At 44.8% G+C, this 115,343-nt stretch carries 106 protein-coding genes and 3 tRNA genes (1 of these 109 running past the window's edge); 47 read left to right on the top strand and 62 right to left on the bottom strand.

All coding sequences use genetic code 11. The features are described from left to right. Both MSG33_RS17970 and znuA read right to left on the bottom strand, forming a co-directional pair. On the bottom strand, positions 1-2,473 hold the 5' portion of the coding sequence (locus MSG33_RS17970) for a helix-turn-helix domain-containing protein (RefSeq protein ID WP_248381612.1). Its footprint begins 905 nt before the window's first position; only the first 2,473 of its 3,378 coding nucleotides appear in the window; the start codon lies at positions 2,471-2,473; its stop codon lies off the left edge, out of view. Between the two features lie 201 nt (positions 2,474-2,674). After that, positions 2,675-3,562: a zinc ABC transporter substrate-binding protein ZnuA gene (gene znuA / locus MSG33_RS17965; protein WP_005396064.1), complete on the bottom strand. Its 888-nt coding sequence runs from the start codon at positions 3,560-3,562 to the stop codon at positions 2,675-2,677. A gap of 78 nt (positions 3,563-3,640) precedes the next feature. On the opposite strand from znuA, the gene znuC reads away from it, so the two are divergent. Together znuC and znuB are read left to right on the top strand one after the other, a co-directional pair. After that, positions 3,641-4,429, top strand: a complete 789-nt coding sequence (gene znuC, locus MSG33_RS17960) for a zinc ABC transporter ATP-binding protein ZnuC (protein ID WP_006742704.1) — start codon at positions 3,641-3,643, stop codon at positions 4,427-4,429. Further along, on the top strand, positions 4,422-5,207 hold the full coding sequence (gene znuB / locus MSG33_RS17955; protein ID WP_046874250.1) for a zinc ABC transporter permease subunit ZnuB: 786 nt from the start codon (positions 4,422-4,424) through the stop codon (positions 5,205-5,207). The genes znuC and znuB overlap by 8 nt, the downstream gene beginning before the upstream one ends. Positions 5,208-5,278: 71 nt before the next feature. Here znuB and sucD read toward each other — a convergent pair whose 3' ends face one another. The 8 genes from sucD to sdhC all read right to left on the bottom strand — a co-directional run bounded on the left by sucD (position 5,279) and on the right by sdhC (position 14,987). Beyond that, positions 5,279-6,151: a succinate--CoA ligase subunit alpha gene (gene sucD / locus MSG33_RS17950; RefSeq protein WP_005382181.1), complete on the bottom strand. Its 873-nt coding sequence runs from the start codon at positions 6,149-6,151 to the stop codon at positions 5,279-5,281. Further along, positions 6,151-7,317, bottom strand: coding sequence for an ADP-forming succinate--CoA ligase subunit beta (gene sucC / locus MSG33_RS17945; protein ID WP_046874251.1), 1,167 nt, complete (start codon positions 7,315-7,317; stop codon positions 6,151-6,153). Before sucC ends, sucD begins: the two co-directional genes overlap by 1 nt. 213 nt (positions 7,318-7,530) lie before the next feature. Next, the gene (gene odhB, locus MSG33_RS17940; RefSeq protein ID WP_005393012.1) at positions 7,531-8,739 is read right to left on the bottom strand and encodes a 2-oxoglutarate dehydrogenase complex dihydrolipoyllysine-residue succinyltransferase; all 1,209 of its coding nucleotides are present in this window, start codon (positions 8,737-8,739) and stop codon (positions 7,531-7,533) included. 28 nt (positions 8,740-8,767) lie between these two features. Next, on the bottom strand, positions 8,768-11,593 hold the full coding sequence (sucA, locus tag MSG33_RS17935; protein ID WP_005393014.1) for a 2-oxoglutarate dehydrogenase E1 component: 2,826 nt from the start codon (positions 11,591-11,593) through the stop codon (positions 8,768-8,770). A 170-nt stretch (positions 11,594-11,763) separates the two neighbouring features. After that, positions 11,764-12,474 carry a succinate dehydrogenase iron-sulfur subunit gene (locus tag MSG33_RS17930; RefSeq protein WP_248381610.1) on the bottom strand — a complete coding sequence of 237 codons (711 nt, stop codon included), beginning with the start codon at positions 12,472-12,474 and terminating at the stop codon, positions 11,764-11,766. Positions 12,475-12,489: 15 nt separating this feature from the next. Next, positions 12,490-14,256: a succinate dehydrogenase flavoprotein subunit gene (sdhA, locus tag MSG33_RS17925; RefSeq protein ID WP_005393016.1), complete on the bottom strand. Its 1,767-nt coding sequence runs from the start codon at positions 14,254-14,256 to the stop codon at positions 12,490-12,492. After that, positions 14,257-14,601, bottom strand: coding sequence for a succinate dehydrogenase, hydrophobic membrane anchor protein (sdhD, locus tag MSG33_RS17920; protein WP_005382169.1), 345 nt, complete (start codon positions 14,599-14,601; stop codon positions 14,257-14,259). It lies immediately after the preceding gene. Next, positions 14,595-14,987, bottom strand: a complete 393-nt coding sequence (sdhC, locus tag MSG33_RS17915) for a succinate dehydrogenase cytochrome b556 subunit (RefSeq protein WP_239938474.1) — start codon at positions 14,985-14,987, stop codon at positions 14,595-14,597. Before sdhC ends, sdhD begins: the two co-directional genes overlap by 7 nt. Positions 14,988-15,383: 396 nt before the next feature. Here sdhC and MSG33_RS17910 point away from each other — a divergent pair, with 396 nt between their 5' ends. Continuing rightward, complete coding sequence (locus MSG33_RS17910) at positions 15,384-16,673, top strand: citrate synthase (RefSeq protein ID WP_005382163.1); 1,290 nt, start codon at positions 15,384-15,386, stop codon at positions 16,671-16,673. Positions 16,674-16,765: 92 nt separating this feature from the next. On the opposite strand, the gene MSG33_RS17905 is transcribed toward MSG33_RS17910, so the two are convergent. Continuing rightward, positions 16,766-17,524 carry a Nif3-like dinuclear metal center hexameric protein gene (locus tag MSG33_RS17905; RefSeq protein WP_006742708.1) on the bottom strand — a complete coding sequence of 253 codons (759 nt, stop codon included), beginning with the start codon at positions 17,522-17,524 and terminating at the stop codon, positions 16,766-16,768. Positions 17,525-17,756: 232 nt separating this feature from the next. On the opposite strand from MSG33_RS17905, the gene MSG33_RS17900 reads away from it, so the two are divergent. Continuing rightward, on the top strand, positions 17,757-18,530 hold the full coding sequence (locus MSG33_RS17900) for a DUF1853 family protein (protein WP_053303293.1): 774 nt from the start codon (positions 17,757-17,759) through the stop codon (positions 18,528-18,530). Between the two features lie 62 nt (positions 18,531-18,592). Here MSG33_RS17900 and pgm read toward each other — a convergent pair whose 3' ends face one another. Together pgm and seqA are read right to left on the bottom strand one after the other, a co-directional pair. Next, positions 18,593-20,239, bottom strand: coding sequence for a phosphoglucomutase (alpha-D-glucose-1,6-bisphosphate-dependent) (pgm, locus tag MSG33_RS17895; protein WP_248381608.1), 1,647 nt, complete (start codon positions 20,237-20,239; stop codon positions 18,593-18,595). Positions 20,240-20,331: 92 nt separating this feature from the next. Continuing rightward, positions 20,332-20,874 carry a replication initiation negative regulator SeqA gene (gene seqA / locus MSG33_RS17890; RefSeq protein WP_005393026.1) on the bottom strand — a complete coding sequence of 181 codons (543 nt, stop codon included), beginning with the start codon at positions 20,872-20,874 and terminating at the stop codon, positions 20,332-20,334. A 92-nt stretch (positions 20,875-20,966) separates the two neighbouring features. Between seqA and MSG33_RS17885 the strand changes: the two genes are divergently transcribed. The 3 genes from MSG33_RS17885 to fldA all read left to right on the top strand — a co-directional run bounded on the left by MSG33_RS17885 (position 20,967) and on the right by fldA (position 22,650). Continuing rightward, entirely contained in the window at positions 20,967-21,734 is a 768-nt protein-coding gene (locus MSG33_RS17885; RefSeq protein WP_182019093.1) for an alpha/beta fold hydrolase, read from the top strand. Between the two features lie 112 nt (positions 21,735-21,846). Beyond that, on the top strand, positions 21,847-22,068 hold the full coding sequence (locus tag MSG33_RS17880) for a DUF2788 domain-containing protein (RefSeq protein WP_005393038.1): 222 nt from the start codon (positions 21,847-21,849) through the stop codon (positions 22,066-22,068). A gap of 48 nt (positions 22,069-22,116) precedes the next feature. Continuing rightward, the gene (gene fldA / locus MSG33_RS17875) at positions 22,117-22,650 is read left to right on the top strand and encodes a flavodoxin FldA (RefSeq protein ID WP_005393040.1); all 534 of its coding nucleotides are present in this window, start codon (positions 22,117-22,119) and stop codon (positions 22,648-22,650) included. A 50-nt stretch (positions 22,651-22,700) separates the two neighbouring features. Here the strand turns inward: fldA and MSG33_RS17870 are convergent, their stop codons facing one another. Then, entirely contained in the window at positions 22,701-23,204 is a 504-nt protein-coding gene (locus tag MSG33_RS17870; protein WP_047009532.1) for a DUF4442 domain-containing protein, read from the bottom strand. Between the two features lie 200 nt (positions 23,205-23,404). On the opposite strand from MSG33_RS17870, the gene fcrX reads away from it, so the two are divergent. After that, on the top strand, positions 23,405-23,854 hold the full coding sequence (gene fcrX, locus MSG33_RS17865; RefSeq protein ID WP_005382141.1) for a ferric iron uptake transcriptional regulator FcrX: 450 nt from the start codon (positions 23,405-23,407) through the stop codon (positions 23,852-23,854). A 289-nt stretch (positions 23,855-24,143) separates the two neighbouring features. Here fcrX and glnS read toward each other — a convergent pair whose 3' ends face one another. Both glnS and nagE read right to left on the bottom strand, forming a co-directional pair. Continuing rightward, complete coding sequence (gene glnS / locus MSG33_RS17860; RefSeq protein ID WP_005393044.1) at positions 24,144-25,814, bottom strand: glutamine--tRNA ligase; 1,671 nt, start codon at positions 25,812-25,814, stop codon at positions 24,144-24,146. 236 nt (positions 25,815-26,050) lie between these two features. After that, entirely contained in the window at positions 26,051-27,622 is a 1,572-nt protein-coding gene (gene nagE, locus MSG33_RS17855) for an N-acetylglucosamine-specific PTS transporter subunit IIBC (RefSeq protein WP_006742711.1), read from the bottom strand. 489 nt (positions 27,623-28,111) lie between these two features. On the opposite strand from nagE, the gene nagA reads away from it, so the two are divergent. From nagA to asnB, 4 genes are all read left to right on the top strand, one after another. Beyond that, positions 28,112-29,248 (top strand): N-acetylglucosamine-6-phosphate deacetylase, encoded by a 1,137-nt coding sequence (nagA, locus tag MSG33_RS17850; protein WP_047009534.1) that lies wholly within the window; start codon positions 28,112-28,114, stop codon positions 29,246-29,248. Positions 29,249-29,250: 2 nt separating this feature from the next. Next, a complete protein-coding gene (locus MSG33_RS17845) occupies positions 29,251-30,465 on the top strand; it encodes an ROK family protein (protein ID WP_005393050.1) in 1,215 nt (404 codons plus the stop codon). An 81-nt stretch (positions 30,466-30,546) separates the two neighbouring features. After that, positions 30,547-32,136 (top strand): cation:proton antiporter family protein, encoded by a 1,590-nt coding sequence (locus tag MSG33_RS17840; protein ID WP_006742714.1) that lies wholly within the window; start codon positions 30,547-30,549, stop codon positions 32,134-32,136. Positions 32,137-32,366: 230 nt separating this feature from the next. Further along, on the top strand, positions 32,367-34,031 hold the full coding sequence (asnB, locus tag MSG33_RS17835) for an asparagine synthase B (RefSeq protein ID WP_005393054.1): 1,665 nt from the start codon (positions 32,367-32,369) through the stop codon (positions 34,029-34,031). Positions 34,032-34,179: 148 nt separating this feature from the next. Here the strand turns inward: asnB and rfaH are convergent, their stop codons facing one another. Continuing rightward, positions 34,180-34,680: a transcription/translation regulatory transformer protein RfaH gene (gene rfaH, locus MSG33_RS17830; protein WP_005393056.1), complete on the bottom strand. Its 501-nt coding sequence runs from the start codon at positions 34,678-34,680 to the stop codon at positions 34,180-34,182. 334 nt (positions 34,681-35,014) lie between these two features. Here rfaH and MSG33_RS17825 point away from each other — a divergent pair, with 334 nt between their 5' ends. After that, on the top strand, positions 35,015-36,403 hold the full coding sequence (locus MSG33_RS17825; protein WP_005393058.1) for a peptide MFS transporter: 1,389 nt from the start codon (positions 35,015-35,017) through the stop codon (positions 36,401-36,403). Positions 36,404-36,445: 42 nt separating this feature from the next. Here the strand turns inward: MSG33_RS17825 and hemH are convergent, their stop codons facing one another. The 3 genes from hemH to htpG all read right to left on the bottom strand — a co-directional run bounded on the left by hemH (position 36,446) and on the right by htpG (position 40,448). Beyond that, on the bottom strand, positions 36,446-37,408 hold the full coding sequence (gene hemH / locus MSG33_RS17820; RefSeq protein WP_074191010.1) for a ferrochelatase: 963 nt from the start codon (positions 37,406-37,408) through the stop codon (positions 36,446-36,448). A 169-nt stretch (positions 37,409-37,577) separates the two neighbouring features. Continuing rightward, complete coding sequence (gene adk, locus MSG33_RS17815) at positions 37,578-38,222, bottom strand: adenylate kinase (protein WP_005393061.1); 645 nt, start codon at positions 38,220-38,222, stop codon at positions 37,578-37,580. A gap of 321 nt (positions 38,223-38,543) precedes the next feature. Next, positions 38,544-40,448, bottom strand: a complete 1,905-nt coding sequence (gene htpG / locus MSG33_RS17810; RefSeq protein WP_248381606.1) for a molecular chaperone HtpG — start codon at positions 40,446-40,448, stop codon at positions 38,544-38,546. Between the two features lie 271 nt (positions 40,449-40,719). Here htpG and MSG33_RS17805 point away from each other — a divergent pair, with 271 nt between their 5' ends. Genes MSG33_RS17805 through MSG33_RS17790 form a run of 4 tightly spaced genes read left to right on the top strand, consistent with a single transcriptional unit; the run spans position 40,720 to position 43,226 of the window. Then, positions 40,720-41,598 (top strand): transcriptional regulator, encoded by an 879-nt coding sequence (locus tag MSG33_RS17805; RefSeq protein WP_005393065.1) that lies wholly within the window; start codon positions 40,720-40,722, stop codon positions 41,596-41,598. Positions 41,599-41,608: 10 nt separating this feature from the next. After that, positions 41,609-42,124 (top strand): transmembrane regulator ToxS, encoded by a 516-nt coding sequence (gene toxS / locus MSG33_RS17800; RefSeq protein WP_005393067.1) that lies wholly within the window; start codon positions 41,609-41,611, stop codon positions 42,122-42,124. A 46-nt stretch (positions 42,125-42,170) separates the two neighbouring features. Further along, positions 42,171-42,926 carry a sulfite exporter TauE/SafE family protein gene (locus tag MSG33_RS17795; RefSeq protein ID WP_012842051.1) on the top strand — a complete coding sequence of 252 codons (756 nt, stop codon included), beginning with the start codon at positions 42,171-42,173 and terminating at the stop codon, positions 42,924-42,926. Positions 42,927-42,947: 21 nt separating this feature from the next. Then, positions 42,948-43,226, top strand: coding sequence for a SelT/SelW/SelH family protein (locus MSG33_RS17790; RefSeq protein ID WP_005382088.1), 279 nt, complete (start codon positions 42,948-42,950; stop codon positions 43,224-43,226). A gap of 39 nt (positions 43,227-43,265) precedes the next feature. On the opposite strand, the gene yfcE is transcribed toward MSG33_RS17790, so the two are convergent. From yfcE to MSG33_RS17760, 6 genes are all read right to left on the bottom strand, one after another. Further along, positions 43,266-43,811 (bottom strand): phosphodiesterase, encoded by a 546-nt coding sequence (gene yfcE, locus MSG33_RS17785; protein ID WP_248381604.1) that lies wholly within the window; start codon positions 43,809-43,811, stop codon positions 43,266-43,268. Between the two features lie 64 nt (positions 43,812-43,875). Beyond that, entirely contained in the window at positions 43,876-44,085 is a 210-nt protein-coding gene (locus tag MSG33_RS17780; RefSeq protein ID WP_005393073.1) for a hypothetical protein, read from the bottom strand. Positions 44,086-44,234: 149 nt separating this feature from the next. After that, complete coding sequence (locus MSG33_RS17775) at positions 44,235-44,642, bottom strand: CBS domain-containing protein (RefSeq protein WP_005393075.1); 408 nt, start codon at positions 44,640-44,642, stop codon at positions 44,235-44,237. After that, complete coding sequence (locus MSG33_RS17770; RefSeq protein WP_005393077.1) at positions 44,639-44,989, bottom strand: P-II family nitrogen regulator; 351 nt, start codon at positions 44,987-44,989, stop codon at positions 44,639-44,641. Before MSG33_RS17770 ends, MSG33_RS17775 begins: the two co-directional genes overlap by 4 nt. Then, the gene (locus MSG33_RS17765; protein WP_046874269.1) at positions 44,979-45,770 is read right to left on the bottom strand and encodes a DUF1538 domain-containing protein; all 792 of its coding nucleotides are present in this window, start codon (positions 45,768-45,770) and stop codon (positions 44,979-44,981) included. The genes MSG33_RS17770 and MSG33_RS17765 overlap by 11 nt, the downstream gene beginning before the upstream one ends. Next, positions 45,767-46,501: a DUF1538 domain-containing protein gene (locus MSG33_RS17760; protein ID WP_046874270.1), complete on the bottom strand. Its 735-nt coding sequence runs from the start codon at positions 46,499-46,501 to the stop codon at positions 45,767-45,769. Before MSG33_RS17760 ends, MSG33_RS17765 begins: the two co-directional genes overlap by 4 nt. A gap of 252 nt (positions 46,502-46,753) precedes the next feature. On the opposite strand from MSG33_RS17760, the gene MSG33_RS17755 reads away from it, so the two are divergent. From MSG33_RS17755 to MSG33_RS17730, 6 genes are all read left to right on the top strand, one after another. Beyond that, positions 46,754-47,668, top strand: coding sequence for a TIGR01777 family oxidoreductase (locus tag MSG33_RS17755; RefSeq protein ID WP_074191007.1), 915 nt, complete (start codon positions 46,754-46,756; stop codon positions 47,666-47,668). 40 nt (positions 47,669-47,708) lie between these two features. Then, positions 47,709-48,536 (top strand): SDR family oxidoreductase, encoded by an 828-nt coding sequence (locus MSG33_RS17750; protein WP_047009542.1) that lies wholly within the window; start codon positions 47,709-47,711, stop codon positions 48,534-48,536. A gap of 479 nt (positions 48,537-49,015) precedes the next feature. Then, a complete protein-coding gene (locus MSG33_RS17745) occupies positions 49,016-49,870 on the top strand; it encodes a co-chaperone YbbN (RefSeq protein ID WP_006742720.1) in 855 nt (284 codons plus the stop codon). 155 nt (positions 49,871-50,025) lie between these two features. Further along, positions 50,026-50,943, top strand: a complete 918-nt coding sequence (locus tag MSG33_RS17740) for an SPFH domain-containing protein (RefSeq protein ID WP_005393087.1) — start codon at positions 50,026-50,028, stop codon at positions 50,941-50,943. A 3-nt stretch (positions 50,944-50,946) separates the two neighbouring features. Further along, entirely contained in the window at positions 50,947-51,408 is a 462-nt protein-coding gene (locus MSG33_RS17735; protein ID WP_005393089.1) for an NfeD family protein, read from the top strand. A 324-nt stretch (positions 51,409-51,732) separates the two neighbouring features. Then, on the top strand, positions 51,733-51,912 hold the full coding sequence (locus MSG33_RS17730) for a hypothetical protein (protein ID WP_074191004.1): 180 nt from the start codon (positions 51,733-51,735) through the stop codon (positions 51,910-51,912). 337 nt (positions 51,913-52,249) lie between these two features. Here the strand turns inward: MSG33_RS17730 and MSG33_RS17725 are convergent, their stop codons facing one another. The 3 genes from MSG33_RS17725 to zipA form a co-directional block, all read right to left on the bottom strand. Further along, positions 52,250-53,659 carry a hypothetical protein gene (locus MSG33_RS17725; protein WP_006742721.1) on the bottom strand — a complete coding sequence of 470 codons (1,410 nt, stop codon included), beginning with the start codon at positions 53,657-53,659 and terminating at the stop codon, positions 52,250-52,252. A gap of 510 nt (positions 53,660-54,169) precedes the next feature. Further along, on the bottom strand, positions 54,170-56,182 hold the full coding sequence (gene ligA, locus MSG33_RS17720; protein WP_248381602.1) for an NAD-dependent DNA ligase LigA: 2,013 nt from the start codon (positions 56,180-56,182) through the stop codon (positions 54,170-54,172). A 90-nt stretch (positions 56,183-56,272) separates the two neighbouring features. Then, on the bottom strand, positions 56,273-57,229 hold the full coding sequence (gene zipA / locus MSG33_RS17715) for a cell division protein ZipA (protein WP_237308545.1): 957 nt from the start codon (positions 57,227-57,229) through the stop codon (positions 56,273-56,275). A 251-nt stretch (positions 57,230-57,480) separates the two neighbouring features. Between zipA and cysZ the strand changes: the two genes are divergently transcribed. The 5 genes from cysZ (at position 57,481) to crr (ending at position 62,411) form a co-directional block, all read left to right on the top strand. Then, positions 57,481-58,224 carry a sulfate transporter CysZ gene (cysZ, locus tag MSG33_RS17710; RefSeq protein WP_031780324.1) on the top strand — a complete coding sequence of 248 codons (744 nt, stop codon included), beginning with the start codon at positions 57,481-57,483 and terminating at the stop codon, positions 58,222-58,224. A 164-nt stretch (positions 58,225-58,388) separates the two neighbouring features. Then, entirely contained in the window at positions 58,389-59,357 is a 969-nt protein-coding gene (gene cysK / locus MSG33_RS17705; RefSeq protein ID WP_005382045.1) for a cysteine synthase A, read from the top strand. A 300-nt stretch (positions 59,358-59,657) separates the two neighbouring features. Continuing rightward, a complete protein-coding gene (locus tag MSG33_RS17700) occupies positions 59,658-59,915 on the top strand; it encodes an HPr family phosphocarrier protein (RefSeq protein ID WP_005382043.1) in 258 nt (85 codons plus the stop codon). Between the two features lie 140 nt (positions 59,916-60,055). Next, a complete protein-coding gene (ptsI, locus tag MSG33_RS17695) occupies positions 60,056-61,780 on the top strand; it encodes a phosphoenolpyruvate-protein phosphotransferase PtsI (RefSeq protein ID WP_005393100.1) in 1,725 nt (574 codons plus the stop codon). A gap of 121 nt (positions 61,781-61,901) precedes the next feature. After that, positions 61,902-62,411, top strand: coding sequence for a PTS glucose transporter subunit IIA (gene crr, locus MSG33_RS17690; protein ID WP_005382041.1), 510 nt, complete (start codon positions 61,902-61,904; stop codon positions 62,409-62,411). A 79-nt stretch (positions 62,412-62,490) separates the two neighbouring features. On the opposite strand, the gene MSG33_RS17685 is transcribed toward crr, so the two are convergent. The 16 genes from MSG33_RS17685 to MSG33_RS17610 form a co-directional block, all read right to left on the bottom strand. Next, on the bottom strand, positions 62,491-63,615 hold the full coding sequence (locus MSG33_RS17685; protein WP_176320259.1) for a flagellin: 1,125 nt from the start codon (positions 63,613-63,615) through the stop codon (positions 62,491-62,493). 116 nt (positions 63,616-63,731) lie between these two features. Further along, positions 63,732-64,865, bottom strand: coding sequence for a flagellin (locus tag MSG33_RS17680; protein WP_005393103.1), 1,134 nt, complete (start codon positions 64,863-64,865; stop codon positions 63,732-63,734). 506 nt (positions 64,866-65,371) lie between these two features. Then, entirely contained in the window at positions 65,372-66,526 is a 1,155-nt protein-coding gene (locus tag MSG33_RS17675) for a flagellin (RefSeq protein WP_006743025.1), read from the bottom strand. Positions 66,527-66,949: 423 nt separating this feature from the next. After that, on the bottom strand, positions 66,950-68,143 hold the full coding sequence (flgL, locus tag MSG33_RS17670) for a flagellar hook-associated protein FlgL (RefSeq protein WP_005393113.1): 1,194 nt from the start codon (positions 68,141-68,143) through the stop codon (positions 66,950-66,952). A gap of 13 nt (positions 68,144-68,156) precedes the next feature. Continuing rightward, positions 68,157-70,097, bottom strand: coding sequence for a flagellar hook-associated protein FlgK (gene flgK / locus MSG33_RS17665; protein WP_248381600.1), 1,941 nt, complete (start codon positions 70,095-70,097; stop codon positions 68,157-68,159). Between the two features lie 159 nt (positions 70,098-70,256). Continuing rightward, positions 70,257-71,183, bottom strand: a complete 927-nt coding sequence (gene flgJ, locus MSG33_RS17660) for a flagellar assembly peptidoglycan hydrolase FlgJ (protein ID WP_046874278.1) — start codon at positions 71,181-71,183, stop codon at positions 70,257-70,259. A 16-nt stretch (positions 71,184-71,199) separates the two neighbouring features. After that, positions 71,200-72,291 (bottom strand): flagellar basal body P-ring protein FlgI, encoded by a 1,092-nt coding sequence (locus tag MSG33_RS17655; protein WP_006743028.1) that lies wholly within the window; start codon positions 72,289-72,291, stop codon positions 71,200-71,202. A 43-nt stretch (positions 72,292-72,334) separates the two neighbouring features. Then, positions 72,335-73,114 (bottom strand): flagellar basal body L-ring protein FlgH, encoded by a 780-nt coding sequence (flgH, locus tag MSG33_RS17650; protein ID WP_006743029.1) that lies wholly within the window; start codon positions 73,112-73,114, stop codon positions 72,335-72,337. 30 nt (positions 73,115-73,144) lie between these two features. Further along, positions 73,145-73,933 (bottom strand): flagellar basal-body rod protein FlgG, encoded by a 789-nt coding sequence (gene flgG / locus MSG33_RS17645; protein WP_005382032.1) that lies wholly within the window; start codon positions 73,931-73,933, stop codon positions 73,145-73,147. Positions 73,934-73,951: 18 nt separating this feature from the next. Next, on the bottom strand, positions 73,952-74,701 hold the full coding sequence (flgF, locus tag MSG33_RS17640) for a flagellar basal-body rod protein FlgF (RefSeq protein WP_005382031.1): 750 nt from the start codon (positions 74,699-74,701) through the stop codon (positions 73,952-73,954). 291 nt (positions 74,702-74,992) lie between these two features. Further along, a complete protein-coding gene (gene flgE / locus MSG33_RS17635; RefSeq protein WP_005393123.1) occupies positions 74,993-76,306 on the bottom strand; it encodes a flagellar hook protein FlgE in 1,314 nt (437 codons plus the stop codon). Positions 76,307-76,336: 30 nt separating this feature from the next. Continuing rightward, on the bottom strand, positions 76,337-77,047 hold the full coding sequence (gene flgD, locus MSG33_RS17630; RefSeq protein ID WP_005393125.1) for a flagellar hook assembly protein FlgD: 711 nt from the start codon (positions 77,045-77,047) through the stop codon (positions 76,337-76,339). 17 nt (positions 77,048-77,064) lie between these two features. Beyond that, positions 77,065-77,478 (bottom strand): flagellar basal body rod protein FlgC, encoded by a 414-nt coding sequence (gene flgC / locus MSG33_RS17625; RefSeq protein ID WP_005393132.1) that lies wholly within the window; start codon positions 77,476-77,478, stop codon positions 77,065-77,067. A 5-nt stretch (positions 77,479-77,483) separates the two neighbouring features. Beyond that, on the bottom strand, positions 77,484-77,879 hold the full coding sequence (gene flgB / locus MSG33_RS17620) for a flagellar basal body rod protein FlgB (RefSeq protein ID WP_005382026.1): 396 nt from the start codon (positions 77,877-77,879) through the stop codon (positions 77,484-77,486). 307 nt (positions 77,880-78,186) lie between these two features. Continuing rightward, complete coding sequence (locus tag MSG33_RS17615; RefSeq protein ID WP_005382024.1) at positions 78,187-79,014, bottom strand: protein-glutamate O-methyltransferase; 828 nt, start codon at positions 79,012-79,014, stop codon at positions 78,187-78,189. Positions 79,015-79,025: 11 nt separating this feature from the next. Next, on the bottom strand, positions 79,026-79,952 hold the full coding sequence (locus MSG33_RS17610) for a chemotaxis protein CheV (protein ID WP_005382022.1): 927 nt from the start codon (positions 79,950-79,952) through the stop codon (positions 79,026-79,028). 76 nt (positions 79,953-80,028) lie between these two features. Here MSG33_RS17610 and flgA point away from each other — a divergent pair, with 76 nt between their 5' ends. From flgA to flgN, 3 genes are all read left to right on the top strand, one after another. Then, positions 80,029-80,775 carry a flagellar basal body P-ring formation chaperone FlgA gene (gene flgA / locus MSG33_RS17605; RefSeq protein WP_005393139.1) on the top strand — a complete coding sequence of 249 codons (747 nt, stop codon included), beginning with the start codon at positions 80,029-80,031 and terminating at the stop codon, positions 80,773-80,775. Positions 80,776-80,891: 116 nt separating this feature from the next. Then, positions 80,892-81,206 (top strand): flagellar biosynthesis anti-sigma factor FlgM, encoded by a 315-nt coding sequence (flgM, locus tag MSG33_RS17600; RefSeq protein WP_005382018.1) that lies wholly within the window; start codon positions 80,892-80,894, stop codon positions 81,204-81,206. A 27-nt stretch (positions 81,207-81,233) separates the two neighbouring features. Beyond that, a complete protein-coding gene (flgN, locus tag MSG33_RS17595) occupies positions 81,234-81,659 on the top strand; it encodes a flagellar export chaperone FlgN (protein WP_248381598.1) in 426 nt (141 codons plus the stop codon). Positions 81,660-81,773: 114 nt separating this feature from the next. On the opposite strand, the gene flgP is transcribed toward flgN, so the two are convergent. Both flgP and MSG33_RS17585 read right to left on the bottom strand, forming a co-directional pair. Next, complete coding sequence (gene flgP, locus MSG33_RS17590) at positions 81,774-82,205, bottom strand: flagellar assembly lipoprotein FlgP (protein WP_005382014.1); 432 nt, start codon at positions 82,203-82,205, stop codon at positions 81,774-81,776. A 9-nt stretch (positions 82,206-82,214) separates the two neighbouring features. Next, a complete protein-coding gene (locus MSG33_RS17585; RefSeq protein ID WP_248381597.1) occupies positions 82,215-82,853 on the bottom strand; it encodes a FlgO family outer membrane protein in 639 nt (212 codons plus the stop codon). Between the two features lie 169 nt (positions 82,854-83,022). Between MSG33_RS17585 and MSG33_RS17580 the strand changes: the two genes are divergently transcribed. The 3 genes from MSG33_RS17580 (at position 83,023) to MSG33_RS17570 (ending at position 85,194) form a co-directional block, all read left to right on the top strand. Beyond that, positions 83,023-84,156, top strand: coding sequence for a flagellar assembly protein FlgT (locus tag MSG33_RS17580; protein ID WP_048626114.1), 1,134 nt, complete (start codon positions 83,023-83,025; stop codon positions 84,154-84,156). Positions 84,157-84,333: 177 nt separating this feature from the next. Then, positions 84,334-84,410 (top strand) — tRNA-Arg (locus MSG33_RS17575). Positions 84,411-84,687: 277 nt separating this feature from the next. Continuing rightward, positions 84,688-85,194, top strand: coding sequence for a hypothetical protein (locus MSG33_RS17570; protein ID WP_031780328.1), 507 nt, complete (start codon positions 84,688-84,690; stop codon positions 85,192-85,194). A 114-nt stretch (positions 85,195-85,308) separates the two neighbouring features. Here the strand turns inward: MSG33_RS17570 and MSG33_RS17565 are convergent, their stop codons facing one another. The 4 genes from MSG33_RS17565 to chiP form a co-directional block, all read right to left on the bottom strand. Then, complete coding sequence (locus MSG33_RS17565; RefSeq protein WP_006743033.1) at positions 85,309-86,271, bottom strand: OmpA family protein; 963 nt, start codon at positions 86,269-86,271, stop codon at positions 85,309-85,311. Between the two features lie 640 nt (positions 86,272-86,911). Then, positions 86,912-88,339 carry a glutamate--tRNA ligase gene (gene gltX, locus MSG33_RS17560; RefSeq protein ID WP_005393148.1) on the bottom strand — a complete coding sequence of 476 codons (1,428 nt, stop codon included), beginning with the start codon at positions 88,337-88,339 and terminating at the stop codon, positions 86,912-86,914. Positions 88,340-88,517: 178 nt separating this feature from the next. Beyond that, positions 88,518-89,111, bottom strand: coding sequence for a DUF2057 domain-containing protein (locus MSG33_RS17555; RefSeq protein WP_012842058.1), 594 nt, complete (start codon positions 89,109-89,111; stop codon positions 88,518-88,520). A 125-nt stretch (positions 89,112-89,236) separates the two neighbouring features. Then, positions 89,237-90,358 carry a chitoporin gene (gene chiP, locus MSG33_RS17550; RefSeq protein WP_006743034.1) on the bottom strand — a complete coding sequence of 374 codons (1,122 nt, stop codon included), beginning with the start codon at positions 90,356-90,358 and terminating at the stop codon, positions 89,237-89,239. A gap of 479 nt (positions 90,359-90,837) precedes the next feature. On the opposite strand from chiP, the gene MSG33_RS17545 reads away from it, so the two are divergent. Both MSG33_RS17545 and MSG33_RS17540 read left to right on the top strand, forming a co-directional pair. Then, on the top strand, positions 90,838-93,567 hold the full coding sequence (locus MSG33_RS17545) for a heavy metal translocating P-type ATPase (protein WP_248381595.1): 2,730 nt from the start codon (positions 90,838-90,840) through the stop codon (positions 93,565-93,567). 21 nt (positions 93,568-93,588) lie between these two features. Next, positions 93,589-94,038, top strand: coding sequence for a DUF411 domain-containing protein (locus MSG33_RS17540; protein ID WP_012842060.1), 450 nt, complete (start codon positions 93,589-93,591; stop codon positions 94,036-94,038). Positions 94,039-94,093: 55 nt separating this feature from the next. Here the strand turns inward: MSG33_RS17540 and MSG33_RS17535 are convergent, their stop codons facing one another. Both MSG33_RS17535 and MSG33_RS17530 read right to left on the bottom strand, forming a co-directional pair. Then, positions 94,094-94,786: an oligogalacturonate-specific porin KdgM family protein gene (locus tag MSG33_RS17535; RefSeq protein ID WP_005382004.1), complete on the bottom strand. Its 693-nt coding sequence runs from the start codon at positions 94,784-94,786 to the stop codon at positions 94,094-94,096. Between the two features lie 437 nt (positions 94,787-95,223). Beyond that, positions 95,224-97,875: a family 20 glycosylhydrolase gene (locus MSG33_RS17530; RefSeq protein ID WP_248381593.1), complete on the bottom strand. Its 2,652-nt coding sequence runs from the start codon at positions 97,873-97,875 to the stop codon at positions 95,224-95,226. Between the two features lie 495 nt (positions 97,876-98,370). Here MSG33_RS17530 and MSG33_RS17525 point away from each other — a divergent pair, with 495 nt between their 5' ends. Continuing rightward, positions 98,371-99,243, top strand: a complete 873-nt coding sequence (locus tag MSG33_RS17525; RefSeq protein ID WP_150916428.1) for a TraB/GumN family protein — start codon at positions 98,371-98,373, stop codon at positions 99,241-99,243. A 127-nt stretch (positions 99,244-99,370) separates the two neighbouring features. Beyond that, positions 99,371-99,793, top strand: coding sequence for a hypothetical protein (locus MSG33_RS17520; RefSeq protein ID WP_048626110.1), 423 nt, complete (start codon positions 99,371-99,373; stop codon positions 99,791-99,793). A gap of 317 nt (positions 99,794-100,110) precedes the next feature. Here the strand turns inward: MSG33_RS17520 and MSG33_RS17515 are convergent. Next, positions 100,111-100,187, bottom strand: a tRNA-Pro gene (locus tag MSG33_RS17515). A gap of 260 nt (positions 100,188-100,447) precedes the next feature. On the opposite strand from MSG33_RS17515, the gene MSG33_RS17510 reads away from it, so the two are divergent. The 3 genes from MSG33_RS17510 to rluF all read left to right on the top strand — a co-directional run bounded on the left by MSG33_RS17510 (position 100,448) and on the right by rluF (position 102,555). Continuing rightward, positions 100,448-100,588, top strand: a complete 141-nt coding sequence (locus tag MSG33_RS17510; protein WP_005382236.1) for a DUF3149 domain-containing protein — start codon at positions 100,448-100,450, stop codon at positions 100,586-100,588. Positions 100,589-100,720: 132 nt separating this feature from the next. Continuing rightward, positions 100,721-101,302: a DNA endonuclease SmrA gene (smrA, locus tag MSG33_RS17505; RefSeq protein WP_005393162.1), complete on the top strand. Its 582-nt coding sequence runs from the start codon at positions 100,721-100,723 to the stop codon at positions 101,300-101,302. 95 nt (positions 101,303-101,397) lie between these two features. Then, complete coding sequence (gene rluF / locus MSG33_RS17500; RefSeq protein WP_054868252.1) at positions 101,398-102,555, top strand: 23S rRNA pseudouridine(2604) synthase RluF; 1,158 nt, start codon at positions 101,398-101,400, stop codon at positions 102,553-102,555. Between the two features lie 65 nt (positions 102,556-102,620). On the opposite strand, the gene ybaK is transcribed toward rluF, so the two are convergent. The 8 genes from ybaK to hemA form a co-directional block, all read right to left on the bottom strand. Further along, positions 102,621-103,094, bottom strand: a complete 474-nt coding sequence (ybaK, locus tag MSG33_RS17495; protein ID WP_005382231.1) for a Cys-tRNA(Pro) deacylase — start codon at positions 103,092-103,094, stop codon at positions 102,621-102,623. Positions 103,095-103,196: 102 nt separating this feature from the next. Next, a complete protein-coding gene (gene ushA, locus MSG33_RS17490; RefSeq protein ID WP_182037320.1) occupies positions 103,197-104,879 on the bottom strand; it encodes a bifunctional UDP-sugar hydrolase/5'-nucleotidase UshA in 1,683 nt (560 codons plus the stop codon). 151 nt (positions 104,880-105,030) lie between these two features. Then, positions 105,031-105,882, bottom strand: coding sequence for a 3-deoxy-8-phosphooctulonate synthase (gene kdsA, locus MSG33_RS17485; protein ID WP_005384095.1), 852 nt, complete (start codon positions 105,880-105,882; stop codon positions 105,031-105,033). A 53-nt stretch (positions 105,883-105,935) separates the two neighbouring features. Further along, positions 105,936-106,745, bottom strand: coding sequence for a SirB1 family protein (locus MSG33_RS17480; protein ID WP_005384098.1), 810 nt, complete (start codon positions 106,743-106,745; stop codon positions 105,936-105,938). Between the two features lie 6 nt (positions 106,746-106,751). Continuing rightward, a complete protein-coding gene (locus MSG33_RS17475) occupies positions 106,752-107,135 on the bottom strand; it encodes a SirB2 family protein (protein ID WP_005382225.1) in 384 nt (127 codons plus the stop codon). Between the two features lie 40 nt (positions 107,136-107,175). Next, on the bottom strand, positions 107,176-108,030 hold the full coding sequence (gene prmC / locus MSG33_RS17470; RefSeq protein WP_182037319.1) for a peptide chain release factor N(5)-glutamine methyltransferase: 855 nt from the start codon (positions 108,028-108,030) through the stop codon (positions 107,176-107,178). Positions 108,031-108,033: 3 nt separating this feature from the next. Beyond that, positions 108,034-109,122 carry a peptide chain release factor 1 gene (gene prfA, locus MSG33_RS17465; protein WP_248381592.1) on the bottom strand — a complete coding sequence of 363 codons (1,089 nt, stop codon included), beginning with the start codon at positions 109,120-109,122 and terminating at the stop codon, positions 108,034-108,036. Positions 109,123-109,151: 29 nt separating this feature from the next. After that, positions 109,152-110,408, bottom strand: a complete 1,257-nt coding sequence (hemA, locus tag MSG33_RS17460) for a glutamyl-tRNA reductase (RefSeq protein ID WP_005384104.1) — start codon at positions 110,406-110,408, stop codon at positions 109,152-109,154. A gap of 161 nt (positions 110,409-110,569) precedes the next feature. Here hemA and lolB point away from each other — a divergent pair, with 161 nt between their 5' ends. The 6 genes from lolB to MSG33_RS17430 all read left to right on the top strand — a co-directional run bounded on the left by lolB (position 110,570) and on the right by MSG33_RS17430 (position 115,227). After that, the gene (gene lolB, locus MSG33_RS17455) at positions 110,570-111,181 is read left to right on the top strand and encodes a lipoprotein insertase outer membrane protein LolB (protein ID WP_248381591.1); all 612 of its coding nucleotides are present in this window, start codon (positions 110,570-110,572) and stop codon (positions 111,179-111,181) included. Next, positions 111,178-112,050, top strand: coding sequence for a 4-(cytidine 5'-diphospho)-2-C-methyl-D-erythritol kinase (gene ispE / locus MSG33_RS17450; protein WP_046874292.1), 873 nt, complete (start codon positions 111,178-111,180; stop codon positions 112,048-112,050). Before lolB ends, ispE begins: the two co-directional genes overlap by 4 nt. A gap of 27 nt (positions 112,051-112,077) precedes the next feature. Continuing rightward, on the top strand, positions 112,078-113,022 hold the full coding sequence (locus MSG33_RS17445) for a ribose-phosphate pyrophosphokinase (protein WP_005393176.1): 945 nt from the start codon (positions 112,078-112,080) through the stop codon (positions 113,020-113,022). A 151-nt stretch (positions 113,023-113,173) separates the two neighbouring features. Then, positions 113,174-113,764, top strand: coding sequence for an aminoacyl-tRNA hydrolase (gene pth, locus MSG33_RS17440; RefSeq protein ID WP_005384112.1), 591 nt, complete (start codon positions 113,174-113,176; stop codon positions 113,762-113,764). Between the two features lie 10 nt (positions 113,765-113,774). Next, positions 113,775-114,866, top strand: a complete 1,092-nt coding sequence (gene ychF / locus MSG33_RS17435) for a redox-regulated ATPase YchF (RefSeq protein WP_005393178.1) — start codon at positions 113,775-113,777, stop codon at positions 114,864-114,866. 284 nt (positions 114,867-115,150) lie between these two features. Further along, positions 115,151-115,227, top strand: a tRNA-Met gene (locus MSG33_RS17430). The last annotated feature ends 116 nt before the right edge of the window (positions 115,228-115,343 follow it).

Below are 115,343 nucleotides of genomic sequence, written 5' to 3'. Positions count from 1 at the left end.
TAGCTGCATCCAAAGGTATGGGTAATTTTGCCGCTATAAAATCCACACTGGACTTAATAGATTGCGCCACGTGATCAACCAACAGGTTTCTGACTTGAATCTGTTTACGTAGCTGTTGGTTACTCGTCAACAACACTCGGCTTTGATGCCTCAACTGGTTAGTTTTGAGTGTCACTTGCGCAGCTAAATCACGGTTAGCCTGTACAACATAGCGAGAACGCCAGTACATAAGTAGTGCAACCATGGCAATACTCACTACCACAAAACCTAAAATTGCGAGTTGCGATAAATACCAAGGATTAAGCACAATAAAATACGACTCGAGCCCAACCAATCCAGCAGCGACTTGAGACTCATTACTTACCTGCAGATGGTATTCACCGGAATTGAGATGCTCTAGAGTCAGTTGGCCTCCCTCTAGCGCTTGCCAAGGATCATCGCTATTCAATCGATAATACAAATTTTGGCTGTCTGGTTTTGGCATCACGCCAAATAAGAAACTTAGAGAAGAACCATACGGTAATTTTATTCCATTCAAATCGGCGCTACCAACTTGTAGAACCTCGTTTTCAAGCACAACTTGGCTCACGATAAACTTCGACTCTGGAGGGTTGGACACAAGCAGCTTGGATGCTTCAGCTTTTACCAACCCGTATTTCGATCCTAGGACGAGCTCTCGCTCACCATCTTCTGTGTACTGTATAACACTGCAAATTCCTGGTAGAAACTCGTTGTTCATTAAGCCAGACGCCGATGAATAATGTTTCACTAATTCACCCGAAAGGTGGTAATAGCTTAACCCGACAGAAGAGGCTAACCACACACCTTGCCTGTCTCTGATCAAGCAAGCAGGTCGCGCGTTGGGCACACTCATTTCAACAACACGTTTCTCGTCACGTCCTTTAATCGTTTTAAAAACGCCGTAGGATGACGCAAACCACTGACTGCCATCAACCGCCGTGACCATGTCTAATGATTCACCAAATTTTTCGGAATAGCGGATGAACTGGATGTTTTCATTGCTGTATTGATAAACCCCATGATCGGTCCCTATCAATAGAGAGTCTTCAGTGTCGTATAAACGCGTAACCTTAGCTGGTAAGTACTGACTTACTAGCCACTCACTTCCAAAGTTTCTTACGCTTTGCTTGGTTATATCAACATTGTAAAGATGGTATCCGCTTGATACCCAGAGACGATCATTACCATCTACAGTCACGTGCTCCACTGCGTGTCCAGCCATAACCTGTAAATAAGGAAATGTCACTTTGTTAAGACCATTCAGCTCGAATATTTCGAGCCCTTTAGAGGTCGCAAGCCAAAGCATCCCACCTTGAAATGCAAATTCATTGATCTGCGAATCAAGCTCCAAGACTTTGATGTTGCCACTCTCACCTGTCCGATAAAGCTTTCGGTCATCCGCGAACCAAAGCGCATCATCAGGTCCTGTGGAAGTTTGTCGAATTCGCCCTGATAAGGTTTGCGAGTCGTAACTACTGAAGGTTACTCGTTCAAACTTTTTACTAAACAAGGAGTAATAGCGAATGCCTTGGTTAGTCGCGATCCACATCCCTCCCATGTTGTCACTCAGTAGCGAATAGATCTTTGTATTATCCAGCTCCAGTTCAAGAAAGCTTGCAGGCTCGACTTCTGTCACTTCGCCTGACAAGAATGAGTATAAATACAGACCATGCTCAGTCCCCACCCAGTACTCTTGATTTGTCTCAGCGAAAGTCAATACATGAGAACCGCCAATCTTAATCACCTCTTTATCAGGTTGATAAATATTGAAAATTAATGCCCCACGCAACGTTCCTACCAGAATTTCTCTGCGCGTGTGTGAGTAGTAGATCTTTTCAATGTAGTTCTGACCTGAAGCGACTACATGGTCAAACTTATCTCCTTCTGAAAGATAAAAGCCAGAAGTTGTAGCAAGTGCCCACTTCTCTTCGAGCAGAACTGCATCGTTAATATAAACATAGCTATTGTTGCTATGTTGATAGAGCTGCAACAAAGAAAAGGACTTTAACTCGCTAGTATCGATGTTGTAAGTATAGAAATGTGCGCCATCACTAACCCAAATATAATCTTCAGAAGAACCGATTTTTCTTATTTGCGACCCGGGGTTTAAGCTAAAGACTAAACGTCTTTCTTGATTTGGATAAGTTTGGTGCACCTCATTCTCAACAAAGGTCCAGAACGAGCCTTCATGATAAGCCAGTTGCTTGGCAGACGTTTGTAAAAAACTGCCTGATTTAGGTAGGATATTTTGGCCATCATAAAACAACACCCGCCCATGCACGTCGTGAATCCACAAGCCCCCTTGCTCACCCAAGAACAATTTTTTAGCCGCAATAAAAGTACCCTTAACCTGAGTCGGCAAAGGGTAAAAGATGGCATTCGCATTATGAAGAGCAAATGCTTGGAAAGATAGGAAAAAGCCCAACAAGACAAGGGCTAATTGGCGTAGCAAGACGAAAACCTTTTATATCAATTTGTGCTCGGCGCTCACCGTCCATATCTTCTACAACATGGACTTATACGGTTATTTTGAGCTGCTAATTATTGATAATGATATCTCAATTACTGTTTGAGAAAAGGCTCGCCTTGCCAAAGGTTGTAATTCTTACTACTGGATCACGTTAAAAGGACTATTCCTACACAACAACACTACTTAATCCGTCTTTTGGCTCAAGCACTGCTCAAAATTATTCGCCATATTGTTGAGAAAAGTAAAGTAACTGCCCGGTTTTGCTTCAATTGTGCTCCCTAATGGGTCAAGTTCACCTTTGGCAACTTTGCTACCTCGCATCACGCTCTGAACGACAGCTGGAGTAAACTGAGGTTCAGAAAACACGCAGGCTACATCTCCTGAACTTAACTTTTGACGAATTTGGATTAAGGTTTTTGCTCCCGGCTTACGATCCGGGCTTACGGTGAAGTGCCCCATTTGATTTAACTCATAACGCTCTTCGAAATAACCATAAGCATCGTGAAAGACAAAGTAACCTTTGTCTTTCACTGGCGATAATTTCTTCTTGATCTCTAGGTCCGTCTGGCTGAGCTCAGTTTCAAATTTTTTAAGGTTTTCTTGGTACTGTGCTGCATTTTCCGGATCAAGTGATCCCAGTTGATTCACGACAGCCTTGGCAACTTGTTGTGCTTGACTTACACCTAACCAAAAGTGCGGATCATGTGAACCATGATCGTGGCCATCATGGTCATGATTGTGCTCACTATCAAACTCACGCAAATCTAGAGCTGGAATTTGACTAATAGTCAGAGTATTCGATCTGTCTGACACGACTTTTTCCAGAAACGGTTCGAGATCATGTCCGTACCAAATAACTAAATCAGCAGAAGCGATTTTCTTAACATCCGATGGGCGTAAAGCGTAATCATGGGGTGAAGTGTTGGACTGCAGTAATACATCTGGCGAAGTCACACCTTGAGTAAGTTCTGTCACTAATAACTGAATAGGTTTGATACTCGTTAGTACCGTTACTGCGTGTGCTGGCAACGTTAGCATCGCTGACGCAGCAAGAATTAATGCTCTTTTCATAGTTTTACTTGGGATATGGTGTAGAAAGTGTGATAATGTTACATTATAACATTATTGATTTGCAAATGAGTTTCATTCATGTCTTCCTTAGTCCATCTTGAGCACTTATGCGTCGAGTTCGATGGCCGCAGAGTTCTCGATAACATTAGTATGGAATTACAAAAGGGCAAAATAACAACCCTAATTGGTCCCAATGGAGCGGGAAAATCAACGTTAGTCAAAGTCATTTTAGGCCTTCAAAAACCGACTAGCGGCAAATTAAACCGACAAAGAAAACTAAAAATTGGTTATGTTCCTCAAAAATTGAAGCTCAATGACTCTCTTCCATTGAATGTCACCCGTTTTCTAAATTTAGCAGGAAAATACAGTAAACAAGAATGTATTGATGCATTAAGGCTTGTTGGCGCTGAGCATTTAATTAGTAGTAACATGCATCGCTTGTCAGGTGGTGAAAACCAACGCGTATTACTTGCGCGTGCTTTGCTTCAACGCCCAGAGCTGTTAGTGCTAGATGAGCCTGCGCAGGGTGTGGATATTCAAGGTCAAATCGATCTCTACGATCTAATTGAAAGCATTCGTCACCGATTCGATTGCGGTGTATTTATGGTGTCACACGACTTACATTTAGTAATGGCCAAAACAGATGATGTCATTTGTCTGCATCACCATGTTTGCTGCTCTGGTTCACCTGCCACGATTACTCAGCACCCTTCTTACATCGCGCTATTTGGCAATGCAGCGAGAGAATCGCTCGCGTTTTATCATCACGACCACGAGCATCATCATCACGATTTATCCGGAACGCCAGTAACTGGCGATGCGACATCATGCTCCAACCATAAACACGGACATCATCACCATGATTGAGTTTCTTCTACCTTCTATTCTTGCTGGTATTGGCATCGCGATCATTGCAGGTCCTCTTGGGTCATTCGTCGTTTGGCGCAAAATGGCTTACTTCGGTGATACCCTGGCACATGCTTCATTGATGGGTTTGGCATTAGGCTTTCTGCTCAACGTGAACCTTTATCTTGCACTACTCGTTTGCTGTTTAGCACTCGCCGTATTGCTCGTGACATTGCAGAAACAACAACTGGTCGCAACCGATACGCTTCTGGGTATACTCGCCCATAGCGCATTATCTGTTGGTCTAGTTTCTGTTAGTTTCTTGGATAATGTCCGTGTAGATCTGATGAGTTACTTGTTCGGTGACTTACTCGCAGTATCTCCGCAAGATCTGATGTTCATTTACGCAGGTGTCGCTGCTGTTAGTGTGTGTCTTTACGTTTTTTGGCGACCTTTATTGTCGAGCACAGTTAGTGAAGAGCTTGCTGCCGTCGAGGGCGTCAATACAGACTTGGTTAGATTGGTGTTAATGCTTATGGTAGGTGTTGTGATTGCCGTAGGAATGAAGTTTGTTGGGGCACTTATCATGACTTCTTTGCTGATCATCCCAGCAGCAACAGCACGTAAGGTCTCTTCATCACCAGAGCAAATGGCACTGTTCGCATCTATTATTGGCTCTGTGGCAGTACTAATGGGGCTTAGCCTATCATGGCACTTCGATACGCCGGCTGGCCCATCAGTAGTAATCAGCGCAACATCTCTGTTTATGCTTAGCCAATTTATTCGCCAAAAATCGTAAAAAGTACCTTGATACAAAAAAGCCTAGCAATAATTGCTAGGCTTTTTTAGCTTTAAGCTTCGAGTTGGAAATTACCAGCCCGTTACTTCACGTAGACCTTGGCCGATCTCTGCTAGAGATTTCACAGTCTTAACGCCCGCCGCTTCTAGTGCTGCAAATTTGTCTTCAGCAGTACCTTTACCGCCAGAGATAATCGCACCAGCGTGGCCCATACGTTTACCAGGAGGAGCAGTTACACCAGCAATGTAGGAAACCACTGGCTTCGTTACGTTTTCTTTAATGTATGCTGCTGCTTCTTCTTCTGCAGTACCACCGATTTCACCGATCATAACAATCGCTTCTGTTTCAGGGTCTTCTTGGAACAGTTTTAGAATATCAATGAAGTTTGAACCTGGGATTGGGTCACCACCAATACCAACACAAGTAGACTGGCCGAAACCTTCGTCTGTTGTTTGCTTAACTGCTTCGTAAGTTAGAGTACCGCTGCGAGATACGATACCTACTTTACCTTTCTTGTGGATGTGACCAGGCATGATACCGATCTTACACTCGTCAGGAGTGATAACACCCGGACAGTTAGGACCGATCATGCGAACGCCAGTTTCTTCTAGCTTCACTTTCACGTCGATCATATCTGTTGTAGGGATGCCTTCCGTGATTGTTACGATTAGCTCGATGCCCGCATCAATCGCTTCTAGAATTGCATCTTTACAGAAAGGTGCTGGAACGTAGATTACTGTCGCTGTTGCGCCAGTTGCTTCTACTGCTTCGCGAACTGTGTTGAATACAGGTAGACCTAGGTGAGTTTGGCCACCTTTACCTGGAGACACACCACCAACCATCTGAGTGCCGTATGCGATAGCTTGCTCTGAGTGGAAAGTACCTTGACCACCAGTGAAACCCTGACAGATTACTTTAGTGTCTTTGTTAATTAATACAGACATTATTTAGCCTCCGCAGCAGCAACAACTTTCTGAGCAGCATCCGTTAGCGACTCAGCAGCAATGATATCAACATCAGAATTAGCCAGAACTTCGCGACCTAGGTCAGCGTTAGTACCTTCTAGACGAACAACAACAGGTACGCTTACACCTACTTCTTTAACCGCACCGATAATACCTTCTGCGATCATGTCACAACGTACGATACCACCGAAGATGTTAACAAGTACCGCTTTCACGTTGTCATCTGATAGGATGATCTTGAATGCTTCAGCAACACGCTCTTTCGTCGCGCCGCCACCTACATCTAAGAAGTTAGCTGGCTTGCCGCCGTGTAGGTTTACGATATCCATCGTACCCATTGCTAGGCCAGCACCGTTAACCATACAGCCAACGTTACCGTCTAGTGCTACGTAGTTTAGTTCCCACTGAGCTGCGTGCGCTTCACGCTCATCTTCTTGTGAAGGATCGTGCATTTCACGAAGCTTAGGCTGACGGTACAGTGCGTTTGAGTCGATGTTGATCTTACCGTCAAGACATAGCAGGTTGCCTTCGCCAGTAATCACAAGTGGGTTGATCTCTAGCAGAGCAAGGTCGTACTGAGAGAACATAGTGCCAAGACCCATGAAGATCTTAACGAATTGTTTGATTTGGTCACCTTCAAGACCAAGTTTGAACGCAAGCTCGCGACCTTGGTAAGCTTGTGGGCCTACTAGTGGATCGATTGCTGCTTTGTGGATAAGCTCCGGCGTTTCTTCCGCAACTTTTTCGATTTCCACACCACCTTCTGTTGAAGCCATGAAAACGATCTTACGGCTTGCACGGTCAACAACCGCACCTAGGTATAATTCGTTTGCAATGTTTGATGCTTCTTCAACAAGGATTTTTGTAACTGGCTGACCGTTAGCGTCAGTTTGGTAAGTCACTAGGTTTTTACCTAACCACTTTTGTGCAAACTCTTTAACACCTTCTTTTGTATCGTGCAGCTCTACACCGCCCGCTTTACCACGGCCACCAGCGTGAACCTGACATTTAACTACTTTCTTTTCTGTACTGATACGGCCTGCAGCTTCAAAAGCTTCTTGTGGTGTATCACACGCGTAGCCTTCTGGCACAGGCAAACCGAATTCTGCAAACAGCTGTTTGGCTTGGTATTCATGCAAATTCATTTCGATATTCCGTTTGTTTTTCCCTTAAGGGATTTATTATTTCCATAACGCTGCAGTCTTGGCTGCTTGTACGTCTGTAGGGTCTTCTCAAATCAATCCCTCATCACGAGTACTCATGGTGTGGGATTCAAATGAAGGCCAGACGTTGAGCTAGTCTAGCCATTGAAATTTTTAACGTCTAGCTACCTACGATAACTAGACGTTTTAGCGATATTAAACGTCTAATAGGAGACGTGCTGGATCTTCTAGCAACTCTTTAATCGTCACTAGGAAGCCAACAGACTCGCGACCATCAATTAGGCGGTGATCGTAAGACAGCGCTAGGTACATCATCGGCAAGATTTCAACTTTGCCATCCACTGCCATCGGACGCTCTTGGATCTTATGCATACCAAGAATCGCTGATTGAGGTGGGTTGATGATTGGTGTAGACATTAGTGAACCGAACACACCACCGTTTGTGATAGTGAAGTTACCGCCCATTAGCTCGTCTACCGTTAGCTTGCCATCACGACCTTTGATAGCCAGTTCTTTGATGCCTTTTTCAACATCAGCGAAACCAAGCTTGTCACAGTCTTTTAGGACAGGTGTAACTAGACCACGTGGCGTTGATACCGCCATGCTAATGTCGAAGTAGTTGTGGTAAACAATGTCATCGCCATCAATCGAAGCATTTACTTCTGGGTAACGCTTAAGCGCTTCTGTTACAGCTTTCACGTAGAAAGACATGAAGCCTAAACGAATACCGTGACGCTCTTCGAACTGATCTTTGTACTGCTTACGAAGGTCCATGATTGGTTTCATGTTCACTTCGTTAAACGTCGTTAGCATTGCCGTGTTGTTCTTCGCCTCTAGCAAACGGTTAGCGACTGTCTTACGCAGGCGAGTCATTGGAACACGTTTTTGGCTACGAGCCGCTGCCGGCACGTCAACCACTGCTGGTGCTTCTTCTTTTGGCGCAGCTTTAGCGTTCGCAAGATGCGCTTCAATATCTTCGCGCGTAATACGACCACCAACACCAGTGCCTTTCACTTGGCTTGCTTCTAAGCCATGCTCAGCCAATAAACGACGTACTGCTGGGCTTAGTGCATCATTGCTTTCTTCGCTAAGCGCAGCTTTATGACGTTTATCAGGAGATGCTTCCGTACCTTCTGTTTTGTCTGCGGTAGGCTCACCTGCAACTGCACCTGGCTTCAATTTAGCAATGATTTGTTTAGAAAGTACTGTCGCACCTTCTTCTTCAACGATAGCTTCCAAAACGCCTGCTTCCGGAGCTGGCACTTCTAGAACGACTTTGTCTGTCTCGATGTCAACCAAAACCTCGTCACGCTCTACTGCGTCGCCTGGTTGTTTGTGCCATGTCGCTACGGTTGCATCAGCAACTGATTCAGGTAAATCTGGAACCAGAATTTCAATTGTCATATCTGTTTCTTCCTTTAACTTCTAGTTCTTAATTCGAAGTTTTTGAGTTCACGTTCAGAGCGTCTTCAACCAACGCTTTTTGTTGTTTCAAGTGCACCGACATGTAGCCAACTGCTGGCGAAGCAGAAGCTGGGCGACCTGCGTATTTAAGATCTGCACCTGCAGGAATAGCGGCACGGAAGTTGTGTTGGCTACAGTACCAAGCACCTTGGTTCTGAGGCTCTTCCTGACACCACACGAAGTCTTCAACGTTAGTGTATTGAGCAATCGCTGCTTGTACTTCTTCCATCGGGAATGGATAAAGCTGCTCGATACGCACGATAGCGACATCGTCTTGCTCGTTGTTACGGCGCTGCTCCAGTAGGTCAAAATAAACCTTACCTGAACAGAACACGACGCGTTTTACTTTGCTTGGGTCTAAATCATCTACTTCTGGAATTGCAGATTGGAATGTACCGTCCGCTAAGTCTTCAATTGTCGAAGTACATAGAGGATGGCGCAGCAAAGATTTTGGCGACATAACAATCAGAGGTCGACGCATTGGGCGTACAACTTGACGACGAATCATGTGGTATACCTGAGCCGGTGTTGAAGGAACTACAACCTGCATATTTTGCTCAGCACACAACTGAAGGTAACGCTCTAGACGTGCAGATGAGTGCTCAGGGCCTTGACCTTCGTAACCGTGAGGTAGAAGCATTGTGAGACCACACAAGCGTGCCCATTTCTGCTCACCTGACGAGATGAATTGGTCAATCACAACCTGCGCGCCGTTGGCAAAGTCACCAAACTGCGCTTCCCAGATAGTCAAACCACCTGGCTCTGCTGTTGCGTAACCGTATTCAAATGCCAATACCGCTTCTTCTGACAGTACTGAGTCAAACACTTGGAATGGCCCCTGATTGTCATGAATATTCGCTAATGGAATGTACGTACTTGCATCTGTTTGGTTATGAAGAACCGAGTGACGGTGGAAGAAAGTACCACGACCCGAATCCTGACCAGAAAGGCGAATACGCTTACCATCATCAACTAATGTTGCATACGCCAATGTTTCGGCCATACCCCAGTCGATTGCTTTTTCACCGGTCATCATTGCTAGGCGATCGTTGTAAAGCTTATTAACACGGCTTTGCAGTTTATGGCTTTCTGGATACTGACAAAGACGATTACCCAACTCGATAAGACGCGTCTTGTCATATTTTGAATCCCACTCCATATCCCATTCATGCCCTAAGTAAGGGGACCAGTCTACGGAGTGCAACGCCATTGGACGCCATTCTTTAACCACCACTTCACCGCGGTCTAATGCGTCGCGGTACTCATTGACTAACTGAGTCGCTGTCTCGATATCTGATTCGTTTTTATCGATCAGAATATCCGCATACAATTTGCGTGGTGTAGGGTGTTTTTTGATTTTTTGGTACATCAAAGGCTGAGTCGCGTTTGGCTCATCGGCCTCGTTGTGACCGTGGCGACGGTAACACACCAAATCAATCACGACATCGCGCTTGAACTCGTTGCGGTAATCCAAAGCAATACGAGTAACAAAAGCAACTGCTTCTGGGTCATCGGCATTCACATGGAAGATTGGCGCCTGAACCATCTTCGCGATATCTGTACAGTACATCGTTGAACGCGTGTCACGAGGGTTAGACGTCGTAAAGCCAACTTGGTTGTTAATAACGATACGCACCGTACCACCGACTTGGAAACCACGAGCCAGTGACATGTTGAACGTTTCGGCAACCACACCCTGACCAGCGATTGCAGAGTCACCGTGGATAGTGATAGGAAGCACTTTGCTACCTTGATTATCACCCAAGCGATCTTGACGTGCTCGCACCGACCCCATGACTACTGGGTTGACGATTTCTAGATGCGATGGGTTAAATGCAAGAGCTAAGTGAACATCACCACCTGGGGTAGCAAAGTCGGCAGAGAAGCCTTGGTGATATTTCACATCACCCGTGCCCCAAGTTTCGTCGTGTTTACCGGCAAACTCATCGAACAGATCTTGAGGCTTCTTACCAAGCACGTTCACCAGCATGTTCAAACGACCACGGTGAGCCATACCGATAACCACTTCACGCATCCCACTTGTTCCCGCATGACGGATCAACTCTTTCGTCATCGGAATCAGTGCGTCACCACCTTCTAGAGAGAAACGTTTTGCACCTGGGAATTTCGCCCCGAGGTAACGCTCCAAACCTTCAGCGGCTGTTAGCTCTTCTAGGAATGTGCGCTTCTCATCTTTGTTGAATGATGGCTGGCCTACGACAGACTCAAGACGTTGTTGGATCCAACGTTTTTGCTCTGTGTCAGTCATGTGCATGTATTCAGCACCGATGGAACCGCAGTAAGTTTTGTTGAGGGCTTCATAGATGTCTTTCAACTTCATGGTTTCTTGCCCAACAGCAAAAGAACCTACGTTGAAAGTTTCTTCGAAGTCATCTTCGGTAAGATTATGAAAAGCAGGGTCTAACTCCGCCACGGTTGGGCGTTGCCATAGACCTAGTGGGTCTAATTCTGCAGCTTCATGTCCGCGGAAACGGTATGCGTTGATTAGCTGTAGAACTTTTACTTGTTTTGCATCGACATCTGGGTCACTAACTTGGACATTGTAATGCTTTGTTTCTCTAGCGAGTCGACGGAAGTAGTCACGGACACGTGAATGTGGTTGTTCTGCCACTTCTTCTGACGGCTTAGGTAAGCCTTCAAAAACACGTTTCCACTCCTCACTTACCAGATCGGGATCACTTAGATACAGTTCGTAGAGGTCCTCTACATACGTTGCATTGGCGCCAGCCAAGTGTGAAGACTCGAGCCATGCCTTCATCACGCCGTTGTGCATATTTTCCCTTAACCAGTAGTTTTCACGTTTGCTTCGGTCTTTGCCGAGCTATAAGAGCCGACCAGAACTAGTCGGCAATTTTTGTATTCTTTACTCGAAATATTCTTGAAGCAGTGAAGCGGTCATATCGGGTGATCCGCAACACTGCGACATTCCTAAGAGCGAGTAAATTAAACCGAGCGATTAACCAGCATCGACTTAATATGGCCGATGGCTTTTGTCGGATTTAATCCCTTAGGACAAACACTTACACAATTCATGATGCCATGGCAACGAAAAACGCTAAATGCATCATCAAGATCAGACAAACGTTCATCTGTTGCCGTATCACGGCTATCAACTAGCCAGCGGTATGCCGCAAGAAGACCTGCTGGACCGATGAATTTGTCAGGGTTCCACCAGAATGATGGGCAAGACGTTGTACAACATGCACACATAATACATTCGTACAATCCATCTAAATGCGCACGATCATCAGGCGATTGTAGGTTCTCGCGTGATGGTGGTAATGCACCATCATCAATCAAGAATGGTTTAACTTTCGCATAGTTATCATAGAACTGCGTCATGTCAACGATAAGATCGCGCACGACAGGTAACCCTGGCAATGGACGAATAACTATCTTTTCGCCTTGTAGAGCAGATAACGGTGTGATACACGCTAGACCATTTTTACCATTCATGTTCAAACCATCAGAACCACATACCCCTTCACGGCATGAGCGACGGAACGCGATGCTTGGATCTTGCTCTTTTAGCAGAATCAATGCATCAAGCACCATCATGTCTGAGCCTTCGTCTACCTCAAGGGTATACTCTTTCATGTAAGGCTTGGTATCCACATCCGGATTGTAACGGTATAAAGAGAAGTTCAATTTCATAGTCGTATCCTCCCTTTAGTATGTACGTACTTTCGGCGGGAAAGCTTCACGATGCGTTGGCGTCATGTTCACATCACGCTTAGTCATCGCTTCTGTTTCCGGGTTGTAGATAGAGTGGCATAGCCAGTTCTCATCATCACGCTCAGGGAAATCGAAACGAGCATGTGCACCACGGCTTTCAGTACGGTAGTTCGCCGCTACGGCTGTAGAGAATGCTGTTTCCATCAAGTTGTCTAACTCTAGACACTCAATACGTTGCGTGTTGAATTCAGAAGACTTGTCCGCTAGATGCGCATCTTTCAGACGTTCGCGAATTACTTTCAACTCTTCTAGACCCGTTGCCATTGCATCGCCTTCACGGAATACCGAGAAGCTGTTTTGCATGCAAGCTTGTAGGTCTTTACGGATTTGAACTGGATCTTCACCGCCAGTACTATTTTCCCAACGCATGGTACGCGCTAAAGATGCTTCAATATCAGATTCAGTTGCAGGGCGTGCCTCAGCTTGCGCTGCGAGCGTTTCGCCAAGGTGCAAGCCAGTCGCGCGACCAAACACGACCAAGTCTAGTAATGAGTTGCCGCCTAGACGGTTTGCTCCGTGTACTGATACAGAAGCAATCTCACCACATGCATATAGACCTTGTACTTCCATCTCGCTGCCGTCAGCCTTTTGCTTGATTGCTTGGCCAGACACTTGAGTCGGTACACCACCCATCATGTAGTGACAGGTTGGAATCACTGGAATTGGCTCTTTCACTGGATCAACGTGCGCGAAAGTACGAGACAGCTCACAAATACCAGGCAGACGTGACTCAAGCACTTCTTTACCAAGGTGATCCAATTTCAGCTTAATGTGTGGACCCCAAGGACCATCACAACCACGGCCTTCACGAATTTCGATCATCATTGAACGTGCAACTACGTCACGACCAGCAAGATCTTTCGCGTTAGGGGCATAGCGCTCCATGAAGCGTTCGCCATCTTTATTTAGAAGGTAACCACCTTCACCACGACAACCTTCTGTTACAAGAACACCTGCACCAGCGATACCCGTTGGGTGGAACTGCCACATTTCCATGTCTTGCATAGGTACACCCGCACGCAATGCCATACCTACACCGTCACCAGTGTTGATGTGTGCGTTAGTGGTCGACGCGTAAATACGACCTGCGCCACCTGTTGCTAGAATCGTTGCTTTTGATTTGAAGTAACAGATTTCACCCGTTTCCATACAAATCGCAGTACAGCCCATTACGGCGCCGTCTTGGTTTTTCACCAAGTCTAGTGCATACCATTCCGAGAAAATGGTGGTTTTGTGTTTCACATTTTGTTGGTAAAGCGTATGCAGAAGCGCGTGACCTGTACGGTCCGCAGCTGCTGCTGTACGTGCAGCTTGCTCACCACCAAATTCTTTTGACTGACCACCGAATGGACGTTGGTAGATAGTACCGTTATCAAAACGAGAGAATGGAAGACCCATTTTTTCTAGTTCGATAACGGACTCAGGGCCATTTTTACACATGTATTCAATCGCGTTCTGGTCACCGATGTAATCGGAACCTTTAACGGTATCGTACATGTGCCATTGCCAATCGTCTTTGTGCGAGTTACCCAGAGCAACGGTAATACCGCCCTGTGCAGACACAGTATGAGAACGTGTTGGAAATACTTTTGATAACAAAGCACATGATAGGCCTTGTTCTGAAATTTGTAGTGCAGCGCGCATACCTGCACCACCAGCGCCGATTACTACGGCATCAAACTCACGAACTGGAATAGACACTTACGCACCCCACAGAATAAATAGACCAGAGAAGACATAGCCGAATAGCACGGCAATAACACCAAGTTGCAGTGCGCCACGCAGTTTCGCGCACTTAATGTAATCCGTTAATACCTGCCACAAACCGACCCATGCGTGGATCAGGATCGAGACAAGTGCCAACATGGTGAATACTTTAGTGAAGGTACCACCAAAGAATTGGGTCCAAGATGCGTAAGAGATATCTGAAAATGCACAGAAGCTAATCAGATAAATCGTGTATAGCGTCATAATGATTGCAGTTGCACGAATTAGTAGGAAATCGTGTACACCATTACGACCAAATGAAGATACGTGTTTTACCATACCAAGATCCCCGCCAATAATGATAATACTGCTGTTACACCAAACGCGACTTTAGCGCTCATCGTGCCAGAATCTAGCTCTTCAAAGTGACCTAGATCCATCAACAAGTGACGGATACCACCTGCAATGTGGTAGGCAAGTGCAGTAAGAATTCCCCACAGGATGAATTTTACGAAGAAGCTATCGACGATGTCAGCGGCTTCCATAAAACCCATTGGGGATGACAGAGAAATGGACAGTAACCACAGTAGTATACCCACCGCAACAAACGTAATTACCCCAGACACACGGTGTAGGATGGATGCGATTGCTGTGATAGGAAAGTGGATGGTCTGTAAATCTAAATTAACAGGTCTTGACTTTCTTTCTTTCACGGGCTTGCTCACTCAGCTCCATTGAGCATTTATTGTTATAACCAATTTCAGCTTCCAAACGTACAAAAGTTAACATCTATTTAACAAATATCGCGAGTAACCACCCAGATAATTGTAAACAACTTGTTAACAATCGGAGTCCAGCAACAAACCTCACTCTTTGTTTCTAGCCCCGAATTTATAAGGATTTAACTAAAATTTTCTTAGCCAATATACGGCGAGCAACATTCTAATACAATTGGTGTAACAAATTATGCTACATAGAACAGATTTTTAACGATTTTCATGAGAAAAATCATAACAAGTGCACACAAAGATGGAGAAAAATTGACTTTAAGCTTTAACAACAGTACAAAAATGGCACATAAACATCCTGGACGGATTAAATAATAAACAAAGGAGATTGTTATGGCGGATAAGAAAGCGACCCTTCATGTTGAAGGTCAAGCGCCAATCGAACTGCCAATTATGGACGGTACGCTAGGTACACCTGTAATTGACGTTCGTAAGCTGGGAGCCAATGGTTACTTTACTTTTGACCCAGGTTTTCTTGCCACTGCATCTTGTGAATCATCAATCACGTACATCGATGGCGGCAAAGGTATTCTTTTGCACCGCGGTTTCCCGATTGATCAATTAGCCAATAACGCAGATTACTTAGAAGTATGTTACATCCTTCTTTATGGTGAAGCCCCTACCCGAGAACAATACGAGCAATTCAAGACGACCGTAACGCGTCATACTATGGTCCACGAACAAATCGCAAGCTTTTTCCATGGCTTCCGACGTGATGCTCACCCAATGGCAGTAATGTGTGGTGTAGTCGGTGCACTTGCAGCCTTCTACCACGACTCTCTTGACATCAACAACGACGAGCACCGCGAGATCGCGGCGTACCGTCTGCTATCGAAGATGCCGACACTGGCTGCAATGTGTTACAAATACTCTATCGGTCAGCCATTTATCTACCCACGCAACGATTTGAGCTACGCAGAAAACTTCCTACACATGATGTTCGCAAACCCTTGCGAAGAGTATGAAGTAAACCCTGTCGTTGCTCGTGCAATGGATAAAATCTTCACGCTACACGCGGATCATGAACAGAATGCGTCGACGTCAACTGTACGTCTAGCTGGCTCTTCTGGTGCTAACCCATTTGCATGTATTGCCGCTGGTATTGCATCACTTTGGGGACCTGCTCACGGTGGTGCAAACGAAGCGTGCTTGAGAATGCTAGAAGAGATTGGCAGCGTCGATAACATCCCTGAGTATGTAGACCGCGCGAAAGACAAAGATGACCCATTCCGCTTAATGGGCTTTGGTCACCGCGTTTATAAAAACTACGATCCACGTGCGACAGTAATGCGCGAAACGTGTCATGAAGTTCTCAAAGAGCTAAACATTCAAGACCCTCTACTAGATGTAGCAATGGAACTTGAGCGCATTGCGCTTTCTGATGAGTACTTCGTTTCTAAGAAGCTGTACCCGAACGTAGACTTCTACTCAGGTATCATTCTTAAAGCGATTGGTATTCCAGTTTCTATGTTTACGGTTATCTTCGCGATTTCTCGTACCATCGGCTGGATTGCTCACTGGAACGAAATGCACAGCGATCCACTGAACCGCATCGGTCGTCCTCGTCAGCTATACACTGGTGAGACACAGCGTGAGTTTTCTCCACTTCACGAACGTGAATGATCTTTTTAGTTAGAAGATAAACAAACAAAAGGGTTGAGATTTTGTCTCAACCCTTTTTTCTTTTCAGCGTTTCACGTTATGAATAGCGAACACTAAACCGGATTATCAATATCGATAAACTCCACATGTAGGCCATATTCATCCGCTAGCCATTTTCCTAAAGCCTGAACACCATAACGCTCAGTAGCATGATGACCTGCAGCAAAGTAATGAATGTCCATTTCTCGCGCAGTATAGGTTGTACGCTCAGAAATTTCGCCAGAGATAAACGCATCTAATCCGTGTTGTACAGCAAGCTCAATAAAATCCTGTCCTCCACCAGTGCACCAACCGACCGTCTCAATCATCTTATCGGTATTCTCTGGAGCAATATGCAGTGGTTGTCTATCAAGAACTTGATTGATCTTGCTCGCAAACTCAGCACCAGACATCGGTTTTTTCAAGCGTCCAAACATGGCTACTGATTGAGGATGTCCTTCAAGCCCACCTTCTACTTCGATTTCAAGTAAGCGAGCTAATTCGGCGTTGTTGCCTAGCTCTGGGTGAATATCCAGAGGAAGGTGATAACCATATAAGTTGATATCGTTTTTGATCAGACTACGAATTCGTTTACCTTTCATACCACGAATTGGCTCAGGTTCACCTTTCCAAAAATAACCGTGATGAACGAGTAATGCGTCTGCATTAAGCTCAATCGCTTTATCGATTAAGGCTTGGGAGGCAGTTACGCCAGTGATAATACGCTTTACGGCTGGCGTCCCTTCTACCTGTAACCCGTTTGGTGCGTAATCTTTAATTAACTGCGGTGACAGTTTGTCATTAAGAATCTGTTCTAGCTTTAAGTTATTCATTATTACTTCCAATTTCTAGCGCATGTAAACCTAAATAACCTCTCGATGAAATCAGACCGAGAGTGTGCAACCTAGTTGATACAACAACGTTTTGACATCTGGCACCTTGATATCATTTAGGTACTTAAAGTGTATCTCGAACCCTAATATCGATGCTAGCCACCCTACCCTCAAAAGCAAATTTAGTTACAATAACAAAGCTTGTCGCCTCACCATACATATAGGGATACGGATGAACCAACTGCAACGCTTTTACCAATGGATCGCCACTTCACCTCCTCTTTTCAAGTTACGCCCTCCGTTTACAACCTTAGAGGATCTTTCGGTAACGCCTTTAAATAACGCTGAGCAATACAATGGTAATCCAAGATTGGGCTTTTTATATCAGCACTTATGCACTGCAGTTCTCTCTAGTTCAGAACGATATCAGGTTATCGCGGAAGAGGTTCAGTTAAACGACATCGAAGGTAAGACTATTGGTGCTATCGACTTGGTGTTGCGGAATACAGAATCAAATCAAATAGAACACTGGGAAGTAGCGATTAAGTTTTATCTTCTTTATAACGGCGTTTGGTATGGTCCGAATGCTCACGACCAGCTGCATACAAAACTGAATAGAATGCTTACTCATCAGTTGAAAATGAGCGATCGCCCGGAATTTCAAAAAATAATTCCGTTAAACGACGCTCCACAAGAACGTCTATTGATGCAAGGACGACTCTATATTAATCCGTTTACTCCAGAGCCAACTCCTAGCGAGTGCTTGGGTTATGAACTAAATCCAAGTCAGATTAGTGGTTACTGGTGCTACCAGAGCCAATGGGAGTTAATCGGTAAGCCACTTTATCATTTACACAAACCATGCTGGGCGATTGGTACGGACGATTTATCTCAACCCATTGAAAAGCCTTCAGACCGATTTGTACATGCACAAACGGAGGACGGTCAATTCTGGTTTGTGGTACCGGATTCCTGGCCCGGAAACAACTCAGTTCAGGAATCTTAAAACGCAAAAGGGTTGATGCTTGCACATCAACCCTTTGTTTTCTAAATCAACTATTGAATGGTTTACAGGCCAGCAGCTGCAAACACTTGATTAACGATCTCTTGTGCTTCTGCTTCGATTTGTTTTAGGTGCTCTTCACCTTTGAAGCTTTCACAGTAAATCTTGTAGATGTCCTCTGTGCCTGATGGACGAGCAGCAAACCAGCCGTTTGCCGTCGTTACTTTTAGACCACCGATTGCAGCACCATTACCAGGCGCATGCGTTAGACGAGCCGTAATTGGATCACCCGCTAGTGTTTCAGCCTCGACCATTTCTGGTGACAACTTCTTCAGTACGTCTTTTTGAGGGCCATTCGCTACAGCTTGAATACGGTTGTATTTCGACTCACCGTGTTTCGCCGCTAGCTCTTCATAGTAGTCTTGTGGGTTCTTACCCGTTACCGCAGTGATCTCTGCCGCTAGAAGACATAACAAGATGCCGTCTTTGTCTGTTGACCAAGGCGTACCATCTTTACGAAGAAAAGATGCCCCGGCACTTTCTTCGCCACCGAAGCCGAATTTACCAGTGTACAGACCATCAACAAACCATTTAAAGCCTACTGGTACTTCACATAGCTCACGACCTAGATCCGCTACAACACGGTCAATCAGTGCACTTGATACTAGTGTTTTACCAACAGCTACATCTTTACCCCATGCGTCACGATGGCGGTATAGGTAGTCGATACAAACGGCTAAGAAGTGATTCGGGTTCATCAAACCTTTTGGCGTAACGATACCGTGACGGTCGTAGTCAGGATCGTTACCAAATGCTAGGTCGTACTCATCTTTCAATGCCAATAGACCCGCCATTGCGTAAGGAGAAGAACAGTCCATACGTACAACGCCGTCTTTATCGAGAGACATGAATTGGAAAGAAGGATCAATCGCTTCACTTACTAGCGTTAGGTCTAGGTTGTATGCCTGACCAATTTGACGCCAGTAATCGATGCCGCTGCCACCCAATGGATCTACACCAATCTTCAGATTTGCTTTTTGGATTGCTTCCATATCGATAACGTTCACCAGATCATCGATATAGGGTTTAACCAAGTCCATCTCCACAAACAGATCCGATGCTTTTGCTTCTGCTAGTGGTAAGCGTTTAACACCTTGTAAACCTTCGGCAATCAGTGCGTTCGCACGATCTTCGATAGCTTGAGTCAACTCAGCTTCTGCTGGACCACCGTGAGTCGGATTGTATTTGATACCGCCGTCTTGTGGTGGGTTATGAGATGGTGTAATCACAATACCGTCTGCTTTTTCATCGTGCTTGATGTTGTAAGTCAGAATTGCGTGCGAGATACCTGGTGTTGGCGTGTAGCCGTTATCCTGCTGTACGATGACTTTTACGCCATTCGCAATCAAAACTTCAATCACGCTAGAAAATGCAGGTTCAGACAAAGCATGCGTGTCTTTACCGACAAACAAAGGACCTGTGGTCCCTTGCTGGGCACGAACTTCTGCAACCGCTTGAGCAATAGCCAAAATGTGGTTTTCGTTAAATGTATGCTTATCAGCGGTACCACGGTGACCTGATGTGCCGAATTGAACCTTGTGATCGGGGTTCTTAGCATCAGGTTGAAGCAAGAAGTAATTGGCAACAAGTGCCGGAATATTATGAAGATCTTCCTGCTGCGCTTTTTGCCCAGCACGAGGGTGCATAGCCATGTTTGACATCCTTTCTTTAAATACAAATAAAATTAAAAAAGCCTCATAATATCCGCTAACTGCGACACATTATGAGGCTTCTATCAGGTTTCTTAGATTGAACCTGTTACTTTTTCTATTAAGTCAGGTTGGTACCCCATGTGTGTCATCACTTGTTCAACCATCTGTCTTTTACGACTGGTATTGTTGTTCGTGATAACCCAAAACGGTGTGCCAGGAATGGCTTTTGGCTTGGTCGTGTTGCCATTTGCCAACAAGGTTTCTTCATTATCTGCAAAGTACACGCGTTTGCGTCCCTTTACATTCGTAGCCTGCGCGAAACCTTCTGGATTTAATTTATGTAAGGTCGATAGTACTAACATAAAGCGATCAATCGCTTTTTTTAGACCGGCAAACTCATCAGAAATAAGCAGCGAACGCATTTCTTTCACTACATCAACAGATTCCGTTTTACCCGCATCTTTACTTACTACAATCCCTTGTGGCTTCTCTACTACAGGCGCGGCTTCAGCTTCCTGCAACTGACCATCAAGGTTTAAAAGGCGTCGCAAAATATCCGAGGCGCTTTCACCGATATGCTTAGTTTGGCTAGCAATGTAACGGTATAGATCCTCATCAACCTCAATTGTTTTCATTCGCTTTTCACATTCTCAATGTTTAAACTCTGGGGGATTATAACGAGATCCTCTCGGATACTCCACGTTAAACCCATCACGAATAAGATAAAATGTCAGCATTACTCAACTATAAGCAGGAAGGCCAAGGCCAAACAGTTGTTTTGATTCACGGATTGTTTGGTAGTTTAAGTAATCTGGGTCTACTAGCCCGCGATCTTATTAAAGATCACACGGTGATCAGTATTGATCTGAGAAATCACGGCCTCTCTTTTCACTCAAACATTCATAATTACGCCGACATGGCAAAAGATGTGGCACAACTCCTACAACACTTAAATGTTGATCCATCTATTATTATTGGGCATTCAATGGGTGGAAAGGTCGCGATGACACTGGTGGACATTGCTCCAGAGCTCGTCAAACAGTTGGTTGTGCTCGACATGGCACCTGTCGCCTACACAGCAAACCGTCACGACAATGTGTTTAATGGTTTACACGCCGTAATTAACGAAAAGCCAGCAAGCCGTCAACAAGCGATGGATATCCTAGCTCAACATGTGGAGATCGACGGTGTAAGACAATTTCTCTCTAAGTCACTATACAAAAATGGCGATAAAATGGACTGGCGGTTTAACGTACCGAGCCTTTTTGAGAATTACGCACAAATTATCGGCTGGCAGGAAATTGCCCCAACAGACGTACCCACTCTGTTTATTAAAGGTGGTGATTCCGATTACTTAATGCCAGAGCACCAACCTGCGGTGCAAAAACAGTTCAAACAAGCAAAAGCACATATTATCGCTAATACTGGCCACTGGCTTCACGCCGAAAAACCGGCTGAAGTAATGAGAGTCATTCGGAAATACATTTCGAGTTAACAAATTCGAAAAGCAACAATAGATTATTGAAATAACCCTTCTTGTAGTGCATTAACTTTACCGTTTAACAGTGGTATAGTGCGCCCAAGATTTTTCGGCATGAAGGACTAAAATGCTTTACGACTATATGGATATGCTCGAGTCTATTGGGCTCGATCTTCTTTTTGCTGCTATCTTCTTTTTCATCGGGATGGCGATAAAAGATGTGCTAAAGCAAGGCAATGTACCTGTTTTTGGTCGTCGTATTGTATGGTTAGTCCTTTTCCTAGGCTGTGCTGGCTTTATTGCAAAAGGTGTAATTCAGCTAACTTGGGAAGGCTCTGGGTTAGGTTAAACCCTTAGTACCATCGCCAATAACAAACAATGTAAAGGTATAGACTCTATGGCAAGTGTAGGTATCTTCTTCGGTAGCGACACAGGTAATACTGAAGCCGTTGCAAAGATGATTCAAAAGCAACTAGGTAAGCATCTAGTTCACGTTCAAGACATCGCGAAAAGCAGCAAAGAAGACATTGATAACTTCGATCTTCTTCTTCTAGGTATCCCAACTTGGTACTACGGTGAAGCACAATGTGATTGGGATGATTTCTTCCCTGAACTTGAGCAAATCGACTTCTCTACTAAGCTAGTGGCTATCTTTGGCTGTGGCGACCAAGAGGACTACGCAGAATATTTCTGTGACGCGATGGGCACAGTACGTGATATCGTTGAGTCTAAAGGCGGCACAATTCTTGGCCATACTTCAACAGAAGGCTACGAATTTGAAGCGTCTAAAGCACTTGTTGAAGGCGACGACAGCCAATTCGTAGGTCTATGTATCGATGAAGACCGTCAACCGGAACTGACTGACGAGCGTGTTGAGAACTGGGTTAAACAGATTTACGAAGAAATGTGTTTAGCTGAGCTTGAAGGCTAAATAAATCGAATTATGCAAAGACCTCCGATTGGAGGTCTTTTTGTATATTTTCACAAAGCATCGGTGAGCACTTCCTCTTCACGATACTGAGGTTTCTTTCTTACATAAAGCTTGCGTTGAACCTCTGAAACCACGTTCCCCTGTTTATCTTTTACATGGGTAATAAATTCAGGAAAACACTTTTCCCCATTCCGTGTCATTTGATAAATGTTTTCTAGCATCCCTTCAGTAACTTCGAATTCTGCATATAAATCACTTTGCCCTGGCTTAATAAAGTTAATACTCGCCTCTTTATCCCACACGTAATACTCCTCGCGTAGAATCCCCATCAGCATCAACGAGTAAATGGGATCAGTTAAAGAGAAAATACTGCCACCATACTGAGTACGATTGGCGTTTTTATTCCACCAGCGAAGTTTCAAACGCACCTTCACGGTACGAAAGTCTTCAGAAATATGTAAGATTTTAATACCAGCGCCCCAAAAAGGTGGCCAAATATTGAGTGCGAATTTTACAATTCCTGGTTTGTATATCTTCGCAAGTCGCTTATTCATCGCAGTCCGTGCCCTCTCTAAGCTCAATGTTACAAAGTTGTAACTGGTCAGATCTGTAATATAATCGACCTGTTTCTAATTTACAAAAAGATTCTATTAACCCTTTGAAGTTCGTGGTTTAATGTTCTGAGCGCTTATCCTATAATGGTAGGAAGATTGAATTCTGTTAAATCGCTGCAGATGATCCAACGGGAAAGTATATGTCAGATAATAATCAGGCGCTGAAGGATGCGGGTTTAAAAGTAACCCTTCCAAGGCTAAAAATTCTAGAAGTACTTCAGCAGCCAGACTGCCAGCACATCAGTGCTGAAGATTTGTACAAAAAGTTGATTGATCTAGGTGAAGAGATTGGCCTAGCAACTGTTTACCGAGTTCTAAACCAATTCGATGATGCTGGTATTGTAACTCGTCACCACTTTGAAGGTGGTAAGTCAGTCTTCGAATTATCGACTCAACATCACCACGACCATCTAGTGTGCCTAGACTGTGGTGAGGTAATTGAATTTTCTGACGATCTTATTGAAGAACGTCAAAAAGAGATTGCAGCTAAGTACAATGTCACGCTAACAAACCACAGCTTATACTTGTACGGCAAGTGCAGTGATGGTGGTTGTAAAGACAATCCAGATGCACACAAACCAAAAAAATAACGGTTTGTTGATTTAAAATAAACGTCAGCTCATGCTGGCGTTTTTTGTTTCTGAGGGCGATATCTTTCAATAGCTGAATTGCCGTACCAACTTTTGTAAAGCGTCGATTAGACTTACCAATTCAAACCTTAATAAACATCATTGTTTTGCTTCCAAACCGAACATTTATCAAACGTCCCTCGTTCTTAAGCAACTCCCTACAGTACCTATAACCGCCGCATTACGATAATGAGAATAAAAAAATGCCAGCATTTGCTGGCATTTTTATCGGTTTTTGCATTAATCGAGATTATTGGTTCTCAATTTTTGCCCAAGTATCACGTAGACCAACCGTGCGGTTGAATACTAGTTTATCTGCTGAAGAATCTTTCGAGTCTGCGCAGAAGTAACCCATACGCTCAAACTGGTAGCCTTTTTCTGCTTCTGCTGACGCTAAGCTAGGCTCTACAAAACCATTGATCACAACTAATGATTCAGGGTTGATTGTAGAAGCAAAGTCTTCTGCTGCACCCGGGTTTGGAACCGTAAATAGACGATCGTACAGACGGATTTCCGCTGGTAATGCTTTATCAGCTGATACCCAATGAATCACACCTTTTACTTTACGGCCATCAGCCGGGTTCTTACCTAGTGTGTCTGCATCGTAAGAACAGAAGATAGTCGTGATGTTGCCTTCGGCATCTTTTTCAACGCGCTCTGCTTTGATCACGTAAGCACCACGTAAGCGAACTTCTTTACCTAGCACTAAACGCTTGTACTTTTTGTTCGCCTCTTCACGGAAGTCTTCACGCTCAATCCACAACTCACGAGTGAATGGTACTTCACGCACACCCATCTCTGGTTTGTTTGGGTGATTAGCAACCGTCAAGTTTTCTACTGCACCTTCTTCAAAGTTTTCGATAACAACTTTAACAGGATCCAGCACAGCCATTGCACGCGGAGCGTTCTCGTTTAGGTCATCACGAATACAAGATTCTAATGAGCTAAACTCGATCATATTTTCTTGCTTCGTTACACCAATACGCTTACAGAATTCACGGATAGATGCTGGCGTGAAGCCACGACGACGCAGACCAGAGACTGTTGGCATACGTGGGTCATCCCAACCGTTAACCAGTTTTTCAGTGACGAGTTGATTAAGCTTACGCTTAGACATCACTGTGTACTCAAGGTTTAAGCGACTGAACTCGTATTGATGCGGACGGCTTTCGATCGTGATGTTGTCCAGAACCCAGTCGTACAGACGACGGTTATCCATAAACTCAAGCGTACAGATAGAGTGTGTAATGCCTTCTAATGCATCAGAGATACAGTGCGTGAAGTCGTACATTGGGTAAATGCACCACTTATCACCAGTTTGGTGGTGCGTAGCAAAACGCACACGGTATAAAACTGGATCGCGCATAACCATGAATGAAGAACCCATGTCAATCTTGGCACGAAGACACGCTTTACCTTCTTCAAATTCACCAGCGCGCATTTTTTCAAATAACGCTAAGTTCTCTTCAACAGAACGGTCACGGTATGGGCTTGGTTTACCTGGCGCCTTTAGCGTGCCACGGTATTCACGAATCTGCTCTGGACTTAGCTCATCTACGTACGCTAAGCCTTTGTTAATCAATTCAATTGCATATTCGTAAAGCTTATCGAAGTAGTTTGATGAGTAACATACTTCACCACTCCACTCAAAGCCCAACCAGTTTACATCTTTCTTGATAGACTCAACGTATTCGATGTCTTCTTTTTCAGGGTTCGTATCGTCGAAACGTAGATTACATTGACCCTGGTAGTCCTGAGCAATACCGAAGTTCAAACAGATAGACTTAGCATGACCGATATGCAGGTAGCCATTTGGCTCCGGCGGGAATCGAGTATGCACGCTAGTGTGTTTACCATCCGCTAGATCTTTATCAATGATCTGGCGAATAAAGTTTGATGGACGAGCATCAGCTTCACTCATCTATAGCACCTCAAAAATATTAGTATTGTCAGAGAAAACGGAACTCTGCATCCAAGTATGGTTTTGCAGAGTACATTGTTTCTAATGATCCACAATTCTAAGCAATTAGACAACAAGAACTCGCGCTAAAACGACAATATTTATCGAGTTAGTGCGAAAGCACAGCAGATTCAAAGTGCCAAAACAAAAAAAGACCTCCCGAGGGAGGTCTTTAGTCAGATATCAGTTCGATGTAATTAAGGCAATTTTACATTCGATAGGTCTTCATTAGCACCGATTGCTTTCATTTCGCCAGCAACGATTTCAGCTAGAGGGCCAAGGATAACTTGAAGGTTGTTTTCACCAAGTTTAACCACACCTTTCGCACCCAATTTCTTCAGTACTTCCTCATCAGCGACTGAACGATCTTTTAGCGTCAAGCGTAGTCGAGTGATACATGCGTCGATTGAAGTTAGGTTGTCATGACCGCCAAGTGCTTTTAAGTATTGGCGAGCTAGGTCACCACTTTTCTTCTCACCAGCAGGCGCTGCTGCTTCGCTGTCGTCATCTTCACGACCAGGCGATTTCAAGTTGAATGCGCGGATTGCGAAGCTGAATGTGAAGAAGTATAGAGCACCAAAGCCAAGACCAACTGCACCAAGTAGTAGCGGCTTAGTTGCTAGACCGTAGTTCAACAAGTAGTCAATTAGACCAGCTGAGAATGTGAAGCCGTGTAGCGTACCAAGCATGTTAGCAACAACTAGCGACAGACCAGTGAACACTGCGTGAATCGCGTATAGTGCAGGCGCTAGGAATACGAACATGAACTCTAGAGGCTCTGTGATACCAGTTAGGAATGAACAGAATGCAACAGAGAACAATGCACCACCAACTTGGCTGCGTTTCTCAGCAGGAGCCGCTAGGTACATTGCAAGCGCCGCACCAGGTAGGCCAAACATCATTACTGGGAAGAAACCGTTCATGAACACACCAGCGCTCTTATCGCCGCCGAAGAAACGGTGTAGGTCACCAGATTTAACTGTTTCAGTTACTTCCTTCACTGTTGCAGTGATTTCAGGAGTGACAGAATTAGCGAATTCAAATGTATGAGTTTGACCTGCAACAAGCGTTTTCGCTAGCGCAGGATCCACACACAGTTGTTGTAGAGCAGGAAGCGCTTGACCCGCAGCATTTGCACCAGTTACTAGCACTTCTTGACAAGACCCCATACCAAACCAGAAGAATGAGTTAAGTACGTGGTGTAGACCTACAGGAATAAGGGCTCGGTTCAGTGTACCGTAGATAAACTGACCAATAGCGCCAGAAGTTGAGATGCCATGAGCAAGCGCATCTAGACCACCTTGAATTGTTGGCCATACAATGCCACCAACTGCACCAGCAACTAAAGCGAATAGACCTGCCATAATCGGCACTAAACGTTTACCAGAGAAGAAAGCAAGCCACTCAGGAAGACGTGTAGCATGGAAAGCGTTGTAAGAGTGGCCAGCAATAATACCTGCGATGATACCACCAAAGAACGACATGTTTACTGATGCATCAATTGTTGACGCTGTCGCTGTCAGTACAAAGTACGCAACTGCACCAGCAAGGCCAGCTGCACCTTGACCGTCTTTAGATAGACCGATCGCAATACCAAGGCCAAACAACAATGGAAGGTTAGAAAAGATTGAGTTACCTGCTTGTGCCATAAATGCGATGTCAAAAACATCCGGCTGGCCCAAGCGCAGTAACAAGCCTGCGATTGGCAAAGTCGCAATAGGAAGCATAAGAGCTTTACCTAACTTCTGCGCGTATCCGAGAATATTCACCTTAAGTTCCCCCTATAGGATTAGATGTTATGTTGAATGACTTATTTCAGTCGTCCAATTTAGTCATCCTCAGTTTATGACATTAATTTTGCTCCGCAAATTAAAAGCTCACCGTTTGTGATCATAATCACCACAATTTGCCCTTTCGGAAGGTTTTTGCTAGCGAGATCATAAAACTTATTTTATTATACGAAAAAATGGCGTTTTAAAGATAATATTCTCGCACTTTATGCAAGGAAGAATCAGTGTTATTTTGGTATCTAGGCGGGTAAATCACTGTAACTTTGCTCTGAAAAAGAATCATAAAAAACCATACAATTATTACTTTTCAGTTAGTTACTATGACAATAACATCGATAAAACGCGACTTGCTGTATGTGACTCGTTATCTAATTCAGTGATACAAACTAAGTACCCATATGACTAAAGCAGTCTCCACTTAGGTAACGATATAGAAATTGAATTCTCATCTATAAGGACTAGCTGACTATGTACGCGCTAAGTAACTGTAAAATTTATACCGGTAGTGATGTTCTTACCGATCATGCGGTCATCATCGAAAACGACCTTATTCAATCTATTGTGCCGGTTGCAGAGCTACCTCAGGGCATCGAAGTAAAAGACCTCGCAGGCGCAAACCTAAGTCCGGGCTTTATCGACCTGCAACTGAATGGCTGTGGCGGTGTAATGCTAAACGATGCAATCACACCGGAAACCATGCAAATCATGCACGAAGCAAACCTCAAGTCCGGCTGTACTAGCTTCTTACCAACGCTCATTACTTCATCAGACGAAGATATGCGAACTGCAATTTCTGCCGCTCGTGAATATCATAACCAATATCAAAACCAATCACTTGGCCTACACCTAGAAGGCCCTTATCTTAACGTCGCGAAAAAAGGTATCCACAACGTCGATTTTATTCGCCCGTCAGATGAAAGCATGATTGATCTTATCTGCGCAAACGCCGATATCATCGCTAAAGTAACGCTTGCACCAGAGCAAAACGATCCAGAGCATATTGCACGATTAAAAGCAGCCGGCATCGTAGTTTCTATTGGTCATACAAATGCGACCTACGCCGAAGCGCGTAAAGGCTTTGAAGCAGGTATTACTTTTGCCACACACCTATTTAATGCGATGACACCAATGGTTGGTCGTGAACCTGGAGTTGTTGGTGCAATTTACGATACGCCTGACGTTTATGCTGGCATTATTGCTGATGGTTTCCACGTAGACTACGCAAACATCCGAATTGCTCATAAAATCAAAGGTGAAAAGCTTGTTTTGGTGACGGATGCCACAGCTCCAGCAGGTGCTAACATTGATCACTTTATTTTTGTCGGTAAGAAAGTATATTACCGAGATGGTAAGTGTGTTGATGAAAACGGCACACTAGGCGGCTCAGCTTTGACAATGATAGAAGCAGTTCAGAATTCAGTTGAGCACGCGGGGATCGCTTTAGACGAAGCTCTACGAATGGCCACGTTATACCCAGCAACTGCAATTGGTGTTGAGGATCGCCTTGGCCGAGTTCGAAAAGGGATGGTTGCAAACCTAACCATTTTCGATCGTGACTTCAAAGTAAAAGCGACGGTTGTTAACGGACAATACGAGCAAAATTAAGCATGAATGGCGGACAGATTGGTAATGTAGATTTAGTAAAACAGCTTAACAGCGCTGCGGTATATAGGCTGATTGATCAGCAAGGTCCTATCTCCCGTATTCAAGTCGCAGATGTGAGCCAGCTCGCACCTGCTAGTGTTACCAAAATAACCCGCCAACTTTTAGAGCGCGGCCTTATTAAAGAGGTCGCCCAGCAAGCTTCAACTGGTGGTCGTCGTGCAATCTCTCTGACCACCGAAGTCAAACCCTTCCACTCTATTGCGGTTCGTTTAGGTCGAGATTACGTACAATTTTGTTTGTACGATTTAGGTGGCACTGCACTTGCGGAAGATCAACACGAACTGCATTACACCAACCAAGCTGACTTGATCGCTGGGCTTATCGATTTACTTAAAGAATTCGTAAACCGTTGCGAAGACAAAATTGATCAGCTCATTGCAATTGGTATTACGCTACCGGGCCTTGTAAACCCAACAACAGGCGTAGTTGAATATATGCCGAATACCGATATCGATAATCTGGCGCTGGGTGAAATTGTTGGAGAGAAGTTTAATACCGCATGCTTTGTTGGGAATGACGTACGTGGCATGGCGTTAGCGGAGCACTACTTTGGGGCAAGCCAAGACTGTCAGGACTCCATTTTAGTTAGCGTTCACCGCGGTACTGGCGCAGGTATTATCGTTAACGGCCAGGTTTTTCTTGGTTTTAACCGCAACGTCGGTGAAATTGGTCATATCCAAATCGATCCGCTTGGTGAACAGTGCCAATGTGGGAACTTTGGTTGCTTAGAAACCGTAGCAGCGAACCCAGCTATTATCCAACGAGTAAAACAACTGATTGCTCAAGGCTATGAGTCAAGCTTGACTGACCTTGAAAACATCACGATTGAAGCAGTGTGTCAGCATGCAATGGATGGTGACGAACTTGCAAAGCAGAGTTTAGTGCGAGTGGGTAACCAGTTAGGTAAAGCGATTGCAATTACCGTTAACTTGTTTAACCCTCAGAAAATTGTCATTGCGGGCGACATTACTGCTGCACAAGACATAGTCTTCCCTGCAATTCAACGCAATGTCGAAAATCAATCTCTCAAAACTTTCCATAACGACCTTCCTATCGTGGCTTCACACATTGATAAGCAGCCAACGATGGGCGCATTTGCGATGATTAAACGCGCAATGCTAAACGGAGTTTTGTTACAAAAGTTACTTGAAGACTAAGTTTATACAACTAATTGAGTTACAATCTCGGGCTGTGTTTTCACAGCCCGTTTTTGTATATCAGGAATACAGCTCAACAGTATGGAAATTATTCTAATTACAACAGCTTTTTTAGCTGGCTTTATTGCGCTTAAATGTAGCCTCCCTCCCCTCGTTGGTTTTCTACTGGCAGGATTTGGTTTGCATGCATTTGGCTATCAAAGCAATGACGTTATCGTCACTCTTGCAGATCTTGGTGTCACTCTTCTTCTATTCACGATCGGACTCAAGCTTGATGTCAAAACGCTACTGTCCAAAGAAATATGGGGAGGAGCGACCGCCCACAACATACTGTCTACCGCTTTTTTTGCACTAGCGCTATCAGGTTTAAAACTACTGGGCTTAACTTCGCTCGCCAGTATGGATAGCGGTCAAATCCTACTTTTAGCTTTTGCACTATCGTTCTCCAGTACCGTTTTTGCCGTAAAAGCATTGCAAGAAAAAGGGGAAATGAACGCGACCTACGGCACACTCGCGATCGGTATCTTGGTTATGCAAGATATTTTTGCCGTGGTATTCCTGACTGCTTCAACCGGCAAAGTCCCAGAATGGTATGCCATTGGTTTGTTCGCATTGCCTTTCCTTCGTCCACTATTCTATAAACTGTTAGATAAAGTTGGCCACGGCGAAATGCTGGTGCTGTTCGGTATTTTCTTCGCGCTTGTTGTTGGGGCAGGGCTATTCGAACTGGTCGGAATGAAACCAGATTTGGGCGCGCTGATTTTAGGCATGCTACTCGCTGGCCACCCTAAAGCTTCAGAGCTATCCAAATCGCTATTCAATATGAAGGAGCTGTTCTTAGTCTGCTTCTTTTTAAACATTGGCTTGTCCGCTTCATTGAGCGTCAATGGCGTCGTACTCGCCCTACTATTTATCTTACTGCTGCCAATAAAAGGGCTCTTGTACTTCGTCACGATTAATCACTTTAAGTTTCGAGTACGTACCTCTTTGCTCGCCTCTTTATCGCTGTTCAACTACAGTGAGTTTGGCCTTATAGTCGCAGGGTTGGCTTACAAAATGGGCTGGATGCCAAGCGATATGCTCGCTGCGATTGCGGTTGCGGTGTCTGTGTCCTTTATTATTTCTGCGCCACTTAACCGCCTTAGCCACAAAATTTATCAACACTCCGGCAAGTGGCTGCAAGAGACAGCCGCAGAAAAGCTTAACCAGCGTGACCAACTCATTAACCCTGGGCATGCCCAGGTATTGATCTTAGGCATGGGCCGCATCGGGACAGGGGCCTATGATGAATTACGTGCGCGCTATGGCAAAATTTCACTAGGCATAGAAATTCGTGAAGATGCAGCACATCAGCACCGTTCAGAGGGAAGAAACGTGATCGCTGGCGATGCCACAGACCCAGATTTTTGGGAACGAATTTTAGATACAGGTCATGTCAAACTGGTGCTGCTTGCCATGCCTCATCATCAAGGTAACCAAACCGCACTTGAGCAGCTTAAACGCAGAAAATATAAAGGGCAAATAGCTGCTATCGCCGAGTACCCAGATCAGTTGGAAGGTTTGCTGGAAAGCGGAGTTGACGCCGCATTCAATATATACAGTGAAGCAGGTAGCGGTTTTGCTCGACATGTGTGTAAACAACTTGAACCTCAGTTCACACCAATAAAATAAGCAACCATACTAATATTTTTTAAAAGCCTTTCTATCAATAGAAAGGCTTTTTTGTATGGTTTTTATACCAAACCTTGATTCCATTCACCAAACAAGCCATTAAATTAAATAATATTTACACAACAAGGCTTTTTATCATTTTTATAATCACAAAACGTTGCTTTTTTTACTAGTAATGGCAAATTGAAGCCATACCGATTAGAAATTATTTAGTTTAGTAAGGATGTAGTATGTGTTCAGTATTTGGCATTTTAGACATTAAAAGCGATGCAGCCGCATTGCGCCCTATCGCATTAGAAATGTCGAAAAAACTTCGTCATCGTGGCCCTGACTGGTCTGGGATTTACTCTTCAGAGCGCGCTATTTTAGCGCATGAGCGCTTGGCGATTGTTGGTCTAAATAGTGGTGCACAACCGCTATACAGCCCTGATAAAAAGCTCATCCTTGCAGTCAATGGTGAAATCTACAACCATAAAGAAATTCGTGCTCGTTACGAAGGAAAATACGAGTTTCAAACCGATTCAGACTGTGAGGTCATTCTTGCACTGTACCAAGATATGGGTGCAGATCTCCTTGAAGAACTAAACGGTATTTTCGCTTTTGTTCTGTACGATGAAGAAAAAGACGAATACTTAGTCGGTCGCGACCACATTGGCATTATCCCTCTTTATCAAGGTCATGATGAGCATGGCAACTACTATGTTGCATCAGAGATGAAGGCACTTGTTCCAGTATGTAAAACAGTGAGCGAGTTCCCTCCTGGTAGCTACTACAGCTCAAAAGATGCCGAGCCAACGCGTTACTATGTTCGTGACTGGAACGAATACGCTGCCGTTCAAGGTAACACCACCAGCAAAGAAGAACTGACTGAAGCACTAGAAGCAGCGGTTAAACGCCAACTAATGACGGATGTTCCATATGGTGTTTTACTATCAGGTGGTTTAGATTCATCCATCACCTCTGCTGTGGCTAAACGTTTTGCTGCAATGCGAATTGAAGACGATGAAAAGTCAGAAGCTTGGTGGCCACAACTGCACTCTTTTGCTGTGGGTCTAGAAGGCGCGCCTGACCTGAAAGCCGCTCGCGAAGTTGCCGACCAAATCGGTACCGTTCACCATGAAATGACTTATACAATTCAAGAAGGTCTCGACGCGATTCGCGACGTGATTTACCACATCGAAACGTACGATGTGACCACCATCCGCGCATCCACACCTATGTTCTTAATGGGTCGTAAGATCAAAGCGATGGGCATTAAGATGGTACTTTCTGGTGAAGGTGCAGATGAGATCTTTGGTGGTTACCTATATTTCCACAAAGCACCAAACGCGAAAGAGTTCCACGAAGAAACAGTACGTAAGCTGCTTGCTCTGAACATGTTTGACTGCGCGCGCGCAAACAAATCGCTAGCGGCATGGGGGGTTGAAGGCCGAGTACCGTTCCTTGATAAAGAGTTTATTGATGTTGCAATGCGCCTAAACCCAGCAGATAAGATGTGTGGCAACGGCAAAATGGAAAAACACATTCTACGCGAGTGTTTTGAGCATTACTTGCCAGAGTCGATCGCATGGCGTCAAAAAGAGCAGTTCTCTGATGGCGTAGGTTACAGCTGGATTGATACGTTGAAAGAAGTCGCAGAGCAAAAAGTGACGGATCAGCAGATGGAAACGGCTCAATACCGCTTCCCATACAACACGCCAACCACCAAAGAAGGTTACGTGTACCGAGAAATCTTTGAAGAGCTATTCCCACTACCTTCAGCGGCTGAGTGTGTGCCAGGTGGTCCTTCAGTAGCTTGTTCATCAGCGAAAGCGATTGAATGGGATGAGTCATTCCAAAACTGTGTAGACCCGTCAGGTCGTGCGGTGCAAACCGTCCATAACGACGCTTACTAAGCGACTAAGTAGGGTGTCATGCCCTACTCCTAATCGGTAACCATCGTTGTTTTGCTAAGCTCGCTAAACAGCGTCCCACTGCTGGTGATTACCAGCAAGATTAAAAAAGAGGTGCCAAAGCACCTCTTTTTTTGTTTGTACACATTAGCTATTTCAAGTCTAAATCGCTGTTATCAATACTGACAGGCACTCGTTTAGTGATCATCTGCACTAACATGATTGAGCGTTTCTCACCATCTTGCTCTTGGAAGATAGCATCTATACCTGCAAACTGACCGCTCTTAACTCGGATTTGATCACCTGGTTTTGGCATACACTCAGAAGCGGTATTTTCATTACAGCATTTTTCTAGCTGCATCAATTCAAAGACTAAGTCACCTTGGACTTCTTTTGGTTGAGCACCAAAACGCACAAAATCAACAACCCCTCGAGTGGAGCGGACTGAGGTGAAGTTAGGTCCCTGTTCATAATCAAAGTACGCAAACACATAACAAGGAAACAGCGGCTCTTCGACTTTTTGTCTTTTCCCGCGCAAAATCTTCTCAACTTCTACAGTTGGATAAAAGCACTCTACACCTTGGTTTTCAAGGTGCTGTTTCGCCCTAACCTGCTCCCCACGTTTACAATAAAGTAGATACCAACGTTTCATCTTTTTTACTAGCCAATTCTATTTTGTTTTTATCCTAGCATTAAGCCAAAGTTGAGTCATTGACATTCAGTTTATCTATAAAAGTATGATTATACATCGCTCGCATTAACGGTATCTTTTCAAGAACTTACGAGAAGAAGTCCATAGACAAAAATGGAAATTAAGTTTGTAACACAGCCAACACACCATCATATCATCTGCAAATTCACCCAAAAACAGTCACTTAACAAACAACTTTAGTCGTAATGCAAAATTTTATTGTTTGTCACTCATTAAATTGCAATGTATACGTAGAAGTCGTTAAAAAATGTAATAACTATTATTAGAAGAGCTTATGTCAAACCAACATCAATATTTCGGCCATCCTCGTGGCTTGTTCTTATTGTTCGGTACTGAACTGTGGGAACGCTTTTCTTACTACGCAATGCGCGCCATTCTAGTACTTTACCTTACAGATACAACGATGAATGGCGGCCTTGGCTGGTCAACCAAAGACGCACTAGACCTATACGGTATTTATACTGGTCTTGTGTATATCACTCCTCTTATCGGTGGTTACTTAGCGGATAACTATCTAGGTCAACGCCGTTCAATTTTGCTTGGTGGCGCGTTAATGGCTATCGGCCAGTTTACACTCGCACTTCCTGCTGACGCTCTGGGTATTGGTTCGCTACACAGTTTCTATTTAGGTCTTGGTCTGCTTATCACTGGTAACGGCCTCTTTAAGCCGAATATCTCAACCATGGTTGGCGATTTATATAAAGAGGGTGACAACCGTCGTGACGGTGCATTCACCATCTTCTACATGGGGATCAACTTAGGTGCGTTACTTGCCGGCGTCGTTTCTGGCTCTGTGACAACCTCTTACGGTTGGAAAGCCGGTTTTGTGGCCGCAGGTGTAGGTATGATTATTAGCTTAGTGATGCAAATGGTGCTAGCTCAGTCTTGGCTTGGTGACATCGGTCGCGAGCCCGCAGCAAAAAGAGATCTAAGCAACAAAAACTCCACCACGAAGCAACCCCTAACGAAAGAAGAAGTAAACCGACTAAAAGTAATTTTGGTCATGAGCTTATTCACTATCGTCTTCTGGGCTGGCTTTGAGCAGGCCGGTGGCCTAATGAACATCTACACTCAACAATATACTGATCGTATGATTGGTGGTTTTGAAGTACCTGCTGCGTGGTTCCAATCGCTAAACCCATTTTTCATTATTACCCTAGCACCGGTTCTAGCGGTCCTTTGGGTAAAACTGGGTAAACGCGAACCTACGTCACCAGTGAAATTTGCGATGGCACTATTTTTCTTGGCAATTGGCTTCCTATGTATGGTTGGCGCTGTGCTAGAACAAGGTGGAGACACAACGGTAAAAACATCAATGTTGTGGCTGGTGGGTGCTTTCTTCTTCCATACATTGGGCGAACTGTGCTTATCTCCAATTGGTCTTTCACTGGTGACCAAGTTAGCACCGCTTCGCTTAGCTTCACTCATGATGGGTGCATGGTTTGGCTGTAATGCGATTGCAAACTACGTTGCGGGCTATGTGGGATCTCACGTAGGAGAATTGGGCGCAATGGCTATCTTTAGTGGCATTGCCGTCAGCGCTACCGTGAGTGGTGTCATCCTACTTCTATTCTCGAATACGCTCGTTCGCTGGATGCATGGTGCAGAGAATACTCACAGTACAGCAGAACAAGTCGAAGAGCAGCAAGTACAAGTCGCTTAATCGCTCTACAAAAAGGGTCGCTTTTGCGACCCTTTTTTGTACCTAAAGCTTAGAGTGAACTAACTCAGCCATCATTTCTATATGAAGCTCACTATCGTTCAAACAAGGAATGTAGGTAAAGCTTTCACCACCTGCTTCAAGGAAAATCTCTTTACACTCTTCCGAGATCTCTTCCAACGTTTCTAAACAATCCGAAGAGAATGCTGGTGTCACTACATTGATATTTTTTACCCCTTTTGCAGGAAGTGCCTCTAGGGTTTTATCGGTATAGGGCTGTAACCACTCTTCTCGGCCAAATCGAGACTGATACGTCATACCTATCTGTTGCTCGTTTAACCCTAACGCTTCAGCGAGTAAGCGAGTCGTTTCTTCACAGTGCTGAGGGTAAACATCTCCATTATCAGCGTAACGTTTTGGAATACCGTGATAAGAACATAGCAAGTAGTCTCCCTTACCATACTCTTGCCAATGTTCACGAACTGAATGCGCTAACGCTTCAATGTATTTCGGGTGATTGTAGTAATCCCGAATAAAGCTAAAGCCCGGTATCACGGGCAGGTTTTTAAACGCTTTAGTGATTCCGTCAGAAACCGCTGCCGTTGTTGTGCCCGAGTATTGCGGATACAAAGGTAAAACGATGACTTCTTCTACCCCTTGAGCCAACAGCGCTTCAAAACCTGATTGCAAACTTGGATTTCCATAAGTCATGCCAAGTTCGACTGGCATATCAAGCTTTTGAGCCAACTTTTCTGTTTGACGCTTAGAGTACACCATCAGTGGCGAGCCCTCTTCCATCCAAACTGATTGGTAGAGTTTAGCAACCTTGGGAGCTCGGATTGGAAGGATAACGCCGTGCAATAGCGGACACCAAAGCCATCGAGTCATGTCTACCACTCGGTGATCATGAAGAAACTGACTTAAAAAGCGCTTTACGGCAGGAGCGGTTGGTGCGTCAGGAGTACCCAGGTTCACTAGGAGTACACCCTGTTTATTATTCTCTTTCATAACATCCTATTCATGGTAAACGGCTTGGTTCATATACTTAAATAGCCTCACGGCGCTGCATCGCTGACACTTGAAGTCATTTAGATATATGTTTACGAGTAAACTAAAAAAAGCGACCACTTGGGTCGCTTTCAATATATCAAAATATTAATTTTTTGACTTCAGCAAATTAAGAGAGTGCTTTCTCGATATCTGCACTAACTTCAGCTACTTGCTTAGTACCATCAAACTTAAGGTACTTAGTGTTGCCTGCTTCAGCTTCTTTACCGTAGTAGTTGATTAGTGGTGCAGTTTGCTCGTGGTAAACACCTAGACGTGCACGTACTGTTTCTTCTTTGTCGTCATCACGAACAACAAGATCTTCACCAGTTACGTCATCTTTACCTTCCACTTTAGGTGGGTTGTAAACAACGTGGTAAGTACGACCAGAAGGAAGGTGAGCACGACGACCTGCCATACGCTCAACAATCACATCATCTGCAACGTCAAATTCGATAACGTAGTCTACATCAACGCCCATTTCTTTTAGGCCGTCAGCTTGAGGAATAGTACGTGGGAAACCATCCAGTAGGAAACCGTTCGCACAGTCTTCTTGAGCGATACGCTCTTTGATAAGGCCAAGGATGATTTCATCAGAAACTAGCTGACCAGCGTCGATAACAGCTTTAGCTTGTTTACCAAGCTCTGTACCTGCTTTGATAGCAGCACGAAGCATATCACCAGTAGAGATTTGTGGAATACCGTATTTTTCCATGATGAAGTTTGCTTGTGTGCCTTTACCTGCACCTGGAGCACCTAGAAGAATGATGCGCATGATTTATCCTCTTTAATATTTAAGATTTATACCGAAGCTCACAATAGCTGGGCTTCTTAGACATCAAACCCGAGAAGCACTCGCAACGATAAGTTTCGGTATAACGTATATAGGCGAGCAAAAATACACGCCTTATTACTCACATTCAAGTCGCAGATTCTATCACAGGTTCGCCGCGCAAAGAGTGTATTAAGACTAAAGAATGTTAACGATACCCTCTTTCACGCCCTATTGATTATTAACTCAACACCTGAGATGCAAAATTTTGCGACAACAAACAAAAAGCTCGCGAAATGCGAGCTTTTTGATGTACTGAGGTTATTACACCTTAGTCAAAAGTTTATTAACAGCTCCTAAGAACTCCGTTGGGTCCTCAATTGAGCCTCGCTCTGCAAGCATTGCTTGACCAAGCAGGACTTCTACCCAACGACCAAATGCCTCTTCATCCGCTTCGTCAGCCATGCGCTTAACCAGCTCGTGCTCAGGGTTTAGCTCAAAGATGTACTTCACTTCTGGCACTGCCTGACCCGCCGCTGCAAGAAGCTTCGCCATTTGAGTGCCCATTTCGTAATCGTCCGTTACCACAACAGCAGGTGTAGAAGCGAGTTTAAAGGTCGTACGAACTTCTTTCACACGATCGCCTAGGTAAGACTTCGTGCGTTCTACAACCGACTTAAACTCTTCTTCAGTTTCTTTCTGCTTCTCTTTTTCTGCTTCATCTTCAAACTGACTTAGATCGAGCCCAGCTTTTGTGATTGACTGGAACTGCTTGCCGTCAAACTCAGTTAAGTAGTTCATCAGCCACTCATCAATGCGGTCGTACATCAAGATAACTTCAATGCCTTTCGCTTTGAACTGCTCTAAGTGAGGGCTGTTTTTCGCAGCTGCATAGCTGTCTGCCGTCAAGTAGTAGATCTTATCTTGACCTTCTTTCATGCGCTCAACGTAAGCAGCTAGACCCACGGTTTGCTCCGCAGAATCCACTTCAGTTGAAGAAAAGCGCAATAAGCCTGCAACTTTCTCTTTGTTTGCGAAGTCTTCTGCCGGACCCTCTTTCATCACAAGACCAAACTCTTTCCAGAATGATTGGTATTTCTCTTCATCATTCTTAGCCATGCGCTCCAACATCGTTAGCACACGCTTAGTACAAGCATTACGTAGAGACTGAGTCACTTTGTTGTCTTGTAAGATCTCACGCGATACGTTGAGTGGCAGATCATTGGAGTCTATTAAACCACGTACAAAACGTAGGTAAGACGGCATGAACTGCTCTGCATCGTCCATAATGAACACGCGTTGTACGTACAGTTTCAAGCCTGATTTGTGGTCGCGGTTCATCATATCCCATGGCGCTTTAGATGGGATGTAAAGCAAGCTCGTGTAATCGTTTTTACCTTCTACACGGTTATGGCTCCAAACCAATGGATCGGCAAAGTCATGTGATACGTGCTTGTAGAACTCTTGATACTCTTCATCTGAGATATCCGATTTATTACGCGTCCACAGTGCTTGAGCTTTGTTGATTTGCTCCCACTTCTTCTCATCCGTTTCTTTGCCTTCGTCATCGCGAACAACAGTTTGGATGGAAACTGGGATGCCAATGTGATCCGAGTACTTGCTGATCACATCACGTAGACGCCATTCATTTAGGAATTCTTTACCTTCTTCACGCATATGAAGAATGATGTCAGTACCACGCGATTCTTTAGTGATGTTTTCGATGGTGTACTCACCTTCACCGGCTGAGTGCCATTGTACTGCTTCATCAGCGGCTAGGCCCGCAGCACGAGTACGTACGGTGACGGCATCAGCAACGATAAACGCAGAGTAGAAGCCAACACCAAACTGACCGATAAGCTGAGAGTCTTTGCTCTGCTCTTCAGACAGCTTTGAGAAAAACTCCGCGGTCCCGGATTTTGCAATCGTACCTAAGTGCTCGATCACATCATCGCGGCTCATACCGATACCGTTATCAGAAATGGTTAAGGTATTTGCGCTTTCATCAAACGACAGTTTCACGCAAAGGTCTGCATTACCTTCATATAAGTCTGGGTTAGATAGCGCTTGGAAGCGCAGCTTGTCCGATGCATCTGATGCGTTAGAAATCAGCTCGCGCAAAAAGATCTCTTTATTTGAATAAAGAGAATGGATCATTAAATGCAGTAGTTGTTTTACTTCTGATTGAAAACCACGAGTTTCTTTGTTTTGAGATACGGTTTCGCTCATGTGTGCTCCATAACATCTAAACTAATTGGCTTTTTCATGGAGATAAGTTTGTGACTTTCCCCTTGAAATTACCTTACTGAGATGTCATTTAACATGTGGCTGACAAATGTAAATTCAAGGTCAATATTGCTAAAAACGGTGTTTTTTTAGAAAAATTTAATTATCCTACCAGCCTAAAAGCATCTAAAATGTCGTGCGCACTCCATGCGCTTCGGTAATTTTGTGACATAAATCACTATAATTACAACATCATCCATCTAAGAAGAACTAAATGACTAACATCGGCACCAAATTTCTACTTGCTCAAAGGTTCACCTTTGATCCAAATAGTAATTCGCTCGCTGACCAACAAAACGGCAACGACGTTGTACGATTAGGAAGCAACGAAAGCCGTATACTTCTGATGTTGGCAGAGAGACCAAACGAAGTTTTAACCCGTAACGAGCTTCACGAGTTTGTTTGGCGTGAGCAAGGTTTTGAGGTGGATGACTCAAGCCTGACTCAAGCGATCTCTACTCTGCGTAAGATGTTGAAGGACTCAACAAAATCTCCAGAGTTTGTTAAAACGGTTCCTAAACGCGGTTATCAACTCATTTGTTCAGTGGAACGCTTAAGCCCATTATCTGCTGACTCTAATACTGACGTTGAAGAAGCCACTTCTGAAAATGAAGCGCACGCTGCGGAAATAGAAACAAGTGACGCGCCGTCAACAGAAGCGGCGGCAGACACCACGACTGAAGTAGAGCCTCAAGTAGAACTACCTAAGGCACAGCCAAAACCAGCAGCTAACACTAATAACTGGCTGCCGCGTATGATCGTTCTTTTGTCTCTACTGCTTCCTATTTGTGTATTGCTATTCACCAATCCTGCAGAATCCCAATTCCGTCAGATTGGTGAGTATCAAAATGTACCTGTGATGACGCCAGTGAACCACCCGCAAATCAATAGTTGGTTGCCGTCCATTGAGCAGTGCATTGAACGCTACGTAAAATACCATGCAGAAGATTCAATGCCGGTAGAAGTGATTGCTACAGGTGGCCAGAACAATCAGCTGATTCTGAACTACATTCATGACAGTCAACATTCATATGAGAACGTGACATTGCGTATTTTCGCTGGTCAAAATGACCCAACCGATATCTGTAAATAAGGAGGCCAGAATGAAGATAAAATTAGCATCTGCGGTTTTGGCCGTATCCGTTCTTTTCAGTGGTTGGTTATATTGGGGTAGCGACCTAAAAGTGGAACAGGTCCTCACTGCCAATGAGTGGCAGTCAACCATGGTGACGGTCATTACAGACAGCTTGCCTGACGATCCTGTCGGCCCACTGCGTCGTGTTAATGTTGAATCAAATGTGAAATATCTCCCTAATGGGGACTATATTCGCGTAGCAAATATCAAACTATTCGCTCAAGGTTCAACGGCAGAATCCACGATTAATATCTCGGAAAAAGGGCGCTGGGAAGTCAGTGACAACTATTTGTTGGTTTCGCCTTCTGAGTTTAAAGATATTTCATCTTCTCAATCAAAAGACTTCTCCGAAGCACAGCTACGTTTGATCACTCAAATCTTTAAGCTTGATGCTGAGCAAAGTCGCCGTATTGATGTCGTGAACGAAAAAACGCTATTGCTCACTAGCTTGAACCACGGTTCTTCGGTGCTGTTTAAAAACTAACTTTGATTTGATGATAAGGGGGCAAGACGCCCCCTTTATTTTGCTTATGGATTGGCTAGATACCCTCACCCTCTTTTTCGGCTCACTTATCGCCAATACTCTGGCTTCGCTTTCTGGCGGCGGTGCAGGCTTACTTCAATTCCCTTTGCTCATCTTTCTCGGCTTGCCATTCTCGGTTGCGCTGGGGACACATAAAGTGGCTTCCGTCGCTTTAGGCTTAGGGGCAGCAAGCACACACTTAAAAGCAGGCACAATTAAATGGAAGGTCGCGCTCTACCTTATAGTCTCTGGCAGCATTGGCGTAGTCTTAGGGGCGAACTTAATTGTCCAAATACCTGATGGTATGGCGGAAAAAATGCTAGGGAGCATGATTCTCGCGCTCGGCATCTATTCACGATTTAAGAAATCGTTAGGCCAATCAGAAATAATACGTAACCGTCACCCAATCGGTTGGGTCATCGGCGGTGTCGGACTAATGCTCATCGGTATCATCAACGGGTCGCTGACCGCAGGTTCTGGTCTGCTCGTGACATTATTTTTAGTTCGCTGGTTTGGGTATAACTATAAACAAGCCGTTGCTTACACCATGATTTGTGTCGGCCTGTTTTGGAATGGCATTGGAGGCATTGCCGTCGTCCAAGCTGGCGCTCCGATACATTGGGCTTGGTTGCCTGTTTTATTGTTAAGCTCATTTCTAGGCGGCAGTTTAGGCGCATGGGCCGCGACTCGATACAGCAACCGAGTGATTAAAATTGCATTCGAAATTCTCACGTTTTCCGTGGGTATCAAGTTGCTAGTTTAAACCGATTAAAAGGAAAGTTTCATGGATAAAGCAATCATTGATATTTATTACTGCCGCCAATGCAACTGGATGTTGCGTTCAACTTGGCTATCGCAAGAACTACTGCATACTTTTAGCGAAGAAATAGAAACGATCAGCTTACACCCAGATACGGGTGGTCGCTTCGAAATTTTCTGCAATGGCCAGCAAATTTGGGAACGGAAAAAAGACAGCGGCTTTCCTGAAGCAAAGGTGCTAAAACAGCGCGTAAGAGACATTATCGACCCAGAACGAGATCTAGGCCATTCAGACACAAAATAGGGAGCAATTCGCTCCCTATTTTTTTACTTAGTAAAACCGTTAAATCATGGTTTGTGCTAATACTTCGCCTTCTGGCGTTTTTACCGTTAGCGTATTGTCTTCTAAAGTACCAAAGCTTCTTGGTAAACCACTACGTGGAAATGTCATCGAGCCTGGGTTAAAAATAATGGCTCCATCCTGCATCTCTGCGACAGGAACATGCGTATGACCGTGGGCGATGATATCACCTTCACGCAGTGGCGGCCGTTTTTCAGAGTTGTACAAGTGACCATGAGTCAAAAAGATTCTCTTGCCAGATTCAAGTAGCACCCACGAGTAATCCATCATCATTGGAAACTTCAATAGCATTTGGTCTACTTCACTATCGCAGTTACCACGCACAGAAATAATTTGATCACTGTATTGGTTCAGTAGCTCCGCCACCTGCGGTGGGTTGTAACCTTCTGGAATCGGGTTTCTTGGCCCGTGGTTTAGCGTATCCCCCAACAAAATCAGGTGCTCCGCACCAGAGGCTAAAAATAGCTCAATAGTTTCTTTAGTTGCTGGCAAAGAGCCATGCAGATCTGAGGCAAAAAATAGTTTCACGACATCGTCTCCTCACAAAGTACGAGGTCATTCTACGGCATTTTTATGACAGCTCAACCAACGACTACTGATAACGCAATGATTCAATGACCATAGGCAAAATATAGAACCATGCGGCATACGCAGTTCCAACCAACACCAGTATCCAAAACACCATCGACATAAATTTTGACTTAGCTAGGTGGTGCAGCGGGTCTGGCTCTCCGCATCCTGGACATGCGTGAGCGCGCTTTGAGATTTGTTTCTCACACACAGGGCAAGAGACTAAAGGCATGATACAAATTCCTCGACAATAGACTTAGGGCGCAAAGAATAATGGTGAATTAACACATATGCAACCTAACATATATTAAATATTTTAGTTCTTTGTAACAGTCGCTGACTTGAGAAAAAATGCGTTGATTTTTCATTTATATCAACCTATTACACTTCTTCTCGCACCATGCCATTGATGACAATATTGTTATAACTCACCATGCCAATGACCTCCCCATCTTCAATGACCGGAGCTCGGCTAATGCCAAATCGTTCAAATAGGCGCGCACAATATTTCACATTCATATCAGGGTCGACACACAAAGCGGGCTTGGTCATGATCTCATAAATATTCGTGCGCTGTGGAGAGCGATTATTCGCCAGCACCTTTTTGGCAATATCATTCATCAAGACGATGCCATATTCATCGTTGTCATCTCGCTTTTTCACCACCAGCGCTTTGACTTGGTATTTTTTAGCCAACGTTATGCCTTCATAAACTGTCATTAGCCCATCAACCATGACATAAGTAGCCGCCATTACATCTCGAACTCTAATTATCGTTTGACTGCTCATAACTCATCCTCGACCACTTTGGTCAACGTCTCTACTTGATGCGCGACACCGACTGCATCCTCAATATCGATCTGAATAGCAATGCCCTGCCCCGACTCTCGGTCGAACTCACCAACTTCATTGATGGTTTCTAATATGTGTCGAGAAAGGTGCTCCTCAACGACAAACAGCAGCACATCTTTTTGTACTTCCAGCGTTAAGCCAAAAAACGTTCGCTTTTGATTTAAACCTTGTCCACGAGCGTTATTAATCACCGTCGCACCAGTCGCGCCAGCTTCGCGAGCAGCGTCCAGTACCTTGTCTGTTTTGCTGTCTTCAACAAACGCAAGTATCAATTTAAAGCGCATTTTCTTCGTCCTCCGAGACATCTTTATTCAGCCATTGGGTTATTTGCGCATAGCCCATCACAGAGATCATAGGAAACAGACTGGCAAAGGCGATCAAGCCAAAGCCATCAATCATTGGGTTTCTTCCTGGGACGGTAGAAGCAAGCCCCAGCCCTAGTGCGGTTACAAGCGGAACAGTGACAGTAGAAGTCGTGACGCCTCCAGAATCGTAGGCGAGTGGAACAATAAGCTTTGGCGCATAAAACGTTTGAATCACAACCACGATGTAACCCGCAATGATGTAATAGTGAATAGGGTCACCGACAACAATCCGATAGCTCCCTAGCGCGATGCCAATGGCCACCCCAAATGCAACGGCCACGCGTAAACCGTTAATACTGATACTGCCACCAGAAACTTGGTTTGCTTTTATCGCTACAGCGATTAGAGAAGGCTCAGCAATCGTGGTACTAAAACCGATAAAAAAGGCGAAGGTATACACCCAATAGTAGTCGACCCACACTAAGGCTTTTCCCACAGAAACTTTAAACTCTTGTAAAAATTCCGGCGCCGTCAGTTGCACGGCCATGGTCTCTCCGAGCGGAAACAGAGCCATTTCTAATCCGAGCAAAAAAAGAGCGAGCCCAAGAATCACATAAACAAACCCAAGCAAAACCTTCTTAAGGTTGTTAACTGGACGCCTTAACACCGCTAACTGAAAACCAAAAATAATGCTGGCGATGGGAATGACATCTCGAACGGTCGATAATAAAGTGTCTAGGAAATGTTCAATTGAAATCATGTTACGACCATTCCGTAAACCATCACAAACATCATCGGTAGCAGCGAGGCAAAAGCGATCAAACCAAAACCATCCACCATGGGGTTGCGCCCTTTAATCGCCGATGCTAAACCAACCCCTAGTGCAGTGACCAAAGGCACGGTGATAGTCGACGTCGTCACACCTCCAGAATCATAAGCAACGCCAATAATGGCTTCCGGTGCAAACCACGTCAGGACTACAACGCCGACGTAGCCGCCGATGATCATGTAATGAATTGGCCACCCTTTTAAGATGCGCAGAACGCCAATAACGATGGCGATCCCCACAGAAAGAGCCACCGTTACTCGTAGCCCTTGTCCATAATCCTGCATGGATTGCTCTGAGTTTGTGATCATCCCGCCTTCTGCCGCAACTTCTGATGCTTCTTCTGCTACGGCCGTTAATGCAGGCTCGGCGATCGTGGTGCCAAAGCCTAGACAAAACGCAAAAACTAACAACCAGAATACGCTGCCTTTTTTTGCAAAGGCTTGAGCCATACTCTCTCCGATAGGAAAAAGACCAAGCTCTAGACCAAAAATAAAAAACGTTAACCCTAAAACCACAAGCAATAAGCCAAAAAGAATGGAGATGAGATTAGGAAGTGGCTCTTGCAAAACAACTAATTGAAAAAAAGTGATAACAACAACGATGGGTAGCAGATCGCGAGCACTATTAAGGAGCGCTCGAAAAAGAGCAACAAATGCTTCCATACCTATCCTCCTTGATGGTGCAAACTGATTACGCTTGTTCCGGTAGCGATGTTTTTAGTCTGGCATAGATTTAGTTCTCCTACCGTGAACGAATTAGCGCCATGCATAACATTTAGTTACATTTTTTCAATATGTGAAGTCAGTAGCCTCTCTACAGGCTTGCCACTATCCTAGAAATAATAGTCTTGAGATGATCAAGCTCAGCACAAAACGACTATAATGTTCTAATACGTGTACATTCAAAGAGATAACATGAAGATATTACTCACAGGTGGCACTGGGTTTATTGGTTCGGAGTTGCTCAAGCTGCTATCCACTCACCAAGTTATGCTACTTACGCGCTCTCCAGAGCATGCAAAACAATGCCTCCAGCACGCTGATTTGGGTAATATCGAATACCTTGACTCGCTTGAGTCATTCGCCGATCTCAATCACATTGATGCCATAATTAATCTTGCGGGTGAGCCTATCGCAGATAAAAGATGGACCAGCGAGCAGAAAGAAAAAATCTGCAAAAGTCGCTGGAAAATTACCGAACAAATCGTTGAGCTGATCCACGCCAGCACAGAACCTCCCGCTGTTTTTATTAGTGGCTCGGCCGTTGGTTACTATGGCGATCAACAAGACCACCCGTTTGATGAGTGCCTGCATGTTAACAGTGAAGACTTTCCTCACGAGGTTTGTGCAAAGTGGGAGCAAATAGCCAAACGCGCAGAGTCTGAACAAACACGTGTTTGTCTATTGCGAACTGGCGTAGTACTCGGCCTTAATGGCGGGGCTTTGGCGAAAATGCTCTTACCTTACAAACTTGGCGTAGGCGGCCCGCTCGGGAACGGTAACCAGTACATGCCTTGGATTCACATTCTGGATATGGTCCGCGCCATCATGTACTTGCTTGAAACACCACATGCCCACGGTGCGTTCAATATGTGCGCACCTCACCCTGTGACTAACCGTATCTTTAGCGGCACGTTGGCAAAAACGCTCAAACGACCACATATCTTGTTCACGCCTAAATGGGCAATGGAACTCCTAATGGGTGAATCTTCCTGTTTATTGTTCGATAGCATGAGAGCCAAACCCAAAAAGCTCACCGAACTTGGCTTCAAATTTAGCTACTCCAGAATAGAGCCAGCACTCAAGCACTTGCTTCATGACCGGAGCTGATGAATGATCACCTCATTCAATGTTGCTTGAGGCTTAATTTATGAAAAAGTCGATTCTTATTACGGGTTGCTCAACCGGTATCGGTTACGTGTGCGCTCACGCCCTGCAAAACGAGGGATTTCATGTCATAGCATCTTGTAGGAAAGAGCAAGATGTCCAACGTCTAATTAATGAAGGGCTAACCTGCATCAAGCTAGACCTAAACAGCCCTGAAAGTATTTCTTCGGGCGTAAAGCAAGCATTAGAGCTAGCAGAAGGTAAGCTTTATGCCGTGTTCAATAATGGTGCCTATGGCCAGCCCGGTGCATTGGAAGACTTACCCACCGAGGCTCTTCAAGCTCAATTTCAGACCAACTTTTTTGGTTGGCACCAGTTAGTCAGAGAAGTGCTTCCTCACATGCGCATACAAGGCGAAGGACGGATAATACAAAACAGTTCTGTTCTTGGCTTTGCTGCAATGAAATACCGCGGCGCCTACAATGCGTCAAAGTTTGCCCTAGAAGGCTGGACTGACACACTACGGCTAGAGCTTGCGGATACGAATATCAAAGTGGCATTGATAGAGCCTGGGCCTATCGAAACTCAATTTAGAAACAATGCATTAAAAGCCTTCGAGAAGTGGATTGATATTGAATCCAGCCCTCACCGCCTCGCCTATGAAGGACAAAGAGAGCGACTCAACAAAGACAAATCTAATAATCGATTTGTTTTACCTGCAGAGTCCTGCGTCGCACCTGTTCTTCATGCATTAACTAGCGCTTCACCTAAAATTCGCTATCGAATTACTACGCCGACTAAATTATTCGCAATCTTGAAAAGGTTATTACCAACCCGTGTGCTTGATAAAATTTTGCGACAAGCTGCATAAAAAAGTTTTGTCACAATGTAATTTCATCGTAACAATGTGATGTCATTATGAGCATGTAGGTTAAAAAAACCTCAAGCAAACGAATCAATTTCTACGCAATTCAGTGAGCACTATTCAACCTAAAGTGAATGAGTTGCTTAGATTTGGTATCGCCACCCATTACGTTTTGTAGCAATGTTTTTACTACTGCGAGGCAACAATGACATTAAATCAGCTTAACTGGCTTAGTGTGGGTGTAGTGTTGACCATGTTCATCCTATTTTGATACCGCACTAACAAATAGCATTAGAACTGCGCTGCTTCGGCAGCGTTTTCTTTTTGCCTTACACCTATTCAGCAGTAACACCACTCTCTTACCGCATCCTTTGACAAAATAGAATGATTCATTATTGATGATGATTAGCAACCATCGCTTGAATTTCCCTTAAATCAACTCCATATCTATTATCAACGACAAGACACAAAGCAAGGATACTCTGATGCAATCCCCATTTATCGTTGAGATAACAGAACAGAACTTTCGCGAAACTCTTGAAGGATCAATGAACACGCCCGTTCTGATCCACTTTTGGGCCAATGCTCAACCAGAAAGCGCACAGATACTCCCTGAGTTGCAATCTCTTGCTCAACAGTACAACGGTGCATTTACGCTTGCTTTATTAAATTGTGAAGATCAGCCCGCTTTAGCGTCTCAATTTGGCGTGCAAGTATTGCCAACTATCGCGCTGTTTATAAATGGTCAAGCCGTCGATGGTCTGGGAGGCCCTCAGCCAATTGATGCCATTGCTACCATGCTACAAAAGCATTTGCCAAGCCCAGATGAACAACTATTAAAACAAGTCAGTGAACTTCTTCACCAAGGTGAGCATGCTCAGGCTTTGAGCATCATCCACACTTTGCCGCCAGAACTGCAAGAGCGTGGCGATGTGAAACTCGCGATGGCTGATTGTTTATTAGAAACCAAACAATTTGATGTAGCCCAAGAGCTACTGAACGCTATCCCTCTTGAGTATCAAGATAACTACTACAAGAGTCTAATAGCCAAGCTCGAGCTGCATTTGCAGGCTGCAGATAGCCCTGAGTTACAACGACTAGAACAAGCATACGCAGCAGACATGGCAAACTTCGAACTCGCTTGTGAATTGGCGGTACAGTACAACCAGGTGGGTCGTGATGAAGAAGCGCTGGAACTGCTGTGGAATATTCTTAAAAAAGACTTGGGCGCCCAAGACGGTGAAGTGAAGAAGACTTTTATGGATATTCTCAGCGCGCTAGGTCAAGGCAACGCATTAGCAAGCAAATATCGCCGTCAGCTGTATTCGATTCTGTACTAACTCGCTGAAAAGCGAAACTTCAACTAAAGGCCGGATATTCCGGCCTTTGTTATATAAAAAACCAATAACCTCTTAAGGTTCTCAGAACTTCAATTGTCTATTGTCTATAAATAGGTAAAAATGAATCGGACATTATGCACTTAAGGGAATAACTCATGCCAATTGATTCACTGATTACCATCGGTATTTTCGTCGTTCTTGCTGTAGTTATCTTATCTTCAGCCATTAAGACGGTGCCACAAGGAAATAACTGGACAGTCGAACGCTTCGGACGCTACACCCATACGCTAAAACCCGGCTTAAACTTGATCATCCCATTTGTTGATAAGATAGGGCAAAAAGTCAACATGATGGAGCGCGTTCTTGATATTCCAGCGCAAGAAGTTATTTCAAAAGACAACGCTAACGTGGTTATTGATGCCGTCGGATTTGTTCAAGTCATCGATGCTGCCAAAGCGGCTTATGAAGTCAACGATTTGGAACATGCCATTAGAAATTTAACTCTCACCAATATCCGTACCGTTTTAGGCTCAATGGAGTTGGACGAAATGCTGAGTCAGCGTGACATGATCAACTCCAAGCTGCTGGCAATTGTTGACCAAGCCACCAACCCGTGGGGTGTAAAAGTCACGCGAATTGAAATAAAAGATGTCCAGCCACCATCCGATCTAACAGCGGCGATGAATGCTCAAATGAAAGCCGAGCGAAATAAACGAGCGGAGATTCTCGAAGCAGAAGGGGTACGCCAAGCTGAAATTTTAAAGGCTGAAGGTCATAAGCAATCGGAGATATTAAAAGCTGAGGGCGAAAAGCAGTCTGCTATTCTCCATGCTGAAGCTCGAGAACGCGCCGCGCAGGCAGAAGCAAAAGCGACTTATATGGTTTCTGAAGCGATTGCCAAAGGCGATATGCAAGCCGTCAATTACTTCATTGCTCAGGGCTATACCGAAGCGATCAAAAGTATTGGTCAAGCCGAAAACGGCAAAATCATTATGCTTCCATTAGAAGCGACCGGACTAATGGGCTCGGTTGCAGGGATAGCAGAGATGTTTAAACAACAAGATAAAGAATAACTTATGGACTTTTTCAGTTTGCTGGAAGGCGTCTCTTTCTGGCATTGGCTAGCCTTCGGCTTTGCACTTCTAGCGGTAGAACTACTTGGGACTGCGGGATATTTTCTCTGGCTCGGAGTTTCTGCACTTATCGTTGGAGCACTAATGACCGTTTTGCCAATGAGCTGGCAATTACAATGGCTTTGCTTTGCAAGTTTCAGCTTAATCACCACTTGGTTATGGTGGCGACGACAATGGTCTCAAGACAAGAAAGAAGACCAAGAAAGAGATCTGAACCAAAAGTATAAGCAGTTAATCGGACGCACACTTACCATTGAAGAGGACTTTTCTGTTGGACTCAATCGTATCAAGGTTGCCGATACCACGTGGTCGGCGCAGTCGGATCAAGCACTTCCAGCAGGAACGCGCGTTAAAATAAAAGATATCGATGGTATTATTTTAATCATTGAGCCTGATTCTAAGTAATTTATGCCAAAGTAATGGGGCAAACTATGCTCCATTACTTTAATCTAAACAACCGCTTTCATTTCATTGATTTAATTAAAATCGAACAAAAAATAAGTAGCAGCAATATTATTAATATCCTACCCTATCCTTCCAATAATTTAATTATTCATCATACGATAATCAATAAGATAGAAATATATCGATATAAATTATCTTTATAAATTTATTTTAAAAAATAAAACTTTATTGAATTATTTTTTGATCTTTTTGCCCCCCCATACATACTTAACGCATAAGCATTTAAGTTGAATGCTTTTTATTTGGTAAGTAAGAGGATGTACTATGAAGAAACTTCTCTTTTTAATGTTATGCGGTATCTTTTCTTTTTCTTCCTTTGCCTACACCAACGGAAATGGTGGTACAACTAATTTAGGACCGATAGTCGAATGTAAATTGCCAAGTGGTGATGTCACTAATATTCCAAGTGAAATGTGTCGATTTAGAGGCGGAGAATGGAACTAATATAGAAGTCAGTAGTTAGTTCGATATAAGTAAACTATTGATACCTTACTTTTCAGTAAAGTCATTATTTACCCAAGCAAGTAGATATTCAATGTCTACATAAGGTGATGATTATGAGATTTTTAGCTGGTCTATTGTTAGCATGTTTTGCCCTAGGTCCATTAACTACTCATGCCAATGGTGCTTCAGGTGGACGTACGCTAGCCCCAGAGATAAAGTGTGAGTTACCAAACGGTAACGTGCATATGTTACCGCCGTTATATTGCAAAATATATGATGGTCGAGAAGTAAAATAAAAAAGGAGCCTAGCGGCTCCTTTTCATTATCTCACTAAGTATTAGTGGAAGCTGTAAGGGATAAGAACTTGTAGACGTAGGTCCGTTTCATCCGCATCACCAGCACCAGCGTACTCATCTCGCTCTAGGATTGTACCGTGTAGACGGATCGTAGAACCTTTCAGTGCCCCACTCTGTAGAGAGTAAGATACTGTCGCGTTAACTGCGTATTCACTTTCGTAATCCCAGTCACCTGATGCACCGCTTGCTGCAGAATCAGCACCAGTACCGTAACCAAAGCCTAGGTAGTAGTTCCAGCCGTTACCTTGGTTGTACGATAGACGGTTGTACCACGCTAGCTCACCCGCTTTGTTCCAGTCAGACAGTGCATCCCACCACTGAGACCAAGTACCGTTGTTCATACCGTAAGTATGAATTGTACGTGGAACGAAGTCAGCACGGTTGTCTGTGTCTGTGTAGCGTAGCTCAGACATCCAAGCTAGCTTGCCGAAAGATTGATTCAAAGATAGACCAGTGTGGAAACCTAGACCATCGTATTTCACATCATCGTCAACACCGTAGAAATCAAATGCTAGAGTTGTACGGTCACTCACAGTGTACTTCAAGTAAGCCTTGTAAGAAGTGTTGTCAGTTTCGTTGTGGTAGCTAGTTACTTGACCTGCACCCCAGTCGATACCATTTGCATATTGAACGCCAGTAGCTTGACCCAAACCAAGTTGCATAAACAAGCTGTCAGTTAGGTTACCGTTTAGGCCTAGAGAGTGTAGGTAGCTCCATGAAGTATCAGACCAAAGCGCTGGCGCGTAGTCATCTTCGTGAAGTAGCCAAGGTGCTGTAAATTGGTCTGCACCAAAGTAGCTTAGGTTAAAATCACCTAGTTTAGCGTTCAGTTCGAAACCACGGTAAGTACCAGGTACGAAACTCCAAACGTTACCAATAGTACCGTTACCACCCGCTTGTAGCATACCAAAGCGCGCGTTGAAGCTTTCGTTTGCTTTGAACTTCAGTGCTGCTTTGTAAACTTTAAGCTGTTGACCATCACCTGCACCCCAGTCTAGGTTGTTACAAGTTGAAATTTCGTTACATAGGTAGCCTTCGTTTGAATTGTAAAGGCTATCGTTGTAAAGGTCGCCAGAATAGTAAGCCGCAACATCTGCACCAACCCAACCATCGTGGTAGCCAGAAGTAAAGTCTAAAATTGCGTTGTAAGAAGAGTAGTTTAGACGACTCCAACGGTCACCGTTTTCACCGCCAGGCTTACCTGTTGTACGAGTACGAGAACGAGTATCAACTAGAAATAATGCATTAAGACTAGAGTCTTGCATAAATTCGTTCACTTTCTCTACGTACTCGCCACCTGCTGCACTTTCAGTAGACGCTGTAGCTGGAGCAACAGCAACAACACCAAACATTGCTGCGGTTAACGCTGAAACCTTAAAAAATTTGTCCATGGAAAAACTCCTAAAAATGGATATAGCTGTATTTTTCTATCTCACCTTTAGTTGGCCGCCGAAGGAGAGAAGTAAATTCCTGATCAAACCTCATTATTTCTAATTTGGCTTTTTTTAGTTCCTGCATACACACCGTGTATCCACGTGATTAAGACTAACTTCGCAGCTAAAAACATCCAAACGGAACTTATTTTTTTTCTAAAAAAATATGAGCCAGTCCAAAGTTCCATATAAGTTGTTGATCCAGATCTTACTTTTAACAACACCAACACAAAAAGACAGTTAAACATTAAATATCAATAGTTTAAATCACAACCTAGAATTCCAACTTGAAGTCACTCGCAGACTAAAGAAGTAAAAAACCTTAATAATTCAATGGGAGATCTTGATCACTGAAAAGATAAAAAGCACAAATAACTCAATAAAAAAGCACTTAATTATGGGCGAGAAAAAGCCCGACATGCTTACCATGTCGGGCTTTTAGTTATTTTTTAGCTTTTTTTATGAGACTTAATTCATCAACTCGAGTAAGTCTTGTTCTGTTTTGATCTCGATACCCAGTTCTTGTGCCTTTGCCAACTTCGAACCTGCATTTTCACCAGCAAACAAAATATCCGTTTTCTTAGAAACACTACCTGTCACTTTTGCACCTAGGGATTGGAGGGCTTCTTTAGCCTCTGTGCGACCTAATTGAGAAAGTGTTCCTGTCAATACAACTGTCTTACCTTCTAACGGTAGCTCTCCTACCTGCTCAGTCGTATTAATCTCTGGCCAGTGGATCCCTTGTTCAAGCAAATCTTTAACCACTGCTTGGTTCTGCTCTTCACTGAAGAAAGTCGTAATATGTTGAGCAACCACAGCACCGATGTCTTGCACTTCAATTAACTGCTCTTCGTTAGCATTTTGGATGGCTTCCAACGTTTTAAAGTGCATTGCTAGGTTTGCGGCGGTTGCCTCGCCAACTTCACGAATCCCAAGCGAATACAAAAAGCGAGGTAATGTTGTTTCTTTGGATTTTTCTAACGCATTCACAATATTCTGCGCAGACTTTGGCCCCATGCGATCTAATACCGTTAAAATCCCCGCAGATAACTTAAATAAGTCAGCAGGGTTTTTTACCATCTCACGATCAACAAGTTGCTCGATCACTTTATCGCCTAGACCGTCAACGTCTAACGCTTTACGAGACACAAAGTGTTTTAGCGCTTGTTTACGTTGGGCTTGGCAAACTAAGCCACCCGTGCAACGTGTTACCGCCTCTCCTTCGATCCGCTCAACATGCGAGCCACAAACCGGACACTGAGTTGGAAAAATAATATCTCGCGCTGTTTCTGGTCGACGCTCTTTGATGACAGAAACGACTTGAGGAATAACGTCACCCGCTCGACGAATCACAACGTGATCACCGATCTTAACTTGCAGACGTTCTATCTCATCTGCGTTATGAAGCGTCGCATTACTTACCGTTACCCCGCCAACAAATACAGGCTCTAGTTTAGCAACAGGTGTAATCGCACCAGTACGACCGACTTGGAATTCCACCTCATTCAACGTCGTCATTTCTTCCTGAGCCGGGAATTTGTAGGCAATCGCCCAACGTGGAGCGCGAGCAACAAATCCAAGACGCTCTTGCACGGCAATATCGTCAATTTTAATGACGACACCATCGATCTCATAAGGAAGGGCATCACGACGCTGCAAGATATCTTGGTAGTAAGCTTTTACATCAGCCAAGCTTTCAACTCGCTTGGTCTCCGGGCACATTGGTAATCCCCAAGATTTAATTTGCAAGAAGCGTTCGTAGTGACTTGCCGCCAATTCAGCGCCTTGCACCACGCCCACACTGTATGCATAGAAGCTAAGCGGACGAGAAGCCGTAATGCGTGAATCCAATTGTCGTAAGCTACCAGCCGCAGCGTTACGTGGGTTGACAAAGATTTTTTCGCCTTTCTTCCTTGCTAATTCATTGAGCTTTTCAAACCCAGCTTTCGGCATAAAGACTTCACCACGAACTTCAAGACGATTTGGCCAGTCATTACCTCTGAGTTTTAAAGGAATGGCTTTAATCGTGCGAACATTCTCTGTGATGTTCTCGCCGGTAGTGCCATCACCTCGTGTTGCCGCCTGCACTAACACTCCGTTCTCATACAGTAAACTAACTGCAAGTCCATCCAATTTCGGCTCACAACAGTATTCTTTTACACTCTGACTGCCCACCCGCTCTTGTGCTCGCTTATGGAAACTATCAAGTTCGCTGTCATCAAACGCATTATCAAGCGAAAGCATCGGTACTTCATGTGTCACTTGGCTAAACGCAGAGAGAGGTTGTCCACCGACACGTTGACTTGGTGAATCTACGGTAATTAAATCAGGGTTCTCAGCTTCAATATCCAGGAGCTCTCGCATTAAACGGTCGTACTCGGCATCAGGGATCTCTGGGTTATCTTCCACGTAGTAACGCACAGCGTGGTAATGCAACGACTCTTTTAGTTCTTCTAATCGCTGAAGTACTGATTCAGACATAGTAAAGCCCCATGTATTTTCAATCGGTGAGGTTGGGAAATCCAAGAAAAAGGGCTCCATCCGGAGCCCTATTATTATTTGCTGTTAAGATTATGCGTTAGCGGCATTAAACTCAACTATTTGACGTCGATAAGACGCTAAACGGTCTGGCGTCATTAAATTACGCTGGTCATCAAGAACGTTGCCACCTAAATCATCAGCAATTTGCTGCGCAGTTCGGAGCATTAAGTTGAAGTTCTGTTCAGCCTCGCCATAACAAGGCAATGTCATGAAGAATGAAATCCCCTTCGTTGTAAACTCAGCAGGATCTGCATGCTCAAACGTACCAGGGTGCATCATATTAGCGACGCTAAACAACACTTTGCCGTTACCGGACAAGTCGACATGACGGTGGAAAATATCCATCTCGCCATAAATTAAGCCGTTTTGTTGCATACTCTCAAATAAAGCAGTACCAACAAATGGCTCTTCACCCGCGCAGTGCACATTCAATACAATCACTTGCATTTCAGGTTCTGGCTTTGGCTCTTCCTTAGGCTCTACAACGACAGGGTCGCTAACCGTTTCGACTTGCTGTTCTTTCTCAGTAATATCAAACGCGGCGGGAATAGCTTCTTCTTCCACAGCAGGCTGGAGTGGCTCTTCAACTACTGGTGCTTGAACAACAGGCTCAACGTCCTCTTCTTTATCTTTTTCTGCAACAAATGAAGGGATGTCATCTGGCTCCTGCTGTGTCTGTGTTACTTCAGATGGGCCACCGAATAGCGGGTCAGATTCAAATTTGTTGTCGAAAGAACTCGCCATCCCAAAATCTGGTTCTTTGCGATCTTTACGAATGATCTCAAAGTCATCTTCAGGAGCGGGAGCGAAGTCTCGTTCTTTCTCGACAAGATCATTTTTGTCCCCTTGGTCAACATCCAGCTTACCAAGCGGTTTGTTACCAAACTTTGCTTTGCCTTCTTTTTTACTGCTCCACAAACCATGAAACAGCAATGCCGCGATGGCTAATGCGCCAACAACAATGAGTACGAATCGCAATTCCTGCATTATTTACTCTCAATATACTTGTTTTTACTACTCGCAGTTCCTTGAGCAGCAACCCAAGTGCAATAAATCTGAATGATACGTTTACTTTACCAAAACTATATGTAGATTTAGAACAACTTAATGCAAGAAGTTCCGTTTTTTGTTGTGATTCTTGCCACGATTCCACTTAACAAGACGTCATTTGTCAGGGCATTGAAAGAAAAGCCCTCACAGGTACAATGAGTTTTCATTTACACGAAGCCAAAATAGACATGAAGCAAAACAATCAGCAGAGAACCGGATTCGGTTATTTTCTATACGGGATACAATTGGCACTTGCCCCTAAAATCAGACGCTTTGTCATCTTACCTCTACTTGCAAATATCTTGCTTGTGGGTGGTGCCATCTTCTATCTATTTTCAAACCTTAATATATGGATCGAAGACTGGATTGGGCAGCTGCCTGAGTTTTTATCCTGGTTAACTTACATTCTTTGGCCTTTACTCGCTCTGACGATACTCGCTACCTTCTCCTATTTTTTCAGCACGCTCGCGAACTTTATCGCCGCGCCATTCAATGGCCTCTTAGCTGAAAAAGTGGAAGAGTACTTAACGGGACAAAAAGTAAATGATGATGGTTTCACTGCCGTCCTGAAAGATGTTCCTCGCGTTTTAGCTCGTGAGTGGAGAAAGCTGCTTTACATCTTACCTAAAGCAATAGGCCTATTCCTGTTATTGCTCATCCCTGCCCTTGGACAAACAGTAGGCCCATTTTTATGGTTTATCTTTACCGCCTGGATGCTCGCGATTCAATATTGTGACTACCCGTTTGATAACCATAAAATCCCATTTAACGACATGCGTTACAAATTGAAACAAAAGCAAGGTAAGGCCTATGGCTTTGGGGTATTGGTGTCTGTGTTTACGACGATCCCAATTTTGAACCTCATTGTCATGCCTGTAGCAATATGTGGCGCAACCGCTATGTGGGTGGCGGAGTTTAAGCACCAACGATAGTCGATTAGAGATTAAGGAAAGGGATCTGCGCCAGCTTTTCCCTTTTCTTTTATCGAGTTCTGGGCCAACCTAATAAGATATAACTTTTTAATCCTTTTCCCTTTTTTTCATACCGCATATTCTTCTATCCATATTCACACAACGTGTAATGAAGGAACATCACTATGAGCAAAATCTACGAAGATAACTCTCTTACTATCGGTAATACACCTCTCGTTCGTCTAAACAAAGTAAGCAAAGGCAAAGTTCTCGCGAAAATTGAAGCGCGTAACCCTAGCTTCAGTGTTAAGTGCCGTATCGGTGCAAACATGATTTGGGAAGCAGAGAAAGCGGGGCTTCTTAAGCCAGGTGTAGAGCTTGTAGAACCTACCAGTGGTAACACAGGTGTTGCTCTAGCATTCGTAGCGGCCGCTCGCGGTTACAAGCTAACATTGACCATGCCTGAATCAATGAGCCTAGAACGCCGTAAGCTACTTAAAGCACTGGGCGCTAACCTTGAGCTGACTGAAGCGGCGAAAGGCATGAAAGGGGCGATTGCTAAAGCAGAAGAAATCGTAGCAAGCAACCCTGAGAAATACCTACTTCTTCAACAATTTGACAATCCTGCGAACCCAGAGATCCACGAAAAGACTACGGGCCCTGAGATTTGGGAAGCGACAGACGGTGAAATCGACGTATTCGTTGCTGGTGTCGGTACGGGCGGTACTATCACAGGTACAAGCCGTTACATCAAAGGTGAAAAAGGCAAAGCCATCACTTCTGTCGCAGTTGAGCCAGCAGAGTCTCCAGTTATTGCACAAGCACTTGCTGGCGAAGAAATCCAACCTGCTCCGCACAAAATCCAAGGTATCGGTGCTGGTTTTATCCCAGGTAACCTCGATTTAGACATTATTGACCGTGTTGAGCAAGTCACCTCAGAAGAAGCGATTGAGATGGCTCGTCGCCTAATGGAAGAAGAGGGTATCCTAGCTGGCATCTCATCTGGCGCGGCTGTTGTTGCAGCCAACCGACTTGCAGAACTACCTGAATTTGAAGGAAAAACAATTGTAACCGTTCTACCAAGTTCAGGTGAGCGTTACCTAAGTACAGCACTCTTTGCAGGTATCTTTACCGAAAAAGAGAACCAACAATAATATGTGTTCAAATCAATTTTTAGTTTAAAAAAGCCCCGTTTAGGGGCTTTTTTGTTGATCCCTGCCCTACCTTTGGTAATATCAGGGTGTTTTATTTCTAGCTTCAAAATAAAGAAGCAGAACACAAAAAGGTTTCAAAGTGATTACGCACGCAAACAGTTGCGTAGTTACCAAACTTTTGACTAGTATCAGAACTAACGCGCTTTGAACTCTTCCCGTGCTAGCGCACAAGATGTAAAGCAGTTAAGCTAAAATCTAGTCACAAACTAACAAAAAAATACATTTATTGGGGTATATCACATGTACGAGAAGCAAGTAGAAATCACAGCAGAAAACGGCCTTCACACTCGTCCAGCTGCACAGTTTGTTAAAGAAGCAAAAGCATTCGACGCAGACATCACTGTGACTTCTAACGGTAAAAGCGCTAGCGCTAAGAGCCTATTCAAACTACAAACACTAGGCCTAGTAAAAGGTACTCAAGTAACTATTTCTGCTGAAGGCCCACAAGCTCAGCAAGCAGTTGACCACCTAGTTGCTCTAATGGACCAACTACACTAATCCGGTCTCCTACTCCAGAAGCCATTTTGTGAAAGCAAAATGGCTTCGTTGGAAATAGGCTCAAAACTAAGCTAAAACTATTCGTTAGCGCACCCATTATTCTCCCGTTTTATAAAGTTGACCAAACTTAAGGTAAGGCTATGATTTCAGGCATCCTAGCATCTCCTGGTATTGCAATCGGTAAAGCACTACTACTTCAAGAAGATGAAATTGTCCTAAACACAAACACTATTTCTGACGATCAAGTAGAAGCTGAAGTTCAGCGTTTCTTCGACGCTCGTAACAAATCTGCAGCTCAGCTAGAAACTATCAAGCAAAAAGCGCTTGAAACGTTTGGTGAAGAAAAAGAAGCGATCTTTGAAGGTCACATCATGCTTCTTGAAGACGAAGAGCTAGAAGAAGAGATCCTAGCACTTATCAAAAACGACAAGATGACTGCGGATCACGCTATCCACTCAGTTATCGAAGAGCAAGCATGTGCTCTTGAGTCACTAGATGACGAATACCTAAAAGAACGTGCAACTGACATCCGCGATATCGGTTCTCGTTTTGTGAAAAACGCACTGGGTATCAACATTGTTTCGCTTAGCGACATCAATGAAGAAGTTATCCTAGTTGCTTACGACCTAACGCCATCTGAAACGGCACAAATTAACCTAGACTACGTACTTGGTTTTGCTTGTGATATCGGCGGTCGTACATCTCACACTTCAATCATGGCTCGCTCTCTTGAGCTTCCAGCTATCGTTGGTACTAACGACATCACGAAAAAAGTTAAGAATGGCGATATGCTGATTCTTGACGCGATGAACAACAAGATTGTTGTTAACCCATCAGAAGCTGAACTAGAAGAAGCGAAAGCGGTTAAAGCGGCATTCCTAGCTGAAAAAGAAGAGCTAGCGAAACTGAAAGACCTGCACGCAGAAACGACTGACGGTCACCGTGTAGAAGTTTGCGGTAACATCGGTACAGTGAAAGACTGTGACGGTATCCTCCGTAACGGCGGTGAAGGTGTTGGTCTGTACCGTACTGAATTCCTATTTATGGACCGTACTGCACTTCCAACGGAAGAAGAACAGTACCAAGCGTACAAAGAAGTTGCAGAAGCAATGAACGGTCAAGCTGTGATCATTCGTACTATGGATATCGGCGGCGATAAAGATCTCCCATACATGGATCTTCCAAAAGAGATGAACCCATTCCTAGGCTGGCGTGCTGTACGTATCAGTCTGGATCGTCGTGAAATCCTTCGTGATCAGCTACGTGGCATCCTACGTGCTTCTGCACACGGCAAACTGCGTATCATGTTCCCAATGATCATCTCTGTCGAAGAAATCCGTGAGCTTAAGAAAGCGATCGAAGAGTACAAAGAAGAGCTACGTGCTGAAGGCCACGCGTTCGACGAAAACATCGAAATCGGTGTTATGGTTGAAACTCCTGCTGCTGCTGCGATCGCACACCACTTAGCGAAGGAAGTGTCTTTCTTCTCTATCGGTACAAACGACCTAACTCAGTACACGCTAGCGGTAGACCGTGGTAACGAGATGATCTCTCATCTTTACAACCCACTATCACCAGCAGTACTAACCGTGATCAAGCAAGTTATTGACGCTTCTCACGCAGAAGGTAAATGGACTGGTATGTGTGGTGAACTTGCAGGTGACGAGCGTGCAACGCTTCTACTTCTAGGTATGGGTCTGGACGAGTTCTCAATGAGCGGCATTTCAATCCCTAAAGTGAAGAAAGTAGTTCGTAACTCTAACTTCGCAGAAGTGAAAGCAATGGCTGAAGAAGCCCTTTCTTTACCAACAGCTGCAGAAATCGAAGCAGTGGTAGAAAAGTTTATTGCTGAGAAAGCTCAGTAATCGGTAGTACCAAGTAATTCAATACTTAATGGCCATTAGACGGCGAAAAAAGTCGTCTAATGCGCTATATTGGTATACTATAATTCGACAGAATAAAACCAAACCTTAGGAGCATGACACAATGGGTCTGTTTGACAAACTTAAGAAGCTTGTATCTGATGACAGCGCTGACGCTGGTGCTATCGAAATCATCGCGCCACTTTCTGGTGAGATTGTAAACATCGAAGACGTGCCAGATGTTGTTTTCGCTGAGAAAATCGTTGGTGACGGTATTGCTATCAAGCCAGCAGGCAACAAAATGGTAGCTCCTGTAAACGGTACTATCGGTAAGATCTTCGAAACTAACCACGCATTCTCTATCGAGTCTGACGACGGTGTTGAGCTTTTCGTTCACTTCGGTATCGACACAGTTGAACTAAAAGGCGAAGGCTTCACGCGTATCGCTGAAGAAGGTCAAACTGTTAAAGCTGGCGACACTGTAATTGAATTCGATCTAGCTCTTCTAGAAGAGAAAGCGAAGTCAACGCTAACTCCAGTTGTTATCTCTAACATGGACGAAATCAAAGAGCTGAACAAGCTTTCTGGTTCTGTGACTGTTGGTGAAACTCCAGTTCTACGTGTAACTAAGTAATTTTTACTTAGCCGAACACGAAAAACGCTGCCATTGGCAGCGTTTTTTATTACCTGAAGTTTATGCTTTCTTACCAGATTCAACTGAGTAGACCAAGTGCCGAACTCGGCCTTTGTTTTGCCTGAGCCAATAACGCAGTTGTCGCATCTTGGAGCACTTGAGAACGCACCATTTCCGTAGATTCTCTTGCGAAGTCTGTATCTCTTATTCGACTCTTGGATTCCGTAACACTCCGATTCACGGTATTTAAGTTATCCACCGAACCATTTACACGATTCTGAAAGCTGCCAATTTCACTTCGGTGCGAATCAACGTACTTAATCGCTGCATCAATCACCCCTATTGCAAGCTGCGCCTTACCTGCCGTCGACATATCGATGTCATCCATTGTGACTAATTGACCAGCGCTCACATCAAACTCATCCGCTAAACTCCCATCGAGAACCACGCCCTCTGGCGCCTTGATCGTAGAAGCGAAGAATTGCAGTTCATTGTTTTCCGTTACTGAGGCACTCACTACCGATTGTTGAGCATTGATGTAAGTGGCGACCTGTTCTATGCGATCACCCAATTTGAGCCCAATGGATTCCGTTTGGGTTTGTCCTTTACTGTCTTGGTATTCGACTTTTAGAGTTTGGTTATCTTTAGTGACTCGCCAATCTTTATCGACCGCATCACCAACATAATGCTGCCCTCCCATCTCTGGGATATGGCTACGCATATTACGTAACGTCAAAGAGATTGAATTAGCGTTCGCTCCAATATGGAAACTTTGTGAACCGTAAGATCCATCAAACAGGTTTTTATCCGCAAATGTTGTCGTGATCGCGACACGATCAAGCTCATCCTGCAGCGCTACGACCTCATATTGGATGCTTTGTCGGTCACTGGTATCGTTACTACCATTTGCCGCTTGAAGCCCTAGAGAGCGTAACCGTTGCAAAATATCACTGCTCTCATGTAACGCGCCTTCCGCGGTTTGCGCGACCGAATAAGCATCGTGCGCATTTCTTAAGGCGACATCAAGCCCTCTCGTTTGCACATGGAGAGTATTGGATATCTGTAAACCTGCCGCATCATCACTCGCCGAGTTAATTCGAAAACCAGAAGTGAGGTTCCGTTGTGACTCGACGTTTTGCGCTGCGGCTTGACTCAAGTGTCTCTGCGCCACCATCGCGGCAACATTGGTATTTAAAGAGACCATCTAATCGATATGAGTGCCTTGTCGAACATCCTGTTGGGACGCATCTAAACGTTATAGCCGATAAGCAAAAAAGCCAGGGATAAGCCTGGCTTTTGTATCTTGTCTTATTAAGGTGATTAACCTAGCAGACTTAGCGCTGAGTTTGGCGCTTGTTTCGCTTGCGCAAGGATTGAGCTTGACGCTTGCGATAGAATTTGTGACTTGGTCATTTGAGTCGTTTCTTTCGCGAAGTCAGTATCTTTGATACGGCTCTTCGACGCGTTCACGTTCTCGTTGATGTTATCCAAGTTACTGATTGCATGGTTGAAACGGTTCTGGAATGCACCCAGCTCTGCGCGGTGGCTGTCTACGTATTTCAGTGCCGCATCGATGATAGCCACAGATTCTTGTGCGCCACCGACTGAGGTTACGTCGATAGTATCTACCGTTACTTTTTTACCTTCGCCCAAACCTAGCTCGCCAGATAGGCCTCCTGAAAACTCGACTTCGCCTTCGACTTTGTTGTTGCCAGCAAAGATTTGCAGTTTACCGTCTTGGTCCACTGAGGCTTTCACTAGGTCAGTTTGACCGTTAATGTAAGTCGCAAGCTCTTCGATATCATCACCCGCTTTTGCGCTGATGTTGATTTCTTGCTCTTGGCCATAGCTGTCCGTTAGGTTGATTTTTAGGTCGTTCTTACCTTCAGCAACGTTCCAGTCTTTACCTTTACCACTTTCAGCTTGGTAGCTCACACCGCCCATCATTTTGTTGTCTGAACGCATGTCTTTTAGCTCAAGCATCACGGCTTCACCGTTATCCGCACCGATTTGGAACGATTTCGCACCGTGTGTGCCGTTTAGTAGCTTGTTACCACCGAAAGACGTGGTTTCTGCGATACGGTTTAGTTCGTCGTTTAGCGCGGTCACTTCTTCTTGAATCGCCACACGCTCTGATTTCGAGTTTGAACCGTTTGCTGATTGCAGAGACAAATCACGCATACGTTGAAGAATGTTAGTGGTCTCGTTCATTGCACCTTCAGCGGTTTGTGCAATTGAGATACCGTCGTTCGCGTTGCGAACCGCCACATCCAGGCCACGGCTTTGTACGTTCAAACGGTTCGAAATTTGTAGACCCGCAGCGTCATCTTTTGCGCTGTTGATTTTGAAACCCGAAGACAAACGCTCCATAGAAGTTTGTTGAGCTGAGTTTGCGTTGTTTAGGTAACGCTGAGCGGTCATCGCTGATACGTTAGTGTTTACATTCACTGCCATGGTGATTTCTCCAATTGATTTTCCGGTATAGCGGTTTCCGACGTCTCGGAAAACCAAGTAGTTCTCTCAAAGTTACCCCTATTAACGACACCAAATTCAGAAGCTTTAGAAAAAAATTTAAAAAAATAACATTGCGAGATTTGGCTAAAAAAATTGAAGAAAAGTAAGAAAAAGTGCTCAAGTTTCCACAAATCGAGCCGAGAGGGCCAAATTGTATAGAAAATCAGCAAAAGGAAACAATTGAAGGTAAGTTCGCAGACGATAGACGTGAGAATTAGAAAAGAAAAAGCCCCTTTTCCTTTGAGAGAACTGGGGCTAGGTTGGTCGCCAGAGCCTATGTGGAGATCAAGAGAAATGAACACATTTCCGGCATACCGAGTGCAACTTTACATTGAAAATGATTGGCAGGTGAGAGATGAGAGAGCCGCTCATTCTATTGTAAAGTTGCTTGCCAAAAGCCTGCATTCCCATCCACGTCTGAATGTATTGAGTACAGGCTAAGTAAACTACTGCAATAGTGACATTGCAGAGTTTGGCAACTGTTTCGCTTGAGCAAGAATTGATGTACCTGCTTGTTGCAAAATTTGTGCTTTGGTCATTTGCGTGGTTTCTTTCGCAAAGTCCGTGTCTTTAATTCGGCTGTTCGACGCGTCAACGTTTTCTTGGATGTTTGCCAAGTTGTTGATGCTGTGACTCAGACGGTTTTGCTTCGCACCCAAGTCCGCACGTTGTGAATCCACGTATTTCAGTGCCGAATCCAGCACAGAGATAGCGTTTTGAGAACCTTGTACGGTTGTCATATCAATATCTTGTACTGATGTTCTAAGAGGTTCATCGCTCAAACCAAGCTCAGACGCCAATCCACCCGAAATTGAAATTTCACCCTGAACGTTTGGATGTGCAACAAAAACTTGTAACTTGCCATCTTCACTTACAGACGCGTTGATCATATCAGACTGACCATTAATGTACGTTGCAAGCTCTTCGATGTCGTCACCTGCTTTTGCATTAATGTTGATTTCTAGATCATCGACATTGCCGTCTTCGTCTTCACCCATACCTGGCAAAGTGATTTTTAGATCCGATTTAGCTGGGTCAACGCCCCAATCTTTATCTTTACCGTTTTCCGATAAGAAGGTCACACCGCCCATGCGAGTATCGTCCGCACGAATGCTGGTTAGCCCCATAATCATTGCTTCACCTGAGCTCGCACCAATCTGGAATGCCGCTTCACCGAATGAGCCGTTCAATAGACGACGGCCACCGAATGACGTGGTTTCTGCGATACGGTTTAGCTCGTCAATCAATGCCATTGACTCTTCGTTGATCGCCTGACGCTCAGCCGGAGAGTTAGTACCGTTCGATGATTGAATAGCAAGGTCACGCATACGTTGCATGACAGATGTTGCCTCATTCATCGCACCTTCAGCGGTTTGTGCAATCGAGATACCATCGTTCGCGTTACGCATTGCGACATCTAGACCACGAGACTGTGCAGTTAAGCGGTTGGAGATCTGTAGACCTGCCGCATCATCTTTTGCACTGTTAATCTTATGTCCTGAAGATAAGCGCTCCATCGACGTATTTAATTCGTCAGTCGCTTTGTTTAGGTAACGCTGCGCGGTCATCGCGGAGACGTTAGTACTAACTGTTACAGCCATTTTGCTCTCCTTTTGAGTTCGCAAGCTTTTGCGAAGCGGTCAGCTTTACTCTCATTTGGATAAGCACTGACCGTAAAAATTACTTGCTAAATCTGCCTTAAACGCAGGGTTTAGAATCTCTAAATCTGTTCTGATATTTTCAATACAATTTGTGTGCCAACTTATAAAATTTATTTCACCACCTTTAAAAGAAGCACATAAACAATAAGTTAGCGTTATCACTAAACCATTTCCGGATAATGAGGCTCATCTTGCTTCATAGATATTGACCGCTACTTTGTTGCCGCCCGACTTGCCTCTCGCGTCATTGCCGCTTTGGGTAAAATCGTGCCGCATAGCATGACTCTTAATTTACGTCGATTTATCGCACTTAAGGCTTTGCACATAAGGCATCAAAAATCAGACAGTGTGTCTTAAGTCAGACTAAATATAGTTAAACAGAGTTAGATCTTTGGTCTTACCGAATGCTTGTTGCGATGCCTGTAACGCTCGCGAGTTTTCACTGAACTCGATAACGGCTTTAGAGTAATCCAAATCCTCAAAGTTGCTCTTCGCTTTCGCCAGAGACAAATTAAAGTCTTCGTGGTTTTGCTCTTGGATATCGAGCGTGCTCAATCGAGCTCCGGCATCAGTACGCGCTTTATTCAAATGGATAAAAGCAGCGTGAAATTCTTCTGTCATTTGGTGCAATTTGGCGGTAGCCGACGTATCCGACACCGATTTATCTGACCACGCCATTGCATCCTTGAAGGTATCGAAAATGCTGAACTCTGCCCGCTTTTCGATCTCGATGCTATCGCCAGGCGTAATTTGACCTTTTACGTGCACTTTCAGGCCTTTGTACTCAATGCCTTTTTCTGGAGAAAACTCATCGGCATCCACGACTTTACCGTTACGCTCTAGTTGGTAACCAAATTTGCCGTTGTTCATATCGACAAATGTCACGCGATACGCCGCATCATCCTTCGTATCAACGTTAGTGGCTCTGTTTAATAGCAACTCAGAACCGTTTTGTAGATCGTAATTCGGCTGATAATCGCCAAATGGGTTTGGTATCTCCATAAACAGCTTGCTGCCAGGATCGTTCATTGGCATCTCAAGCATGCTGGAGACTTTCATTTTGCGCTGGTAATCGTCTCCAGCGTACTGAACACTACCGTCTTTATCGCGATAGAATGGTTGGCTTTTTGGCTTAGTGCCAGCAAACACGTAGTTACCAGATTCATCTTGCGAGTTCACTAAGTTAAGGAAGTTGTTCGCAATCTCTTCTAGCTCACGCTTCTTTGCTTGTCGGTCTTCCGCAGAAAACGCACCGTTAATCATCTCCATCGTTAAGCGCTTCGACTCGTCGGCAAAATTCTCTGCATTGGCGATATTAACTTCGTGGTTTTCTAGACGATTACGCACCAACACTATTGAGCTAAGGTATTGTTGTAGCTGTTCTTGTTGCTGACTAATATTTTGAATGTAATGCGACGCAAGGGGATCGTCGCTAGGTTTCAGTAACTTTTTCCCTGAAGCAAGTTGCTCTTGGTTATGGTGAACCTTATTTTCTTGACGACGCAAATCATTTTGTACGGACTGATAGTTATGGAAACTAGAAATTCGGGTTAGCACTTATCTCTTCTCCTTACCTCAGTTGTAAAATGGTATTGAAGGTATCATTCGCCGCTTGCATCACACGTGATGAAGCCATGTACGCTTGTTGAAACTTCATCATGTTGGCGGCTTCTTCATCGAGGTTAACGCCAGAGATAGAAGCAACGCGCTCTTGTGCCGCTTCATGCTCTAAGCGAGCGACAGAAGCTAATCGGTTTGCTGTAGAAGATTTCAATCCGACTTCGGTATTGAGGTTGTGATAAACATCAATCAAAGTACTGGATTTTCCGTCCATCATCTTATCTGTTTGGATCTTCTGCATTTTTCTCAAGTTGCCGTTACCACCTTCAGAAGGCACCAAGTTTGCGGTGAATTTATCATTCATCAGCGCGCCTTCGCTCAGCTCAAACACGGTTGCATCGCCGTTTTTATACAGCGGATGACTTTTCGGCACTGAGATTTCAATCATCGGGTTATCTTTGTCTAGCGGGTATGAGTATTTGTCCGATAGCAAATTGCCTTTGTTGTCCGTGATCTTTAACCACGGCTTATCATGTTTCTCGTCGGCTGGTTGTACGGTGACCTCAAACTCTTTGACATCCCCCGCCTCACGAATTTTGAACTTGGCGTTACCTTGAGCAAAAGTGGTTGAAGCTTCATAACTTTGCGCTGCAATGGCTTTTGCATCATTGGTTTCCATCTTGATGATGGCTGCGCCACTTCGTGTTGGGCGCAATAATACGCGCTCACCAGCGGCAAGACCTTCACCGATTTGCACTTTCATACCATCCAGAACAAACGAAGAATCCGATTGATCAATGTTCAACGACATTTGCTCACCTTTCGGTGTTGTCACGCTATACTGGTCGCCATCATAACGTAGCGAATATTCACCACCTTTGATCGCTGAAATATCATCAATGTAAACCGCAACATCTGCTTGAGAGTCAGGCGCAGCAAAAACTCGAGATTTTGCCACCAGCTCAGAGTTCACGTCGGTAAATACGTCTTTACCTATCTTACCGTTAAGATCCAGACCTTGAGATTGCAGCTGATTAATTTTGTAGGAAAAGCCCGTCGCTAAACGGCCCATTTCATCCTGAAGTTGCGGAATGTGTTTGTCGCGCATTTCAAGCAAGGCACCTATTTTGCCATCCATGTCGTCAGACTTGATCGCTTTAATGCCATCCCCTTCCACCATTGCTAAGCGTCTTTGATGAACATCCGGATAGCCGTCAATCATTTTGAGCTGGCTTGCTTCCGTGCCAGAAACAAGCGTGTGTCCATTGCCGATGTGAACATTAAACCCTTCGGCATTTTTGCGTGGGGTTACGGTAACTTTGGTGTACTCAGATAACTCAGTAACCAGCTTTTCATGCTGGTCCATCAAATCATTATGTGGACCGGGTGTGCGCATCATTAACCGATGCACATCGCGGATTTCCAAGGCAAGTTGGTTCACGCGTTCAATGCCCATATCCAATTTTTTATTGGTCACATCAGATTGCAACCGCACAGTTTCATGGAAGTCATTTAATGTATCAGAGACGATTTTCGCCTTTTCCAATACCACTTTCCGTGCCCCCAAATCGTTCGGGGTATCTGCCATGGTTTTGACCGCATCGAACCACTCGTTCAAGTTCTCTGGAATTTTCTTCGATGCAACTGAGCTCAACATGCTAGAGAGCATATCAAGATTGTCTTGGGTATCCGTTTTGTTGGCATTGTTGGTTGACGACAAGTTCAGTTCATTCACGGCAAACTGATCCCACGAGCGGCGAACATTTTCCACATGCACACCCATGCCGTAGGTAGAGCCACCAAACATGCGCGGATCATTCGTACCTTGGATAACAGACTGGCGGCTATAACCCTCTGTATTAACATTAGAAATGTTATGACCAGTGGTGTTTAATTGTCTCTGAGCAGTAAGCACACTTTGAGTACCTACATTCAGAAGATCTGACGCCATACATGCCCCCAAAAACGAAATAAAATCGGCAAAACCGATCACCTAGACACATCAAAGCAAAAGGTGTGCCAAATAAAAGAGAGGTGTGAATGTTCAGAAAAAGTAAAGGCTTGCACTGTGGCAAGCCTTCGAAAACAACATGAACTGGCGAAGAGTAAATTACATACTTTCGATTTTCTGCTTCACCTGCAGGACTTTGTCTGCGTAATTCGGATCGGTCGCGTAACCCGCGCTGTGAATGCCGCGAATGAAGGACTCTGAATTCCCTCGCTGTTGCAATGCTGTCTCGTAACGTGGGTTGTCATTTAAAAAGCGCACAAAATCATTAAAGCTGTCTTCGTAATTTGAGTAGGCGCGAAACGCTGCCGTCTCTTTCACTGGCGTATTATCGTGGAACTCTAGCGTTTGAGTCGTCACTTTGTCACCCTGCCAGCTTCGATCTGCTTTGATGTTAAATAAGTTGTTGCTGCTGCCACGCGCGTTCTTCACGACCTTTTGTCCCCACCCGGTTTCCAAAGCCGCTTGCGCAAGTAGCAGAGATGGCTCGACACCTAGGGCTTTCGCGGCTTTCTCCGCGTATGGCTTCATCGAGTTAACAAAAGATTCTGGCGAATCGAATCGAGTTGGTTCATTGCTTGGTCGAGATAGCTGACCAGATTCAATCAAGCGCTGTTCAATCTCACGCGCTTTTTTCGGGTCAACACGACGATATTCCACGGCATTATTTGCCGCATCACGCATTGCAGTTTCACTCTTGTCGTTACCTTGCCCAGCCGTTAATTGCTTAACAATCATATCGGCCAAGCCCATTGAACCAGACGAACTGAGCTCGCTCGCCATCTGCTCATCCAGCATTTGTCGATAGAACTTCTCGTTCTGGCTGTTCATCATGTTGGACTCAAAGCCCTCATTGGCTTCTCGCATGGATTTCAACATCATGGAGGTGAAAATAGATTCGAACTGACGAGCCGCTGCACGCAGTGCTTCTTGCTCGCCATCTTTACCTTCCTTCACTGCTTTTTGACGCAAGGTATCCAGCGAACTGATGTCATGAATAAAACCAATGTCGTTAGGATTGTTCATTATACCTACCTCCTAACCATTAAATGATGATCAACTGGCCTTCAATGGCACCAGCTTGTTTCAATGCTTGCAAGATAGCCATCAAATCCGACGGCGCTGCGCCGACTTGGTTAACGGCACGGACCAAATCATCCAACGTTAAGCCAGGCTCGAACTTAAACATCTTGCCCTGTTCTTCGCTGACTTCGATATCCGAGTCTGGCACGACAACGGTTTGCCCACCAGAAAAGCCGTTAGGTTGGCTAACATTCAGGTTTTCTTTGATTGCGACCGTCATTCCGCCATGGGTTACCGCAGCAGGTTTAAGGCGAACATGTTTACCAACTACGATGGTACCCGTGCGAGAGTTAACGATGATTTTGGCTGCGCCATCTGCTGGGTCGAATTCTAGGTTTTCAATTGCCGATAAGAACGCCACACGCTGGCTGACGTCACGAGGAGCACGCACACGTACCGACGTCGCGTCGACTGCACTCGCCATTTGTGGGCCAAGGAAGTTGTTTACCGCATCCGCCATACGTTGAGCCGTTGTGAAGTCTGACTCAAGCAAGTTGAACGTGATGTAATCACCACGACCAAATGGATTTGGAATTTCTCGCTCTACTGTCGCACCACTAGAGATAAGACCAACGGTTGGATTGTTACCTACGATTTTTGAACCGTCAGCACCTTCAGCGCTGAAGCCGCTCACCACTAAGTTACCTTGAGCAACCGCGTAAACTTGACCATCGAGACCTTTTAGGAACGTTTGCAGTAGCGTACCACCACGCAAACTTTTGGCACTTCCGATGGAAGAGACTGTCACGTCTACTTGCTGACCTGGTTTAGAGAAAGGCGGCAACTCTGCCGTTACCATGACTGCAGCAACGTTTTTAATTTTTGGCTTTGTGCCCGGCGGCATCTGAATGCCGAAGTTTTGCAGCATAGCGGCGAAACTTTGCTCCGTAAACGGGTTCGCTTCGCCTGTGCCAGGTAAGCCTGAAACCAAACCATAACCCACGAGTTGGTTGCTTCGTACACCTGCCACTTGCGCGACGTCTTTGATACGTGCAGCTTGGGCAGCGGTAGAAAACAGAGCAACGCTCATCAGTATTAAAAGGAGTTTTTTCATGCTTACTTATCTCTTGCAGTCAAATTGCCGTCAGCACGGCGTGTTATAGCGCTACATTAAAGAATCGTGCCAAGAAACCCGGCTCTTGCATATCTTGTTGTACACCGGTGCCAGAGTACTGAATTCTTGCGTTAGAAACGCGGTTTGATGCAATAGTATTGTCGAAACTAATGTCATCCGGACGAATAGTGCCGCTTAAACGTATGTACTCATCACCCGTATTAAGCGTCATCCATTTTTCTCCACGGATAACGAGGTTGCCATTTGCCAAAACTTCAATCACCTCAACAGTAATGTAACCACTGATGCTGTTGCTCTGCTTTGCAGAAGAGTCACCTGCAAATGAGTTGGAGTTGTTTAAGTCATAAGAGAAATTATATTTTCCGCCAATTTGCAGCTCTTCTCCGCCCACTTGAAGCGGGTCCATTTGTGCTTCATTGGTTTTCGATAAATCGGCATTGGCGCTTTTCGTCGCACTAGTTGTCTCATCCAGAGTTACGGTAATAATGTCGCCAATACCACGTGGCTTGGAATCGTCGTAAAGATCGGTAATGTGCTCGGCGCTAAACAGTGAACCTGTTGCAGCAGCATAATGCTCAGGTTTCTTTTTCGGATGAATAGGAGCCCATGCAGGATCACCCGCAACCGGATCGCTTCTGCCACGCAGTGTATCCACGATACCGCTGCTCTCTTCTTTCGATTTATCGCCTTCTACCGCGTCAACCACCGTCGTTGCTTGTGTCACTTCATCCGTTTCAATCGGCTCTAACATGGCACAACCCGACATCGTGGCAATCAAAGCAAGTAGACAAATACGTTTCATCGTGAGCTCCTCAATTCTTGCTCTTAACCGTTATAACTGCTGGTTAACGAAGCTCATCATCTTATCGACTGACGAGATCACTTTTGAGTTCATTTCGTAAACACGCTGGGCTTCGATCATGTTGACCAACTCTTCCGTTACATTCACGTTAGACGCTTCCAGCATGGATTGACGGATTTCACCCAAACCGTCCAAACCAGGAACACCTTCTTGTGGATCGCCACTGGCACCCGTTGGTAAGTAAAGGTTCTGGCCAATTGGCTCTAGGCCACCTGGGTTAACAAAGTCTGTAATGGTTAGCTGACCAACGACTTGGTTGTCTTGCTGACCACGGACGCGAACCGATACTTCACCATCCGTACCGACAGTGATAGAAATCGCATCTTCTGGAATCACAATTTCAGGTTCTACAGGGTAGCCAGAACCCGACGTGACTAACGTGCCTTCACCATTTAACGTGAACTGACCGTTACGGGTGTAACCGATGTTGCCATCCGGCAACGTCACTTGGAAGAAGCCGTCGCCTTCAACCATCATGTCTAGTGCGTTGGTCGTTGTCTGCGCATTACCATGCGTGTGCACTTTTTGCGTCGCAACCACTTTAGAACCCGCACCTAGCATCAAGCCACTCGGAAGCTCAGTGTTCTGAGATGATTGGCCGCCAGGCTGGTTGATGTTCTGATAGAACAAATCTTCGAATACCGCACGGCTCTTTTTGTAGCCCACAGTAGAGGCGTTCGCCAAGTTGTTCGAAATCGTGGCAATGTTGGTTTGTTGGGCGTCTAGACCTGTTTTACTTACCCATAGTGCTGGATGCATAGTGAACCTCTAACTCTGTTAACTCATACGAAGCAGTGAATCTGAAGATTTATCCATCTCTTCAGCAGTGCTCATCATCTTGACTTGCATTTCAAACTGACGCTGTAAGTCAATCAATGCGGTCATTTCACCTACGGCATTCACGTTACTGCCTTCAATCGCTCCTGTCTGGAGGCTAACAGTAGCGTCTGCTTCGTAAGGTTGGTTTGGAGTTTTATGGCGAAATAAGCCATTGGTGTCTTTAAATAAGCTTTGATCATTAGGCTTAACAAGCTTGATGCGATCAACCGCTTGGAATTCTTCTGCCGGGGCACCTTGAGGAAGCACAGAGATGGTGCCATCTCGACCGATTTCAATTTTGGAGAGAGGAATAGGCAAAGTAATCGGCGCATCATTTTCACCTAGCACTAAATGGCCACTTGCGTTAGTAAGCATGCCATTTTGATCGACTTTTAGGTTACCGTTACGGGTCAATCCTTCTTTACCCGTGTGATCGAGTACCGAAATCCAGCCGCTGCCTTCAATCGTCACATCCAGATCACGCCCTGTTGTAATCACGCTACCTTGAGCAAAGTTATGCCCTGGACGCTCTGTCATGCTGAACACACGTGAAGGATGGCCTTCACCATAAGCCTGCATTGAGCGAGCCTGTGCTAAATCCGCACGAAACCCTGTCGTGCTTACGTTAGCCAAGTTATTAGCACGCAATTGTAGTGCCTGCATATTTTGCTTGGCCCCACTCATTGCGAGAAACAGTGCGCGATCCATAAATTACTCCAAAAACTTCTCTGTACACGGAGTAAAAGCAATAGTTATGCCAACACAAAAATGAGCTTATTTATCAAGCAGTTAAATAAGAAACAAAAGATTAAGAGGGGGTTTCAGTGGCAGAAAACTGCAACAAGGGGCAAGGTTTTGATCCACATGGCGGCAACGGCGGCAAATCAGAGATCAAAGCATGCTTAACCTGAACTGAGGTATTTTCAGGCTAAGCATCAGATGAATGTCATGATGTTATCAAGCCAAGTGGCGAAAGCTCGCCTAACTTGATGATGCAGATTATCGGATCTGCAGGATATTTTGTTGTAGCTGGTTGTGCACTTCTAGCGAACGTGAGTTTGCTTGGAAGTTACGCTGAGCAGAAATCAGGTCCACCAGCTCCTGCGTCATATCAATGTTTGACTGTTCCAGCATACCGTTGTTGATGGTGCCGAAAGAGCCTTTGTTAGATTCACCCCAAATCTTGTCACCAGAGAACTGAGTTGAATCCCATTGCGTACCGCCCTTCTTATCCAGACCTTGCTCGTTTGGAACACGTACTAGCGCGACACGACCCAATGTGACGTTTTCACCGTTTGAGTAAGTCCCCATTACGCTGCCGTTTTCATCGAAGTCAACCTTGGTTAGGAAGCCCGTTGTTGCACCGTCTTCATCGAACTTGGTCAGTTCGAACGGAGCAGCAAACTGTGTTGCCGAGCCTAAACCGAAGTTAAGCGTCTGCGCAGGATCGGCACCATTCATATCGACTGGTGTCGTGTTCGTCGCCGGATCGCCCAGTGCCACAGACGTAATTGGCTGACCATTGTTCAAGCTCGCCAACGTCCCATCGTTGTTGAACTTCATGGTATGACCCACATGGCCTGTTGGCGTTTGTGCATCACCTGCCGCAACATTTAAAGGCTTTTCACCTTCTTTATCTGTCACTGTGTAGTAAGTGTTCCACGTGTTTGGCTGAGTCTGATCTTTCAAGTAGTACGTCGTTAGCTTGTAAGACTGACCCATCGAGTCATAAATAGTCGAAGAGGTTGAACGGTTGTATGTATCTGGGTCTGAAAAATCAAACTGAGTTGGATCTTTCAAATCGCCGTTTGCTGGCAAGTTCACGCCCACTTCAATGTTTGCTGTTTGCTTTGGCTTACCAAATTCAGCAGGAATATTGATAGGTTGTGGCTCGTATGAAGAAACCTCACCAGAGCTTGGATCCACTTGGTAACCTAATAAGAACTCATCGTTCGCGGTCACCATGTAGTTTTCTTTATTTAAATGGAATGCACCATTACGTGTCAGTTCATTCTGTTGTGGAGTCAGACGCTCCTTCGCCACAGCGAAGAAACCTGTACCCGAAACACGCAAATCCATTGGGTTGTTGGTGTAAATGCTTGAGCCTTCATGGAACTGCTGCGCCACTTGGCTTGCTTGCGCACCCCCACCCGGCGTGGTTTTTGCGTTAGTAAATAAAGAGTTAGAGTAAACATCAGCAAACTCAGCACGGGACTCTTTAAAGCCGTACGTGTTGGCGTTCGCAATGTTGTTACTGGTGGTGTTCAAATCCAGTTGTGCGGCGGACAAACCGCTTAAAGATACATATGACATTCCAAAATCTCCTAATCTAGCGAGCTATGACTACGCTTTGCCAACTTCCAATACTTCTGCAAGTCGAACTGGCGATTCAAAACCAGCCAGATTGAGTAATACGTTTCCGTCACCTTTGCCGAGCAATACGCTATTTACGTTGGCATATGTCGATACTGGGAACTCTTGCGACTCCCCTTCAACCAAGCCAGACGCTTTCACTTTGTATTTGCCAGCAGGCAGTGGATTTCCGCTTTCATCTTTACCGTCCCAAAGCACACGCGTGTCGCCGGCTGGTTTCGCCCCTACCTCAAAAGTACGAACCAGTTGGCCAGCTTCATCCTCTACACGAACAAACAGATTATCTATAGATTGTGAAAGCTTAACCATTGCCGCCATTGGCGCGTCGTCCTGCTTCACACCTGCCGCTCCTGGGACCAATACGTCACGTCCTACCAAAGAGGAAGCTTGTAACGCTTGGTTTGATGTCATTGACGAGTTCAAACTCTCAAACTGAGTGTTCATCTTGCCAATGCCATCAACGGTCGCAAATGAAGCCATTTGCGCAATCATCTGGTCATTACTTACCGGCTTAAAAGGGTCCTGTTGAGACAATTGCTTCGTGAGCAATGATAAGAAGTCTTCCTGTTTTAGGTCCTGCTTACCCGTGCTCTCTTCCGTCTTCTTGTTACTCTCTTGTAGACTTTTAAGCTGGTCGATATAGGACAAGCCGCTTTGACCAACGTTGTTAATTCCGGCCATACGCTACCTCCTTATCCTTATTGACCCATCTGCAGCGTACGCAGCAGCATTTGTTTACTAGAATCCGCTACTTGCACATTAGTTTGGTATGCGCGAGAAGCTGAAATCATGTTCGCCATTTCTTCCATTACATTCACGTTCGGCTTGTAGATGTAGCCTTCTTCGTTTGCAAGGGGATGGTCTGGGTTGTACTCCGCACTCAGCGGTTTATCGCTTTCTACAATACCCATCACTTTCACTGGCACCGTATCACCGCCACGCATAGCGTTACTTAACTCAGCACCAAACACAGCATGGCGCGCTTTATAAGTGTCTTTCGCAGAGCTGCTGACACTGTCGGCGTTCGCCAAGTTGCTTGAGGTAGTGTTCAGACGAACGGATTCAGCGCTCATTGCGGAACCTGTCACATTGAAAACGTTAAATAAGCTCATCTAAATTATTCCCCTTTGATTGCTTTGGTTAAGTTCTTGAATTTGCTGCCTAGAAAGTCGAGTGATGCTTGGTGTCTGATTTGGTTTTGCATAAACAAGTTACGCTCTAAATCCAAATCTACCGTGTTGCCATCACCTGTATCAGGTTGCGTAGGAAGACGATATAGCTTGTCCCCGACCAACGTTGTAGTGGCAGGAATATGCCGACCATCCGTACGACTAAGACCAATGCTTGCCCCAGATGTTGCCGCTTGCAATTCCTTCGCAAAGTCTAAACCTCTTGCTTTGTAACCAGGCGTGTTGGCTTGTGCAATGTTGGTGGAGATCACCTCAGCATTGCGCTCACGTACGCCCACCGTGTGCTGGTGGATGCCTAGTGCATTGTCAAAAGATATAGCCATGTTTGCCTCTACAATTAAGAACTGACCGTGATTGATAACCAAAAAGCAATTATCATGCCAAAAACATAAAGCGCTCTATCTACTTAATAGCTATCACCCATTGGAATAGCAATAAGTGAGCCAAAGTGACTGGAATGTCATGTCGTTTCACTTTGTTCACTTAATAAAGATACACCGTGATGAGGGAACAAAGCAAAATCGCGCTTCAATTTAGCAAGTGAAAACGTGGAAACACTCGAAGGCAGGAAACCAGCAAACAAAAAAAGCCTGACACGAGGTCAGGCTTTTTATCAATGAAGAGATACCGCTATTTAAGCTTGTAAATGATACCCGGATTACAGCGCACCATTTCAAATTTATCAGTCAGACCAGTTAGCGACTCTGATGCCCCTAACAGCAGATAACCACCTGGGTTTAAGCTGCTCGCCATTTGGTTAAGCACTTTTGATTTCATTTCCGGTGAGAAGTAAATCAGCACGTTGCGACAAAAAATAATGTCGAACTTACCCATCAGTGCATAACTGTCCATCAAGTTTTGTGGACGAAAGTTCACCAAACGTTTGACGTTGTCTTTGACTTTCATACGGCCACCGTCCGCATTCTCAAAGAAGGTGCGGCGACGTTCTGGTGAAAGTCCGCGCCCTAGAGCCAAATTGTCATACACACCTGCACGACACATCTCGAGCATACTTGCTGAAATGTCTGTTGCTGTAATAGACACGTTTGGTAACAAACCCGGCTTGCGCTGTTGCGTTTCCAGAATCGTCATTGCAATAGAATACGGCTCTTGGCCCGATGAACTGGCTGCAGACCAGATCTTGATTGGGCGCTTGCTTGCCGCTACTTCTGGCAATAATTTGTCAGCTAAAACTGTGAACGGATAAGTATCTCGAAACCACAAGGTTTCGTTAGTCGTCATCGCATCCACAGCGGCCACTCGTAATTCACGATTGCGCCCTGTAACAACATCACGTAGCAAATCTGATAACGATGCGAGCTTAAACTTAGTCACTAAAGGACTCAGTCGGCTACGCACAAGGTATTGCTTGCTATCACCTAACACGATGCCACATTGCGATTCTAGAAAACGGCTAAAGTCACGATACTCTTGATCACTGATTGTAATAGCAGTCATTAATGTCTCTTTTATTGTGTTAATGCAGATTTAACCGCGTTACCCAATTCATCTGGGTTAAATTTCGCAATGAAGGTATTGGCACCTACACGCTCAACCATAGCCTGGTTGAATACACCACTTAATGAAGAATGGAGGATAACATAAAGGTCTTTCAAATCGGCATGTCTGCGAATTTCAGCCGTTAAGGTATAGCCGTCCATTTCTGGCATTTCAATATCGGAAATAACCAACGAAATTTGATCGTAGATATTGCCTTCTTGAGCCATTTCAATCAACTTATTGTACGCTTCTTTGCCATCTTTGACAGATACGACCTCGAAACCGATGGATGTAATCGCACGCTCTACCTGTTTACGCGCGACAGTCGAGTCATCGGCAATCAATATACGGCGTACAATAGGCTTTTCTTGTTCTGCTTGCGCGATTTCTTCACCGATAGCGGAATCCATCGTTTCATCAACCGGCGCAATCTCCGCCAGGATTTTTTCAACGTCAAGGATTTCAACCAGCTCGTTGTCGATGTTCGTCACTGCGGTCAAGTAGTGCGCTTTACCCGCACCGTCTGGCGGTGGCAAAATCGCTTCCCAATGCATATTGATAATACGCTCAACCGATGATACCAAAAATGCTTGGATCGTACGGTTAAATTCTGCGATAACAACAAAACATTTATCCAGATCAGTGGTTGGGCGGCCACCAATTGCCAGGCTCAAATCAATAACGGACACGGTATGGCCGCGGATATGAGCGATACCTTTTACCAGCGGGTGTAGATTTGGCATTGAAGTCAGCTTAGGGCACTGCAGTACTTCTTTCACTTTGAATACGTTAATGCCGTAGCGCTGTCGGCCCATCAGTCGAAAGGTCAATAATTCCAATCGGTTCTGACCGACGAGTTGCGTACGCTGATTCACCGAGTCAAGAATCCCCGTCATATGCTCATCTCCATCTCAAACTTTTTGTTTTTAAATGATACTCTACCACTGGCAAGCACGATACCAGGGAGACAGTATGGCGTATTTCACTTTCACTTCGACACCATTGACTATGACAATATGTAGAGCGCTAATTACAAAGTACGCTAAGTCTATCGGCATTTTGCTCAGTATGTTTAGCTTTTTTGTTCATTCAGCTTCAGATAATCAGATCGAGCAAATAAAAACGGCAGCAGAACAACATATTCTTGCTACAGTTGATCAGCCTGATGGTGGCGAGCTATCTGTTAATGCGGCAGATATCGACTCGAGAATAAAAGCAACGGATTGCCCAGTGCCCCTAGATACGTCAGCTTCTTCCACCAGCAGTACTCGAAGCAACATCAATGTTCTAGTGGAATGCCCACCGGATGACTGGAAAGTCTATGTGCCTGTACGGATCTCTGTATCGGTGCCAATGATCGTCGCAACACGAACGCTAGGGAGAGGAGAAATCGTCAGCGCATCGGATGTCACCACTTCTATGATCGAGCTGCAGCGCTTTCGCAAAGATGGCTTTTCTAACTACGATCAAGTGGTTGGCGCAAAGCTAAAACGCAACGTTCGCTTAGGTGATGTTGTTGAGCGAAATGATGTCTGTGTCGTTTGCCGGAATGAAAAGGTCACAATTAAAGCGGTGAACTCTGGCATGACAATCACCACGCAAGGCACTGCATTGCAAGATGGTGCGGCTGGCGATCAAGTAAGAGTGAAAAATGATAAGTCACAGCGTATAATAGAAGGCATAGTGACTGGCATTGCGGAAATCACTGTTAATTTTTAATACCCACTGGTAGCGTGTTTAAACTGATCAATAAAAATGCAAAAAATGACTAAAGTTATTTTTGCACTGGTCGATAGTCTGGATACCAGTATTACGATACAAGGCAAAGGTTAAACATGGCAGGTATAGATAATATACGTTCAGGGCAAATGATGACGACGACAAGTCGTGCACCTGCGCGTAACGATTCCAATGCTACCAGCACGACTGAATCGAAAAAAGCACCCGCACAACAAGACGCTGTATCACTCAGCCAGCAAAGCAAAGCCGTTAGCAAACTCCAAAAAGATATGGCAGCTTCTCCGGCCTATGACAGCGCCAAAGTGGCGGCAATCAAAGAAGCAATCACAAACGGTTCATACAAAGTCGATCCTGAAAAATTGGCCGACAACATGATTAAGTTTGAAAACGAATTGCAAGGCAAAAGCTAACTGACTTAGGCCGAAGGTAAGTATTTTATGGCAGCATTAGTCGATCTCGTCAATTTCCAACTAGAAAATGCTAAGGCACTTTCTGCTGTTTTGCGTCAAGAAACACAAGCGATAACTGCGCGTGTCTCTACCGAGATTGAGAATATTGCCAAACAGAAGATGACACTCATTGAGCAGCTTAGAACAACTGATCAGCGAATCGCCTCTCACCCGCACGTCAATCAACTTACTGAAGATGAGCACCTAAGTCAGGTTGTTGCTCAAATCCAATCGATCGTCCTCGACTGTCAACAAGTCAACAAAGTAAATGGTGAATCGCTTAGTCGCGCACAGCTGAGTTTTAATAAACTCAATAACATGCTTCAGCGAACTCATGGCAAAGTGGGCATGACCTACAATGCCGGTGGCAAAACCCATACTATTTCGACACTTGGCACCAATATAAAAGCCTAAACGTCACTCCTACCCCACACCATCTCTAGAATGTAGATATAAAAAAGCGACTCATTGTTGCCAATCAGCCGCTGGAAAGATTATCTGGTCTTCTGAAGTAATGCGCTTAGTGCATTAGAACAAGGTTTGTTGACGCTTCTCAGGCACCTGTTGAACTTCTCCGTAATCACGCAACTTATCCATCTTACGAATATCAAGACGCAGCTCTGTCACGTAACTGTCTTCAACAAGATAACTACGCACAACTTCTGCACCGCGAATCACACCATCAACCGCGCCTGTAGTGCTCTCGATACCTAAACGCTGGTCTTGCAGTTCTGCACGTCCACTAACACGCATACCATACACTTGTTCTGCCAGTTCACGGTACGCATCAATTTTTGATGCACGCATCGCTCGTACACGCTTTTCTTCTACTGTGCGGCCTGTTTGCTCACTGACACTGGCGTAACCCACTGCCACTAAGATTTCATCTTGACGCATCTGTTGTAATGGCTGACACCCCACCAATATCAGTGTGGCAACAATAAATAATAACTTCTTCATGCTTCTATCCTATGGACGCAGAATCACAGTGTACGGCTGACGAATGGTTGGGTCTGAGCGAATCAACACGCCATCTTGCGTACGGATACTGTTTAACGTATCTAAGTCACGACCAATACGGTCAGCCGGAAGGAAACCCTGCGCCGTTGCTACAACCACACGGCTCTGCATACCGACCACACGTGCATTGACCAGCACCCCGCCCTCTTGGCGCAGCATCGTACCGGTCAGTACATACTGAATTTGTTGCTCTTGCGCCAGATCTTGCCAATCACGGCTTAAAGCAAAATCGCCCTGCTGCGTCACTTGGATAGAGCCCGTAGTTTTGAAATCAACCACTTTAAACCCTCGGCGCTGGAACTGATGGATAAAACCTTCCGAGACCGAGTTACCTAACCAGTTTGTTACATCCATATTTTGTAGATCAACAAACGAGGTAATCGCAATCGGTGTCCGCGCAGATACCGCCACATTAGAAACCATCAGGTCTTCGGTCATGCTTTCAATGAAAAAGTCCATCGTATGACGTGGACTATCCATAAGCATGAACTGGCTTCCCGAGTACGGTTCTTTACCATTGTAAATCGGTGAGTACGCGCACGATGTCAGAAGCGTCATCATCGATGCGGCGACAAGCCACTTTTTCATGGTTTGATTCTCCAGATAATCTTAGGTGATACCGTTCTTGATTAATTCCTTTCTAAGAAAGTGAATATTGGAACAGTCTTTGCTTTTCTTTGTTTGCCTAACGAAGAAAAATCCACCAAACTTCACTGAAATTGTTAAAGCAATATTTATACCCGAACGGTTGTAATCAATGAAAAAAATATTAAACAGTCTGTTTTCAATCACTTTAGTGATGCTTGTGCCTTTTAAAGTAATGGCATCTTGGTATGAAGTAACAGGCGTTGCCACTATCGTTTCTTCAGAAGAGACGGCAAGGCTCCATGCGTTGGAAGACGCGCTGTTCAAAGCCGTCAATTTTTCGGGCGCAGATATTGGCAGTATTAGCAATTTGATGCCGCTACTAGAAGAAAGCCGCAACGAGTACCAGTTTACCAACCATGAAGTCCGTTACATTTTGGTCGAGTCTGAACGTAAACGTCGAGGTAAAGTCGAGGTGAAAATTCGCGTCGATATTTATCCATCGGCAACGGGTTGCCACACCGATCAATACAAAAAGACGATCCTTGTCGGCAATATTGAGGTTGCCTCACCACAACAAGCGGTGATGGGACAGATTTACCAAGTGGGTGACGATTTTAGCCGCGTGGTGAATCGCCAGCTGGATCAAACCTCTCGCAGCTTTGTGTCTGTGGGTACAACGGACTATTCAATTAGCAGTAACTATCCCGCTCGTACTCAAATGATCGCGCAAGATAACGGCGCACAATACATCATTGGGGGAGTCATTACCGATCTCACTGCGACGGTCGAATCTCAACTACTGCAAGATGACATCATCAATCGTCAGTTTGCGTTAGAGATGAAAGTATTTGATGGTAAAACTGGCCATGAAGTCTTCAACAAAGCCTACCGTGAAGTGGCGCGTTGGCCATTTGCCAAAACGAGCCAAGTGGATACTCGCAGTGCGCGCTTTTGGGCGTCGACCTATGGCGAGATGATGCTACGCGTTAGTCGCAATATAATGCTGGATCTAGAGTCAGAGCTGTCTTGCAAAATTACGCTGCCAGAGGTCGTCGCAGTCTTCGGCAATACGGTAACGATGGATCTCGGCCGTATGCATGGCGTAAAAGAGGGAGACAAATTGCAACTTTGGCACACCGCATCATTTATCGACCAAAACGGACTACCAAGAAATAAAGTATCGCAAAGTGAAATTACATTGACGGTATCACGTATATACGAACACGAAGCCGAGCTGACGATTGATCAGCCAAATTTAGCCTCTAGTGTTCAAATTGGCGACGTAATGAACAAGATCCTATAAAAGCAAACATTAAGTCTTGAGATATGCTCACTTTTGAATATCATAGGCAGCGCATCTTATTTGATTATACCAATGACCGTAGTAAGTCGTTCAAAGTGATACTGATAAAGACCTAAACAAAGTTGCTAGGTTTGCATTCAGTAAAACGGTTCAATGAACTGCAACTATTGGTATTACGCCCCCATGGCACAGCTGGATAGCGCAGTCCCCTCCTAAGGGACAGGTCGTAGGTTCGAATCCTACTGGGGGCGCCATATCATAGCCTTAGCTCCCACTTGAGCTAAGGCTTTTTTGTATCCACTATTTCGAGCTTCACAGAGCGTTTCCAAGTAACGTGTAAAACAATTTCCTCAGTAATCAATATTATTGCCTCGCTCCTTTACTCGACGAGATAAAACCTTTTACTGATCCGATCTCTTCCCCTTGAAATCATTTCAACAAGCCCTATTTACAGTTTTGTATTTTATTACTTTAATTATCTATGAGTTTTGCTTACCCTTTTAGCTATTAATAAAATTATTAGTTAGCACTATGTCTAAGAGCAATTTAATAACTAACACTGGACACCGCTTTATTTCTAAAGGCAAGACTGCCTTTAAGATTCATATCCATACCCCCGAGGACACGGTACTGCACCGCTCGGTTGGGTTTGTTCGTATTGGAGAAAAGAAAGGCTTACAAAAAGCCATTAAGCTGAGAAACGAATTAGGCCGGCAAATGTGGGGCAAATTTTGGCGACGTCTTTTGAAGGATCCTTACCTCATGACCAGACTCCCACACAGCGTTGAGCCAAAAATTGTTCACAAGCCTAACCCCACTCTTGAAAACCCAGATAACCGAGATACGTGTTACATCGCTAAGTGGCGAGAGTTCAATGATGACGGTGACTACAAATACAAAACGGTGGTTCGCTCTATTAGTAAATACGGCAAGCTTGCCGCCTACATGCAAACCAAAAAAGCGTTGTTAGAAGCACATAAAGACAACTTGGAAATCCTAACATTCATGGGGCGCTTAAACAGCATTGACCTCAAGTGATGCGTTACCGTTTTTAACTTTTCAGTCCGTTTCAAATAGAAATGAAAAAGCCCCAAAGAGCGAACTCTTTGGGGCTTTCAGCTTCAGTCTTCTATACTACGGTCGGATAGGAGCTTATTGCTGAACTTGGTATTCAAACTCTGGAACAACGATTTCTACGCGACGGTTTTGCTGACGACCTTCACGAGTGTCGTTTGAAGCGATTGGGTTGTTTTCACCTTCGCCACGCGCTTGAATACGTGATGAATCAATGCCTTTTTCAACGAGTGCGTTAGCTACAGACTCAGCGCGTTTCTCAGAAACTTTTAGGTTGTAAGCTGCTGGGCCAGAAGTATCTGTGTAACCTACAACTTCAACGTTCGCTTGTGGGTGCTCGTTTAGGAAAGCAACTAGGTTATCAAGTTTTGCAGCGCTCTCTGGTTTTAGAGTTGTGCTGTTTAGATCGAAGCTACCAGTGCCGATTGTTTGAGTTTCGAATGTTTTCGTTACAACTACTGGCTCTTCTACGACTTCTTCTACAACGACTTCTTCAACAACAACTGGCTCTTCTACGATTACTGGCTCATCGTTGCCGCCGAATTTGAAAGAAACACCCAGTGTTGCTGTGTTACCTGTCGCACGAGTTACATCGTTGCTGATATCAGTCAGAGTTTGGTATTCCGCACGAGCAGTTACGTTTTGGCTTAGGTTGAACTCAAGGCCAGCTGCGCCTAGGTAAGAGTAATCATCTTTGCCATCAAACATTACGTAAGCGCCACCCACTTTACCGTAAAGTGCGATGTCTTCAGTGATTGGTAGGCTGAATTTAGGTGCAAGAGTGATTGCTTCTACATGGCCACCGAAAGAAGTTTGGTTAAAATCACCGATGTTGTCGAAACCTGCTTCTACTGCGAAGTATTTATTCATTTCGTAACCAACAAAAGCGCCAAGAGTAGAGTCGTCTTTGTCACAAGCCTGGCCCGCTACACACGCGTCTTCCATCCATGACTTACCCATCTTACCACCAACGTATACTTCTGCTTGTGCTGCTGAAGCCATAAGTAGAGACGCTGAAATTACCGCTGCTAATTTTTTCATTATTGATTCCTCTAAAGAAGTTCTTTTGTTAGATGCCGAAATGCGCCGTCTGACTGACGTTGTATTTCAATTCTTTTTATTCATTCCTTGAGTGAGATACTTAGTCAGCTTCTTTTTATGCACATGCATTTTTTTTATGGAAGCTACTTACGTACATTTCCTGTTCAGTGATACATATCGCCATCTCGGTATCACTGACGGGGTGAACTATAACGCTAAGAAATCGCGAGAAAAATCCCAATTCTGTCAATTTATTGTCATCAAAAATCTCAACAACATGTGATCTTAAGCAAAAAAATCCCCACACAATCACGACGCAAACGTTTGCTTTATTTTCTGGAACACTACAACTTAAGCAAAGTTTTTTCTTAAAAATGAGACAACAAAAATGGAACTTTAAGGAAGGTGGATAAAAATCAATCAGATATTTGATATATAATCGCTCGTTTTTTATTCATGCCAACGATATTTGGATTAAAAAATCTTATCCATACCTAGGTGAATTACGGTCCTAAATACCACATCCTTCACCGACATATGAGAAGGTTTCTCATTATCTAGGATTCAGATACAAAAAAGCCGCGGGTGTTTACCGCGGCTTTGTGACTATTTATTCAAAAGAACCTTTAGTTCAAAGCAATTATGCGTTTGCTTCACGCTCAGCAATGAACTCAAGCGCCATCTTAATACGAGCAACACAACGCTCTTTGCCAACCAGTTCCATTACTGCATCGACAGAAGGAGATTGACCGCCGCCTGTTACAGCAACACGTAATGGCATACCGATTTTGCCCATGCCAATTTCTAGCTCTTCACAGACTGCTGCGATAACGCCATCTTTGATGTTTGCTGTTGTCCACTCGGTCAGTGCTTCAGCTTTCGCTAGAGCAAGCTCTAGAGGCTCTTTAGCCACACCGCGTAAGTGTTTCTTCGCTGCGCCCGCTTCAAACTCAGAGAAATCTTCGTAGAAGTAACGGATTTGCTCAGCTAGCTCAACCAGCGTGTTGCAACGCTCACCCACTAGCTTGATCACGTCAGTGATAGCAGGACCATTCGTTACGTCTAGTTTTTGTTGGTCTAGATGCCATTGTAGGTGCTCTGCAACGTACGCAGGATCTGAGTTCTTGATGTAATGGTTGTTCAACCATTGCAGTTTGTCCGTGTTGAAGGCAGACGCTGACTTAGATACTGCATTTAGGCTGAATAGGTTGATCATCTCTTCTTGAGAGAAGATTTCTTGGTCGCCATGAGACCAACCTAGGCGCACTAGGTAGTTGTTTAGTGCTGCAGGCAGGTAACCCATATCGCGATATTGCATGACTGATACTGCACCATGACGCTTAGACAGTTTCGCACCGTCATCACCCAAGATCATTGCACAGTGCGCAAACGTTGGTACTGGCGCACCTAGTGCTTCGTAGATGTTGATTTGACGAGGCGTATTGTTGATGTGGTCTTCGCCACGAACAACGTGAGTGATACCCATGTCCCAGTCATCCACTACTACACAGAAGTTGTAAGTAGGTGAACCGTCAGTACGACGAATGATTAGGTCATCCATTTGATCGTTGCGGATTTCAATGCGACCACGGATTTGATCATCAAATACTACGCTACCTTCTTTCGGGTTACGGAAACGGATAACACATGGATCGCCATCTTTTGCCGCTTCGTTTGCTGCTTTGATTTTTGGATGGTTAGCATCGTAGCGAGGCATTTCTTTATTTGCTTCTTGCTCTGCACGGATTTCATCTAGCAGCTCTTTAGACGCGTAACATTTGTAAGCTTTACCTTCTGCCAACAGCTTATCAACCATTTCGTTGTAACGGTCAAAACGTTGAGTTTGGTAGTAAGGACCTTCATCCCACTCCAAGCCTAGCCATTCCATGCCTTCAAGAATTGCATCAACCGCTTCCTGAGAGTTACGCTCAAGGTCTGTATCTTCGATACGTAGAACGAATTCACCACCTTGGTTTTTAGCGTATAGCCAAGAGTAAAGTGCAGTACGCGCACCACCAACGTGTAGATAGCCAGTTGGGCTAGGAGCAAAACGAGTTTTAACCGTCATTTGAGTTCCTTAGGGGTAATGAGCAACGAGAGATCTCTCGTTGTAATGTCAAGGATAAAAGTGGCGACATTTTACCACCGTAAGTCAATTCTACAATCGGTTTGACACCAGAAATACAAACAGGGCAGCACCAATAAAGGTACTGCCCTCCTATTTACTGTTAAAGTGCAGAACGAAATTACTTCAGGTTACGCATCGCCCATTGCATAAATTCTTGCTGCTCTTCACGGCTTAACTCATTAAACGATGCTTTGATTGTTTTGGTTTCCGCCGGAGAAGACGCAATGCTTGCCTTGGTCGATTCTTTGTTCATTGCATTGTTATAGTCAGCCACTTCTCGCTCGTAATCACGAAAACCTTGCAAACCACCTTTACGAAGTTGAACCATAGAGAATGCCACTTCTTTTCCGTGTTTGTCTTTCAATACCACTTTTGGATCGAGTTCAAAGGCTTTCGCTTCTTCGATGGTACGGAACGCTTTGTAAGTCAGCGATAGCTCGGCGTCTTTTTCTGCTTCAAACTCTAATACCAGTGGCTGCGAATCGAACTTACGGCGCTTGCCATCTTCAAAGACAATTTGTCCAACCGTCACCGCCAACTGATTTTCCCCGTCCTTCAGCTCGATGCTGTTATTTTTGGAAATCCACTCAGGGTACACGAACTCACCGTTGAGAACGCGAGGAACCAGTTCAGCTTGCAGAGTCAGTTGAGCAGCAAAAGCAGGCGCAGAAAGCATTGCGCAAAGTCCGAGAAGTGTCGTTGTTTTTTTCATCGTGGTTTCTCACTTTATACTAATTTAGATAAGCCTCTGAAACTTACAGGCCCGTCATTCCAAAGGCTTATTTGAATCAGTATCAAGACAAAAAGGGCGTTTCCGCCCTTTTAGCTGCTTCTTTATTAGAAGTAGTATTCAACACCCACAGAGAACTCATCGTAGTCCGCAGATTTCCAACGCGCTTCTGTTGGTTTATCCAGTTGATATGCACCGTCGCCAAAGTCTAGAGTACGAGCACGTACGTAAAGCACTGCCGATGGGTCTACGAAGTACATAACTTGTGCAGATAGTACATCGTCTGCTGTATCGTTAATGGTCTTACCGTCACGCTCTAGATCGAAGTTAGCTGCGTAAGCCAGTTTGTATTGCCAATCACCAGTGGTGTACATGATAGCGGCAGACATTGCGTCTTGCTTCTCACTCACGCCGTTGCTTGCGTCAGCTTCCATGTATTTGTATTGCGCGAAGAAAGAAATACCGTTATCAAACCAGCCTTGAGCACCCACCAAGTATGTGTTGTTTTCCCACGTTTGGCCTTCCATCTTAATGTTACGGTTACCCTCGTATGCGGCATCTAACTGAATTGGACCAATTTTGTAGTGCGCTGCGATACCACCCCAGTAGTCATCACCTTCACCCAGACCCGCTTTGTCACCTGCACCAGCCGCAATATCTAGAGAGAATTTGTCCGCATACATTGGCGAGTCCCAACGAATGGTGTTTGATTGACGGTCTTGATACTTAGCACCACCGATTGCACCACCCCAGTCGTAAACATCACCGAGACCTGGGTTAGATGCAGGCCAGTCAACCAATTCGTACATCGGTGTTAATACTCGACCTAAACGAACTTGACCCCAAGATGCACTTTCAAAACCGACGAATGTGTCACGTTCACCAAGACCTGCACCCTCGCCGCCAAAGCTAGGGTCAACGTAACCACCTTCGATTTGCCAAATAAAAGTAGGACCGAAGTTAGCAAATTGTTTTTTACCACGGAAACCGATGCGAGATTCGTTGTTTAGCTGCATGCCACCTAGATCATCGTCCGTTGCTTTGTTGCCAGAATCGTAATCGCGGTACGCGGCCTGCATCGCGATGATCCCGTAAACTTCATAAGAGAATGAATCTTTGGTTAGGAACTCTTTTGCTGCGTCACTGTTTGCACCATCAGCAAATGCAGCACCACTGAACATCATGCCTGTGATTGCCGTAGCAAGTAGGCTTTTCTTTAGGTAAGACATTTTTAACCCCTATATTTTTTAGTTTTTTCCATTTTCAAATTCGCTAACTAGGACATGGCAGGAACTTGAAACAATGTTTGGACGGGGCAAATATGACAAACTTTTTTCGCACTAAAAAACTTTCCCTACAGCAATCTGAGCGACTTCAAAATGAGAAGATCAAAAATAATATAATCAATTAAAAATCAAAAACTTAAATTTAAATATAAAAAATCAAAAACGTTAAAAGCACTTTTTGACACTGAACTGACATTGAGAGCATCTCAAAAGCGTGAGCGACTTCATTCATCTTTTAGGTGTTTTAACGGAACTTTATATTCAGAGAGAAAAAACCTTGAGATCACTCGCAAGTAAAATGGCAGTGAACTTTTGTGATTCAAGCGATTTTGACGAAATTGTTGAGAGCAAAAAATGGGTATTGACCTTACCCTTGCAGGAAGGTTTAAGCTCAATGTATCACTATTATTGAGGTGCAGATTATGTATCAGTTTGTTATACCTTTATCAGGGCTCAACTGCATGGGCTGTGCAAGAAAAGTTGAGAAGGCTTTACATGCGAATCACGATGTAGAGATCCTCACTTTGTCCCCAACGCAAGTCGAGGTCAAAACCGAGTCCTCGCTTAAAGAGCTTGTCTCATCAATTGAATCTCTTGGTTACCAAGCAGGAAATCAGTACGAGTTAAACCTTTCAGGCTTAAGCTGTGGCGGCTGCGTGAAAAAACTCTCGTCTTTATTAGACTCTCATCAAGACGTTATTTCTTTCGAGGCTTCAACAACGCACTTAGAGATTCGTACCCTACTCTCCGAGCAACAAGTCATTGAGCTAGTTGCCAGCTTGGGCTATACGGCCAACAATAGCGCTGTTACTGATAACTCAGTTGCTGAAGAGCACAAGGCAATCACTCCCGATCAACGCCAAAGCCAGACATATCAAAGCGAAAAAGGCGACCAAGCAGCGCCTGACGAGCAACCAGCAGGCACGGCTCAACTACAGATGTTGATTCAAGGTATGACCTGTGCAAGCTGTGTCGCATCAGTAGAAAAAGCCCTTACTAATGTACAAGGGGTTGAAAAAGCCCAGGTAAACCTCGCAGAACAAAGCGCACTGGTGTTTGTGACTGAAGACTCAGATTCGTTACATCAATCTATTTTGCAATCTGTCAAACAAGCGGGTTACCAAGGCGAGGTTTTACAAGACGCCGCGACACAGCAAGAAAAGCAAGCGCAGCAACAACGTCAACAGCAAAAACGCTTTAAGTTGGATGCAATTGCCGGCCTTGTTGTGGGTGCCCCTTTGATGATTTGGGGTGTTGCTGGTGGCAACATGATGATTCGCAACACCAATGACCAGTTGGTTTGGGGCGCGATCGGTATTGTGTGTTTGCTGCTGCTTGCCACTGCCGGAAAGCAGTTCTTTAGTAACGCTTGGTTAGCGGCCACTCACAAGCGCGCCACGATGGATACCTTAGTTGCGCTCGGTACTGGCGCAGCGTGGTTCTATTCTATGCTTGTGGTGATTTTCCCAGATTGGTTCCCAATGGCATCTCGTCATGTTTACTTCGAAGCCAGCGCGATGATCATTGGTTTGATTTCACTTGGTCACTATATAGAAGCCAAAGCGAAAGCAAACACAACTCGCTCGCTTCAGGCTTTGGTGAACTTACAGCCTCAACAAGCGACCGTCATCACTGAGAAAGGCGATCAACAAATCGCGGTTGAGCAAATCACGCTAGGCATGAAACTGCGTATCAAACCAGGCGAGAAAGTGCCTGTTGATGGTACGGTAATCAATGGTGAATCATACATTGATGAGTCCATGCTCACTGGTGAACCAGTACCAGTGTTAAAAGCGCAAGAGGCTCAAGTGTCTGCCGGGACATTAAATACCGATGGTGGATTAGTCATTGAGGCAACGGGCATTGGCGCAAATACCATGCTGGCACGTATTATTCGTATGGTGCGCAGCGCTCAGAGCAGTAAGCCTGCCATCGCGAAATTGGCAGACCAGATTTCATCAGTGTTTGTCCCTGTCGTTGTAGGCATAGCAATACTGGCAGCGCTTGTTTGGTTTGCCGTTGGCCCAGAGCCAAAAGCGAGCTATATGCTGGTGGCCACCACTACCGTACTTATCATCGCCTGCCCTTGTGCTCTAGGCTTAGCAACCCCACTTTCTGTCACGGTGGGAGTGGGTAAAGCCGCAGAACTCGGCATTTTGATCAAAGATGCTGATGCCCTACAGCTAGCGAGTAAAATAGATACGGTTGTGTTCGATAAAACAGGCACGCTTACCCAAGGTAAACCGAGTGTGCAGCAAGTGTTTACTCAGACCACCAGCCAAGAAGAGCTGTTGGGGTTAGCGTACGCCGCCGAGCGTCAGTCAGAGCACCCACTAGCAAAAGCGGTATGCGATTTTGCTAATCAGCACGACACACAAGAAGTGACTCTCGATAAATTTGAAAACGTTCGTGGACGCGGCATTTTGGCAACGTATCAAGGTAAACCGCTGCTTATTGGCTCGCTTCAATTTATGCAAGCGGAAAACGTTGCAACAGAGGCTCTTCAGGATGAAATTGACGAATGTGCTCAGAACGCATGGACTCCGGTTGCCGTTGCGCTCGATGGTAAGTTAGTCGGCCTGATCGCCATTGCTGACCCAATCAAATCGGATGCAAAACAAGCGCTCTCTGCATTAAAATCGCAAGGCATCAAAACGGTAATGCTGACGGGTGACAACCAACACGTAGCCAACGCTATCGGTCAAGAACTTGGTATTGATGAAGTAATCGCTCAAGTAATGCCAGATGAGAAAGCTCAGCACATTGAGCAACTTCAATCCCAAGGCCATGTCGTGGCAATGGTGGGGGATGGCATTAACGACGCCCCTGCTCTCGCGTTAGCCAACCTTGGTATTGCCATGGGTAGCGGCAGTGATGTCGCCATTGAAAGTTCGCAAATGACCATCCTGAACACGTCACCAATGGCGGTGGTACATGCGATTGAACTGTCGCGCGCTACACTTAAAAACATGAAGCAAAACCTATTTGGAGCCTTCGTTTATAACTCACTGGGGATCCCTGTTGCCGCAGGCGTACTTTATCCTGCATTTGGATTTTTGCTCAGCCCAGTTGTCGCAGGTGCGGCAATGGCGCTGTCATCTATTACTGTCGTTAGTAATGCAAATCGACTACGACTTTTTTCAGTAAAATAACCACTTATATTTGAGGCTATTATGAAGTTGAAATTATTGACCTTTGCAATGCTTGCGACCGCATCCGCCAACGTATTGGCAGCTGATGTCATTAACCACAAATCGCCATACTGCGGCTGCTGTGGTGAATGGACAAAACACATGGAAGAGAACGGATTTACGGTCGAAGAGAAATTGCACGATGACATGAACGCCATAAAACGCGATCTAGGCATCAAGAACGAACAGCTTTACTCTTGCCACACAGCAGAAATCAACGGCTATGTGTTCGAAGGTCACATTCCAGCCGAAGACATTAAAGCATTCTTAGAAAATCCACCACGTAACGCAAAAGGGCTCTCGGTACCGGGCATGCCAATGGGTTCCCCTGGTATGGAGTATGGCGATAAAAAAGACAGCTACACTGTTTATGCGTTTAACGAAAAAGGCCAAGTGTTCGAATATAGCCACCACGAAGGCAACGATAAATAACAAGAAAGCCCAGCAAATCAATTGCTGGGCTTTTTCTTAATGGACAAATATAAGATTAGAAGCCGTAAGAGGCACCAAATACAAACGCATTGTTAACTAGGCTATCACCACTTGCGTTTTCTGCACCGTGTGCTTGGCTACGGAACTCAAAGTAAGGCTGAACACCTTTACGTGTCCACGTTGCGCGAAGTTCGTGGTCCATCGTTTCCGCTTCAATCATGTAGACGTTGTTGTAGCTTAGCGTCACATCTTCATTCATCACGTAACCAATACGGTTATCCATGCGGTAGTCTGTATCCGCATCTGCGTCTGTCGCATCAATATGCGCACGAGTACGGTTACTTAGCGAGATACCGTTATCGAAGTTGTAACCGATCTTAACCAATGGACGGTACTGTACGTTCTCGCCAGCAGAGAACAAGTGTTGGTAACCCGCTGCAACCCATAAATGATCGGTAATGTTAAATGACTGCTCACCACCCACAGTGATTGCTGGTGTTGTGTTACCCGCGCCACCGTTTTCTGTTTCCAGTTTACCCAACTGAATACCATCAAATTCGGTGTAAACCGTAAAGCCGCCGAATTGGTTATCAAAAGTATGACCAGCTTCCAGTGTAGACGTAACGTCCGAACCATGGATTCGACCATCATCGTGGAATTGAACGTTACCCGTTACGTAAGAAGAACCAGCAAAAGCGCTAGAAGCGAAAGCGAGAGAAAGAGCACTCAGTGCAAAAATGTTTTTCATAATTACTGCCTTTATTTATTCACGTTATGCGACGGTTTTAAAGGGCTTCTCTTCCCTTTATCGCAAACTTTGGAATGTGCCTCCTTGGCGATCGCAATATTGTTCCAATTAATTCGCGATGGAAAATAAAACATTTTAAAAAGTGATCTTGTTCAAACCGACGCTCAACACCCCTGATAAAAGTATGGTAAATACAGGCACTTACCGTATTTTTCTACAATGATTCAAAAAATAGAAGTGTGATCATAAACAGGTAATTTATTGATATTTAGCAGATTAAGTCGATCCAGTTCACAACAACCCTGACCATTACAAGCTAAAACTTATTTATCAATGAAAAATAATTAGACATTGGTCACACTTAATTTCCCCTAAAAATAAAGAAACCCTCAACATGACATTGAGGGTTTGCTTAAATTTAGCTGAGAAGATTAAGGTTATTTCACACTAGTTACGCGGCTTGATCTTTCCCCTGTCGCCGATACAGAGCGGATAAACACTTCACCAGTTACACTTGGACGAGCATTTTCTGTGTAAGTCAGCCAATTTTGACCGTCTAACGAGTATTGCAGTTCAACGCCAGGGAACTGAACGTTCATAGCTAGCTTGCCGTTTTCTACTTTCGCACCAGGAATTGGAAGGCGGTAGTCGATACCAGATTTTTCTAGCTTAGCCAGTTCACGTTGGCCAAGCACGTTCGCAAAGCGGTTGTAGTCTTGGTTTAGCGATGCTTTATCAACTAGGTTAGAGTTTTGCGAGTACTCAACACCGACTTTGTAGTCGTTCTCCCAAACTGCGCGGTGCCATGCACGCTCAGCGGCTGCGAGTACGCGAGGGAATACCATGTACTCGTATTGCTCATCGTTACGTACTGTCTCAGACCAAAGCTGTGCTGATAGGCCGTAGAAAGGTTTCGCTTCGATTTCACCTTTCCCAGTAAAGCCGTTGCCATCGCGGTCTACAGAGGTTTCTGCGTTCTGAGGCATGTTCTCTGGTGCAAAGCCAAACATCTTACGCGTATCGGTTGCACGTGTTGCCCAGTAGTAACCACGCTCTTTCGGATCAACTTCGTATGGCATGTCCATGTACACATAGTCAGGGTTAGAAACGATCACGTCGTAACCTTTCTCAGACCACTCGTACACTGATGATGTACCACCCCAGTAAAGAACGTCCCAGAAGTTAACACGCGTATTTTCTGTTGCGAATGCTTTCTCACCTTCGCTGTATTTCAAACCATCTTGCCATGCTTGGAAGTTTGGAATGCCTTTCTCAGCAACTAATTTTGATACTTCTTGCGCAAAATGACTCGGTAGGTGAGCAAAATCACTCACTGTGCCTTCTGCGATTAACGCCTGACACTGTGGAGATTGCGCGAATGGCTTGTCTTGTTTCGACAGGTCAAGCGTGCCTTTCCAGCTTACTTTGTCTTCTGCGTTAACGTCTTGGAAACCAGCACCTAGCTTGATGTTCTTCGCCTCGTCACCACCAAAGTGCCATGTCGTTAGCGGTGCCCCAGCTTCAGCGTGCATTGCTGCCACTTCTGAAATCACTTTATCTACAAAGCGAGTGGAAGATTCCATACACGGGTTGATAAAGCTTTGCTTATCGTAGAACTGAACCGTAGTGACATTAGAAGCATCTTGAGGATCCATCAGGCGGTATTCGTTCGCTTCAGCTTCCTTACCTTCTTCCATCAGGCGGTCGTAACGTGCTTCCATTGATACTACCGCTGCACGCGCGTGTGCTGGCATATCGATTTCGGGAATGACTTCAATGTTACGCGCTTTCGCGTATTTCAAGATTTCCACGTAGTCTGTTTTACTGAAGTAGCCAGAGCCAAAGTTGTCTGTCGTTGGACCGGAACCAAGCTGAGGCAGTACGCAGCTTTTCTCTTGTGTATCGAAACAACGATTAGCGCCAACCTCTGTCAACTCAGGTAGGCCTGGGATTTCCAAACGCCAGCCTTCATCATCGGTTAGGTGAAGGTGAAGTTTGTTCATCTTGTACGCTGCCATTTGGTCTAGCATTGCAAGAATGGCGTCTTTAGAGTGGAAGTTACGAGCTACATCTACCATCACACCACGGTAATCAAAGCGAGGTGCATCTTGAATAGACAGTTGTGGTAGAGAATCAGCATTTTGGCTATCTACCAGGCCAAAGATAGATTGTACTGCGTAGAAAGCACCTGCTTGGTCAAACGCTTTAATCGCAATACCATCGCCCTTGATGCTCATCTCGTAAGCACCAGATTTTGCCAGTTCACCGGTGAAGTCTGCAGGAACAACAGTGATGCTTACAGGAAGATCACCACGAACGTCCACACCTACCACTTCTGCACGATCTTGAATTGCTGCGTATTGAGTCGCATCGAATGCGTCTTTAGGCAGCGCAATACCCGCCGCGATATCTACTGTACCTTTGCCTGCTTCAACAGACATTGGCGTTGGTAGTAACGTGGTTGATACGTCTTGTTTTGCTAGGTCTTCGTTCTTCTCGAAACGAGACACAGCGTTTGCAAATACGTTGTTGTCATCTGGCGTACGTTTTAGGTTGTTACCTTCAAGGCCAGTCACGAAAGATGCAACGTCTTCTGTGTTAAGAGAAGCGATCATCTTAGGTTCTGCGTTTGGTGCAGCCACGAAAGCGCCTGGCATAAAGTCGGTTTCAAATAACTGCCAGTATTCGCCAATTAGTGGAAGTACCACTTCTTCGCCCGCCGCAAAGCCATCAAACTTATCTGTTGGTTCCAGTTTGTGTAGGTCACCCGTTACACGAGAAATTTTGAACTGATCATTATCTACATCCAAAATCAGACGAATGCTGTGGAAGTAGATAGCCCAATCTTTAGAGTTAACCGCTTCACCTTGGTTAACTAGCGTCATGTTCACCTTGTTACAAGAAGCCCACTCAGCTCCTAAATCCTGACAAGCAAGACCTTCGTTTGCACCGTGGTTAGTCAACACTTGGTATTGAATATCAAGGTTATTAGCCAGTGAATTTACAGCTTGTTGCTCAGAGCTTTGCAGAGCAGAGCAACCTGCTAATGTGGTGATAACAGAAACAGCAATCAGACTAGGTTTAAACATCTTACTTCCCCAAAAAAGTCAGTGGTTCAAAACGACAATGATAAAAATCGCGGCTCCTCAAATGCGAGGGGCCTAACAGTTGCATTCAACATACAACCAGTTATTTCTAAGCGTAAAATAAATAGAAATAGGAAGTGATCTAGTTCAAAAAATGATACTCAGCAAAAACCATAAAAACTTAACTTTCATGAAGTTACAAGCCACGTCAAAATCGAACAACTTGTTTTGACGAGTTTGCTGCGATCTAGGTCACTAATATTCATGAGTTACGACTGATTTTGTAAGATTTGGATCACGCCTAATTATTTTGTGAACCATTAGTAAGCGAATGACCTATTTATCTTTCGTGAAGTGACTCTCATTTATTCATCGTCAAAACTCGTCAATATTTTTAGAAATGACGATTTTGTCGAATATCCCCACTAGAGAAATTGCACTTAACCTCAAGCATTTTTGCGTATAAAGTTTAAAGGTATCTTACCTGAGGACCATTCTATGTCTCGTCTCTTGACACTCATATCATCCCTACTTGTTGCCTTTGCTCCCTTTTCCTCTTATGCAGAACCGCAACATTGGTTAGCAAAAAAAGGGGAAACCGAGCTGATGATCATTGGCTCTGTGCATGTGGGCGATAAAACGATGTACCCACTCCCTAAAACTATTACTCAGCACTTAAGCCAAAGCGCTGGGTTGATTATCGAAGCAGATGTCAGAAACTCTGAAGGCTTGGTTTACCCACAAACAACCATTCTTTCTAAAGATGTTTTAGGCAAGGCTCAACGTCGCCACTTAGTCGAGATAGCACAAGATTTAGGGTTGCCAGAAACTCAACTTTTGAATTCTCCACCATGGACGGCTGCATTAACCATCCAACTCGCTTTAGTCAACAAACTGGGGTATGTCTCTGATAAAGGGGTCGACATGCACTTAATAGGACTCGCTGATAAAAAACAAATCCCGGTCATTCCACTGGAGTCCGTGCAATTCCAAATTGATTTAATAGCAGGTCAATCAGAAGGCGGTAAAGAGATGCTCCTCTCGTCAATTGAAGAATATGACGGTGGGGAAGAATTGGTTCAGTGTTTGATAGAAAGCTGGAAGAGCGGTGATGGTAGTATGTTGGTCGAGGCATCATTAACCGATCAAGCAACAGAAGATTTTAATCAGGCTTTCTTATATGAGCGCAATCGAGATTGGGCAAAAAAACTTGATACTGGCAGTGTCCTACCTCAACGTTCGGGTCGCTATACCGTTGTTGTCGGCAGTTTGCATCTAGTTGGTAAAGATAATCTGATTGAGCTGCTTAAAAAAAGGGGCTTTGACATAAAACCACTCGGTAAAACCCGCCAAGCTAGGTGCCATATTTAGAAATTTATTTGAAGGCAGCCAGCCTCATCAATGATGAATAGCAAGGCATCACGCTAACACGATCACTGACAATGGTTTACTCCTCTGCTAAAACGACTCTAACCTATGTGGATACATAATAACTCATATGAAATTTAAAGCTTTATTCCTATGCGTGAGCAGTATGATGCTCACTTCATCGCTTGCTTATGCTAAACCGTCATGTAACGTAGAAAATTTTCAAGCTATTGATATAACCCCGGAAGCAAAAGGCGGGGTATTAGATAAAGAGAGTGGCCAGTTTCTTATTACCGAAAAACCAATGATGCGTTGTGCGAACATCACTTTTTCCACTAACCATACCCGAAATCGCGTCGCACATATGATGAATCAAGGCTTTGAAGCTGTTTACTTTGATGGAAGCTCGAGCAAATCTCACTCTGTCACGTTTGATGAAGACGAACTAAAAGCAGGTTACATCAAAGTTGGTCCAAACCATCCAAAGACCGCTTATGTTTGCTTCACAACTTCTGAAACTCCTATCAGCACTATCTCGTGTGACATCAAGTAATAAATTTACTCGATCTAAAAAATGAAAAGGCCCTACATCTCTGTAGAGCCTTCCTCTCAATACGTGTCGGTGAAGTTCCATATTCTAACGTCAGGTGAACCCATTTGGTTCGATACTATCAAAGTCAAATTTGCTATCGCTGAAACGACAAAAGCCTGCTCAATGAGCAGGCTTTCTAAAAGTGGTCGGTGAAGTAGGGATTCGACTGGACTGGCATTCCATCGGACTGGCGCACCAGCCCCCACCCCGCAGGTCCCAAACAAATATCACTAAAAACGAAAAAGGCTCTACATTTCTGTAGAGCCTTTTTCTCAATATGGTCGGTGAAGAGGGATTCGAACCCCCGACCCTCTGGTCCCAAACCAGATGCGCTACCAAACTGCGCTATTCACCGAGATGTTTAACTGAGGACTTGTCCCCGTCAACGAATGCGTATATTACGGATTCTGAACTATGACGCAAGTGCTTTTTACAAAAAAACCTTAGGTCTTAATTCGTTTGATGAATAACTGAACACTAGCACGTAAAATGTGACTGATAACTCACAACAAAATACAGTTTATTAACCTTAGCAACATAATTGATCCAGATCAGTGTGCAACAAGGCACTGCCATTTAGTTTTATGCCTGTCGGGAACATCTTGGAGGAAACGTATGGACTTTTGGCTTGATCTCCTATTTGGTAATGCGGTGGGTCTATCGTCAATGATAGTAATCTTTGGGGCAATTGGTCTGATGTTATTTTACGGCGGTTTCTTCATATACAAGATCATGAACGACAAATCTCCTCACTAGATCTCGCTTAGCTCTAGAAACGCTTTGCACCGGAGTCGGTTACTTGCCTACTCCGGTTTTTTATTTGATCTCAATGCACCACTCATTGATATAATCCTATTATTCCTCCCTGTTCTTAATGAGATTACTACTATGTCTCACGATGACGATTTTGATCTGTTCCAACAGATGATGGGCGATGTAAAGCCGATCACTCAAGACACCGCCGAACACAAAAAAGTACACCAAGTAACCGAAGCGCAGCTCGCCAAGAGAGAAGCGGCAATCTGGCTAACAGAAGATGACCCAGAATACCTGTCACTTGATCACGCAGAAATGCTGAAACCAGAGGACTTTGTTGAGTTTAAACGTGATGGCGTACAAGACGGGGTTTACCGCAAGCTTCGTCTTGGCAAATATCCAATCCAAGCACGCCTAGATCTGCATCGTAAAACATTGAAAGAAGCTCGTGATGAAGTCGTAAAGTTTTTAAAACAGTGCCTATCAATGGACATACGAACGGTCGTTATTGTCCACGGCCGAGGAGAACGCTCAAATCCACCAGCACTAATGAAAAGCTTTGTTAGCAGCTGGCTACAACAAATCAGGGAAGTTCAGTGCGTGCATAGTGCGCAACGCTTTCACGGTGGAACCGGAGCCGTTTACGTTCTACTTAGAAAAAGTGCGGAAAAGAAATTAGAAACTCGCGAACGTCACCAAAAACGGTTGGGCTAAATTTCACCCTAATGCTAGAATGCCCGCCCTTATTCTTCCTTCCCTTTCACGGGAAGGAAACTTCATTCGCCGTTGTGAAACGTTAGGAGACAAAAATGTCACAAGACAACGCTAAACGATTAAATAAATTCATCAGTGAAACTGGCTTTTGTTCACGCCGTGAGGCAGACAGACTAATTGAACAAGGTCGTGTCACCATTAATGGAAACAAGCCTGAAATGGGTACAAAAGTGCTACCTGGTGATGATGTTTGTGTGGATGGTAAGCCAGTTGCAGCAAAAGAGAAGCCGATTTATATCGCTCTCAATAAACCAACAGGCATCACCTGTACAACAGAACGAGATGTACCTGGAAACATCGTTGATTTTATCGGTCACAAAAAACGTATCTTTCCGATCGGCCGCTTGGATAAACCCTCTGATGGTCTGATTTTTTTGACCAACGATGGCGACATCGTTAACAAAATCCTCCGTGCTGGCAACAGCCACGAAAAAGAGTACGTTGTGCGCGTGGACAAACCGATTACAGGTGAGTTTCTCAAACAGATGTCGAGCGGCGTTAAGATTCTCGATACCGTCACTCTACCTTGTAAGATAACGAAAGAGACTAAGTTCTCTTTCCGTATTGTGCTCACTCAAGGACTTAACCGCCAAATCCGTCGTATGTGTGAAGCACTAGGTTACGAAGTCTTTAAGCTTCGTCGTGTTCGAATCATGAATATCTCTCTTGACGGTATTCCGAACGGAAAATGGCGTTACTTAACTGACGATGAAGTCGCTGAGATTCTTGCTATGTGCGATGGTTCGGTGGGTACAGAAGAGGCATCAAAAACAGACTCTAGAGGTCGTAATATTCGTAAAGCGACCGACGCAAAGCTGTTTGATAGCCGTGAAGAAAACCAAGATTCTACTGCTCGTCGTAACCAGAAGACACGAACTTTCCGTGGTAACAATGCTGATGAATTCCGTCACGCACCAAACTCGAAAAAAGGCCAACAAAAGCGTCGTCAGCGTGATGATGAAGGCGGACGTCCAGCTAAAGAACATTACAAAGCGAAACCACAAGGTGAACGTAGCAGACCGCAAGGCGAGCATGGAAAATCGCACCGTAAACCAGATGCATCGAGCAATACGCACTCAGCAAACAAGCCTCAATCACCGAGTAAGCCTAAGCAGCATTACATGAACCCAAATGCCACGAAGCCAAGCAAACCAGCTAAACGCACCGGTGGTACATTGAGTCTGAAGAAGTAACGCTTCACTAACAGGCAAGATCAAAAAAAGGACGCTCATGAGCGTCCTTTTTATTTGTCATGAGTTTACAAACAAAGAGGTGCAAACTGACCGCGAGTTAAGCTCAGCAAATCTCTCGGGGCTAACTCGATTTCTAAACCACGTTTACCTGCACTCACACAGATGGTGTCTTGCTCTGCTGCGCTTTCGTGCAAAAAAGTAGGTAAAGCTTTCTTCTGCCCCAGTGGGCTAATCCCACCAACAACATAACCTGTGGTCTTTTGCGCGATTTCCGGATCAGCCATATCGGCCTTTTTGCCCTTCGCTGCTTTCGCTGCCAGTTTTAGGTTCAGCTTTTGATCAACAGGGATAATCGCAACCGCAAGGTTCTTTGGCTCGCCGTTCAAGCAGAACAGCAAGGTTTTAAATACTGTTTTCGGATCCTGCCCCAGTACTTCAGCAGCCTCCAAGCCATAACTATCGGCTCTAGGGTCGTGCTCATACTGATGAATCGTGTGTGGAATTTTTTTCTTTTTCGCAAGATTAATGGCCGGAGTCATCAAGATTCTCCTCATAAAAACAAAAAGCGCAGATTGAATCGGCTCTGCGCTTTTAGTTAATGATATCAGCGAGTTTGAGTCAATCGCTTTTTCTCTGTTGGGTTACTGATCAATCGCCGTATCAACTAAATACGTGATTTCACCTGAAGGGGCATACTCATTAACATCAATAGGGCTATGTGTTTCTAAATAATCCTTCAAAACCTCAGCATCGGTAAAACCTGTATTTACATACCCTGGATGATCGTCGATTTTAGGGTAACCATCACCACCAGCGGCATTATAGCTTGGTACGGTAAAGCGGTAATTACCATCTAAGCGAAGTTGTTTATTCCCAATGAACACATTGGTTACCTCACCATTATTGATACTCATCGCAATACCCGCAAACTGCGCGTAAGCTCCAGAGTCGACAGGCTTAGTTGCAACGACATTTAGGTAATCCAATACTTCTTTGCCCGTCATATCAACGTAAGAGACCATATTGCCAAATGGCTGAACAGTCAGCACATCTTTGTAGGTAATGTCACCTGCTGCAATCGAATCACGAACGCCGCCAGAATTCATTACGGCGAAATCTGCTTTTGCACGTTCCATATGAGCCGTTGCAATCAATCGACCTAAGTTAGTTTGCTGGTAACGCACCACATTGCGGTCACCCTCAAGCTTACCGTTAGATTCTGCAATCTTCACGTTTAGCTTGCCCTGACCTTTTTCTTGATAAGGACGAAGAAACTCAAGCATCGCTTCGTCTTGTTCAATCTCTTCTTGGATCAAAACTCGTTGCGACTGACCATCAACTTTAATTTTCTTTTTCAAGTTTACTGGGATCAGATCGTAGCTCACCATCGAGAGTTCACCATTACGAAACTCGTAATCGGCGCGTCCCACATATTTCCCCCACTCATGTGCCTGAACAATATAAGCACCATTTTGTTGATCAGGCTGACATTCATCACCCGGTTGAAAGCTCTTTTTGATGACGTTTGGACCTTCCATGCAAACCGGCTCTTGTGAGTGACCACCAACAATCATATCCAGATCACCTTCATTCAAATAACGAGCTAACGCTACATCACCAGGTGCATTGATGCCTCTATTGCCATTCTCATAGTGTCCCATATGTGTGACAGCAAAAATAAGGTCTGGGTACTCCGTTTCTTTCAGCTCAGCAATTAGGTTCTTGGCTTCTTCTTTTGGGTCACGGAAGTCAATTTGTTCAATGAATTCAGGGTTGCCAAGTTTCGCTGTATCTTCGGTTGTAAGACCAATTACTGCAATCTTAATACCCTGTTTTTTAAACATCGCGTACGGTTGGAATAGGCGCTTGCCAGTATTTTTATCGTAAATATTGGCAGACAACATCGGAAAACTTGCCCACTCTTGCTGCTTGAAAAGCACATCCAATGGATTATCAAACTCATGATTACCTAGCGCCATCGCATCGTAACCAATTTTGCTCATGCCTTTAAAATCTGGCTCCGCATCTTGTAAATCAGACTCAGGTACTCCAGTGTTGATGTCACCACCAGAAAGCAGTAATACACTGCCCCCCTCTGCTTGTATTTCTTCACGCAAATCATCTATTAACGTTTTACGTGCTGCCATACCGTACTCGCCGTATCGATTTTGCCAAAAACGACCGTGATGATCGTTAGTGTGTAGCACGGTCAATTTATAGGTTGTATCGGCATTCCATTCTGGTGCAGGTTGCGTAGCACACCCAGCTAACGAGGCCAAAATAGCGGCACTCAACGCAGTTTTAATAATCAGACGCTGCTTCATTTATTTACCTTTTTTCTTATTGGGAGTCACTGATGCACATTCCCAGCGGCCTAGAGCCTTTACAGCAAGAAGCTGAGAATGATGCGCCATCTGATAAAAAAATAGCCAACACGAGGTTGGCTATTGCATTTGATCACCAGTCATCTGGCGTTTACTTGATATCGATATCTGCAAAGCTCTTGATCAGATCATCAAGAGATTTCATTTGCGCTAGGAACGGTTCTAACTTGTCTAGCGGCAGTGCAGATGGGCCATCACAGCGTGCTTGGTCTGGGTTTGGATGCGCCTCGATAAATAGACCTGCGATGCCTGTTGCTAGACCCGCTTTCGCAAGTTCAACTGTCTGCTCACGACGACCGCCAGACGCCGCACCTGACGGGTCACGCATCTGTAGTGAGTGCGTTACGTCAAAGATGATTGGGCTGCCTTTCGATGCATTTTTCATCACACCAAAGCCAAGCATGTCTACGACTAGGTTATCGTAACCGTGGCAAGAGCCGCGCTCACATAGGATGATCTTGTCGTTACCGCATTCCGCGAACTTCTCAACGATGTTACCCACTTGACCTGGGCTCATAAATTGAGGTTTCTTCACGTTGATAACCGCACCTGTTTTGGCCATAGCTTCAACAAGGTCAGTTTGACGAGCTAGGAATGCAGGAAGCTGAATAACGTCTACCACGTCAGCGACAGGTTGAGCTTGCGCTTCAGTGTGAACGTCAGTGATGATCTTCACACCAAATGTGTCTTTTAGCTCTTGGAAGATTTTCATACCTTCTTCAAGGCCTGGGCCACGGTATGAATGAACAGAACTGCGGTTTGCTTTGTCAAACGACGCCTTAAATACGTAAGGAATGCCAAGTTTTTCCGTTACTTTTACGTAGTGCTCACAGATCTGCATCGCAAGATCACGAGACTCAAGAACGTTCATGCCTGCAAATAGGGTGAATGGCTTGTCGTTAGCAACCTGAATGTCGCCGATATTAACGATTTTCTGTTCCATTTTGATTCTCTTTTTCTGTCCACGACACGCCACAGTTCGGCACATCGATAAAATTAGTGAAGTGTGACGTGCGTTTCACTCATCACATTAACTTGTGATTTTAGTAGCTCAGAAGCCGGATCGTCAGGGCATTGGTCAATAAAGTACTGAAAATCTGACACCGCCACTTGAGGGCACTCTAGCTGTTGGAAGATAAAACCACGATCACGAATCTCGTATGGGTCATCTGGCACAAAGGTTAACGCAAGGTTCGTACAACGCAACGCCAGCGTGTAGTGCTCTTCACGTAACATCGCACTTTTGATCAACGCTAACCAGCGACCAATAATGGTTGGATTGTCAGCTTCTTCAAAGTGTTCTGGCTTTAACTGAGCCAACGGTCCTTCTTGCCCAATAAGCCAAGCTTGGAGAATTCTTTCCCCCACATACTCACCATTAAATGGGTTAATGTAGTCTGGCTTTTTATGCATCCAATCGACTTTTAGCAGAAACTGAGTAGGGAAAGTGACTCCCTTCAACGGGAAACCCAGCTTTTTGCCTAGATATAATAAAATCGAACCTAAACTAACCGGAATACCTTTTCGGCGCTCCAACACTTTATCGATAAAGCTGTTGTCCGAAATAAAGTATTCCTGCTCGTCGCCTTTGAATCCCCACTCATGGAAAAACAGTCGTAGGAATGCATCAAATCGTTGCTCTTCATCGGTTTCATGAACAAGCGTGGCTTCTGCATCTTTGTAAAGACGCTCTAACTCTTGTTTCGCCCAATGTACTTTGGTTTCTGGGTTAATCGCTTTGTTTAGCTCAAGCGCACCTTCCACCAACGGTATATTGTCAAAATCTTCGTCAAAAAACTCTAACATGACGTCTTATCCAAATAACGTAGGGCTCTTAGACACAGCAATGTTTGCAGCCATGACCAACCAACCTAATGCGCCGAAAAAGCCAAATATCTTCAGTAGGTTGTTTTTCGCAAGCTTCAACGAGAAGAAACCGAGTGCAATGTACGCCAGTACGCAGGTGATTTTGTTTGTTAACCACGGTGCGGCATCAGTAAACGGGATGAAACCAGTAATGAAAATAAGCGCGATACCTGACACTAGCAATGCAGTATCAACGATGTGGGGAAACACTTTCAAAAAGCGATTATTTCGCTTCGGTGAGTTCATCATCATTAACACGAATCGGATCGATAATAGTGTCGCGCTGAGCGCAATCGTCACTAAGTGTATGTGTTTTAGAGCTACGTACATTTTTCTTCTCTTTTTAGTTAGTGTTTGCTGACTTCCGTGATTAACAGGCAAAACAACCGAGCGTTACTCGATCGTTACCGCCGTAATCTTTTTCCGTGGCAACTTGTTGGTAACCAAAACCACGCATTATCTCACGTACGGCATCACCCTGATCATAACCATGTTCGAATGCCAGCCAACCGCCCACTTCAAGATACTGACGAGCAAGATCCGAGATATGGCGGATATCGGCTAAACCATTCTCCTTAGCAACTAATGCAGATTTTGGCTCAAAGCGCACATCACCTTGGGATAAATGTGGATCTTTTTCATCAATATACGGCGGGTTGGAGACAATTAAAGCAAACTTCGTACCCTCTGCAATAGGCTCGAACCAACTGCCTTGAGCAAAGGTCACATTTTTGATGTTTAGCTGCTCAGCATTGTACTCTGCAAGTGCTTTCGCTTCTTGCTTGAGATCTACGCCCATCACTTGACGTTTTGGCATTTCAGATGCGAGTGCGATAGCAATTGCCCCCGTCCCCGTTCCAAGATCTAAAATAGGTCCTGTTTGCTCATAGGTCTTATCGAGTGCAACTTCGACCAAACGTTCTGTATCCGGTCTTGGGATCAAGGTGGAGGGAGAAACTTTGAACGGTAGAGACCAAAACTCTCGCTCACCAATAATATAAGCGACGGGTTCACCAGCTAAACGTCGTTCAAGTAGAGCGTCGAATTTTGCTTGTTGCTCTGCTTCTAATGTTTTTTCTGGCCAGGTCAGTAGATAAGTTCGTGGTTTGCCAAGGACATGGCAGAGGAGTACAGCTGCATCGAGAGAAGGCGACTCTTTGCCGCCTTCTGCCAGTTTCGCCGTCGCACTTTTCAGTGCTTGCTCAATTGATTGAACTTGGCTCATCGATTAGCCGTTCTCTGCGAGCGCCGCAAGTTGGTCTGCTTGGTGCTCTTGAATCACAGGATCAATCAAGCTCTGCAGGTCACCTTCCATCACTTCGTTCAAACGGTAGATGGTCAGGTTGATGCGGTGATCAGACACACGACCTTGTGGGTAGTTGTAGGTACGAATACGGTCACTACGGTCACCAGAACCTAGAAGGTTACGACGTGTATCAGACACTTCTGCAGCACGACGCTCTTCTTCCGCTTGAACGATACGAGCAGCAAGAACCGCCATCGCTTTCGCTTTGTTCTTGTGCTGTGAACGCTCGTCCTGACACTCTACTACCGTACCCGTTGGTAAGTGGGTAATACGGATTGCAGAATCCGTGGTGTTAACGTGCTGACCACCCGCGCCAGATGCACGGAACGTATCGATTTTCAGGTCTGCTGCTTTGATTTCTGGCAGATCCGCTTCTGGGATTTCCGCCATCACCGCTACGGTACATGCAGAAGTATGCACACGGCCTTGGGATTCAGTTGCAGGAACACGTTGCACACGGTGACCGCCAGACTCAAACTTCAGTACGCCGTACGCACCATCGCCGCTCACTTTTGCGATCATCTCTTTGTAACCACCGTGTTCAGCTTCGTTTGAAGACATCACCTCGATGCGCCAGCCACGCTTTTCTGCGTACTTGCTGTACATACGGAATAAGTCACCCGCGAAAATACCCGCTTCGTCGCCACCCGCACCTGCGCGAATTTCTAGGAAACAGTTACGATCATCGTTCGGATCTTTTGGCAAAAGAAGAATCTGTAGCTCATCAGTAAGACGCTCAATAGTCGCTTTCGCTTCTTTGATTTCTTCTTGCGCCATTTCACGCATTTCTTCGTCGTCTTCGTTTGCCATCTCTTCAGCGGCGACAAGATCGTCTTGCGCTTGTTGATAAGCTTGGAAGCACTTGGTTACTTCTTCTAGCTGAGAGTACTCTCTTGATAGAGCACGGAATTTGTCCTGATCTCCAATAACATCAGGATCACCAAGAAGATGTTGAACTTCTTCGTAACGTTCTACTAGCGTTTCTAGCTTAGTCAGAATAGAGGCTTTCATAGTGTCGTTTTCTTAATAAAAAGCGTGAGTTATAGATCATCCAAGCCGAGTGTCTGGCGGATAATCGTTAATTTTGCTGGTTCGCCTTGCTCTGCCGCACTTTGCAGTGCGCGAGTTGGGGCGTGAATCAGTTTGTTGGTGAGTTTATTACTCAGCTCGCGCAGCACTTTCTCTGGATCTGCGCCCGCCGCTAAAGATTGCAAACTTTTGCTTAGTAACTCTTCACGAATTTCGTTGGCTGATTTGCGATAGTCGCGAATACTATCGACGGCTTGCAGTGAACGCAACCACGTCATAAACGCAGCGCTTTCTTCACTAACAATCGCTTCGGCTTGAATCGCTTCGACTTTACGCTGCTCAATGTTGCTGTCGATGATAGATTGCAAGTCATCAACCGAATACAAATATGCGTCGTTCAGTTCACCGACTTCCGACTCTACATCTCGCGGCACCGCAATATCGACTAACAAGATAGGTTGATGTCGGCGCTGCTTCAGAGCCGTTTCGACCATACCTTTGCCAATAATAGGCAATGGGCTCGCCGTTGAGCTAATCACGATATCCGCTTTCGCCAAATGTTCAGGAATTTCGTTCAAACTGATCACTTCTGCGCCAAATTGATCCGCTAAGCCTTGCGCACGCTCTTTAGTGCGGTTCGCGACAATCATTTTTGTGCAGCCGTTGGATGCTAAATGCTTTGCGACCAGTTCAATCGTCTCTCCCGCACCAACCAAAAGCACGGTTGAATCAGATAACGACTCAAAAATATGTTTTGCCAATGTACATGCGGCATAAGCCACGGACACAGCATTACCGCCGATATCTGTTTCTGTTCTCACACGCTTGGCGACTGAGAACGTCTTTTGAAACAGTTTATCAATTGAAGCATCGACGGCTTGATGATCTCGCGAGTCAGAAAATGCTTGCTTTACCTGCCCCAAAATTTGAGGCTCACCCAACACCAGAGAATCTAGCCCGCATGATACGCGCATCAAATGCTTAATTGCGGCTTGTTCTTCATGCACATACAAACTCGGCATTAAATCTTCGCGGCTCACTTGATGAAATTGAGCAAGCCAATCGATCAACTTGTTTCGCGCTCCTTGCTTAACATCGCAGTACAACTCAGTTCGGTTACAGGTTGAAACAATCACACTGCCGTTAACCGCTTCGTGCTCTCTAAGTTGCTCGAGTGCAGGGCCGAGTTTATCCGGACCAAACGCCACCTTCTCTCGCAAGTCGACAGACGCTGTATTGTGATTGATTCCAATAGCAAGCAAGGACATCTAACGTGGTATCTCTGGGATAGGTTATAAAATAGGTCCAGAATTTTACTGTAAGCACGCATTTATTGAAAGGGTAAGCCGGATTTGTTTTCCTAACTGCGACTTTTCAATGCTATAGTTGTGAGCGATTCCCGACGAAACTGATTAATAAGCCATCAAACATGACGTTACGCTCCTTTATTCTTTTTTTCTTGTCGAGCTTACTGCTCGCTGGTTGTTCCTCCGTTCCTGAAAGTGTTACCAGCGTTGAATGGCAAGCTCATGAGCAACGACTCGAGACCATCCAAGATTTTCAAGCAACGGGAAAACTTGGTTATATTGGCCCAGACCAAAGACAAAATTTAAATTTCTACTGGAAACATTCTTCAGCACTAAGCCAGTTGCGTTTAACTACGATTCTCGGACAAACGGCATTAAAGCTCACCATCACCCCACAAGGTGCCACAGTAGAAACTTACGACGATCAGGTCCTTTCCTCTCGCAGTGCAAACCAGCTAATTTACCGTCTTACGGGGTTAATGATGCCCGTTGAACACATGCCTGACTGGCTATTAGGCCTACCGACCGATGCCGACAAATTCCAATTGTCCCCAACCAATACACTGCAAGCGTTAAACAAACAAATTGGTTTAAATGATTGGCGTATTGCTTATCAACGGTATGGCGATGTTCAATGGCATGAGCAGTCTCTACCACTGCCAAATAAGCTGAGACTCACCACTGCTGACGTCAAAATAAATCTAGTGATCACAAAATGGAACATCACCCAATGATCGAACTTTCAACCCGCTGGCCATCACCAGCGAAATTGAATCTCTTTCTATACATCAACGGTCGCACAGAAAATGGCTACCACGAGTTACAAACCTTATTCCAATTCGTCGATCACGGCGATGAGCTCACCATTCAAGCAAACCATTCTGGTGATATTACGATTTCTCCAGATATAGAAGGTGTGCCTCTTCAAGACAATTTAATTTGGAAAGCAGCAACCGCACTTCAAGCATACTCAGAGTGCCCTTTTGGCGCACATATTGAGCTACAGAAAGTGCTACCTATGGGTGGGGGCATTGGTGGGGGCTCATCGAACGCGGCTACAGCATTAGTGGCACTGAACTACTTATGGCAACTGAATCTAACTGACGATGAACTGGCTGAAATTGGTTTAAAACTGGGCGCAGACGTGCCCGTGTTTGTGCGCGGATTTGCAGCTTTTGCTGAAGGTGTTGGCGAGAAACTCTCCCCCGCTTATCCCGAAGAAAAGTGGTATTTAGTCGTCAGACCGAATGTTTCTATCGCAACCGTCGACGTTTTTTGTCATCCAGATCTAACGCGAAACACCCCAAAACGAGATCTAGAAACACTTTTAAATACACCAAGCGTAAACGATTGCGAAAAAATTGTACGAATGCTCTACCCAGAGGTTGATAAGCAACTTTCTTGGCTGCTACAATACGCGCCGTCAAGATTGACGGGGACAGGATCTTGCGTTTTTGCTGAATTTTCGAGCAAATCTGAAGCAGAAACTATCCTTGCACAACTCTCTGATAAAGTCTCGGCATTTGTCGCTCAAGGGCGCAATATTTCGCCATTAAAAGAGACTTTGGCTGAATACCAATCAGCCTCACACCGACCTATTTAAACTGGACGCAAACCCGAGGTTTCCACCGTGCCTGATATGAAGCTATTTGCTGGTAACGCAACACCTGAACTAGCCCAACGTATTGCTGATCGTCTTTACATCTCTCTTGGTGATGCATCTGTTTCTCGCTTTTCTGATGGCGAAGTTGCAGTTCAAATCAATGAGAATGTTCGTGGTAGCGATGTTTTCATCATTCAATCCACTTGTGCACCGACTAACGACAACCTAATGGAATTGGTTGTTATGATTGATGCAATGCGCCGTGCTTCAGCAGGCCGTATCACTGCAGTTATCCCTTACTTCGGCTACGCTCGCCAAGACCGTCGTGTACGTTCTGCGCGTGTGCCAATTACTGCAAAAGTTGTTGCTGATTTCCTATCTAACGTTGGTGTTGACCGCGTTCTAACTATCGACCTACACGCAGAGCAAATTCAAGGCTTCTTCGATGTACCTGTAGACAACATCTTCGGCACGCCAGTGCTACTTGAAGATATGCAGGCTCGCGGTCTAGATAACCCTGTTGTGGTATCTCCTGACCTAGGTGGCGTTGTTCGTGCTCGCGCAACAGCAAAAGCACTAGGCGACATCGACATCGCAATCGTAGATAAGCGTCGTCCACGTGCAAACGTTTCTGAAGTAATGAACCTAATCGGTGATGTTGAAGGTCGTGACTGTGTGATCGTTGATGACATGATCGACACAGGTGGCACACTATGTAAAGCAGCTGAAGCACTAAAAGAGCGCGGTGCTAAGCGTGTATTCGCTTACGCTACTCACGCTGTATTCTCAGGCAACGCTGCGGACAACATCAAGAACTCAGTTCTTGACCAAGTTATCGTAACTGACTCTATCTCTCTATCTAAAGAGATGGCTGCAACAGGCAAAGTGACAACACTAAGCCTATCTCGCATGCTAGCTGAAGCGATTCGTCGTATCAGTAACGAAGAGTCAATCTCTGCAATGTTCAACTAATCCGAACATTTCAGTTACACTGATTTCAAAAGCACCCCTCTTTGGGGTGTTTTTTTATTTGTACTGATAACCAGAAAATCCCTTGGTCGCCCACTGCGAGAATTCTGTGCTATCATACTGCGCTTTTTGAGATTCCAGAGAGATCCTAACCTTGAGTCAACAAATCAAACTTCTTGTTGGTCTTGCTAATCCAGGACCAGAATACGCCAGAACTCGTCACAATGCGGGCGCTTGGGTTGTAGAAGAATTAGCACGCGTTCACAACGTTACACTGAAGAACGAACCAAAGTTTTTTGGTCTAACAGGACGCATTATGGTCAATGGCCAGGATCTCCGTTTGCTTATCCCAACCACCTTCATGAATCTATCAGGTAAATCGATCGCAGCGCTTGCGAAATTTTATCAAATTAAACCTGAAGAGATCATGGTTGCTCATGACGAGCTAGACTTACCGCCAGGTGTCGCTAAGTTTAAAAAAGGTGGGGGTCACGGTGGACACAACGGTCTGCGTGACACCATTAGCAAACTGGGCAATAACAAAGATTTTTATCGTCTTCGCATTGGCATTGGTCATCCGGGACACAAAGATAAAGTGGCGGGTTTTGTATTAGGTAAAGCGCCAGCTAAAGAGCAAGAGCTTTTAGATGCAGCAGCTGATGAGGCTGTTCGTTGTCTAGATATCCTGATTAAGGATGGCCTATCTAAAGCACAAAATCGCCTCCACACGTTCAAAGCTGAATAAGGTTACTATCATGGGTTTTAAATGTGGCATCGTTGGTCTACCTAACGTAGGTAAATCAACTCTGTTCAACGCACTAACTAAAGCGGGTATCGAAGCAGCAAACTTCCCGTTCTGTACCATTGAACCAAACACTGGTGTGGTTCCTGTGCCAGATCTACGTCTAGACGCACTAGCTAAGATCGTTAACCCGCAGAGAGTTCTTCCAACGACGATGGAGTTCGTGGACATCGCTGGTCTTGTTGCTGGTGCATCACGTGGTGAAGGTTTAGGTAACAAATTCCTAGCTAACATCCGTGAAACAGACGCGATTGGCCACGTTGTACGTTGTTTTGAAAACGAAAACATTGTTCATGTTTCAGGTAAAGTTTCACCTATCGAAGATATCGAAGTGATCAACCTTGAACTTGCAATGGCTGACCTTGATTCTTGTGAGCGCGCGATTCAACGTAACGCGAAGAAGGCAAAAGGCGGCGATAAAGACGCAAAATTTGAACTAACCGTACTAGAAAAACTGTTACCAGTACTAACTGAAGGCGGCATGGCGCGCACAGTTGAGCTATCTAAAGAAGAGTTAGCAGCAATCGGCTACCTAAACTTCCTTACACTGAAGCCAACTATGTACATTGCAAACGTAAACGAAGATGGTTTCGAAAATAACCCATATCTAGATGCGGTTCGCGAGTTCGCAGAAAAAGAAAACAACGTCGTTGTACCTGTATGTGCAGCTATCGAATCTGAACTATCTGAACTAGAAGATGAAGATCGCGAAGAATTCCTAGCGGATATGGGGATCGAAGAACCGGGGCTGAACCGTGTAATTCGCTCTGGTTACGAGCTACTGACTCTTCACACCTACTTCACGGCAGGTGTTAAAGAAGTACGTGCGTGGACAATCCCTGTTGGTGCAACTGCGCCTCAGGCTGCAGGTAAGATCCACACTGACTTCGAGAAAGGCTTTATTCGTGCAGAAGTAGTCGGTTACGACGATTTCATCCAATTCAATGGTGAAAATGGCGCAAAAGACGCAGGTAAATGGCGTCTAGAAGGTAAAGACTACATCGTAAAAGATGGTGATGTTGTACACTTCCGCTTCAATGTTTAATTAAATGAATGAATTTTAAACACTTCATTTACACTAAAAGCCAGCTGCTAAGCTGGCTTTTTTAATACCTTAAGTAAATGAGCAAAAATAAATTACCTAACTACGAGCTAATTTATTTCCAGTTTTAGATCATAAACACGCCTCTTTGTTTAAAAAGGAAGCGAACGAGGTTTTTTCCGAAATTTATTAAAAAAAACTGTTGACGGATCTCACTCAACTTCGCATAATGCGCGCCGTTCCCAACGACAAGGCAACGAAGCGTTGAGAGCAAAAAATATGGTTTTGGCTACGTAGCTCAGCTGGTTAGAGCACATCACTCATAATGATGGGGTCACAGGTTCGAATCCCGTCGTAGCCACCATTCCTAAGTGTTCTTTTTATCAGAGCAATTAGGAATAGATGCGGAAGTGGCGGAATTGGTAGACGCACCAGATTTAGGTTCTGGCGCCGCAAGGTGTGAGAGTTCAAGTCTCTCCT

The organism is Vibrio sp. 1CM7H (assembly GCF_023161645.1).
In the GTDB taxonomy this organism is placed as follows: domain Bacteria; phylum Pseudomonadota; class Gammaproteobacteria; order Enterobacterales; family Vibrionaceae; genus Vibrio; species Vibrio diabolicus.
This window is presented reverse-complemented; position numbering and strand designations above follow the sequence as displayed.

What these genes read in the sequence shown, in the direction of transcription:
- glnS (WP_005393044.1), bottom strand. Translation starts at nt 25,814, where the DNA reads ATGAGTGAAGCTGATGCTCGTCCATCAAACTTTATTCGCCAGATCATT.
- hemH (WP_074191010.1), bottom strand. Translation starts at nt 37,408, where the DNA reads ATGAAAGAGAATAATAAACAGGGTGTACTCCTAGTGAACCTGGGTACT.
- MSG33_RS17760 (WP_046874270.1), bottom strand. Translation starts at nt 46,501, where the DNA reads ATGGAAGCATTTGTTGCTCTTTTTCGAGCGCTCCTTAATAGTGCTCGC.
- adk (WP_005393061.1), bottom strand. Translation starts at nt 38,222, where the DNA reads ATGCGCATCATTCTTCTAGGTGCTCCAGGTGCAGGTAAAGGCACACAA.
- flgF (WP_005382031.1), bottom strand. Translation starts at nt 74,701, where the DNA reads ATGGATCGCGCACTGTTTCTCGCAATGAGTGGGGCCAAGCAAAATATG.
- crr (WP_005382041.1), top strand. Translation starts at nt 61,902, where the DNA reads ATGGGTCTGTTTGACAAACTTAAGAAGCTTGTATCTGATGACAGCGCT.
- MSG33_RS17780 (WP_005393073.1), bottom strand. Translation starts at nt 44,085, where the DNA reads ATGCCTTTAGTCTCTTGCCCTGTGTGTGAGAAACAAATCTCAAAGCGC.
- chiP (WP_006743034.1), bottom strand. Translation starts at nt 90,358, where the DNA reads ATGTCTTACCTAAAGAAAAGCCTACTTGCTACGGCAATCACAGGCATG.
- MSG33_RS17755 (WP_074191007.1), top strand. Translation starts at nt 46,754, where the DNA reads ATGAAGATATTACTCACAGGTGGCACTGGGTTTATTGGTTCGGAGTTG.
- MSG33_RS17775 (WP_005393075.1), bottom strand. Translation starts at nt 44,642, where the DNA reads ATGAGCAGTCAAACGATAATTAGAGTTCGAGATGTAATGGCGGCTACT.
- flgD (WP_005393125.1), bottom strand. Translation starts at nt 77,047, where the DNA reads ATGGCCGGAATTAACAACGTTGGTCAAAGCGGCTTGTCCTATATCGAC.
- MSG33_RS17555 (WP_012842058.1), bottom strand. Translation starts at nt 89,111, where the DNA reads ATGAAAAAAACAACGACACTTCTCGGACTTTGCGCAATGCTTTCTGCG.
- MSG33_RS17585 (WP_248381597.1), bottom strand. Translation starts at nt 82,853, where the DNA reads ATGAAAAAGTGGCTTGTCGCCGCATCGATGATGACGCTTCTGACATCG.
- MSG33_RS17475 (WP_005382225.1), bottom strand. Translation starts at nt 107,135, where the DNA reads ATGTACGTAGCTCTAAAACACATACACTTAGTGACGATTGCGCTCAGC.
- MSG33_RS17750 (WP_047009542.1), top strand. Translation starts at nt 47,709, where the DNA reads ATGAAAAAGTCGATTCTTATTACGGGTTGCTCAACCGGTATCGGTTAC.
- sdhD (WP_005382169.1), bottom strand. Translation starts at nt 14,601, where the DNA reads ATGGTAAAACACGTATCTTCATTTGGTCGTAATGGTGTACACGATTTC.
- MSG33_RS17680 (WP_005393103.1), bottom strand. Translation starts at nt 64,865, where the DNA reads ATGGCAGTGAATGTAAACACTAACGTATCAGCGATGACCGCTCAGCGT.
- MSG33_RS17880 (WP_005393038.1), top strand. Translation starts at nt 21,847, where the DNA reads ATGCTTTACGACTATATGGATATGCTCGAGTCTATTGGGCTCGATCTT.
- MSG33_RS17745 (WP_006742720.1), top strand. Translation starts at nt 49,016, where the DNA reads ATGCAATCCCCATTTATCGTTGAGATAACAGAACAGAACTTTCGCGAA.
- rluF (WP_054868252.1), top strand. Translation starts at nt 101,398, where the DNA reads ATGTCACAAGACAACGCTAAACGATTAAATAAATTCATCAGTGAAACT.
- cysK (WP_005382045.1), top strand. Translation starts at nt 58,389, where the DNA reads ATGAGCAAAATCTACGAAGATAACTCTCTTACTATCGGTAATACACCT.
- MSG33_RS17615 (WP_005382024.1), bottom strand. Translation starts at nt 79,014, where the DNA reads ATGACTGCTATTACAATCAGTGATCAAGAGTATCGTGACTTTAGCCGT.
- flgN (WP_248381598.1), top strand. Translation starts at nt 81,234, where the DNA reads ATGGCAGCATTAGTCGATCTCGTCAATTTCCAACTAGAAAATGCTAAG.
- toxS (WP_005393067.1), top strand. Translation starts at nt 41,609, where the DNA reads ATGAAGATAAAATTAGCATCTGCGGTTTTGGCCGTATCCGTTCTTTTC.
- odhB (WP_005393012.1), bottom strand. Translation starts at nt 8,739, where the DNA reads ATGACAATTGAAATTCTGGTTCCAGATTTACCTGAATCAGTTGCTGAT.
- MSG33_RS17675 (WP_006743025.1), bottom strand. Translation starts at nt 66,526, where the DNA reads ATGGCTGTAACAGTTAGTACTAACGTCTCCGCGATGACCGCGCAGCGT.
- flgE (WP_005393123.1), bottom strand. Translation starts at nt 76,306, where the DNA reads ATGTCATATGTATCTTTAAGCGGTTTGTCCGCCGCACAACTGGATTTG.
- MSG33_RS17905 (WP_006742708.1), bottom strand. Translation starts at nt 17,524, where the DNA reads ATGAATAACTTAAAGCTAGAACAGATTCTTAATGACAAACTGTCACCG.
- nagA (WP_047009534.1), top strand. Translation starts at nt 28,112, where the DNA reads ATGTACGCGCTAAGTAACTGTAAAATTTATACCGGTAGTGATGTTCTT.
- flgK (WP_248381600.1), bottom strand. Translation starts at nt 70,097, where the DNA reads ATGGCGTCAGATCTTCTGAATGTAGGTACTCAAAGTGTGCTTACTGCT.
- ushA (WP_182037320.1), bottom strand. Translation starts at nt 104,879, where the DNA reads ATGAAGCAGCGTCTGATTATTAAAACTGCGTTGAGTGCCGCTATTTTG.
- asnB (WP_005393054.1), top strand. Translation starts at nt 32,367, where the DNA reads ATGTGTTCAGTATTTGGCATTTTAGACATTAAAAGCGATGCAGCCGCA.
- MSG33_RS17885 (WP_182019093.1), top strand. Translation starts at nt 20,967, where the DNA reads ATGTCAGCATTACTCAACTATAAGCAGGAAGGCCAAGGCCAAACAGTT.
- gltX (WP_005393148.1), bottom strand. Translation starts at nt 88,339, where the DNA reads ATGACGGTTAAAACTCGTTTTGCTCCTAGCCCAACTGGCTATCTACAC.
- MSG33_RS17845 (WP_005393050.1), top strand. Translation starts at nt 29,251, where the DNA reads ATGAATGGCGGACAGATTGGTAATGTAGATTTAGTAAAACAGCTTAAC.
- rfaH (WP_005393056.1), bottom strand. Translation starts at nt 34,680, where the DNA reads ATGAAACGTTGGTATCTACTTTATTGTAAACGTGGGGAGCAGGTTAGG.
- MSG33_RS17530 (WP_248381593.1), bottom strand. Translation starts at nt 97,875, where the DNA reads ATGTTTAAACCTAGTCTGATTGCTGTTTCTGTTATCACCACATTAGCA.
- MSG33_RS17565 (WP_006743033.1), bottom strand. Translation starts at nt 86,271, where the DNA reads ATGAAAAAATTAGCAGCGGTAATTTCAGCGTCTCTACTTATGGCTTCA.
- MSG33_RS17870 (WP_047009532.1), bottom strand. Translation starts at nt 23,204, where the DNA reads ATGAATAAGCGACTTGCGAAGATATACAAACCAGGAATTGTAAAATTC.
- flgC (WP_005393132.1), bottom strand. Translation starts at nt 77,478, where the DNA reads ATGAGCTTATTTAACGTTTTCAATGTGACAGGTTCCGCAATGAGCGCT.
- znuC (WP_006742704.1), top strand. Translation starts at nt 3,641, where the DNA reads ATGTCTTCCTTAGTCCATCTTGAGCACTTATGCGTCGAGTTCGATGGC.
- fcrX (WP_005382141.1), top strand. Translation starts at nt 23,405, where the DNA reads ATGTCAGATAATAATCAGGCGCTGAAGGATGCGGGTTTAAAAGTAACC.
- pgm (WP_248381608.1), bottom strand. Translation starts at nt 20,239, where the DNA reads ATGGCTATGCACCCTCGTGCTGGGCAAAAAGCGCAGCAGGAAGATCTT.
- MSG33_RS17655 (WP_006743028.1), bottom strand. Translation starts at nt 72,291, where the DNA reads ATGAAAAAACTCCTTTTAATACTGATGAGCGTTGCTCTGTTTTCTACC.
- MSG33_RS17825 (WP_005393058.1), top strand. Translation starts at nt 35,015, where the DNA reads ATGTCAAACCAACATCAATATTTCGGCCATCCTCGTGGCTTGTTCTTA.
- sucD (WP_005382181.1), bottom strand. Translation starts at nt 6,151, where the DNA reads ATGTCTGTATTAATTAACAAAGACACTAAAGTAATCTGTCAGGGTTTC.
- flgG (WP_005382032.1), bottom strand. Translation starts at nt 73,933, where the DNA reads ATGCATCCAGCACTATGGGTAAGTAAAACAGGTCTAGACGCCCAACAA.
- MSG33_RS17840 (WP_006742714.1), top strand. Translation starts at nt 30,547, where the DNA reads ATGGAAATTATTCTAATTACAACAGCTTTTTTAGCTGGCTTTATTGCG.
- MSG33_RS17725 (WP_006742721.1), bottom strand. Translation starts at nt 53,659, where the DNA reads ATGGACAAATTTTTTAAGGTTTCAGCGTTAACCGCAGCAATGTTTGGT.
- htpG (WP_248381606.1), bottom strand. Translation starts at nt 40,448, where the DNA reads ATGAGCGAAACCGTATCTCAAAACAAAGAAACTCGTGGTTTTCAATCA.
- MSG33_RS17930 (WP_248381610.1), bottom strand. Translation starts at nt 12,474, where the DNA reads ATGAAATTGAACTTCTCTTTATACCGTTACAATCCGGATGTGGATACC.
- zipA (WP_237308545.1), bottom strand. Translation starts at nt 57,229, where the DNA reads ATGCAGGAATTGCGATTCGTACTCATTGTTGTTGGCGCATTAGCCATC.
- sucC (WP_046874251.1), bottom strand. Translation starts at nt 7,317, where the DNA reads ATGAATTTGCATGAATACCAAGCCAAACAGCTGTTTGCAGAATTCGGT.
- flgM (WP_005382018.1), top strand. Translation starts at nt 80,892, where the DNA reads ATGGCAGGTATAGATAATATACGTTCAGGGCAAATGATGACGACGACA.
- MSG33_RS17730 (WP_074191004.1), top strand. Translation starts at nt 51,733, where the DNA reads ATGAAGAAACTTCTCTTTTTAATGTTATGCGGTATCTTTTCTTTTTCT.
- cysZ (WP_031780324.1), top strand. Translation starts at nt 57,481, where the DNA reads ATGAAGCAAAACAATCAGCAGAGAACCGGATTCGGTTATTTTCTATAC.
- MSG33_RS17540 (WP_012842060.1), top strand. Translation starts at nt 93,589, where the DNA reads ATGAAGTTGAAATTATTGACCTTTGCAATGCTTGCGACCGCATCCGCC.
- lolB (WP_248381591.1), top strand. Translation starts at nt 110,570, where the DNA reads ATGACGTTACGCTCCTTTATTCTTTTTTTCTTGTCGAGCTTACTGCTC.
- flgA (WP_005393139.1), top strand. Translation starts at nt 80,029, where the DNA reads ATGGCGTATTTCACTTTCACTTCGACACCATTGACTATGACAATATGT.
- MSG33_RS17525 (WP_150916428.1), top strand. Translation starts at nt 98,371, where the DNA reads ATGTCTCGTCTCTTGACACTCATATCATCCCTACTTGTTGCCTTTGCT.
- prfA (WP_248381592.1), bottom strand. Translation starts at nt 109,122, where the DNA reads ATGAAAGCCTCTATTCTGACTAAGCTAGAAACGCTAGTAGAACGTTAC.
- MSG33_RS17735 (WP_005393089.1), top strand. Translation starts at nt 50,947, where the DNA reads ATGGACTTTTTCAGTTTGCTGGAAGGCGTCTCTTTCTGGCATTGGCTA.
- znuB (WP_046874250.1), top strand. Translation starts at nt 4,422, where the DNA reads ATGATTGAGTTTCTTCTACCTTCTATTCTTGCTGGTATTGGCATCGCG.
- ybaK (WP_005382231.1), bottom strand. Translation starts at nt 103,094, where the DNA reads ATGACTCCGGCCATTAATCTTGCGAAAAAGAAAAAAATTCCACACACG.
- smrA (WP_005393162.1), top strand. Translation starts at nt 100,721, where the DNA reads ATGTCTCACGATGACGATTTTGATCTGTTCCAACAGATGATGGGCGAT.
- sucA (WP_005393014.1), bottom strand. Translation starts at nt 11,593, where the DNA reads ATGCACAACGGCGTGATGAAGGCATGGCTCGAGTCTTCACACTTGGCT.
- MSG33_RS17480 (WP_005384098.1), bottom strand. Translation starts at nt 106,745, where the DNA reads ATGTTAGAGTTTTTTGACGAAGATTTTGACAATATACCGTTGGTGGAA.
- ligA (WP_248381602.1), bottom strand. Translation starts at nt 56,182, where the DNA reads ATGTCTGAATCAGTACTTCAGCGATTAGAAGAACTAAAAGAGTCGTTG.
- znuA (WP_005396064.1), bottom strand. Translation starts at nt 3,562, where the DNA reads ATGAAAAGAGCATTAATTCTTGCTGCGTCAGCGATGCTAACGTTGCCA.
- MSG33_RS17510 (WP_005382236.1), top strand. Translation starts at nt 100,448, where the DNA reads ATGGACTTTTGGCTTGATCTCCTATTTGGTAATGCGGTGGGTCTATCG.
- ptsI (WP_005393100.1), top strand. Translation starts at nt 60,056, where the DNA reads ATGATTTCAGGCATCCTAGCATCTCCTGGTATTGCAATCGGTAAAGCA.
- seqA (WP_005393026.1), bottom strand. Translation starts at nt 20,874, where the DNA reads ATGAAAACAATTGAGGTTGATGAGGATCTATACCGTTACATTGCTAGC.
- MSG33_RS17900 (WP_053303293.1), top strand. Translation starts at nt 17,757, where the DNA reads ATGAACCAACTGCAACGCTTTTACCAATGGATCGCCACTTCACCTCCT.
- MSG33_RS17610 (WP_005382022.1), bottom strand. Translation starts at nt 79,952, where the DNA reads ATGACGGGGATTCTTGACTCGGTGAATCAGCGTACGCAACTCGTCGGT.
- MSG33_RS17805 (WP_005393065.1), top strand. Translation starts at nt 40,720, where the DNA reads ATGACTAACATCGGCACCAAATTTCTACTTGCTCAAAGGTTCACCTTT.
- flgH (WP_006743029.1), bottom strand. Translation starts at nt 73,114, where the DNA reads ATGAAACGTATTTGTCTACTTGCTTTGATTGCCACGATGTCGGGTTGT.
- ychF (WP_005393178.1), top strand. Translation starts at nt 113,775, where the DNA reads ATGGGTTTTAAATGTGGCATCGTTGGTCTACCTAACGTAGGTAAATCA.
- MSG33_RS17740 (WP_005393087.1), top strand. Translation starts at nt 50,026, where the DNA reads ATGCCAATTGATTCACTGATTACCATCGGTATTTTCGTCGTTCTTGCT.
- MSG33_RS17545 (WP_248381595.1), top strand. Translation starts at nt 90,838, where the DNA reads ATGTATCAGTTTGTTATACCTTTATCAGGGCTCAACTGCATGGGCTGT.
- hemA (WP_005384104.1), bottom strand. Translation starts at nt 110,408, where the DNA reads ATGTCCTTGCTTGCTATTGGAATCAATCACAATACAGCGTCTGTCGAC.
- MSG33_RS17535 (WP_005382004.1), bottom strand. Translation starts at nt 94,786, where the DNA reads ATGAAAAACATTTTTGCACTGAGTGCTCTTTCTCTCGCTTTCGCTTCT.
- MSG33_RS17765 (WP_046874269.1), bottom strand. Translation starts at nt 45,770, where the DNA reads ATGATTTCAATTGAACATTTCCTAGACACTTTATTATCGACCGTTCGA.
- flgP (WP_005382014.1), bottom strand. Translation starts at nt 82,205, where the DNA reads ATGAAGAAGTTATTATTTATTGTTGCCACACTGATATTGGTGGGGTGT.
- MSG33_RS17790 (WP_005382088.1), top strand. Translation starts at nt 42,948, where the DNA reads ATGGATAAAGCAATCATTGATATTTATTACTGCCGCCAATGCAACTGG.
- prmC (WP_182037319.1), bottom strand. Translation starts at nt 108,030, where the DNA reads ATGAGCCAAGTTCAATCAATTGAGCAAGCACTGAAAAGTGCGACGGCG.
- kdsA (WP_005384095.1), bottom strand. Translation starts at nt 105,882, where the DNA reads ATGGAACAGAAAATCGTTAATATCGGCGACATTCAGGTTGCTAACGAC.
- ispE (WP_046874292.1), top strand. Translation starts at nt 111,178, where the DNA reads ATGATCGAACTTTCAACCCGCTGGCCATCACCAGCGAAATTGAATCTC.
- MSG33_RS17520 (WP_048626110.1), top strand. Translation starts at nt 99,371, where the DNA reads ATGAAATTTAAAGCTTTATTCCTATGCGTGAGCAGTATGATGCTCACT.
- flgB (WP_005382026.1), bottom strand. Translation starts at nt 77,879, where the DNA reads ATGGCTATATCTTTTGACAATGCACTAGGCATCCACCAGCACACGGTG.
- MSG33_RS17570 (WP_031780328.1), top strand. Translation starts at nt 84,688, where the DNA reads ATGTCTAAGAGCAATTTAATAACTAACACTGGACACCGCTTTATTTCT.
- MSG33_RS17770 (WP_005393077.1), bottom strand. Translation starts at nt 44,989, where the DNA reads ATGCGCTTTAAATTGATACTTGCGTTTGTTGAAGACAGCAAAACAGAC.
- fldA (WP_005393040.1), top strand. Translation starts at nt 22,117, where the DNA reads ATGGCAAGTGTAGGTATCTTCTTCGGTAGCGACACAGGTAATACTGAA.
- MSG33_RS17580 (WP_048626114.1), top strand. Translation starts at nt 83,023, where the DNA reads ATGAAAAAAATATTAAACAGTCTGTTTTCAATCACTTTAGTGATGCTT.
- MSG33_RS17910 (WP_005382163.1), top strand. Translation starts at nt 15,384, where the DNA reads ATGGCGGATAAGAAAGCGACCCTTCATGTTGAAGGTCAAGCGCCAATC.
- MSG33_RS17685 (WP_176320259.1), bottom strand. Translation starts at nt 63,615, where the DNA reads ATGGTCTCTTTAAATACCAATGTTGCCGCGATGGTGGCGCAGAGACAC.
- MSG33_RS17795 (WP_012842051.1), top strand. Translation starts at nt 42,171, where the DNA reads ATGGATTGGCTAGATACCCTCACCCTCTTTTTCGGCTCACTTATCGCC.
- MSG33_RS17700 (WP_005382043.1), top strand. Translation starts at nt 59,658, where the DNA reads ATGTACGAGAAGCAAGTAGAAATCACAGCAGAAAACGGCCTTCACACT.